This window comes from Curtobacterium sp. MCBD17_013 (genome assembly GCF_003234565.1).
Classification (GTDB): Bacteria; Actinomycetota; Actinomycetes; order Actinomycetales; family Microbacteriaceae; genus Curtobacterium.
On record NZ_QKTU01000005.1, the window covers coordinates 55,339 to 168,441 of the forward strand.

The 113,103-nt window shown below is 71.4% G+C and carries 107 protein-coding genes, 3 tRNA genes and 1 pseudogene (2 of these 111 cut by a window edge); 50 read left to right on the forward strand and 61 right to left on the reverse strand.

Translation table 11 applies throughout. The annotated features are described in order from the left end of the window. Positions 1 to 1,461 carry the 3' portion of a glycerol-3-phosphate dehydrogenase/oxidase gene (locus tag DEI81_RS07665; protein WP_111009995.1) on the forward strand. Its footprint begins 285 nt before the window's first position, so only the last 1,461 of its 1,746 coding nucleotides appear in the window; its start codon lies beyond the left edge, outside the window; it ends in the stop codon at positions 1,459 to 1,461. A gap of 37 nt (positions 1,462 to 1,498) precedes the next feature. Here the strand turns inward: DEI81_RS07665 and DEI81_RS07670 are convergent, their stop codons facing one another. After that, positions 1,499 to 2,188, reverse strand: a complete 690-nt coding sequence (locus tag DEI81_RS07670) for a histidine phosphatase family protein (protein ID WP_111009997.1) — start codon at positions 2,186 to 2,188, stop codon at positions 1,499 to 1,501. A 57-nt stretch (positions 2,189 to 2,245) separates the two neighbouring features. Here DEI81_RS07670 and DEI81_RS07675 point away from each other — a divergent pair, with 57 nt between their 5' ends. The 4 genes from DEI81_RS07675 (at position 2,246) to DEI81_RS07690 (ending at position 5,818) form a co-directional block, all read left to right on the forward strand. After that, a complete protein-coding gene (locus DEI81_RS07675; RefSeq protein ID WP_111009998.1) occupies positions 2,246 to 2,773 on the forward strand; it encodes a DinB family protein in 528 nt (175 codons plus the stop codon). 72 nt (positions 2,774 to 2,845) lie between these two features. Next, entirely contained in the window at positions 2,846 to 3,964 is a 1,119-nt protein-coding gene (locus DEI81_RS07680; protein ID WP_111010000.1) for an outer membrane lipoprotein carrier protein LolA, read from the forward strand. Beyond that, entirely contained in the window at positions 3,961 to 4,905 is a 945-nt protein-coding gene (locus DEI81_RS07685) for an ABC transporter ATP-binding protein (RefSeq protein WP_111010001.1), read from the forward strand. The genes DEI81_RS07680 and DEI81_RS07685 overlap by 4 nt, the downstream gene beginning before the upstream one ends. Continuing rightward, positions 4,892 to 5,818: an ABC transporter permease gene (locus DEI81_RS07690; RefSeq protein WP_111010003.1), complete on the forward strand. Its 927-nt coding sequence runs from the start codon at positions 4,892 to 4,894 to the stop codon at positions 5,816 to 5,818. The genes DEI81_RS07685 and DEI81_RS07690 overlap by 14 nt, the downstream gene beginning before the upstream one ends. Positions 5,819 to 5,888: 70 nt before the next feature. On the opposite strand, the gene DEI81_RS07695 is transcribed toward DEI81_RS07690, so the two are convergent. Both DEI81_RS07695 and DEI81_RS07700 read right to left on the reverse strand, forming a co-directional pair. Beyond that, complete coding sequence (locus DEI81_RS07695; protein ID WP_111072243.1) at positions 5,889 to 6,881, reverse strand: NADP-dependent oxidoreductase; 993 nt, start codon at positions 6,879 to 6,881, stop codon at positions 5,889 to 5,891. 154 nt (positions 6,882 to 7,035) lie between these two features. Continuing rightward, positions 7,036 to 7,950 (reverse strand): metallophosphoesterase, encoded by a 915-nt coding sequence (locus tag DEI81_RS07700; protein ID WP_111010007.1) that lies wholly within the window; start codon positions 7,948 to 7,950, stop codon positions 7,036 to 7,038. Between the two features lie 135 nt (positions 7,951 to 8,085). Between DEI81_RS07700 and DEI81_RS07705 the strand changes: the two genes are divergently transcribed. Beyond that, positions 8,086 to 8,445 (forward strand): hypothetical protein, encoded by a 360-nt coding sequence (locus DEI81_RS07705; protein WP_111010009.1) that lies wholly within the window; start codon positions 8,086 to 8,088, stop codon positions 8,443 to 8,445. Positions 8,446 to 8,452: 7 nt separating this feature from the next. Here the strand turns inward: DEI81_RS07705 and DEI81_RS16195 are convergent, their stop codons facing one another. From DEI81_RS16195 to DEI81_RS07730, 5 genes are all read right to left on the reverse strand, one after another. Beyond that, a complete protein-coding gene (locus tag DEI81_RS16195) occupies positions 8,453 to 8,899 on the reverse strand; it encodes an anthrone oxygenase family protein (RefSeq protein WP_220035645.1) in 447 nt (148 codons plus the stop codon). A gap of 5 nt (positions 8,900 to 8,904) precedes the next feature. Further along, positions 8,905 to 9,513, reverse strand: a complete 609-nt coding sequence (locus tag DEI81_RS16670; protein WP_111010011.1) for a TetR/AcrR family transcriptional regulator — start codon at positions 9,511 to 9,513, stop codon at positions 8,905 to 8,907. Positions 9,514 to 9,566: 53 nt separating this feature from the next. Continuing rightward, the gene (locus DEI81_RS07720; RefSeq protein WP_146244038.1) at positions 9,567 to 10,013 is read right to left on the reverse strand and encodes a hypothetical protein; all 447 of its coding nucleotides are present in this window, start codon (positions 10,011 to 10,013) and stop codon (positions 9,567 to 9,569) included. Positions 10,014 to 10,152: 139 nt separating this feature from the next. Then, entirely contained in the window at positions 10,153 to 10,344 is a 192-nt protein-coding gene (locus tag DEI81_RS07725; RefSeq protein ID WP_146244039.1) for a hypothetical protein, read from the reverse strand. A 53-nt stretch (positions 10,345 to 10,397) separates the two neighbouring features. Then, the gene (locus DEI81_RS07730; protein ID WP_111010017.1) at positions 10,398 to 10,976 is read right to left on the reverse strand and encodes a TetR/AcrR family transcriptional regulator; all 579 of its coding nucleotides are present in this window, start codon (positions 10,974 to 10,976) and stop codon (positions 10,398 to 10,400) included. 63 nt (positions 10,977 to 11,039) lie between these two features. Here DEI81_RS07730 and DEI81_RS07735 point away from each other — a divergent pair, with 63 nt between their 5' ends. Beyond that, positions 11,040 to 12,230, forward strand: a complete 1,191-nt coding sequence (locus DEI81_RS07735; RefSeq protein ID WP_111010019.1) for an NAD(P)/FAD-dependent oxidoreductase — start codon at positions 11,040 to 11,042, stop codon at positions 12,228 to 12,230. An 85-nt stretch (positions 12,231 to 12,315) separates the two neighbouring features. Here DEI81_RS07735 and DEI81_RS07740 read toward each other — a convergent pair whose 3' ends face one another. After that, complete coding sequence (locus tag DEI81_RS07740; protein ID WP_111010021.1) at positions 12,316 to 13,077, reverse strand: SDR family NAD(P)-dependent oxidoreductase; 762 nt, start codon at positions 13,075 to 13,077, stop codon at positions 12,316 to 12,318. Between the two features lie 343 nt (positions 13,078 to 13,420). On the opposite strand from DEI81_RS07740, the gene bla reads away from it, so the two are divergent. From bla to DEI81_RS07755, 3 genes are all read left to right on the forward strand, one after another. Next, positions 13,421 to 14,356 carry a class A beta-lactamase gene (bla, locus tag DEI81_RS07745; protein WP_111010023.1) on the forward strand — a complete coding sequence of 312 codons (936 nt, stop codon included), beginning with the start codon at positions 13,421 to 13,423 and terminating at the stop codon, positions 14,354 to 14,356. 287 nt (positions 14,357 to 14,643) lie between these two features. After that, positions 14,644 to 15,645, forward strand: coding sequence for a low specificity L-threonine aldolase (locus DEI81_RS07750; RefSeq protein ID WP_111010025.1), 1,002 nt, complete (start codon positions 14,644 to 14,646; stop codon positions 15,643 to 15,645). 133 nt (positions 15,646 to 15,778) lie between these two features. Further along, positions 15,779 to 16,531 (forward strand): SDR family NAD(P)-dependent oxidoreductase, encoded by a 753-nt coding sequence (locus tag DEI81_RS07755; RefSeq protein ID WP_111010027.1) that lies wholly within the window; start codon positions 15,779 to 15,781, stop codon positions 16,529 to 16,531. A 112-nt stretch (positions 16,532 to 16,643) separates the two neighbouring features. Here the strand turns inward: DEI81_RS07755 and DEI81_RS07760 are convergent, their stop codons facing one another. Continuing rightward, complete coding sequence (locus tag DEI81_RS07760) at positions 16,644 to 18,299, reverse strand: catalase (RefSeq protein WP_111010028.1); 1,656 nt, start codon at positions 18,297 to 18,299, stop codon at positions 16,644 to 16,646. Positions 18,300 to 18,472: 173 nt separating this feature from the next. Beyond that, on the reverse strand, positions 18,473 to 19,006 hold the full coding sequence (locus tag DEI81_RS07765; RefSeq protein WP_111010030.1) for a hypothetical protein: 534 nt from the start codon (positions 19,004 to 19,006) through the stop codon (positions 18,473 to 18,475). Positions 19,007 to 19,122: 116 nt separating this feature from the next. Here DEI81_RS07765 and pnuC point away from each other — a divergent pair, with 116 nt between their 5' ends. Further along, entirely contained in the window at positions 19,123 to 19,788 is a 666-nt protein-coding gene (pnuC, locus tag DEI81_RS07770; protein WP_111010218.1) for a nicotinamide riboside transporter PnuC, read from the forward strand. A 109-nt stretch (positions 19,789 to 19,897) separates the two neighbouring features. Next, positions 19,898 to 21,205: a GNAT family N-acetyltransferase gene (locus DEI81_RS07775; protein ID WP_111010032.1), complete on the forward strand. Its 1,308-nt coding sequence runs from the start codon at positions 19,898 to 19,900 to the stop codon at positions 21,203 to 21,205. 328 nt (positions 21,206 to 21,533) lie between these two features. On the opposite strand, the gene DEI81_RS07780 is transcribed toward DEI81_RS07775, so the two are convergent. Further along, a complete protein-coding gene (locus DEI81_RS07780) occupies positions 21,534 to 22,919 on the reverse strand; it encodes a sugar porter family MFS transporter (protein ID WP_220035646.1) in 1,386 nt (461 codons plus the stop codon). Between the two features lie 501 nt (positions 22,920 to 23,420). Between DEI81_RS07780 and DEI81_RS07785 the strand changes: the two genes are divergently transcribed. Both DEI81_RS07785 and DEI81_RS07790 read left to right on the forward strand, forming a co-directional pair. After that, entirely contained in the window at positions 23,421 to 24,917 is a 1,497-nt protein-coding gene (locus DEI81_RS07785) for a glycoside hydrolase family 6 protein (protein WP_181435345.1), read from the forward strand. 71 nt (positions 24,918 to 24,988) lie between these two features. Further along, entirely contained in the window at positions 24,989 to 25,660 is a 672-nt protein-coding gene (locus tag DEI81_RS07790) for a DUF4232 domain-containing protein (RefSeq protein WP_258368560.1), read from the forward strand. Positions 25,661 to 25,711: 51 nt separating this feature from the next. Here the strand turns inward: DEI81_RS07790 and DEI81_RS16380 are convergent, their stop codons facing one another. From DEI81_RS16380 to DEI81_RS07835, 10 genes are all read right to left on the reverse strand, one after another. Beyond that, positions 25,712 to 26,902, reverse strand: coding sequence for a M20 family metallopeptidase (locus tag DEI81_RS16380; RefSeq protein WP_220035647.1), 1,191 nt, complete (start codon positions 26,900 to 26,902; stop codon positions 25,712 to 25,714). Further along, positions 26,899 to 27,927: a ketopantoate reductase family protein gene (locus tag DEI81_RS16385; RefSeq protein WP_220035648.1), complete on the reverse strand. Its 1,029-nt coding sequence runs from the start codon at positions 27,925 to 27,927 to the stop codon at positions 26,899 to 26,901. The genes DEI81_RS16380 and DEI81_RS16385 overlap by 4 nt, the downstream gene beginning before the upstream one ends. Then, positions 27,924 to 28,757, reverse strand: coding sequence for an SDR family NAD(P)-dependent oxidoreductase (locus DEI81_RS07800; RefSeq protein ID WP_111010038.1), 834 nt, complete (start codon positions 28,755 to 28,757; stop codon positions 27,924 to 27,926). The genes DEI81_RS16385 and DEI81_RS07800 overlap by 4 nt, the downstream gene beginning before the upstream one ends. Next, a complete protein-coding gene (locus tag DEI81_RS07805; protein WP_220035649.1) occupies positions 28,754 to 30,115 on the reverse strand; it encodes an MFS transporter in 1,362 nt (453 codons plus the stop codon). The genes DEI81_RS07800 and DEI81_RS07805 overlap by 4 nt, the downstream gene beginning before the upstream one ends. An 88-nt stretch (positions 30,116 to 30,203) precedes the next feature. Next, on the reverse strand, positions 30,204 to 31,118 hold the full coding sequence (locus DEI81_RS07810; RefSeq protein WP_111010040.1) for a polysaccharide deacetylase: 915 nt from the start codon (positions 31,116 to 31,118) through the stop codon (positions 30,204 to 30,206). A 66-nt stretch (positions 31,119 to 31,184) separates the two neighbouring features. Then, the gene (locus DEI81_RS07815) at positions 31,185 to 32,285 is read right to left on the reverse strand and encodes an Lrp/AsnC family transcriptional regulator (RefSeq protein WP_111010042.1); all 1,101 of its coding nucleotides are present in this window, start codon (positions 32,283 to 32,285) and stop codon (positions 31,185 to 31,187) included. Positions 32,286 to 32,639: 354 nt separating this feature from the next. Further along, positions 32,640 to 32,712, reverse strand: a tRNA-Arg gene (locus tag DEI81_RS07820). Positions 32,713 to 32,874: 162 nt separating this feature from the next. Then, entirely contained in the window at positions 32,875 to 33,660 is a 786-nt protein-coding gene (locus DEI81_RS07825) for a dienelactone hydrolase family protein (RefSeq protein ID WP_111010044.1), read from the reverse strand. A 22-nt stretch (positions 33,661 to 33,682) separates the two neighbouring features. Then, positions 33,683 to 35,059, reverse strand: coding sequence for a glucose-6-phosphate dehydrogenase (locus DEI81_RS07830; protein WP_111010046.1), 1,377 nt, complete (start codon positions 35,057 to 35,059; stop codon positions 33,683 to 33,685). 111 nt (positions 35,060 to 35,170) lie between these two features. Further along, positions 35,171 to 35,953 carry an SDR family NAD(P)-dependent oxidoreductase gene (locus DEI81_RS07835; RefSeq protein WP_111010048.1) on the reverse strand — a complete coding sequence of 261 codons (783 nt, stop codon included), beginning with the start codon at positions 35,951 to 35,953 and terminating at the stop codon, positions 35,171 to 35,173. Positions 35,954 to 36,109: 156 nt separating this feature from the next. Here DEI81_RS07835 and DEI81_RS07840 point away from each other — a divergent pair, with 156 nt between their 5' ends. Both DEI81_RS07840 and DEI81_RS07845 read left to right on the forward strand, forming a co-directional pair. After that, the gene (locus DEI81_RS07840) at positions 36,110 to 37,276 is read left to right on the forward strand and encodes a Gfo/Idh/MocA family protein (protein ID WP_111010050.1); all 1,167 of its coding nucleotides are present in this window, start codon (positions 36,110 to 36,112) and stop codon (positions 37,274 to 37,276) included. Beyond that, a complete protein-coding gene (locus DEI81_RS07845) occupies positions 37,273 to 38,211 on the forward strand; it encodes a sugar phosphate isomerase/epimerase (protein ID WP_111010052.1) in 939 nt (312 codons plus the stop codon). Before DEI81_RS07840 ends, DEI81_RS07845 begins: the two co-directional genes overlap by 4 nt. Here DEI81_RS07845 and DEI81_RS07850 read toward each other — a convergent pair. Beyond that, positions 38,180 to 39,937, reverse strand: coding sequence for a 5-oxoprolinase/urea amidolyase family protein (locus DEI81_RS07850; RefSeq protein ID WP_258368561.1), 1,758 nt, complete (start codon positions 39,935 to 39,937; stop codon positions 38,180 to 38,182). The genes DEI81_RS07845 and DEI81_RS07850 overlap by 32 nt on opposite strands. Continuing rightward, positions 39,934 to 40,707, reverse strand: a complete 774-nt coding sequence (locus DEI81_RS07855) for a LamB/YcsF family protein (RefSeq protein WP_111010054.1) — start codon at positions 40,705 to 40,707, stop codon at positions 39,934 to 39,936. Before DEI81_RS07855 ends, DEI81_RS07850 begins: the two co-directional genes overlap by 4 nt. A gap of 163 nt (positions 40,708 to 40,870) precedes the next feature. Here DEI81_RS07855 and DEI81_RS07860 point away from each other — a divergent pair, with 163 nt between their 5' ends. Continuing rightward, a complete protein-coding gene (locus DEI81_RS07860) occupies positions 40,871 to 42,691 on the forward strand; it encodes a thiamine pyrophosphate-requiring protein (protein ID WP_111010056.1) in 1,821 nt (606 codons plus the stop codon). A gap of 228 nt (positions 42,692 to 42,919) precedes the next feature. Here the strand turns inward: DEI81_RS07860 and DEI81_RS07865 are convergent, their stop codons facing one another. After that, the gene (locus DEI81_RS07865; protein ID WP_111010057.1) at positions 42,920 to 44,425 is read right to left on the reverse strand and encodes an MFS transporter; all 1,506 of its coding nucleotides are present in this window, start codon (positions 44,423 to 44,425) and stop codon (positions 42,920 to 42,922) included. 131 nt (positions 44,426 to 44,556) lie between these two features. Here DEI81_RS07865 and DEI81_RS07870 point away from each other — a divergent pair, with 131 nt between their 5' ends. Continuing rightward, entirely contained in the window at positions 44,557 to 45,165 is a 609-nt protein-coding gene (locus tag DEI81_RS07870; RefSeq protein WP_111010059.1) for a TetR/AcrR family transcriptional regulator, read from the forward strand. A 25-nt stretch (positions 45,166 to 45,190) separates the two neighbouring features. Here DEI81_RS07870 and DEI81_RS07875 read toward each other — a convergent pair whose 3' ends face one another. From DEI81_RS07875 to efeU, 3 genes are read right to left on the reverse strand one after another with little or no spacing between them, the layout of a single operon-like run. Next, entirely contained in the window at positions 45,191 to 46,477 is a 1,287-nt protein-coding gene (locus DEI81_RS07875; protein ID WP_258368562.1) for a Dyp-type peroxidase, read from the reverse strand. Beyond that, entirely contained in the window at positions 46,474 to 47,700 is a 1,227-nt protein-coding gene (gene efeO, locus DEI81_RS07880; protein ID WP_111010063.1) for an iron uptake system protein EfeO, read from the reverse strand. The genes DEI81_RS07875 and efeO overlap by 4 nt, the downstream gene beginning before the upstream one ends. Beyond that, on the reverse strand, positions 47,687 to 49,303 hold the full coding sequence (gene efeU, locus DEI81_RS07885) for an iron uptake transporter permease EfeU (RefSeq protein ID WP_111010065.1): 1,617 nt from the start codon (positions 49,301 to 49,303) through the stop codon (positions 47,687 to 47,689). The genes efeO and efeU overlap by 14 nt, the downstream gene beginning before the upstream one ends. Before the next feature lie 116 nt (positions 49,304 to 49,419). Here efeU and DEI81_RS07890 point away from each other — a divergent pair, with 116 nt between their 5' ends. Continuing rightward, positions 49,420 to 50,223 (forward strand): trimeric intracellular cation channel family protein, encoded by an 804-nt coding sequence (locus DEI81_RS07890; protein WP_258368563.1) that lies wholly within the window; start codon positions 49,420 to 49,422, stop codon positions 50,221 to 50,223. Positions 50,224 to 50,235: 12 nt separating this feature from the next. Here the strand turns inward: DEI81_RS07890 and DEI81_RS07895 are convergent, their stop codons facing one another. The 5 genes from DEI81_RS07895 to DEI81_RS07915 form a co-directional block, all read right to left on the reverse strand. Further along, positions 50,236 to 51,108, reverse strand: a complete 873-nt coding sequence (locus tag DEI81_RS07895; protein ID WP_181435346.1) for a glycosyltransferase family 2 protein — start codon at positions 51,106 to 51,108, stop codon at positions 50,236 to 50,238. Positions 51,109 to 51,289: 181 nt separating this feature from the next. Next, positions 51,290 to 53,056, reverse strand: a complete 1,767-nt coding sequence (locus DEI81_RS07900) for a Na+/H+ antiporter (RefSeq protein ID WP_111010069.1) — start codon at positions 53,054 to 53,056, stop codon at positions 51,290 to 51,292. A gap of 103 nt (positions 53,057 to 53,159) precedes the next feature. After that, positions 53,160 to 55,526, reverse strand: coding sequence for a DUF3488 and transglutaminase-like domain-containing protein (locus DEI81_RS07905; protein WP_111010071.1), 2,367 nt, complete (start codon positions 55,524 to 55,526; stop codon positions 53,160 to 53,162). Beyond that, positions 55,523 to 56,677, reverse strand: a complete 1,155-nt coding sequence (locus DEI81_RS07910; protein ID WP_181435347.1) for a DUF58 domain-containing protein — start codon at positions 56,675 to 56,677, stop codon at positions 55,523 to 55,525. Before DEI81_RS07910 ends, DEI81_RS07905 begins: the two co-directional genes overlap by 4 nt. Positions 56,678 to 56,745: 68 nt before the next feature. Continuing rightward, positions 56,746 to 57,771: a MoxR family ATPase gene (locus DEI81_RS07915; protein ID WP_111010075.1), complete on the reverse strand. Its 1,026-nt coding sequence runs from the start codon at positions 57,769 to 57,771 to the stop codon at positions 56,746 to 56,748. A gap of 113 nt (positions 57,772 to 57,884) precedes the next feature. Between DEI81_RS07915 and DEI81_RS07920 the strand changes: the two genes are divergently transcribed. Then, a complete protein-coding gene (locus DEI81_RS07920; RefSeq protein ID WP_111010077.1) occupies positions 57,885 to 58,814 on the forward strand; it encodes an acetamidase/formamidase family protein in 930 nt (309 codons plus the stop codon). 172 nt (positions 58,815 to 58,986) lie between these two features. On the opposite strand, the gene DEI81_RS07925 is transcribed toward DEI81_RS07920, so the two are convergent. The 4 genes from DEI81_RS07925 to DEI81_RS07940 form a co-directional block, all read right to left on the reverse strand. Then, on the reverse strand, positions 58,987 to 59,283 hold the full coding sequence (locus DEI81_RS07925) for an excalibur calcium-binding domain-containing protein (protein WP_111010079.1): 297 nt from the start codon (positions 59,281 to 59,283) through the stop codon (positions 58,987 to 58,989). A gap of 124 nt (positions 59,284 to 59,407) precedes the next feature. Beyond that, entirely contained in the window at positions 59,408 to 60,622 is a 1,215-nt protein-coding gene (locus DEI81_RS07930) for a Fic family protein (protein WP_111010080.1), read from the reverse strand. Positions 60,623 to 60,739: 117 nt separating this feature from the next. Continuing rightward, positions 60,740 to 61,774, reverse strand: a complete 1,035-nt coding sequence (locus tag DEI81_RS07935) for an ABC transporter permease (protein ID WP_111010082.1) — start codon at positions 61,772 to 61,774, stop codon at positions 60,740 to 60,742. Continuing rightward, positions 61,771 to 62,880 (reverse strand): ABC transporter ATP-binding protein, encoded by a 1,110-nt coding sequence (locus DEI81_RS07940; protein WP_181435348.1) that lies wholly within the window; start codon positions 62,878 to 62,880, stop codon positions 61,771 to 61,773. The genes DEI81_RS07935 and DEI81_RS07940 overlap by 4 nt, the downstream gene beginning before the upstream one ends. A 486-nt stretch (positions 62,881 to 63,366) precedes the next feature. Between DEI81_RS07940 and DEI81_RS07945 the strand changes: the two genes are divergently transcribed. Continuing rightward, positions 63,367 to 63,455 (forward strand) — tRNA-Ser (locus DEI81_RS07945). A gap of 55 nt (positions 63,456 to 63,510) precedes the next feature. Here the strand turns inward: DEI81_RS07945 and DEI81_RS07950 are convergent. Next, positions 63,511 to 64,629: a tyrosine-type recombinase/integrase gene (locus tag DEI81_RS07950; protein ID WP_111010086.1), complete on the reverse strand. Its 1,119-nt coding sequence runs from the start codon at positions 64,627 to 64,629 to the stop codon at positions 63,511 to 63,513. Positions 64,630 to 64,631: 2 nt separating this feature from the next. Further along, complete coding sequence (locus DEI81_RS07955; protein ID WP_146244041.1) at positions 64,632 to 65,177, reverse strand: hypothetical protein; 546 nt, start codon at positions 65,175 to 65,177, stop codon at positions 64,632 to 64,634. A gap of 110 nt (positions 65,178 to 65,287) precedes the next feature. On the opposite strand from DEI81_RS07955, the gene DEI81_RS07960 reads away from it, so the two are divergent. The 12 genes from DEI81_RS07960 to DEI81_RS08005 all read left to right on the forward strand — a co-directional run bounded on the left by DEI81_RS07960 (position 65,288) and on the right by DEI81_RS08005 (position 72,087). Then, positions 65,288 to 65,485: an AlpA family transcriptional regulator gene (locus DEI81_RS07960; protein ID WP_111010090.1), complete on the forward strand. Its 198-nt coding sequence runs from the start codon at positions 65,288 to 65,290 to the stop codon at positions 65,483 to 65,485. Then, positions 65,485 to 65,838, forward strand: a complete 354-nt coding sequence (locus DEI81_RS07965) for a hypothetical protein (RefSeq protein ID WP_111010092.1) — start codon at positions 65,485 to 65,487, stop codon at positions 65,836 to 65,838. Before DEI81_RS07960 ends, DEI81_RS07965 begins: the two co-directional genes overlap by 1 nt. Beyond that, positions 65,835 to 66,170, forward strand: coding sequence for a hypothetical protein (locus DEI81_RS07970; protein ID WP_111010094.1), 336 nt, complete (start codon positions 65,835 to 65,837; stop codon positions 66,168 to 66,170). The genes DEI81_RS07965 and DEI81_RS07970 overlap by 4 nt, the downstream gene beginning before the upstream one ends. After that, positions 66,170 to 66,433, forward strand: coding sequence for a hypothetical protein (locus tag DEI81_RS07975; protein WP_111010095.1), 264 nt, complete (start codon positions 66,170 to 66,172; stop codon positions 66,431 to 66,433). The genes DEI81_RS07970 and DEI81_RS07975 overlap by 1 nt, the downstream gene beginning before the upstream one ends. Continuing rightward, a complete protein-coding gene (locus tag DEI81_RS07980; RefSeq protein WP_146244042.1) occupies positions 66,433 to 66,639 on the forward strand; it encodes a hypothetical protein in 207 nt (68 codons plus the stop codon). Before DEI81_RS07975 ends, DEI81_RS07980 begins: the two co-directional genes overlap by 1 nt. A gap of 64 nt (positions 66,640 to 66,703) precedes the next feature. After that, a complete protein-coding gene (locus DEI81_RS07985) occupies positions 66,704 to 67,357 on the forward strand; it encodes a hypothetical protein (protein WP_111010099.1) in 654 nt (217 codons plus the stop codon). Positions 67,358 to 67,371: 14 nt separating this feature from the next. Continuing rightward, the gene (locus DEI81_RS16200; protein WP_181435349.1) at positions 67,372 to 67,545 is read left to right on the forward strand and encodes a hypothetical protein; all 174 of its coding nucleotides are present in this window, start codon (positions 67,372 to 67,374) and stop codon (positions 67,543 to 67,545) included. Beyond that, positions 67,542 to 67,808, forward strand: a complete 267-nt coding sequence (locus DEI81_RS07990; RefSeq protein WP_111010101.1) for a hypothetical protein — start codon at positions 67,542 to 67,544, stop codon at positions 67,806 to 67,808. Before DEI81_RS16200 ends, DEI81_RS07990 begins: the two co-directional genes overlap by 4 nt. A 2-nt stretch (positions 67,809 to 67,810) precedes the next feature. After that, positions 67,811 to 67,945: a hypothetical protein gene (locus tag DEI81_RS16530; protein ID WP_258368564.1), complete on the forward strand. Its 135-nt coding sequence runs from the start codon at positions 67,811 to 67,813 to the stop codon at positions 67,943 to 67,945. A 37-nt stretch (positions 67,946 to 67,982) separates the two neighbouring features. After that, complete coding sequence (locus DEI81_RS07995; RefSeq protein WP_146244043.1) at positions 67,983 to 68,795, forward strand: hypothetical protein; 813 nt, start codon at positions 67,983 to 67,985, stop codon at positions 68,793 to 68,795. 101 nt (positions 68,796 to 68,896) lie between these two features. After that, positions 68,897 to 69,172, forward strand: a complete 276-nt coding sequence (locus DEI81_RS08000; RefSeq protein ID WP_111010105.1) for a hypothetical protein — start codon at positions 68,897 to 68,899, stop codon at positions 69,170 to 69,172. A gap of 164 nt (positions 69,173 to 69,336) precedes the next feature. Next, positions 69,337 to 72,087, forward strand: coding sequence for a phage tail tape measure protein (locus tag DEI81_RS08005; protein ID WP_111010107.1), 2,751 nt, complete (start codon positions 69,337 to 69,339; stop codon positions 72,085 to 72,087). A 64-nt stretch (positions 72,088 to 72,151) separates the two neighbouring features. On the opposite strand, the gene DEI81_RS08010 is transcribed toward DEI81_RS08005, so the two are convergent. Next, the gene (locus tag DEI81_RS08010) at positions 72,152 to 72,352 is read right to left on the reverse strand and encodes a hypothetical protein (RefSeq protein ID WP_111010109.1); all 201 of its coding nucleotides are present in this window, start codon (positions 72,350 to 72,352) and stop codon (positions 72,152 to 72,154) included. A 161-nt stretch (positions 72,353 to 72,513) separates the two neighbouring features. Between DEI81_RS08010 and DEI81_RS08015 the strand changes: the two genes are divergently transcribed. After that, complete coding sequence (locus DEI81_RS08015; protein WP_146244044.1) at positions 72,514 to 72,915, forward strand: hypothetical protein; 402 nt, start codon at positions 72,514 to 72,516, stop codon at positions 72,913 to 72,915. Positions 72,916 to 73,221: 306 nt separating this feature from the next. Here the strand turns inward: DEI81_RS08015 and DEI81_RS08020 are convergent, their stop codons facing one another. From DEI81_RS08020 to DEI81_RS08045, 5 genes are all read right to left on the reverse strand, one after another. Beyond that, positions 73,222 to 74,784, reverse strand: a complete 1,563-nt coding sequence (locus tag DEI81_RS08020) for a BNR repeat-containing protein (protein ID WP_111010113.1) — start codon at positions 74,782 to 74,784, stop codon at positions 73,222 to 73,224. A 187-nt stretch (positions 74,785 to 74,971) separates the two neighbouring features. After that, positions 74,972 to 76,366 (reverse strand): LCP family protein, encoded by a 1,395-nt coding sequence (locus DEI81_RS08025; RefSeq protein ID WP_111010115.1) that lies wholly within the window; start codon positions 76,364 to 76,366, stop codon positions 74,972 to 74,974. A gap of 128 nt (positions 76,367 to 76,494) precedes the next feature. Next, on the reverse strand, positions 76,495 to 77,370 hold the full coding sequence (locus DEI81_RS08030) for a LysR family transcriptional regulator (RefSeq protein WP_220035650.1): 876 nt from the start codon (positions 77,368 to 77,370) through the stop codon (positions 76,495 to 76,497). Positions 77,371 to 77,434: 64 nt separating this feature from the next. After that, positions 77,435 to 78,295, reverse strand: coding sequence for a GntR family transcriptional regulator (locus DEI81_RS08035; RefSeq protein WP_181435350.1), 861 nt, complete (start codon positions 78,293 to 78,295; stop codon positions 77,435 to 77,437). A gap of 389 nt (positions 78,296 to 78,684) precedes the next feature. Next, on the reverse strand, positions 78,685 to 80,175 hold the full coding sequence (locus tag DEI81_RS08045) for an MFS transporter (RefSeq protein ID WP_181435351.1): 1,491 nt from the start codon (positions 80,173 to 80,175) through the stop codon (positions 78,685 to 78,687). A 101-nt stretch (positions 80,176 to 80,276) separates the two neighbouring features. Between DEI81_RS08045 and DEI81_RS08050 the strand changes: the two genes are divergently transcribed. Further along, the gene (locus DEI81_RS08050; protein WP_111010230.1) at positions 80,277 to 81,224 is read left to right on the forward strand and encodes a GlxA family transcriptional regulator; all 948 of its coding nucleotides are present in this window, start codon (positions 80,277 to 80,279) and stop codon (positions 81,222 to 81,224) included. A gap of 93 nt (positions 81,225 to 81,317) precedes the next feature. Next, the gene (gene gap, locus DEI81_RS08055) at positions 81,318 to 82,337 is read left to right on the forward strand and encodes a type I glyceraldehyde-3-phosphate dehydrogenase (protein ID WP_111010122.1); all 1,020 of its coding nucleotides are present in this window, start codon (positions 81,318 to 81,320) and stop codon (positions 82,335 to 82,337) included. An 8-nt stretch (positions 82,338 to 82,345) separates the two neighbouring features. Here the strand turns inward: gap and DEI81_RS08060 are convergent. Then, positions 82,346 to 82,430 (reverse strand) — tRNA-Ser (locus DEI81_RS08060). A gap of 348 nt (positions 82,431 to 82,778) precedes the next feature. On the opposite strand from DEI81_RS08060, the gene DEI81_RS08065 reads away from it, so the two are divergent. Next, on the forward strand, positions 82,779 to 83,453 hold the full coding sequence (locus DEI81_RS08065) for a hypothetical protein (RefSeq protein WP_146244045.1): 675 nt from the start codon (positions 82,779 to 82,781) through the stop codon (positions 83,451 to 83,453). Between the two features lie 124 nt (positions 83,454 to 83,577). Here the strand turns inward: DEI81_RS08065 and DEI81_RS08070 are convergent, their stop codons facing one another. The 5 genes from DEI81_RS08070 to DEI81_RS08090 form a co-directional block, all read right to left on the reverse strand. Continuing rightward, positions 83,578 to 84,468: an HAD family hydrolase gene (locus DEI81_RS08070; protein ID WP_111010126.1), complete on the reverse strand. Its 891-nt coding sequence runs from the start codon at positions 84,466 to 84,468 to the stop codon at positions 83,578 to 83,580. After that, on the reverse strand, positions 84,465 to 85,727 hold the full coding sequence (serS, locus tag DEI81_RS08075; protein ID WP_111010128.1) for a serine--tRNA ligase: 1,263 nt from the start codon (positions 85,725 to 85,727) through the stop codon (positions 84,465 to 84,467). Before serS ends, DEI81_RS08070 begins: the two co-directional genes overlap by 4 nt. Before the next feature lie 148 nt (positions 85,728 to 85,875). Further along, on the reverse strand, positions 85,876 to 86,955 hold the full coding sequence (locus DEI81_RS08080) for a diacylglycerol kinase family protein (RefSeq protein WP_111010130.1): 1,080 nt from the start codon (positions 86,953 to 86,955) through the stop codon (positions 85,876 to 85,878). A 115-nt stretch (positions 86,956 to 87,070) separates the two neighbouring features. Continuing rightward, the gene (gene pheA / locus DEI81_RS08085; protein ID WP_181434622.1) at positions 87,071 to 88,030 is read right to left on the reverse strand and encodes a prephenate dehydratase; all 960 of its coding nucleotides are present in this window, start codon (positions 88,028 to 88,030) and stop codon (positions 87,071 to 87,073) included. A gap of 10 nt (positions 88,031 to 88,040) precedes the next feature. Then, positions 88,041 to 88,553 carry a MarR family winged helix-turn-helix transcriptional regulator gene (locus tag DEI81_RS08090; protein WP_111010134.1) on the reverse strand — a complete coding sequence of 171 codons (513 nt, stop codon included), beginning with the start codon at positions 88,551 to 88,553 and terminating at the stop codon, positions 88,041 to 88,043. A gap of 117 nt (positions 88,554 to 88,670) precedes the next feature. Between DEI81_RS08090 and pgm the strand changes: the two genes are divergently transcribed. Continuing rightward, positions 88,671 to 90,293, forward strand: a complete 1,623-nt coding sequence (gene pgm, locus DEI81_RS08095; protein WP_111010136.1) for a phosphoglucomutase (alpha-D-glucose-1,6-bisphosphate-dependent) — start codon at positions 88,671 to 88,673, stop codon at positions 90,291 to 90,293. A 65-nt stretch (positions 90,294 to 90,358) separates the two neighbouring features. Here pgm and DEI81_RS08100 read toward each other — a convergent pair whose 3' ends face one another. Continuing rightward, a complete protein-coding gene (locus DEI81_RS08100; protein ID WP_111010138.1) occupies positions 90,359 to 90,682 on the reverse strand; it encodes an alpha/beta hydrolase in 324 nt (107 codons plus the stop codon). Between the two features lie 56 nt (positions 90,683 to 90,738). Then, positions 90,739 to 91,278 (reverse strand): annotated as a pseudogene (locus DEI81_RS16750) (alpha/beta hydrolase); the annotation flags it as partial. A 33-nt stretch (positions 91,279 to 91,311) separates the two neighbouring features. On the opposite strand from DEI81_RS16750, the gene DEI81_RS08110 reads away from it, so the two are divergent. After that, entirely contained in the window at positions 91,312 to 93,729 is a 2,418-nt protein-coding gene (locus tag DEI81_RS08110; protein ID WP_375334764.1) for an MDR family MFS transporter, read from the forward strand. Positions 93,730 to 93,873: 144 nt separating this feature from the next. Here DEI81_RS08110 and DEI81_RS08115 read toward each other — a convergent pair whose 3' ends face one another. Further along, a complete protein-coding gene (locus DEI81_RS08115; protein ID WP_375334603.1) occupies positions 93,874 to 94,725 on the reverse strand; it encodes a DNA-methyltransferase in 852 nt (283 codons plus the stop codon). A gap of 139 nt (positions 94,726 to 94,864) precedes the next feature. Between DEI81_RS08115 and DEI81_RS08120 the strand changes: the two genes are divergently transcribed. Together DEI81_RS08120 and DEI81_RS08125 are read left to right on the forward strand one after the other, a co-directional pair. Next, positions 94,865 to 95,914 carry a biotin/lipoate A/B protein ligase family protein gene (locus DEI81_RS08120; protein WP_111010142.1) on the forward strand — a complete coding sequence of 350 codons (1,050 nt, stop codon included), beginning with the start codon at positions 94,865 to 94,867 and terminating at the stop codon, positions 95,912 to 95,914. 146 nt (positions 95,915 to 96,060) lie between these two features. Beyond that, the gene (locus DEI81_RS08125; protein WP_146244046.1) at positions 96,061 to 96,387 is read left to right on the forward strand and encodes a hypothetical protein; all 327 of its coding nucleotides are present in this window, start codon (positions 96,061 to 96,063) and stop codon (positions 96,385 to 96,387) included. On the opposite strand, the gene DEI81_RS08130 is transcribed toward DEI81_RS08125, so the two are convergent. Then, positions 96,384 to 96,668 carry a GNAT family N-acetyltransferase gene (locus DEI81_RS08130; protein ID WP_111010146.1) on the reverse strand — a complete coding sequence of 95 codons (285 nt, stop codon included), beginning with the start codon at positions 96,666 to 96,668 and terminating at the stop codon, positions 96,384 to 96,386. The genes DEI81_RS08125 and DEI81_RS08130 overlap by 4 nt on opposite strands. Beyond that, a complete protein-coding gene (locus DEI81_RS08135; protein ID WP_258368565.1) occupies positions 96,665 to 97,588 on the reverse strand; it encodes an alpha/beta fold hydrolase in 924 nt (307 codons plus the stop codon). The genes DEI81_RS08130 and DEI81_RS08135 overlap by 4 nt, the downstream gene beginning before the upstream one ends. 124 nt (positions 97,589 to 97,712) lie before the next feature. Here DEI81_RS08135 and DEI81_RS08140 point away from each other — a divergent pair, with 124 nt between their 5' ends. From DEI81_RS08140 to DEI81_RS08155, 4 genes are all read left to right on the forward strand, one after another. After that, positions 97,713 to 98,864: an inorganic phosphate transporter gene (locus DEI81_RS08140; protein ID WP_111010147.1), complete on the forward strand. Its 1,152-nt coding sequence runs from the start codon at positions 97,713 to 97,715 to the stop codon at positions 98,862 to 98,864. 1 nt (position 98,865) lies between these two features. Next, the gene (locus DEI81_RS08145; RefSeq protein ID WP_111010149.1) at positions 98,866 to 99,141 is read left to right on the forward strand and encodes a hypothetical protein; all 276 of its coding nucleotides are present in this window, start codon (positions 98,866 to 98,868) and stop codon (positions 99,139 to 99,141) included. Positions 99,142 to 99,410: 269 nt separating this feature from the next. Further along, on the forward strand, positions 99,411 to 99,866 hold the full coding sequence (locus DEI81_RS08150; protein WP_220035651.1) for a MarR family winged helix-turn-helix transcriptional regulator: 456 nt from the start codon (positions 99,411 to 99,413) through the stop codon (positions 99,864 to 99,866). Beyond that, the gene (locus tag DEI81_RS08155; protein ID WP_375334765.1) at positions 99,863 to 101,209 is read left to right on the forward strand and encodes an MFS transporter; all 1,347 of its coding nucleotides are present in this window, start codon (positions 99,863 to 99,865) and stop codon (positions 101,207 to 101,209) included. Before DEI81_RS08150 ends, DEI81_RS08155 begins: the two co-directional genes overlap by 4 nt. A 2-nt stretch (positions 101,210 to 101,211) precedes the next feature. Here DEI81_RS08155 and DEI81_RS08160 read toward each other — a convergent pair whose 3' ends face one another. Then, positions 101,212 to 102,138 (reverse strand): alpha-E domain-containing protein, encoded by a 927-nt coding sequence (locus DEI81_RS08160; RefSeq protein ID WP_111010153.1) that lies wholly within the window; start codon positions 102,136 to 102,138, stop codon positions 101,212 to 101,214. Between the two features lie 258 nt (positions 102,139 to 102,396). Here DEI81_RS08160 and DEI81_RS08165 point away from each other — a divergent pair, with 258 nt between their 5' ends. The 3 genes from DEI81_RS08165 (at position 102,397) to DEI81_RS08175 (ending at position 104,424) form a co-directional block, all read left to right on the forward strand. Next, positions 102,397 to 103,404 carry a C4-dicarboxylate transporter gene (locus DEI81_RS08165; RefSeq protein WP_111010155.1) on the forward strand — a complete coding sequence of 336 codons (1,008 nt, stop codon included), beginning with the start codon at positions 102,397 to 102,399 and terminating at the stop codon, positions 103,402 to 103,404. Between the two features lie 30 nt (positions 103,405 to 103,434). Continuing rightward, on the forward strand, positions 103,435 to 103,953 hold the full coding sequence (locus DEI81_RS08170; protein ID WP_181435055.1) for a MarR family winged helix-turn-helix transcriptional regulator: 519 nt from the start codon (positions 103,435 to 103,437) through the stop codon (positions 103,951 to 103,953). A 198-nt stretch (positions 103,954 to 104,151) separates the two neighbouring features. Next, complete coding sequence (locus DEI81_RS08175; RefSeq protein ID WP_111010159.1) at positions 104,152 to 104,424, forward strand: hypothetical protein; 273 nt, start codon at positions 104,152 to 104,154, stop codon at positions 104,422 to 104,424. A 112-nt stretch (positions 104,425 to 104,536) separates the two neighbouring features. On the opposite strand, the gene DEI81_RS08180 is transcribed toward DEI81_RS08175, so the two are convergent. The 3 genes from DEI81_RS08180 to DEI81_RS08190 all read right to left on the reverse strand — a co-directional run bounded on the left by DEI81_RS08180 (position 104,537) and on the right by DEI81_RS08190 (position 108,469). Continuing rightward, entirely contained in the window at positions 104,537 to 105,406 is an 870-nt protein-coding gene (locus DEI81_RS08180; RefSeq protein WP_181435352.1) for an NAD(P)-dependent oxidoreductase, read from the reverse strand. An 84-nt stretch (positions 105,407 to 105,490) separates the two neighbouring features. Then, on the reverse strand, positions 105,491 to 107,359 hold the full coding sequence (recQ, locus tag DEI81_RS08185; protein WP_111010161.1) for a DNA helicase RecQ: 1,869 nt from the start codon (positions 107,357 to 107,359) through the stop codon (positions 105,491 to 105,493). A gap of 9 nt (positions 107,360 to 107,368) precedes the next feature. Next, positions 107,369 to 108,469 (reverse strand): CPBP family intramembrane glutamic endopeptidase, encoded by a 1,101-nt coding sequence (locus DEI81_RS08190; protein ID WP_111010163.1) that lies wholly within the window; start codon positions 108,467 to 108,469, stop codon positions 107,369 to 107,371. Between the two features lie 106 nt (positions 108,470 to 108,575). Between DEI81_RS08190 and DEI81_RS08195 the strand changes: the two genes are divergently transcribed. Then, positions 108,576 to 109,619 (forward strand): ketopantoate reductase family protein, encoded by a 1,044-nt coding sequence (locus DEI81_RS08195; protein WP_111010164.1) that lies wholly within the window; start codon positions 108,576 to 108,578, stop codon positions 109,617 to 109,619. Beyond that, the gene (locus tag DEI81_RS08200) at positions 109,616 to 110,116 is read left to right on the forward strand and encodes a GNAT family N-acetyltransferase (protein WP_111010166.1); all 501 of its coding nucleotides are present in this window, start codon (positions 109,616 to 109,618) and stop codon (positions 110,114 to 110,116) included. Before DEI81_RS08195 ends, DEI81_RS08200 begins: the two co-directional genes overlap by 4 nt. Positions 110,117 to 110,128: 12 nt before the next feature. Here the strand turns inward: DEI81_RS08200 and DEI81_RS08205 are convergent, their stop codons facing one another. Next, positions 110,129 to 113,103: the 3' portion of an AAA family ATPase gene (locus tag DEI81_RS08205; RefSeq protein ID WP_111010168.1), read on the reverse strand. 97 nt of this gene lie beyond the right edge of the window; only the last 2,975 of its 3,072 coding nucleotides appear in the window; its start codon lies beyond the right edge, outside the window — the gene reads right to left on this strand; it ends in the stop codon at positions 110,129 to 110,131.

Genomic DNA, 113,103 nt, shown 5'->3' on the forward strand with positions numbered 1-113,103 from the left:
CACTACGTCAAGCCGCTGCAGACCACCATGCCGGTGTTCTCCACGTTCTCGGGCATCATGAACGCCCCGCTGCGGATGCTGACGCACAAGCAGCGGTCCACCAGGGAGCGTGGCGCGGCCCTCATCAAGATCGGCATGACGCTCTACGACTCGTTCTCGCGTGACGGCGGATCCGTGCCGAAGCACCGCTTCCTCACGAAGAAGGCCGCGCTCGAGGACATGCCCGCCCTGAACCACGACCTCAAGTACACGGGCACCTACTACGACGCGTCCGTGCACGAGCCCGAGCGCCTGGCGCTCGACGTCCTCAAGGACGGGCTCGCCGCGGGTACCGGGAACGGCAGCGCCGCGACCGCCCGCTCGGCGAACTACGTCGAGGCCGTCGGCACGCGCGACGGCGGCGTCCTGCTCCGCGACGTCGAGTCTGGGACCGAGTTCGTCGTCACCGCGCCGGTCGTCGTCAACGCCTCCGGGCCGTGGACCGACCTGACGAACGCGGCGTTCGGGGGCGAGACGGCGTACATGGGCGGCACGAAGGGCTCCCACATCGTCGTCGACAACCCGGAGCTGCTCGCGGCGACGAAGGGCCGCGAGATCTTCTTCGAGAACGACGACGGCCGCATCGTGCTCATCTACCCGCTCAAGGGCCGGGTGCTCATCGGCACGACCGACATCGACGCCGACCCCGCCGAGCCCGCCGTGTGCACCGAGGAGGAGGTCGACTACTTCTTCGACCTCGTCCGGCACGTGTTCCCGCAGATCGCCCTCGATCGCGAGCACATCGTCTACCGCTACTCGGGCATCCGGCCGCTCCCCCGGCACGAGGACACCGCCCCCGGGTTCGTCTCACGTGACTACCGCATCGTCGAGACGCCGATCGACGGCCTCGGGTCCGCCACGGTGCTCTCGCTCGTCGGCGGCAAGTGGACCACGTTCCGCGCCCTGTCCGCGCACCTGTCGACCGAGGTGACGAACCGCCTCGGTGTCAGCCGGAAGGTCGACACGACGGGTATGCCGATCGGCGGCGGCAAGGACTTCCCGACGACCGACAGCGACCGCGCCCTGTGGGTGCAGACGCACCGCGACGGGCTCGACCCCGCAGCCGTGGACCGGCTCCTCACCCGGTACGGCACCCGGGCGACCGAGGTCATCGACGTGCTCCTCGACCAGCCCGTCGTGCCGCTCGAGACCGACCCCGAGCTGACCACCGCCGAGGTGGCGTTCTTCGCCGAGCGGGAGCACGCCGTGCACCTGTCCGACGTCGTGCTCCGCCGGACGAACCTGGCGTTCGTCGGGGGCGTGACGATCGAGCTCCTCACCGAGCTCGCCGACGTCCTCGCGACGGCGCTGCAGTGGACCTCCGAGGAGCGCGACGAGGAGATCGCCGCGACGCTCGAGGAGCTCCGCGTCGCGCACGGCGTGGTCGTCCCGCTCGGATCGACCCCGGTCGCGGCGCGCTGACCCTCGCCCCGGCCGGCCCCCGACGCCCGTCTCCCGATCACCGGGAGGCGGGCGTCGCTCCGTCCGGCGGCGTGAACGCCTCGCCCGTGGGATCGGGCGCGCTGCGGTCCGCGACCTCGTCGCCACCGACGGGCTGCCCCTCCCAGCGGGCCACGGTCCACCCGCTGGCGGGGTCGCCGTCGAGCTCGACGATGCCGGTGTTCTCGAGTGTGTGGCGCGCGAGCGCGTGGTCCGCGAGGTTCGTCGCGGTCCCACCCGCCCAGCTCCGGATGGCCGCGCCGTGGCTGAACGCGGCAGCCGTGTCGGCGCCGCCCGCGGCGATCGTCGCCACGGCGGCGTCGAAGCGCGCGAAGAACGCGTGCCCGTCCGGTCCGCCCGGCATGCGCCGGTCGCGGTCCCCCTCGAGCCACGCGAAGACCGTGCCCATGTACTCGAGGACGGAGGCGCGGTCGCGCTTGCCCTCGAGGTCGCCCGCGTCGATCTCGTGGAGTCCCGGGAGCTCGATCGGCTCGAGTCCGAGCGCGTCGGCGAGCGGTGCCGCCGTCTCGTGGGTCCGGACCATGTCCGAGACGAACACCGCGCCGACACCGCGGTCGCCGAGCGCCTGGGGCAACCGGGCCGCCTGTTCCCGGCCGAGCGGGGTGAGCCCCGGCCCCGGCACGAGCGTGTCGAGCACCCCGTCGACGTTCGCGGGAGTCTGGCCGTGGCGGATGAGCAGGAGACGCATGCGCCGAGCCTACGGACCCCGGTGAACGGGCGGGCCCCGGTACGGTAGCGTCCCGCCATGCCGATCGAACCCGACACGAAGAACTGGACCTGGGTGCTCGAGGACCGGTGCCCCGAGTGCGGGTTCGACGGTCGCACCGTGACCTTCGACGAGGTCCCGGGGCTCGTCCGTGCGAACGCCGCCGCGTGGCCGGCCGAGCTGGCGCGCGACGACGTCCGCGAGCGTCCGGACGACGCGACGTGGTCACCGCTGGAGTACGGCGCCCACGTCCGCGACGTGCATCGCGTCATGGCGGGTCGGCTCGAGCTCATGCTCGCCGAGGACGCGCCCCGGTTCCCGAACTGGGACCAGGACGCCACCGCTGTGGAGGACCGGTACGGCGAGCAGGACCCGGCCGTCGTCGCCGAGGAGCTCCTGGCCGCCGCCGATCGGACCGCCGCCGCCTTCGCCGCGGTGCGCGACGACCAGGTCGACCGGCCGGGCCTCCGCTCGGACGGCAGTGCGTTCACGGTGGAGTCCCTCGCCCGGTACTACCTGCACGACCCGGTCCACCACCTGGCGGACGTCCGCCGACCGCGCGCCTGATCCGCACCTCCACAGCGGACGTTCGGGCTGTGGACGTACCGTCAGCGGACCTGCAGTCGAAGGGGATGCGTCATGAAGAAGAAGTCGACCTGGCTCCCGGCCGTCGTCGCGCCGGTCGTCGTCGCCGGGGCGGTCGCCGCCCCGCTCGCCGCGAGCGCCGCGACCCCGTCCCCCGCCACCACCGGCAGCCACCCCACGGCGGCGCAGGTGCTCGCGAGCGTCGCACACAGCGACACCCTGTCGTACTCCGGGCGGATCAGCCAGACGAGCGACCTCGGTCTGCCGTCGCTGCCGTCGACGAGCGGCTCGTCCGGGGCGTCGAGCGCGCAGTCCGGCGCATCGGACGTGCTCGATCTGCTGACCGCGTCGCACGAGGCGCGCGTCTACGTCGACGGTCGCAGCAAGGCCCGCGTGCAGGTGCTCGACCAGCTCGCCGAGCGCGACGTCATCCGCAACGGGCGCGACGTCTGGACCTGGGACTCCAAGGCGGACAAGGCCGTGCACGTCACGCTCCCGTCGTCCGCCGCGGCCGCGAACGGCACTGACACGGGGTCCGCGTCGCCCGCCGACATCGCCGCGCGGGCGATCGCCGGGATCACGCCGAGCACCCGCGTCGGCACGCCGACGACCACCTCGGTCGCCGGGCACGCCGCCTGGCAGGTGCGACTGACCCCGAAGTCCTCGTCGACGCTCGTGCACGACGTCGTCATCGCGATCGACAAGTCCACCGGCCTGCCGCTGAGCGCCCGGATCGACGCTCGCGGGCAGTCCACGGCAGCGGTGTCGGTGCGGTTCAGCGCGCTCTCGTACGGCCCACCCAAGGCGTCTCTGTTCGACTTCACGCCGCCGAGCGATGCGAAGGTGACGACGAAGGACCTCTCCGATGCCGCGGAGCACAGCTCGACGGCCAAGCACCCCGGCCTCGTGGCCCCCGGTGACGTGCGGGCCTCCGGCGCACCGACCCCGAGCGTCCAGGGCGACGGCTGGTCGAGCATCGTGACCCTGCCCGCGGGGACGTTCCCGAAGCGCCAGCTCGACGCCGACGGCTCGCAGCTGTTCGGGCAGCTCACCAAGGCGGTCGACGGCGGCCGCGCGGTGCAGACCTCGCTCGTGTCGATCCTCATCACGGACGACGGCCGCGTCCTCGCCGGCGCGGTGCCGGTGTCGGCGCTCGAGGCCGCAGCCGAGTGAGCACCGCGGACCTCGCGATCCGCACCCAGGGTCTGCGCAAGGTCTTCCGACGGCAGCACGCCGTCGACGGCATCGACCTGGCGGTGCCGCGCGGCTCGGTGTTCGGGTTCCTCGGCCCGAACGGCTCCGGCAAGACCACGACGATCCGCATGCTCCTCGGCCTGACCGCGGCGAGCGCCGGGACCATCGAGGTCCTCGGCGAACGCATGCCCCGCGCACTGCCCAGCGTGCTGCCGCGCGTCGGCGCACTCGTCGAGGGACCGGCCTCCTACCCGTTCCTGTCCGGGCGGGCGAACCTGCACCGGTTCGACGCCGCCGATCCCCGCTCCGATCCGGCGTCCCGCACGCGCCGGGTCGACGCCGCCCTCGACCGGGTGGGACTCACGCACGCGGCCGACAAGAAGGCCGGGGCGTACTCCCTCGGCATGAAGCAGCGGCTCGGCCTCGCGAACGCCCTCCTCACGCAGCGCGACCTGCTCGTACTCGACGAGCCGACGAACGGGCTCGACCCCCAGGGCACGCGTGAGGTCCGGAACCTCATCCGCTCGCTCGCCGACGACGGCACCACCGTGTTCGTGTCGAGCCACCTGCTCGCCGAGATCGAGCAGGTGTGCACGCACGCCGGTGTGATGCGCGCCGGCAGCCTCGTCGCCCAGGGCTCGCTCGACGAGCTCCGGCGGGTCGGGACCGCGCGGGTCACGGTCCAGACGCCGGACCGAGGCGACGCCCACATCGTGCTCACGCGGCTCGGCCTCCACGTCGGCGCGGCGAGCCGGTCCGACGGACTCGTGGCGGACCTCCCGGACGAGGTGCCGGCCGAGACCGTCACCGCCGCACTGGTCGAGGCCGGCGTCCGCGTGCGCGGCATCGCCGTCGGGGGCGGCACGCTCGAGGACCGCTTCGTCGCGCTGACCGGGGAGGGTTTCGATGTCGCAGGGTGAGGCAGCGGGCACGGGCCACCGCGCCGCTGACGGGGGCGCGGTCGCGGTGGACGGCACCGCCGTCACGCCGACCGGGAGGCCCGACACCGGTCGCCGGGGCACGCGCGCCACCGCGCTCCTCGGCTCCGAGGTGCGCGTGCTGTTCCGCCGCTGGCGCACCTGGGCGATGCTCGGAGCGCTCGCACTCGTACCGATCCTCATCGCGGTCGCCGTCCGGGTCGCGACGCATCGGACGTCGGGCGGCCCGGCGTTCCTGTCCGACATCACGAACAACGGGCTGTTCGTCGCGTTCACGGCGCTGACGGTGTCGATCCCGCTGTTCCTGCCGCTGACGATCGGGGTCGCGTCCGGGGACACGATCGCGGGCGAGGCCAACCTCGGCACCCTGCGCTACCTGCTCGTCGCGCCGACCGGCCGGCTCCGGCTCGTACTCGTGAAGTTCGTCGGCGCCGGCGCGTTCGCCCTCGCCGCGACCCTGACGATCGTCGTGGTCGGTGTCGCGATCGGGGCGGCGCTGTTCCCGATCGGTCCGGTGACGCTGCTCTCCGGCACCCAGGTCGGCGGCGTGCAGTACGCCGTGCGGGCGCTGTTGCTCGTCGCCTACGTGACGCTGTCGATGCTCGGACTCACCGCGATCGGGCTGTTCGCGTCGACGCTCACCGCGGTGCCCGTCGGGGCGATGGCCGCCACGGTGGTCCTCGCCGGCGCCTCGCAGATCGCCGACGCGCTCCCCCAGCTCGACTGGCTCCACCCGTTCCTGTTCTCGCACCTGTGGCTCGGGTTCGGGGACCTGTTACGCGACCCGCTGTCGTTCGAGTCGTTCGGGCACAACGCGCTCCTGCAGGCGGCCTACGTCGTGGTCTTCGGCGGCCTCGCCACACTGCGGTTCGTGCGGAAGGACGTCCTGAGCTGACGTGGACCCGGGCATGCGTCCGCGCTGACGCAGGCGTACGCCTCCGCGGAGGCGCTCGCGCTCGCGCTCGTCAACGTTCCGCCATCGTGCGCGCCTTCTCGGAGCGGTACCACTCCTGCCGCATCCCGGTCTCGACGGGCTGCATGCCGACGACGACCTTGCCGCGGGAGTGGCCCGCTGCGAGGTCCTCGTAGGCGTCGACCAGGTACTCGAAGGGGTAGAACCCCGACACGAGCACCCGGAGCTGGTGCGCCTCGATGCGCCGACCGAGGTCCTGCATGATCGTCGCGGGGTCGGTGTCATCGCCGCCGGCCTGCACGAAGTACAGCTCGACGTCACGGCGCCGCTCGAGCGACACGAACCGCGCCGGGTCGACCCCGAGCGCCGTCGACAGGGCCGCACCGTCGCCCCGGTTGTCGACGAACGCGGTGACCGGGTGCCCTGCGGCAGCCTGACGGATCCGCTCGACCATGCCATCCCCGTACGTCACCGGGAGCACGCCGATCTGCCGGAGGTAGTCGTGGTTCCGCTCACCGCAGGTGCCGATGACCCGGGCGCCCGCGGCGAGCGCCAGCTGCGCCTCGATGTGCCCCACCCCACCGGCGGCGGCGGCGATCATCACGACGTCGTCCGCGGTGATCGCGAGGTCGTCGATGATCCGCCAGGCCGTCGTCCCGGCCAGGTACAGACCGCCGGCCACCTCGAACGGGATGTTCTCCGGCTTGCGCACGATCGCCGCCGCCGGGACGCACACCCAGCTCGCCTGGGCGCCACCACCGACGGCGTGGCCCATCACGGCCTGCCCGGCGTGCACCCCGCGCACCGACCGCCCCTTCGCCCGGACGATGCCCGCGAAGCACGATCCCTGCCGCGAGGGGAACACTGTCGGAAGCCGGTCCGCCAGGGCCCCTTCGCGGGTCGCGATCTCGATGTGGCTGAGGCCGGCCGCCACGACCTCGACGACGACCTCACCGTCCGCCGGGGTCGGTCGTTCCTGGTCGACGAAGTGGAGCTCGTCGGTCCCGCCGTACCGGTCGAACTCGACCGCTGATCCCACACGCATGGCACGCTCCTGCTGTCGGCACCGTCGCCGTCGCCGTCGCAACCGTGATGCGGTACCGCCGAGCATGCGCTCCCCTGGCTGGGTCCGCGGCCGGTTCGCTGCGGCGGCTGCGGCTGCGGCTGCGGCTGCGACTCGCCGCGCCCGCCGGGGCCGTTCAGCGGCGCGGGCCGGACTCCGCCGCGATGCGTGCGACCCGCGCCTCGTCGAACGTGAAGAGCTCGCGCCCCTCGTCCGACACGGGGACGTGCACGGGCGTCGAGAGCACGGTGCCCTCGGCCGAGACGTCGACCACGAGCGCTCCGGCGCCGGCGAGGATGCGCTCCCGCTCGTAGACGCCCGCGATGTCGGTGTCGTTCGCGACCCCGGGCGCCACGAGCACGGGGGCCCCCGTGATCGTGCCGACCATGTGGTGGTGGTAGTGCCCCGCGAGGACGACGCGCACGTCGCTCCCCCGCAGCGCATCCGCCAGCTCGTCCGGGTTCTGCAGTCGTAACGCCTCGTGCAGGGCGGTCGGCGCCGGCAACGGTGAGTGGTGCAGCACGAGGACGGTCCCGTACGGAGCGGGATCGGCGAGCAGCTCGCGGAGCCGTTCGAGCTGCTCGGGCCGCAGCAGGCCGTACCCGGCGCCGGGGACCGAGGTGTCGAGCGTGATGATCCGGCGCCCGGCCACCATCGAGACGCCGTCGACCGGGACGCTCGGCGCAACGTGCTGCAGCGTGTGCGCGACCGGTGCCCCACCTTCGGCGAACACGTGGCCGTTCCCGAGGACCTCACGGAACCCGGCGCGCCCGTCGTGGTTCCCGGGCACGGCGACGACGGCCGAACCGTGCGCACGCGCCCAGGCCCCGACGCGGTCGAGCAGGGCCTGGTACGAGGCGGGCGTGCCGTCGTCCGAGCAGTCCCCGGAGACGACGACCAGGCCGACACCGGGGACGTCGGCGACCCGGGCGAGGACCGCGTCGAGTGTGGCCGCGGTGTCCACCACGCCGTTGTGCAGCGAGCCGTCACCGGTCAGGTGGGTGTCGGACAGGTGGAGGACGCGGAGGGCGCCGGGCGCGACGGGCAGCATGCGGTCACGATAGCGACCGCCGACGACAGCAGCGATGACGGTGGACGTGGCTCCTCGCCCTCGACTCGTGCTGCGCGGACACGCTGCGTCCGTCCTCGACGTGGCCGCGCCCAGCGGCAGAACTACCCTGGGCGGATGCTCTCGCGACGCGACGCCGCCATCCGGCTCGACATCCCCCTCGAGATGGCCACCCACCACGGGATCCCCCCGCGCCTCAGCGAAGCCGAGCTCGCCGCGATCGAGCAGGATCCGCCGGCCTGGCTCGTGCAGTCCCGGGCCAACCGCACGGGCAAGAAGGTCTGGGTCCACCTCGAGTGCGTCGTCTGCGGCTTCACCGAGGATGCGCGGCCCAAGAAGTGGTGGCCCGACTGGGACTTCCTGATGTGTGACTACCACGCGGGGTACCAGGCGCCGGAACCGGCCACGGGGCTCGTGCGGCGCGAGGTGGATGGCGTGGGCACGAGATTCGTCGCCCTCGTCGACGAGGAGCCGTAGCCGCTCGTCAGCCCAGCATCTGGACGACAGCGGCGGCGAACAGCACGAATGCGACGCCGGCTGCGCTCGAGCGGAGGACGTCGATGCGTTCCCACCGCATCACGACGCGCTTCCAGTCTGCTGGCGGATCGGTCGGATCCCAGTCGTTGACGCCGATGTTGATCGGGACCGTGCCGAGGAACGAAGCGAGCACGAACACCACCAGTGCCACCGTCGCAGCGATCCGCCACCCGAGACCGTCGTCTGCCCCGGCGATCACGAGGACGGCGACCGAGGCCAGCAGGGCCGGGACCATCAGGATCGGCACGACGACCTTGAGCGACTTCACCAACGCGATGCGGGTACGGAGATGAGCTTCGTCGGGCAGCGTCCTCATGGCGGGCTGGATGCCCCATCGGACGATGAACTCCGCACCGGCGAGCAGACCCACGAGCACCAGTTGGACCACGAGCACCACGTTCACGGTGTGCCGCCGACCTCGCGGACCAGCGCCCGCGCTGCCCGCTGCGCTGCGGCGATGACGTCCGCGTCCGTCACCTCGGCGTGCACCGCGGCCTGCACGGCTGCGTTGATGCTGAGGACCGCCATCCGCACCAACAGGCCGTCCTGCTCGCGACCGCTGGGGACGAGCGCGGTGAGTTCGTCCACGATCGCGTTCAGCGGCGCACCGATGCTCCGCCCGCTCGAGTCGGCGAGACCGCGGATCACGAGCGGGTTCGCGGTCATGAACCGGATCGCGGCGAGCTTGTCGCTGGTGAACGTGTCCACCCAGCGCAGCACGGTCTCCTCGAGCAGCCGCGGACTCCGTGGCTGCTCGCGGAGCCATACGAGGAGCTCCTGGGCCTCGGTGCCGCGTTCGTCGAAGAGCGACTGCAAGATCGCTTCCTTGCTCGCGAAGTGGTGGTACAGCGACGCCTTGTTGATCCCGAGCTCGTCGGCGATCTCCCGCAACGAGGTCGATTCGTACCCCTGCCGGGTGAACAACTGCAGCGCAGCACGTTGGGCGCGTCGACGCGTGTCGCTCCCGCGCCGGCTGACGGCCGCCGCGCGTCTGACCGGTTGTGTCATGCGTACAGTCTACCTACCGTTCGGTAGGCGGAGCAGTGTCCGAGTGGTTCGCGCTAGCTGAACTTCGGCGTCGTCGCTGAGCACGCAACACGCGCACCTGGAGTCGTGGAGGTCTCGGTCGCGATCACGCGCTTCCCGTCGAGCAGGATCCGGCACGTCGCCGTCACGCCCTTCCCGGGCGTCGCGGTGACCGACGCTCGTTGCTCGGTCAGGACCACGACGTCGTGCGTCCACCGCGACCCGTCACCGTCCGTGGTGCCCGTCGTGACGGATCCGAGCCGCTGGACCTCCGGAGCGTCACCACGCTCCCTGGCACCCTCGGCCTTGACCTCGGTGAGTTCCGCGCCGGTCGGCCGGTCGACGTGGATCTCGTAGGTGACCGCCCACGCGTCACCGATCTGCTGGTCGACGTAACTGCACCCGGTGCCGAGCAGTGCGACCGACGCGGCGATGGCGGTCGCGGTCACGAGACGGAAACGGGACGTGCTGGATCCAGACATACGACCAGCCTCCACGTGCGGCCACCGCCGCGTCGACCGCCAGCAGGAGCACCTCCGTCCGACGACCGGCGGATGCCGGCTCCACCGCTCGGTGGAGGACCCTCGATGTCGACGAGCGGTGCTCGGGCTCCGGCGGCGATCACATGTCGTCGATGAGGCGGAGCGTGTCGTCGTCGGGCACGGTCCGGTGTTGGAAGTAGTGGTGGAAGATCCGTGCCGACTCGTGGGCGTCGACGTGCTGCGGCCAGGCCAGTCCGTGACGTACATGGTTCCTCCTCTCGGAGAGCGAGTCCCCGTTGATGCAGTGAGCTCGTGCGATCGGGCGGAGCACGTGCGGGAGCCGATCGACGGCTGCACGTCCGTGAGGACTCGCCACGCCGTCGGCTACTCGACGTGGGGCCATCCCTTCCGGACGTGGTCGAAGATCTCGTGCAGCGCCTGGCCCGGGCGCGGGTGAGCGCCGGCGATCTGCGGCGACTCGAGGACGAATCGGGCCAGGGCGTCCACGGCGGCCGGAGAGCCGTACCCACCGACCTCTGTGAGCGTCCTGGCGAGCACGTCCTGGCATCGGACCCAGCGCTGACGTGCGTACTCGGTCAATGCGGGCGTGGTGCGGATCAGGTCGAACACGGCACTGGTCTCAGTGTCCCGCTTCCCGTCGAACGGGCCGTGCGCGGCGATGAACTCCTCGACCGCGGTGAGGGCATCCTGCTCGACCGGTCGACCCTCGATGGCCTGTGCGAGGCTCGCCGCGCGGTCCCCACTGCCTCCGAACACGAGGGCTTGCTTCCCGTCGGGAAAGTGGGCGAACAGCGTGGTGAGCGCGGTGTCTGCTTCCTCCGCCACCTCAGCCACGGTCACGGCGTCGTAGCCGCGAGCGAGGAACAGCCGCACGGCGGCGTCCGTGAGGCGTTGGCGAGTCACGGCCTTCTTCCGCTCCCGCCGCCCCTGTTCATCTCCCATGCCGCCATCCTACCGATCTGTAGCGACTATGAACTCCTAGTGACTAGTGCTACCGTCCCGACCATGAACGTGCAAGAGCGGCCCGCGGTCGCCATCGTGGGAGCAGGACTCAGCGGCCTGGTCTGTGCCCGGATCCTGCAACGAGCCGGCCTGCCCGTCACCATCCACGAGGCCGACACCGCTGCGGACGCACGCCGACAAGGCGGCTCGCTCGACATCCACACCGCGACCGGGCAAGAGGCACTGCGTCAGGCCGGCGTGTTCGATCAGTTCCGCGCGCTCGTTCGCCATGGAGGTGAAGCGACACGGGTGATGGACCGCCACGCGCGGCTGCTGGTGGACGAGAGCGAAGTCGACGGCGGGAACGGTCGCCCGGAAGTCGAGCGGCAGGCACTCCGGCAACTGCTCGTGGACGCACTCGAGCCAGGAACGATCAGGTGGGGCGCGAAGGTCACCGGGGTCCGAACGGACGGTCCGGTGCGGGAACTGCAGTTCGTCGACGGGAGCACGGTCACAGCAGACCTCGTCGTCGGCGCCGATGGCGCGTGGTCGAGGGTGCGGAGCACGGCGCTGACATCGACCGTGCCGGAGTACACGGGCATCACGATGGTGGAGCTCCGGCTCTCGGACGCGGTCCGTGCGCACCCTGAGGCGCTCCGCACGACCGGGCACGGGACGTTCTTCGCCCTCTCGGACAACAAGTCGATCGGCGGCCATGGCGGAGAGGAGATCGCACTGGGGCTCGGTCTCCGCGTGCCGGAGGACTGGGCCGCGACCAGCGGCATCGACTGGACCGACCCGATGGCGGCGCGTGCGGCGCTGCTGCGGGAGTACCGGGACTGGGCCGGACCGCTGACGGACATGATCCGTGACAGCGACGACACCATCTGGCCGCGTCCGATCTACGCACTCCCGATCGGCCTCACCTGGCGCCGAGTACCAGGAGTGACGGCCGTAGGCGACGCCGCGCACCTGATGTCCCCGTTCGCCGGCGAGGGCGCGAACCTCGCCCTCATCGACGGCGCAGACCTCGCCCGCGCCGTCATCGAGAGCCCATACCTCGACCGTGCACTCGGACGCTACGAGCGGAAGATGTTCCGCCGAGCGAAGGCATCAGCATCAGCATCAGCACGCGGTCTCGCCATGATCTTCAACGACGACGCCCCGCGGCAGATGGTCTCGTTCTTCGAACGCGCGGCGCTCCTCGCACGCCTCACCCGGCCCCTCACACGGCTGCTGCCAGGACGACCATGACCCCCTGGGGTCGAGCATCGAGCCGCCGACGCCGCGACGCCGCACCAGTGGATCGAGCCGCGTCGGCGACGCGCCTCCGTTCGGGTCAGCGGGCCGTCCAGCCCCCGTCGATCGGCAGCGCGGTTCCGGTGATGAGCGAGGCCCCCTCGCCTGCGAGGAAGGTGACGGCGGCGGCGACCTCGTGCGGCTGTCCGATGCGGTGCAGTGCGGCGATGCGGTCCACCGTGTCGTCCCGGAACGCGTCGTCGGACAGGGCTGGAGCGGTGCCGTCCGTCTCGATGAAGGTCGGCGCAACGGCGTTCACACGGATCCCGTACTGGCCCCACTCGACTGCCAGGCACTTGGTGAGGTGGATCACGGCGGCTTTGCTGGTGCAGTAGGAGGACTCGCCAGGCAGCGCGACGAGGCCGGCTTGCGAAGCGATGTTCACGATCGAGCCTCGGCCCACAGTCCGCATGTGGCGAGCGACGTACTGCGAGATGAAGAACGTCGACTTCGTGGTGAGCGACCAGACGGCATCGAAGTGTTCCTCGGTGACGTCGAACGCATCCTCGACGATGCTCCCGCCGGCGTTGTTCACCAGGATGTCGATGGTCCCGAATTCCGCAGCGACGCGATCGACCGCCTCCCGGCATGCAGCGAGGTCGGTCACGTCCATCGCGACGACGGCCACGCTCCTGCCCAGCGCGCGGATCTCGTCCGCGAGCGCCGCGGCACCTTCCGGGTCGCGCACCCCGAGGGCGACGTCGGCACCGTGTTGCGCGAGGTCGAGCGCGATCGATCGCCCGATCCCGCGAGCGGCTGCGGTCACGAGCGCGACGGATCCGCTCAGGGGTTCGGCTTTCATGGACTGTCCTCCGCATCGGTGAACGGTGTCGGCGACCGGAGCCGGACGTGAGCCGCCTGCTGACCACCGTTGGGCCTCCAGTCTGCCGGTCGCACGCGGAGCGGTCGTCGATGCTCAGGGGTCTGCGATCCTCGGCGATCGCAGGGCGTTCACCAGCTGAAGAAGCGGACCACCGCGCGGAGCGTCTTCGCGGCCGTCGACGACGCAGCGCGCGCTGACGCGGTCCGCGGTCCGCGGTCCACGGTCCACGGTCCACGGTCCACGGTCGGAGCATGCCGGTCATGCATGGCGTTCGAGCCAGCCGTCTTTGACTGCACGGGCGGGCAGTCGCAAGGGTTGCGTCATGCAGACATCTCGAGTGCGCGCGCTCGCACGTTCCGTCGTCGCAGCGATCGCCGTCCTGGCCATGGCCGGATGCTCCGGCGTGGACGACGCACACCGGGCGGTGGGACCGACGTCATCGGTCACGTCCGAGCCAGACGAGGCACGAAGCGCGGCGGCGACGACAGCACCGGCGTTCGACCGTCTGCAGCAGACGTACGGCGCGACGCTGGGCGTCTTCGCGCTGGACACCGGAACCCGGCAGACCGTGGCCCACAACGCCAACCGGCGGTTCGCCTACGCGTCCACCTACAAATCGCTCGCCGCCGGCGTCCTGCTGGCCGACCCGTCGACCGATCTGGACGCGCACGTCGACCTCGCGCAGGACGAGATCCTGGCCGGTTCGCCGGTCGCCTCGCAGCACGTCGAGTCGGGGATGCGCCTCGGCGACGTCGTCGCGGCGGCGTTGGAGCAGAGCGACAACACGGCCGGCAACATCGTGTTGCAGCGAGTCGGGGGCCCCGCGGGGTTCGAGACCGCGTTGCGGAGAATCGGGGACACCACCACGCGGTCGGATCGGACGGAGCCCGACCTGAACGCGGCGGTGCCCGGCGACGACCGCGACACCTCGACACCTCGAGCGCTGGCGCTGGATCTCGATCGGCTGGTGCTCGGCAGCGTGCTGCACGCATCGGAGCGCGCCCGACTGATCGGGTGGATGCGCGCGAACACCACGGGGGACGACCTCGTCCGCGCCGCCGTTCCGGCGGGATGGACGGTCGCCGACAAGACCGGCACCGGGTACTACGGCGTCCGCAACGACATCGCCGTGGTGTGGCCGCCCTCGGGTGCGCCGATCGTCCTCGCGATCCAGACCACCAAGAGCACCCAGGCAGCCGAACCCAGTGACGCGCTCGTCGCTGCCGCGGCGAAGGAAGCGATCGGGGCCCTGCGATGACCCGCCGACACGCCGCAGCGGCCGGGGCGTCACCCCGTCTGGACGAACCTGCCGTGCCGTTCGGTGTCCGTTCTCGGGTCGTGCGAGCCACGGCCGCTCGTGGAACGACCGCACGGACGCTGCCACCATGACCAGCTCAGACGCCCGGTCGGGAAGCGGTTCCGATGAGGGTGCCCTGCCCCATCCGGGGCTCGCGACCGAGGAGGCCCAGGCGCTGTCACCACGCGGCCCGGCCGCACCCCGGGTCGGATGCGGAGCGCCACGACCAGTCGGAGTACCGTCATCGGGTGCCCATCGACCTGCGCTCCGACACCGTCACCCGCCCGACCGCCGCGATGCGCGCCGCGATGCTCGACGCCGAGGTCGGCGACGACGTGTACGGCGAGGACCCGGAGGTGAACGCGCTCGAGGCCGAGGTCGCCGATCTCCTCGGGTTCGAAGCGGGCCTCTACGCGCCGTCGGGCTCGATGGCGAACCAGTTGGGACTGCGGATGCTCGTCGCGCCCGGTCAGGAGCTCGTCTGCGACGTCCAGGCCCACGTGGCCCGAGCCGAACTCGGCGCCGCCGCGGTGTTCTCGGGGATCACGACCCGGACGTGGGCGACGCCGTACGGCCGCCTCGACCACCGGGCGGTCGAGCAGATCGCGGAGCCGGACGCCGGGTCGTACATGGTGTCCACCGCTGCGATCGCGATCGAGAACACCCACAACTTCGGCGGTGGCACCGTGCAGCCCCAGAGCGAGGTCCGCGCCGTGCAGGAGTACGCGCGGACGAACGGGCTCGCGGTGCACCTCGACGGCGCTCGGCTGTGGAACGCGCACGTCGCTTCGGGCACGCCGTTGCGCGAGCTGGCCGCCGGGTTCGACACGGTCTCGGTCTGCCTGTCGAAGGGCCTCGGCGCCCCGGTCGGGTCGGTGCTCGTCGCCTCACAGGAGCGCATCGACGCCGCCCGCATCTGGCGCAAGCGTTACGGCGGCGGCATGCGGCAGGTCGGGATGCTCGCCGCGGCCGGCCGGTACGCCATCCGGAACCACGTCGACCGCCTCGCCGAGGACCACGTGAACGCCCGACTCCTCGCCGCGGCCGCCGGGGTCGACCCCGCGACGGTCGAGTCGAACATCGTGTTCGCGGACGTGTCCGACGCGGCGCGGTTCGCGCACGAGGCCGAGGCCCAGGGCGTGCGCGTGATGCAGTCCGGCCGGACGCGCATCCGCATGGTGACGCACCTCGACGCCACGGGCGACGACATCACCCGCGCGGTCGACGTCCTCCGCGGCATCCAGCGGTAGGGACACCGAGCGGTAGGGACACCGAGCGGTAGGGACACCGAGCGGTAGGGGCACCGAGCGGTAGGGGTCCGCACCGGCCACGCAGGCCGGCGCCGCCGGGCGCCGGGAACCCGCCGGCGAGTAGGCAGGTGGCATGGCAGATGACGAACGGCCCACGTCGGAACCGAGCCGGGAGGGACGGGTCGCGCTCGTCACGGGCGTCACCGGTGGCATCGGGCGGGCGGTGACCCGGGGCCTCCTCGACGCGGGGTACGCGGTGGTGGGCACGGTACGCGACCGCAGCCGCGCCTCCACGGCCGAACTCGACCCGGGGCGCACGGGCCGACTCGTGCTCGTCGAGGCGGACATGACGGACACCGAGCGGCTGCACGCGGTGGCGGAGGCCGCCGCGGACCCGTTCGGACCGGTCGACGTCCTGCTGCCGATCGCCGGCGTCGGCGACGTCCGCGCGCTCGACGAGATCACCCCTGAGGACTGGGAGCGCGCACTCCGCGTCAACCTGACGGCGCCGTTCGTCCTCGCGCAGGCACTCCTGCCCGGCATGGTCGAGCGCGGCTGGGGACGGATCGTCTTCACCTCGAGCGTCGCCGCGTTCACGGGCGGGTTCGTCGGCCCGCACTACGCCGCGTCGAAGGCCGGGCTGCACGGGCTCGTGCACGCGCTGTCCGCGAGGGCCGCCGCGCACGGGGTCACGGTGAACGCGATCGCCCCGGCACTCATCGCGGACACGGCGATGATCGACGGCATGCCCTCGTCGGTCCCGACGCCGCCGGTGGGACGGCTCGGGCGTCCGGACGAGGTCGCCCAGCTCACGCTCGCCGTGCTCGGGAACGCCTACCTCACGGGGCAGGTGCTCCTGCTCGAGGGCGGCTCGCGTCCGTCCTGACGTGCGCGGTCCTGCTGTCCGCGCCCAGCGCGGCGTCGCACGACGCCGAACGCACGGGAGGCGCGGTGCGGGACGGACCCGCACCGCGCCTCCCGGGCGGCGGACGACCTGATCAGGCCATGACGGCGCGCTCGTCCGGCACGCAGTGCGTCATGAGCAACCCCTCGACGTCGCGCGGGCCGTTGTGCCCGAGGTTCGCCAGTCGGGCGAGCTCGTCGTCGGACAGGGTCTGGGACTGCAGCGGCGGCAGGTCGGCGACCTCCTCGAGGGTGATGCCGAGGCCCTCGCCCACGCGCTGCCCGAGCTCGTCCTCGACCATGTAGAAGTGCCAGAGCATGCGCTCCTGCACCGGGCGGGCCGCCTGCGAGATGAGCGTGACGAAGTTCTGGACGAGGTCGTCGCGCTCCCAGTCCTCCATGAGCCGGAAGCGCTGCCCGGCCTGCGTGTAGTCGTTCGTGCGCGGGATCCGCTTGCGCGTCAGCCGCCCGACGATCTCCGGCCCCTGCTCGTCGTGCGTCGGGTACTCGGCCTCACGGAGGCTGCCGTCCGTGATCGAGGGCTCGTAGTTGACGTGCGGGTTGGGTCCGCCGCCCTGGTGGTAGGCCATCTGCCCGTCGCGCTGGTTCGTGTGCACGCGCGCGTTCTTCGGCTGGTTGACCGGGAGCTGCAGGTAGTTCGGCCCGACGCGGTAGCGCTGCGTGTCCGAGTACGAGAACGTGCGGCCGACGAGCATCTTGTCGTCCGAGAAGTCGAGGCCGTCGACGAGCACACCGGTGCCGAACGAGATCTGCTCGTTCTCGGCGAAGAAGTCCGACACGTTCCGGTTGAGCACCATCGTGCCGACCTGCTTCGGCGGGAACTCGTTCTCGGGCCAGAGCTTCGTGTCGTCGAGCGGGTCGAAGTCGAGCTCGGGGTGGTCGTGGTCGTCCATCATCTGGACGCGGAGTTCCCACTCCGGGTACTCGCCGCGCTCGATCGCCTCGTGGAGGTCCTTCGACGCGTGGCCGAGGTCGCCCGCCTGGACCGCGGCGGCGTCGGCCTCGGTCATGCTGCTGACGCCGACCGACGGGATCCAGTGGTACTTGACGAGCTTCGTCTCGCCCTCGGCGTTGACCCACTTGTAGGTGTTCACGCCGAAGCCCTGCTGCGTCCGGTAGTTCGCCGGGATGCCGCGCGGGCTGAACAGGTTGACGAGCATGTGCATCGACTCGGGTGTCTGCGACATGAAGTCGAAGATGCGGGCCGGCTCCTGGCGGAACGTCTGGGGGTCCGGCTTGAGGGAGTGGATGACGTCCGGGAACTTGATGGCGTCGCGGATGAAGAAGACGCCGAGGTTGTTGCCGACGAGGTCCCAGTTGCCGTCCTCGGTGTAGAACTTGACGGCGAAGCCGCGCGGGTCGCGGGCGGCCTCGGAGGAGTCCCGGCCACCGATGACGGTCGAGAAGCGGATGGCGACGTCGGTGCGCTTGCCGGCCTCCTGGAACAGCTTGGCGCGCGTGTACTGCGCGATCGGCTCGTCGCCCCACTGCCCGGTCGCCTCGAAGTACCCGAAGGCGACGAAGCCGCGGGCGTGGACGACACGCTCCGGGATGCGCTCGCGGTCGAAGTGGCTGATCTTCTCGAGGAACTGGTAGTTCTCGAGCGTCGCGGGCCCCCGGGCGCCGACGGTGCGCTGGTTCTGGTTGTCGTAGACCGGGTGGCCCTGACGGTTGGTGAGGACCTCGCGGTCGTCACCCTCGGCGGGAGGCTGGGAGGAGACGTCGATCACGGGTTGTTCCTTTCCTGGACGGCTGCCTTCCCAGTGTCCTCCATCGGCCCCGGGGCGCCTGCACGGCCGGCACCCGGGCGTGCCGCAGCCGGCCGCCCGTCCCCCTGTCCGCGAGATCGCAGTCCCTGCCGCTCTGGCTCCGGTGAGAACGGCAACGACCGCGATCTCGCGCTTCAGGCGCCCTCGGGCGGATGGACGAGCAGGTCGACGCGGTCGGCGAGGTACTGCGCGAGCGGCAGGGCATCGCCGTCCGCGACGGCGGGGCTCCAGCGGACGACGACCTCGCCGTCGCGCACGGACAGGGGACCTGCGGCGCCGCGCAGGTGCTCGTCGAGCGGGATCGGCACGGTGCCGTGGTTGACGGTGTCGCCCGCGCGGAACCCACCCTTGACCGCCGCCGCACGGTACGCCCGACGGATCTCCGCCGACGTCGATTGGTACTGCGGCCGGCCCGGCTCCGTCACGCGGGTGATCAGGCCCGTCGCGCGGACGGTGCCGACCCGGTCGACGAGCAGCACGCCGAGCCGCCACGCGCGCCCCAGGTCGCGCATGGTCGGCTCCCGCCGGATCCCGAGCACGCGGCGCGGTTCGACGTACTCGCCGACGGCCTCGTCACGCGCACCGGCGGCCTCGAGCCGCTGCACGGCCTCGGCGATCGCGGTGCGGGCGCGGGTGATCGCGTCCGCGTCGTCCGTCGTCGCATCCACGCCGACGAGCGTAGGCCGGGTGGCGGGAGCGAGACGCGCCTCCCGGAATGCGACCACGCTGGATGCGGTTGCATGGACCGGTGCGGTCCCGACCCGTGGACCCGGAGTGGAGCAACATGGCGTTCCTGCGGTGGCTGTTCGACGCGCAGCTCGTCATCGGCGACCAGACCGTGCTGTGGCGCGAGATCGTCGGCAACGTGTTCGGCCTGCTCAGCGCGCTCGGCGGAATGCGCCGTCGGGTGTGGGCCTGGCCCGTCGGCATCGTCGGCAACGCGCTGCTGTTCACGGTGTTCATGGGCGCGGTGTTCGACACCCCGAACCCCGTCAACCTGCTCGGTCAGGCCGGGCGACAGATCATGTTCATCGTGGTGTCCGTGTACGGGTGGTGGCGGTGGACGCGGCGACCCGAGCCCGGCGACGCCGTCGTCGAGCCGCGGTGGGCCTCGTGGCGGACGCGCGCCCTGCTCGCTGTCGGCATGGTCGGCGGGACGCTCGTGCTCACCCCGATCTTCCGGGCGCTCGGGTCGTACGAGCCCGTCTGGAGCGACGCGTGGATCTTCGTCGGGTCGCTCCTGGCCACCTACGGCATGGCGAAGGGCTGGGTCGAGTTCTGGCTGATCTGGGTGGCGGTCGACGTCGTCGGGGTGCCGCTGCTGTTCTCGGCCGGCTACTACGCCTCAGGTCTCATGTACGTGTTCTACGGGGTGTTCACGCTCACCGGGTTCTTCGTGTGGCGGCGCACCCGGACGAAGCCGCCGGCAGCGCCGGTGACGGTCGGCTGACCGCGCCGCCCCTCGGCGAGATCGCAGTCGTCGCCGCTCTGACGGATCCCAGAACGGCAACGACTGCGATCCCGCGGAAGGGGCAGAGGCCGGTCGGTAGCGTGGGCACGTGGACCAGAGCAGCTTCGACGACCGTTACACCATCCGCCGGTTCTCGCCCGGCCTGACCCCGGAGGGCACGGCCGACGCGCAGACCACCGCGTTCTTCGCGAGCGTCGACGCGGGGTTCCACCAGCCCGAGGTGGCCCCCGATCGTCTCGGGCGGATGGTCCGGCACGTGATCGACGATCGCACTGAGCTGCTCGGCGTGCACCGGCGCGACCCCATGCCCGACTCGCTCGAGGTCGACGCTCCCGTCGGCACGTTCGGCAGTCTCCCGAAGCGCCTGAGCTGGGGCGACGGCACCGAGATCGACACCTTCGCGATCGCGTCGGTGACGGTCCGACCGACCGAACGCCGACGCGGCATCCTCCGGCGCATGATGACCGACTCCCTGCACCGTGCCGCGGACGAGGGGTACCCGCTCGCGAGCCTGACGGCGAGCGAAGGCACGATCTACCGCCGGTTCGGCTTCGGCGCCGCGATCCGCGAGCGCACGATCGACGTCGACCGATCCGCGGCGCTCCCGCTGCTCGTGCCGGCCAGGGGCGAGATCGCCCCGGTCGACACCGCCGTCCTGGCCCAGGGGCTCGCCCGACAGGTGTACGAGCGGTTCCACGCGCGGACGCCGGGCTCGATGACCCGGAACGAGGGCACCTGGAACGCCCTCCTCGGTCGCCAGGGCGACGGTGAGCCGAACCGGGCGGTGCGCGCGGTCGTGCACCGGCCCTCCCGGTCCGAACCCGTCGACGGCTACGTGACGTACAAGGCGGAGCAGACGGAGCGGCACGCGGTGCGGCTCGAGATCGTCGACCTCGTCGCCGCGACGGACGAGGCGTACATCGCGCTCTGGCACCACCTGCTCGCCGTCGACCTCGTGCGCGTGGTCCGGTACGGGACGGCCCGCGTCGACGACCCGGTCCTCCACGTGCTCGCCGACGACCGTGCGCTGTCCTCCGTGTTCGAGGAGGACCACGTCTGGTTCCGCGTGCTCGACCCGGTGGCGACGTTCGCGTCCCGCCCGTTCGCGGTGGACGGCACGGTGACGATCGGCGTCCACGACGCACTCGGGTTCGCGGACGGGACGCTGCGGTTGTCGGTGGTCCAGGGCCGTGCGACGGTCGAGCGGACCGCGGGCGGACAGGACGAGGCCGACGTCGAACTCGACGTCGCGGAACTCGGCGCACTCGTGCTCGGCGCGGTGGACGTCGGCACGCTCGTCGCCGCCGGCCTCGTCCGTGCGGAAGCCGGGTCGGCCGCGCGGCTCCGCGCCATGCTCGTCCCCATCCGGACCCCCCACCAGATCGCCTACTTCTGACGCCGGCGACGGACGGGAACGCTCCGCGCAACCCCTTGTCTCCCAACCTGGACACACGTACAGTGCGCTGTTGGGACGGTGAATGCGGCACTCGAACAGTTCCGGGTCGGCGTCTCACCGACAACCACAGACGTTCCTCGCGGCCGATCGGGTCGCGAAGGCCGACCATCCCCGTTCCGGTCGGCGCCTCCCGTGTCCCTGGACCACCAGCAGGACACGGCGGCGAACGGCGGGTGTCCTCCCGTGACCCGAAGCGGGAGGACACCCGATCCTCGTCGTCGGACGGGAGGAGCGGTGCGGGTCCGCACCGCTCCTCCCGTCGCCGGTCCTACGCCTCCTCGAGCTGGCGCTCGATGTCCTCGAGGCTCCGACCCTTGGTCTCCGGCAGGATCTTCCACATGGTGATCGTGCCCGCGATCGCGAAGACCGCGAACGCCCAGAACAGGGTCGTGGCGCTGAGGCCCGAGATCACGCTGAGGACCACGAGCGAGATGATCAGGTCGAGGCCCCAGTGGGTGACCGTGCCGAAGGACTGCGCCTTGCCACGGACCCGGTTGGGCAGGACCTCGCTGTTGACGAGCCAGATCGCGATGCCGAGGCTCGCGGCGAACACGCCCTCGTAGATCATGAGGCCGATGACGAGGAGCACGCCGACCGTCGACGACTGCGGGAACAGGTAGAGCGCACCGATCGCGGCGAGCGCGATGGCGACGATCAGGGTCCCGCCGATGAGGAGCCAGCGGCGGCCGAGGAAGTCGACGAGCAGCAGTCCGATCAGGGTGAACAGCAGGAATGCCCCGCCGATGCCGACCGAGCTGAGGATCGCGGACGAGTCCCCGAACCCGGCGGACTTCAGCATGGTGGGCGCGTAGTAGAGGATCGCGTTGACGCCGGACAGCTGGTTCGTGGCCGCGACGACGACGCCGATCACGATGCCGCGACGGACGCCGCGGGTCCGGAACAGCGACCGGTAGCTGACCGCGTGCTCCGACTTGATCGCGCCGGTGATGTCACCGAGCTCCGCCGCGGCCTCGGCCACGGTGGACCGGATGCGCTCGAGGACGGCGCGGGCGTCGTCGACCCGGCCCTTCGCGGCGAGCCAGCGCGGGCTCTCGGGCAGCGGCAGGAGGCCGACCAGCATGACGACGGCCGGCACGGCGGCGAGGCCGATCATCCAACGCCAACCCTCGATCGGGGCGAACGCGTAGCCGACCAGGTAGGACACGAAGATGCCGAGCGCCACGAACAGCTGGTTGAACGACACGAGGCGGCCACGGATGCGGGCCGGGGCGATCTCGGCGATGTACATCGGCACGACGAGCGAGGACGACCCGACGCTCAGGCCGAGCAGGAACCGCGACACGTAGATGAGCGGGAGCCAGCCGATGAGCGAGCTGCCGAGCGCGCCGACGATGTAGATCGCGGCGAGCAGGATCAGGGTGCGGCGTCGACCGAGGCGGTCGACCACCGGACCACCGCCCATGACGCCGATCACGGCGCCGGCGAGCAGGATCGCCACGAAGAACTGTTGTCCGAACTCACCGAGGTGGTACTCGGGCGCCACGTACAGCAGCGCGGCCGACACGATGCCCGTGTCGTAGCCGAACAGGAACCCTCCGAGCCCTGCGATCACCGAGGCCCACACCACGATCCCCCTGCGGTGGTGCCCGGTCGTCCTGCGGGCGTCCCGCGCGGTCATCTCCGTGGATGTCATCACAACTCCGTCGTCATCCCATCCGCCGAGTCCGGTTGGCTCGGCGGCCCGGTCGAGTGTACGTCGAGGTGAGCGCTCACAGTGAGCGCTCACTCCTCGTTTCGAACGCTGACGGCGAACGTGACCGGCGATGGGCCGTTCGACGCAGCGTTCTGTCCAGAGCACGCCGGGACGGCTGCGTGGTCGTTCAGCCGGGCCGCCACAACCGTCCGTCATGGGGCGGCGCGCCGGGTCAGGACGTGCGCGGCCACCGGGACATGACGGCGTCGATCCCCGCCGCTCGCGCCGGGGGTGGCGGTCGACCCCCGGTCTGGGGCAGAACCACCCCCCGAACGGAGGCTCCCCCGACACCGGGCGCAGGAGCGATCCTCGATGTCGGCCGGGGGCCGGACCGCTGATCAGGAGCGGCCCGGCCACCACTCCGGCCGACTCCCCACGCCCTCCCCCCACCACGGAGCACCAGTGTCGAACCCCTGTGCGCCGCGTCTCCGGCGCGCCCTCGTGTCCAACGTCCGCACGGTCGTCGCCCTCCTCGCGGTCGTCGTGGCCGTCCTCGCGGCGGCACTCGCCCGCCCGGGCGTCGCGTCGGCGGCGACCACCTACACGGGCTACGTCCGCTACGCCTCGGCGCCCGCCGAGGTGATCGGCAAGACCGCCGCGGGCTACCGCCTGCTCACGCCGGCCGAGGCCGCCGCCGTGCCGCCGGACGCCGTCACGTACCTGGCGAACACACAGTTCCTCCGGGTCGGGACCACCGGCCCGGTCTACAAGGTGTCGAGCGACGTCGTCAGCACCGTCACCACGGCGCAGTGGACGGCCCAGGGCACGCCGACGCCACGCATCGTCGACCGGGTCCCGGCGATGGAGTACTCGAGCTACGCGTCGAACCCCTCCGAGATCATCGTGCGCACCCCGGTCGGGGTCTGGCGGCACGCCACGGCCGCCGAGACCGCGAGCATCCCGGCATCGTCCGTCACGTACCGGGCCGACACGTACTACCTGAGCAGCGTCGGATCATCGCAGGTGGTCAAGCGGGTCGCCGGGGTGAGCACACCGATCACGACCGCACAGTGGCGGGCCGAGGGCTCCCCCACGCCGATGGTGCCCCCGGTGCCGAGCGTCGGCACGGACCCCTTCACCAACGCCGCGCCCTACGTCGACCCCGACTACCCCTCCGTCGCCGCCGCTGCGGCGCTCCGGGCCAGCGGTGACACCACCGACGCCGCGGTGCTCGACCGGATCAGCGCGCACGGCGGCACGCGGTGGCTCGGGAGCGGCAACACGATCGCGACCGTCGCCGCCACCACGTCCGCGTACGTCGGAGCCGCCGTCGCCGCGGGCCGCACCGGGACGCTCGTGGTCTACGGGATCCCCGGCCGCGACTGCGGGAGCTACTCGGCCGGGGGCTTCTCGGCGACGGACTACCCGAGGTGGATCGCCCAGATCGCCGCGGGCATCGCGCACCGACGGGTCGCCGTCGTGCTCGAACCCGACGCGCTGCTGCAACTCGGCCGATGCCCCGACGTGCAAGGTGACCGCACGGGCCTCCTGCGCGCTGCGGCGACCACCCTGACCGCCGCGGGCGCCACTGTCTACCTCGACGCCGGGACGAGCAACTCCGGCGTCGACACCGCGACGATGGTGTCCCGCCTCCTCGCCGCCGGCGTGCAGGGCGTGCGCGGGTTCGCCGTGAACGTGTCGAACTACAAGTCGACGAGCGACGTCCAGGCCTACGCCGACGAGGTCTCCCGACTGCTCGGCGGCGCGCACTACGTCATCGACACGTCGCGCAACGGCAACGGCTCCGACGGCGAGTGGTGCAACGCCCGGGGACGCGCGATCGGCCAGGCACCGGCGGCGAGCAGCCACGGCAACGAGGACGCCGCGTTGTGGATCAAGACCGTCGGGGCCTCCGACGGCACGTGCAACGGTGGACCGGCCGCGGGGACCTGGTGGAACACCATCGCGCTCGAGCTCGCGCGGAACGCCGGGTACTGACGTATCGATTCCGCATCGGAGCCTCCGAGTCGCATCGTGGTCCGTTCCAGGCCGGCGCTAGGGTCGGCCTGGTGAAGACGACGACGATGGTGCTCACGTCCGCAACCGCCCTGGCCGCGGTGATCGCCCTGACCGGCTGCGCCGGCTCGGGCAGCGGCTCCGACCGACCGACGATCACGGCCACGCGGACCGCCACGGCGACCACGACCACGACCGCGACCGCCAGCCCGTCGGTCACCGCCGGCGGGAGCGGCACCGGTGGGAGCGGCACCGGAGACTCGGACGGCTCGACCTCGGCCGCCGGCGGCCGCTGCACCACGGATCAGCTCAGCGGAGGGACCGCGGAAGGTACCGGCGGTGCGGCCGGCAGCGTCGGCATCGTCCTGACGCTGACGAACACCGGCACCACGCCGTGCACCCTGCAAGGCTGGCCTGGCGTGTCCTTCGTCGGCGGCGGGGACGGCGAGCAGATCGGCGCGCCGGCCGAGCTCGACCGGACCTCCGAGCACGACACCGTCACCCTCGGGCCGGGAGCGCAGGGACAGGTCGCGCTCAAGATCACCCAGGCCGCCGCATACGACGCCGCCGAGTGCTCGCCGCAGCCGGCCGACGGGTTCCGGGTCTACCCGCCCGGGTCGAAGACGTCGCTGTTCATCAAGGACACGGCGTACACGGCCTGCGCATCGGGCACCGTGCACCTGCTGACGACGGGCGCGGTCGTGGTCGGGCCCGCCCACCCCTGACACCGGCGGACGGGAGACCCGGCCTCCCGTCCGCCGTCCTGCTCGCGGGACTCAGCGGCGCACGTCAGTCCCACTCGCCAGGTCGACGAGGACGCCCGCCGCGAGTGCGGTCCGCTCCACCATGCCCTGCACGCTCGCCCACTCGTGCCGCGCGTGCGCTCCGTCACCGACGGCGCCCAGTCCGTCGAGCACGGCGCGACCGAGCGCAGAGGCGAAGTTCCCGTCACTGGCGCCGCCGACCGCCGTCTCCTCGACCGTCAGCCCCATGCCGCGGGCGACCGACTCAGCACGTGCGAACAGGGCGACGTTGGCCTCGGTGCGCTCCATGACCGGTCGGTTCCACCCACCGTGGACGGTGATCGTCGCCAGTGGGTCCTCCGGGGTGAGCGCCGCGAGCACGCCGTCGATCCTGTCCGCCTCCTCGGACGACGAGACGCGGACGTCGAGCGCCGCGGACGCGTGTCCCGCACGGACGTTGGGACGGGTCCCGCCCGCGACGACACCGACGTTGCAGCTCGTCCCGGCCTCGAGGTCCGTCGCGCCGTGGAGCGTCAGCACGACCCGGGCGAGCTCGTCCACCGCGCTCGCCCCGGCGCGGGGGTCGAGTCCCGCGTGCGCCTCGACGCCGGTGATCTCGATGTCGAACAGCCCGACCCCCTTCCGGGCGGTCTTCAGTGCGCCGTGCTCTCCGGCGGACGCCTCGAACACCAGCACGGGCCCGTCGGTGCGCCGGACCGTGTCCTCGATGACGGTGCGGGATCCCTTGCTGCCGACCTCCTCGTCGCCGTTGAGCAGCAGGCGGATGTTCGGACGCGGGAGTGCGGCGGCGTCCACGGCACGGATCGCCCACGCGAGCTGCACCAGTCCGGCCTTCATGTCGTAGACCCCGGGTCCGGTCATCCGGTCGCCGTCCACGGCGGCGGGACGCGCAGCGATGGTCCCGGCGGCCCACACGGTGTCGTAGTGACAGAGCGCGGTGACCCACACGTCGGAGCCGAGCGGCGCCTCCAGGTCGAGTACCGCGACGTCACCGTGGCCGTCGGTCGGGTGCACGGTGCGAGCAGTGGGAGCGCCGACCGTCTCGCCGAGCCACTGCTCGACCCACGCGAGGCCCTCCGCGAGGAGCGCCGGCGCGTCCGAGGGCGTCTCGATCCCGACGTACGCCAGGACGTCGCCCACCATCGCGTCGCGGTGCCCGGCGACCCAGTCGAGCAGATCGGTGGTCGTCCCGGTGGCGGTCATCGCGCCTCCCCGACCGTCGACGGCGCGAGCGCGGCGATCGCGGCCTCGTCCATCGCGCTCTCGCCCTCCTCGAGGCGCACGATCGCGGTGATGAGCGCCTCGATCGCGGGCAGCGCGACGCCCTGCGCGGCACCCATCGCGACGACCGGGCGGTAGTGCGCCGGCACCTCGGTCCGCCGGTGCCGGACGGCGATGTCCCGCCAGATGCCGGACCGCGTCTTCGACTGCGTGGCGAGCCAGGCGACGAGGTCGTCGAGGGCACGCTCGGTGGTCGCCGGATCGGCACCGGAACGGAACGCCTGCGGGTCGAACGCGTCGAACGGCTCGAGTGCGATCCCCCGGCCGTCCGCGACGTCGAACACCTCGCGCGCCAGTGTCGTCATGACGGCGCGGTTGCGGTCGATGAGGTCGCTCATGTCGTCGTCCGCGAGCGCGGTGGCCGTGAGCATCGCGCCGAAGCCGAGCTTCGACCAGAGGAAGCCCTCGACGTTGGCGGACACGACCGGGCTCCCCCAGTGCGCCAGATCGGCGGCCAGGTCGCGCACGCGGTCACTCGTCCCGCCGGCGAACTCGCCGAGGGCCATGCCCCCGTGGCCGCCGTCCTTGACGACCCCCGGCTCCATCACGTCCGCGAAGAGGTCGACGAAGGCGATGACGGTCCGGTCGACACCGACGTGCCCGGCGATGGTGGCCTCGTTGAGGCCGTTCTGGAGCGACGCCACGAACCCGTCGGAGCGGAGCCGCGGTGCGATCCAGGCGGCAGCCGCATCGGTGGCGAGCGCCTTGACGGCGAGCAGGACCCGGCCGAGCTCGTCGGGCGCGTCCTCGAGCGTGTACGCGGGCACGTGCGCGGTCGTCGCCCCGTCGGGCGTGAGGAGGGTGAGCCCGCGCTCACGGATCGCTGCCACGTGGGCGGGATCGGCGTCGACGAGCTGGACCGGGACGCCCGCGGCGTCGAGGTGCACGGCGAGGGTGCCCCCGATCGCGCCGGCGCCGACGATCGTGGTGGTGCGGTCGGTGGTCATGCGGATGTCTCCTCTCGGATGGGCTGGTCGTCCGTGTCGGCACGCGCGTCGACCGGGTCCCAACTCAGGGGCAGTGCGTGGGCTCCGGTCGACGATCCGCCGTCGACCCGGAGGATCGAGCCGGTCACCCACTCGGCCGCCGTGTCGTCGGCCAGCCAGACCACGGCGTTCGCGATGTCGGTCGGGCGGCCTCGACGACCGAGCGGGTTGGCGGACACCGCTGCGGCGTACTCGTCGGTGACACGGTTGACGTCGCTGTCGACGTCGACGAACCCGGGCGCGACCGCGTTGACGCGGATGCCGGCGGCGCCGAGCTCGAGTGCGGAGGCACGGGTCACCATCTCCAGCGCGGCCTTCGACGTGCTGTACGGGGCCGCGCCGGGACGCGCACGCAGCGCAGAACCGGACGAGATGTTCACGACGCACGGCCGCGTCCCCGCCGTCTCGGCCCGCCGCGCGAGCGCGACGGTGGCGAGGATCGGGGCGCGGACGTTGACCGCCTGGACCGCGTCCCAGGTGGCCGCGTCGAGCTGGAGGAACGGGGTTGCCGGGTAGACGCCCGCCGCGTTGACGAGCACGTCGACGACCGCCCGGTCCCATGCCCTGTCGACGACCGCGGCGGGCGCGTCGGGTTCGCGGAGGTCCGCGGTGATGGTGACCACCGCCTCCCGACCGAGTGCGGCGACCGACGCGACCGACGCGGACGCCGCGTCGAGTGGCTCGGCGCGGAGGTCGACCATGGTCACGAGCGCGCCGTCGGTCGCGAACCGGGTCGCGACCGCGAGACCGATGCCGCTCGCGGCGCCGGTCACGAGCACGTGCCGCGTCACTTGAGGACCTTGCCCTTGGTCTCGGGCATGGTCAGGTAGACGACCAGTCCGATCGCCGCGGCGATCGCGCAGTAGACCCAGACGACGTGACCGAGACCCGCGCCGCTCATCCAGGTCGTGATGTACGGCGCCGTTCCGCCGAAGATCGCGACGGCCAACGCGTACGGCAGGCCGATCCCGGTGGCTCGCACCTCGGGCGGGAACTGCTCCGCCATGATCACGGCGCAGTTCGCCGAGTAGCCGAGCAACAGCACGATCCCGATCACCTCGACGAGGACGAGCATCCAGAACGATCCGTTCAGCATCGTGAACGCCGGCCAGGCGAACACGAGGAACCCGCCGGCGAAGATCGACATCGTCGGCTTCCGTCCGATCTTGTCCGACAGGAGACCCGCGAACGGCAGGAGCACCAGGAACACGACCATCGCGATCACGTTGGCCAGGAGCGCCTCGTTGAGCGGCAGGCCCGTCGTGACGGCGGCGTAGGTGGGCATGTACGAGACCCACATGTAGTACAGGAGCGTGCCCGCGATCGTGACGCCGAACACCCGTGCCGTGGCACCGGGGTGGTCGCGGAACATCGCGACGATCGGGTTGCGGCGCCGGACCTCCCCGGCCTCGTCGTCGCGGCGCTGGGTGGTGAACGAGTCGGTCTCCTCGACGCTGGTGCGCAGCCAGATCCCGACGAGCCCGATCGCAGCGCAGAACACGAAGGCGGCGCGCCAACCCCAGGCGTCGAGGGCGCTCGCCGAGAACGTCGAGGTGATGATCGCGCCGATGCCGGATGCGACGAGCACCCCCGCCCCGACGGAGACCTGCTGCCACGAGCCCGCGAACGCCCGGCGGCGCGGTGCCGCGGACTCGACCAGGAACGCCGAGGAGGAGCCGAACTCGCCACCGGCCGAGAACCCCTGGACGAGCCGGGCCAGCAGCAGCACGATCGGCGCGCCGATCCCGATCACCGAGTAGCTCGGCGTGACGCCGATCACCAGGGACGCGGCCGCCATCAACCCGATGGTGAGCATGAGGCCCTTCTTGCGCCCGTGGCGGTCCGCGAAGGCCCCGAGCACCGCCGCACCCACCGGGCGCATCACGAACCCGACCGCGAACACCGCGAGCGTCGCCAGGAGCGCGGCGGCGTCGTCACCGGACGGGAAGAAGTGGTGCGAGAAGACGGACGAGAACGTCGTGTAGACGGACCAGTCGATCCACTCGACGACGTTGCCGATGCCGCCGGCGAGGATCGCCTTGCGGCCACGGCGGGACAGCTTCGTGTCACTCGTCGCGACGGGCGGGGGTGTGCTGGTCGCCGTCGGTGCGTTGGGCAGCGCTGCTGCGGGGGTTGCGTCCTGGGTCACGATGACCCCTTCTGGTCGGTGGAACGGGACGGGGTGGATGGGCGGGTGGAGCGGTACGCGGTCGACGGACGGGGTGCTCGCCGGCGACTCAGTCGGCCAGGCCGGGCGCCACGTGCGCGGCGAGGTCGGCGTGTGTGGCGAACCAGACGTCGTCGTGCGTGCGGATGTGGGCGAGCAGCTCGTCGAGCACGAGCAGCCGCGACCGGTGCCCGATGAAGTGGGGGTGCATGGTCAGCTGGAACACACCACCGGCCGCGTACGCGGCGTCGAACTCGTCACGCCAGATCCGGCCCACCTCGCGCGGCGGCGTGTACGGCCGGAGGGACTGGAACCGCTCCATCATCAGGTACGGAGCATCGTCACGGATCCATTCCACCGGGATCTCCACGATGCCGGTGCGCTCACCGTCCTGCAGGATCTCGTAGGGGTCGTCGTCCGCCATCAGGGACGAGTCGTACGTGAACCCCAGCTCGCGGACGACGTCGAGCGTCGAGTCCGAGAAGTCCCAGGACGGCGTTCGGATGCCGGTCGGGCGCACACCCGTCTGCGACTCGAGCACCTCCATCGCACGCCCGAGCAGATCGAGCTCGTCGTCGTGCGCCAGCAGCGTGTTCCGCTCGTGGATCCAGCCGTGCACCGCTACCTCGTGGCCGTGCTCGACGTACGTCGGGGCCTCGTCCGGACGCAGCAGCGCGCAGACCGCCGGCATGTAGAACGACGAGGGCGCCTCGTACCGGTCGAGCAGTTCGAGGATGCGTGGCACTGCCGCACGGGCCCCGTACTCCCCCTGGGCCATGCGCCCGGGTGACGTCTCGCCGTCGCGGAGTGCCGGGGTCTCGTGATCCGAATCGAACGAGATCGCCACCGCGACGCGTGCCTCGTCCGGCCAGCGACCGGGGCCCGCTGCGGGCAGGAGGCTGCGGCCGGCCCGCACCCGCTCCACGTGGCCGCGCCAGACCTCCTCGGGCCAGCGCCAGGGCTCCTGCTGCTCGATCTCGCTCATGGGGTCACTCCTCGTCGGGTGGGTTGGTCGGAGCGGCGACCCCGGTCGGGGCCGCCGCGGTGCCGGTCATGTCAGCACGGGGGCCTGCGCGTCGTCGGCGTCGACGAACCGGCCGTCCTCGATGCGGCGCCACATGCGCTTCCTGGTGGTCAGTTGCACGGTGACGTCGACCTCGCGGACACCCGGCAGCGCTCCGAGCACGTCCGTGGCGAAGGTGTAGACCGCGGCGAAGTCCCGGAGGAACGCTTGGCCGATGAGGTTGTACCGTCCGAGGGTCGCGGCCGCGTAGTGCACGGCGGGGTGCTGGGCGAGCTGTCGTGCGGCCGCACCGAGCAGGTCCGGCGCCACCGAGATCCAGACCATGAGCTCGGTGCCCAGGCCGAGCAGCGCCGGCGCGACCAGTGGTCCGACGCGGACCCGCCCGGAGGCGATGAGCTGCTCGAGCGCGCGACGCGTGGCGGTCTCGGTTCGATCGAGGTGCCGCGCGAGGTCGTTCAGCGGCGTCCGCCCATCACGGACGAGAGCGCCGACCATCGCGCGCTCGAGCGGCGTCGCGGCGACCTCGGTGGGCAGCACCCCGTCATCGGCGCCGAGGTCCGGAGCAGGCGCGTTGGCCGTCGCGCTCAGGGGCATCGGGAGGGACTTCCCCGGGAACACCGTGAAGGGTGCCGTGAACGTGCGGAGCACGGGCAACGCCTCGGTCTCGACATCACCGTCCGGCGCGATGTCGGCGAGCAGGGGTCCGATGTCCGCGATCCGCTCGACCACGAGCTCGGCGACGCAGTCCGCAGTGCCGGTCAGCGTGGCGAGGAACCGGACCTCGGGGCGGCTCTGCAGTCGTGCGACGAGATCGGTCGTCCGGCTCGCGCCACAGCGCATCCGGACCATCGCCGACACCCCGAACCCGGCTGCGAGCACGTCGGTCGCGGCGATGATCCGGACGAAGCCCAGCACGTTCAAGCGACCGACCCGCCGCTGTGCTGTCGATGCCGAGCATCCGGATGCCTCGCCCAGGGCGGCCCAGGAAGCGCGACCGTCCGCAGCGAGCGCTGTCAGGAGCGCGAGGTCGATCGGATCGGGCGTCCCAGCGTTGCCGTCGGCCGGAGTGCCATCGACGTCCCCCGCGGCCGGTGGCCGAACGGACCCGCGATCACTCGAACTTGTCATATGGCGACGGTAATCCGTCACAGAAGCGGCGTCCAGTGCTGAAATCGGTCACGGCAAGGCTGTAACACAGAGTTTTCCCGCGCAGTCGCGGACCGATGCGCGCGGATACCGCCGATCAGCGAGGCCGGCGTCCAGCGGGCGGCCTCCTCGCGTGGCCCTCCCGGCTTCGGTCGAGGTCCGCTGCGCACGGACTGCGGACAGCAGCCGCTCTCGAGCAGCGCGGGCGCGGCGGCCGCTGGGCGTCGCCACCAGGACGTCCGACGCGACGTCGCTCCGGTTCCGAGATCACCGGGACAACGAAGAACGCCCCGGCGATGCCGGGGCGTTCTCGTTCACTGCTGTCTCAACACAGTGTGCGCTCGAAGGGACTCGAACCCCCAACCTTCTGATCCGTAGTCAGATGCTCTATCCATTGAGCTACGAGCGCAGTGGCCGAACGGCCGTGGAAGACTCTACCAGGCTCGGGACCCGGCGCGCCAATCGGGGCACGGGACCCGGGGCACGGGACCCGGCGCGCCGATCGAGGCGCGAACGGGTGGTGCCAGCGCGGCGCCGGACGGGAGGCACGGTGCACCTCCCGCCCGGACGGTCAGGCCGCGAGCTGCTCCGGACCGAACACCTCGGTCAGGAAGTCCTCGAGCGCACGCCAGGAGCGGCGGTCGGCGAGCGCCTGGTACTGCGCGCCGTGGTCGGGCGCGTCCGTACCGGGGACGGCGAACGCGTGCATCGCGTTCGCGTACGACACGAGCTGCCAGTCGACGTGCGGCGCCGAGCGCATCTCGTCCTCCCACGCGTGGACCTTGTCGTCCCCGACCATCGGATCGGCAGCACCGGTCAGCACCAGGAGCTTCGCCCGGATGTCGCCGGCGTCGGACGGATCGTGGGTGATCAGACCGCCGTGGAACGACACCGCCCCCACGAGGTCCGCACCGGTCCGGGCGAGTTCCAGGGCCGTGGAGCCGCCGAAGCAGTACCCCATGACCACCACGCGCGAGGGGTCGACCTGCGGGTCCTCGAGCAGGCGGTCGAGTCCGGCACGAGCACGGGCACGCAGGAGCCCGAGGTCCTGGTAGAAGCTGCCGGCGACCTCTCCGGCCTCTGCTCCGGTCGGGCGCACGCCCTTGCCGTAGATGTCGGCCGCGAACGCGACGTAGCCCAAGCGGGCCAGCATCGTGACGCGGGCCTCGACGTGTTCGTTCACGCCGTGCCAGTCGTGGACGACGAGCACGGCGGGACGCTGACCGGTGAGGTTCGCGTCCTTCGCGAGGATGCCCTCGAGCGGCGTGCCGTCGTGGTCGTAGTCGACGATGCCGGTGCGGACATCGGCCCCGGCGGGCTCGGGAACGGTGTTCAGGATGTCTTGGATGGTTGCCACGCGTCCGACCGTACGCCCGGGATCAGTGGAGCAGGTTGTCCCAGTTCGACGGACCGTGCGAACCGGCCGGGTACTCGTCGATCGGGCTCTCGCCGTTGCGCCAGGCGTCGATGACCGGCTGGACGATGCGCCAGCACTGCACCGCGCTGTCACCGCGCACCGAGAGCGTGGCGTCGCCCTCGAGCACACCGGCGAGGACCTCGCCGTACGCCGTGAGTCGGCCCGGGTTGAACTTCGTCTCGAGCTTGGCGCGGTCGACGACGTACGGGTCGCCGGGACCGTTGACGTTGAGTTCGAGGCTCATCTCGTCGGGGGCGATCCAGATGCGGAGCCGGTCCTGCTCGTGCTCGCCGCCGACGCCGTCCGGCACGTGCGGCGAGGGGCGGAAGTTGATGACGATCTCGCGCCGCGGTTCACCCAGGGCCTTGCCGGAGCGGAGGGTGAACGGAACGCCCGCCCACCGCCAGTTCGCGACCTCGACGGTCATCTGCGCCAGGGTCTCGGTCTGGTTCGCCGGGTCGACACCGTCCTCGTCGACGTACGACGGCAGCTGGCGGTCTCCGACGGTACCGGCGGTGTACCGGGCGCGCTTGCCAGCGGTCGCCGGGTCGTCACCCCACGGCTTGACGGCGCGGAAGACGAGCTGCTTCTGCGTGCGGAGGTCGTCGGCGTCGAGCGTGGCGGGGGCCTCCATCGCGACGACCGCGAGCACCTGCAGCAGGTGGCTCTGGATCATGTCCGTGAGCGCGCCGGCGTGGTCGTAGTACCGCGCGCGGTTCTCGAGGCCCAGGGTCTCGTCGTAGATGATGTCGACGCTCTCGACGTGGGTGGACGACAGCAGGGGCTCGATGATCCGGTTCGAGAACCGCAGGCCCAGGAGGTTGAGCACCGTCGAGCGGCCGAGGAAGTGGTCGACGCGGTGGATGCGCTCCTCGGGGATGAACGAGTGGAGGAGCTCGTTGAGCTTCTCGGCGCTCGCGGCGTCGGTGCCGAACGGCTTCTCCATCGCGAGCCGCACACCATCGGGCAGGTCCATGCCCTTGAGCTGTTCGCACGCCTGTTCGGTGATCGCCGGCGGCAGGGCGAAGTAGATCGCCGGCGCGTGCGAGCACTGTGTCAGGAGCTCGCCGAGGTCGTCCGCGCTCGTGACGTCCGTCTTCCGGTAGTGGCTGGCCGCGATGATCTGCTCGAAGCGGTCGCCGGAGCACTCGGCGCTCGAGAAGGACTCGCGGACGCGCTGCTTCCAGTCCTCGTCCGAGAGCTCGTCGACGCCCGCGCCGATGAGCTCGATGTCCCAGTCCTGCTTGACGTCGAGGAGTGTGGCGAGGCCGGGCAGCAGGAGCCGCTTCGTCAGGTCGCCGCTGGCACCGAGGATGAGGAGGGTGGTCTGGATCGCCATGGCTCCGAACGTACCGACGCACCGCTGATCCGGTTCCGACCGCCGGCCGAACTGTGGAACCTCGAACGGGCCTCCCGGCTGTCGAGGACCGGGCGCGGTCGCGACCGGGGGTCAGCCGACGACGTGCGCCTGACCCGTCGACGCCGTGGTGCCTCCGTCGACCGGCAACGTGACGCCCGTGATGTAGCGGGCGTCGTCGCTGGCGAGGAAGAGGAACGCCGGCGCGACGTCCTCGGGTTCGCCGATGCGTCCGAGCGCGGTCCGCTGGGCGTGTGGAGCGACCACGTCCGGGTCGGCGAAGTGCTCCGCGTTCGCCGCCGTACGGGTGAGGGCCGGCGCCACCGCGTTGACGCGGATGCCGCGCGCCCCGAGGTCGAGCGCCAGCGACTGCATGAGCGTCGTCATGGCGCCCTTCGTGGCGTTGTAGACGGCCTGGCGCCAGTCCCCCCGGAGTCCCGAGGCGCTCGTCGTGAACAGGATGACGCCCCGCGCCCGCTCGAGGTGCGGGAGCGCTTCCTGCACGAGGTGCACGGTGCCGTCGAGGTTCGTCGCGACCATGGCGCGGTAGTCGCCCTCACCGAGTTCGTCGATCTCGCCCGCCGTGTAGGCGGCCGCGTTGCTGACCACGACGTCGATGCGACCGAAGCGATCGGCGGCGATCGCGACGAGGTCGGCCACGCTCTCGCGGTCGGTCACGTCGGTGGGCACCGCGATGACGTGCTCGGCCGGCGCGCCCTCGGCGGTCTCGGCGAGTGCGTCCTCGCGCCGTCCGGCGAGGACCACGTTGCAGCCCTGACCGATGAACGCGCGCGCGATCGCCTGCCCGATCCCGGAGCCCGCACCCGTCACGATCACGGTCCGACCCTGCAGCTGGTAGTCCCCGGACACCGTCATCGTTCCTCCACACTCGTCCGCCGAGAGCGGCCGTCCACCGCACGGAGCGGCCAGCGGCACCTGTTGGGGCCCGACGTTACGCTCGGCGGCGAGTCCTTGAACGTGGCCGTGCGTCACCAATACGCTCACTCCGGAACCGAGGAACGCAGAGCATCCATGAACACACCCCCGCTGCGCGTCGCCGTCATCGGCACGGGCATGATCGCGACCGTCCACGTACGATCGGCGCGCGCCGCCGGTGCCGTGGTCACCGGGGTCCTCGGACGCACTCCCGAACGCTCGGCACAGGTCGCCGAGCACCTCGGGCTCCCGCGCGGCTACGCCGACCTCGACGAGCTCCTCGCCGACGCACCCGACGTCGTGCACGTGTGCACCCCGAACGACCAGCACCACCCGCAGACGATGGCGATCATCGCGGCGGGGATCCACGTGGTGTGCGAGAAACCCCTGGCGGTCGACGCCGCACAGGCCGACGAGCTCACGGCCGCCGCCGAGCGTGCCGGTGTCGTCGCGACCGTCCCGTTCGTCTACCGCTTCCACCCGATCGTGCGCGAGATCCGGTCGCGGATCGCCGGCGGCGATCTCGGACGCGTGCTCGCGATCCACGGCTCGTACCTGCAGGACTGGATGCTCGATGAGGGCTCGTCGAGCTGGCGGGTCGACGCCGGAGCGGGCGGTGTGTCGCGCGCCTTCGCCGACATCGGGTCGCACTGGTGTGACCTCGTCGAGTTCGTCACCGGCGAGCGATTCGCGACCGTGACGGCCACGGCCGACATCGTCTACCCCACGCGCCCGGCGTCGTCGGGGCCGTCCTTCTCCGGCGCCCCCTACCCCGATCCGGTGCCGGGAGGCGCGGTGCCCGTCGCGCAGGCCCCCGTCACCACCGAGGACACCGCGGTGGCCACCTTCCGCACGACCCACGGCCGGATCGGGAACGTCGTCGTGTCGCAGGTCGCGGCCGGACGCAAGAACCGCCTGTGGTTCGAGGTCGACGGCACCCGCTCGAGCGCCGCGTTCGACCAGGAGCAACCGGAGTCCGCCTGGTTCGGCACCGAGACCGGCGCCACGATCCTCGTGCGCGACCCCTCGCAGGGGTCGCCCGACCAGCGGCGGTTGGCCGTCGTGCCATCGGGTCACCCGCAGGGGTACCTCGACGCCTTCACGGCGTTCGTCGGCGACACCTACGCCGCCGTCCGTGCCTCACGGGACGGCGGCGTGTGGCCGGAGGGCCTGCCCACGTTCGCGGACGGCGCGCGCGCCGCCCACGTCATCGACGCCGTCATCGCCAGTGCCGGTGACGGAGCCTGGAAGGACATCGCATGAAGCTCGGGATGCTCACGGCCTGCCTGCCAGGATGGGACCTCGGCCGGATCGCGGAGTTCGCGGCCGCTCAGGGGTACGAGCGACTCGAGGTCGCCGTGTGGCCGAACGTCGGCGGCCGCGACTTCGAGGCCTCGCACCTGCCCGTCGCGACCTTCACCGACGAGGACGCCAGCGCCACCGAGGACCTGATGGCGCGCACGGGACTCGAGATCAGCGCGCTCGCCTACTACGAGAACAACCTGCACCAGGACCCCGAGCGTCGTGACGCGGTCCGGACGCACCTCAAGCACGCGATCGATGCAGCGCAGCGGCTCGGCGTCCCCTACGTGGGCACGTTCATCGGCCGGGACAACAGCAAGAGCGTGCGCGAGAACATGGCAGAGGGCGACCGCGTGCTGCCCGAGCTCGTGGACTACGCGGGCGAGCGCGACGTCAAGCTCATCATCGAGAACTGCGTCATGGAGGGCTGGCACCCGGACGGCTACCCGGGGAACATCGCCTACAGCCCGGAGCTGTGGGAGTGGGTGACGGGCCTCGGGTTCGGCCTGAACTGGGACCCGTCGCACCTGACGTGGATCGGCATCGACCCGGTCGAGACGATCCTGCCGTTCGCGGAGCACATCGTGCACGCGCAGGCGAAGGACGTCGAACTGTTCCCGGCGCGGCGCGACCGCTACGGCTTCTTCGGGCTCGTCGACAAGGGCGACGACCCGTGGGACATGGGGTGGTGGCGCTTCCGCGTGCCCGGTCGTGGCGTGGTCGACTGGTCGCACGTCGTGGACCGCCTGTACGAGGCCGGGTTCACGGGCACGCTGTCGGTCGAGCACGAAGACCCGCTGTGGAGTGGCCCGGACGACAAGGTGCTCGAGGGGCTCCGGATCGCGCACCGGACGTTACGTCCGCTCATCGCCGAAGAGCACTCGCCGTCGGTGTGAACCGGATCGCGCCGCCGACCGGTACCTGCGCGACGAGCCCGAGGTCCTCGGGCACGACGACGCCGACCACGGGGTAGCCGCCCGTGACGGGGTGGTCGGCGAGGAACACGACCGGTCGACCCTCGGGTGGCACCTGGATCGCCCCGGGTACCGCCGCCTCGCTCGGCAGCTCGCCGCCCACGCTCCGCGCGAGTGCGTGCGTGCCCGCGTCGAGCCGCACGCCGACACGGTTCGAGCGTGGCGTCACCCGCCAGACGACCGCGTGCAGGGCGTCGGCACCCCCGTCGATCCAGTCGTCGCGGGGTCCGGGCACGAACCGGACGTCGACCACGTCCTCGACGGTCGGGAGGACCGGGCCCGGTTCCGCCGCGTCGGCCACCGCCGCCGCCGTGTCCGACCCGATGGGCAGGACGTCGCCGGCCCGGAGCGGTGCCGGCCCGAGACCGGACAGCACGTCGGTCGCGCGTGATCCGAGCACGGGCGGCAGGTCGAGTCCACCGAGGACGGCGAGGGTCGCGACGGCCCCGGTCGTCGGCGCACCGAGCACCAGGACCTCACGGTCGTGCAGCGCGAACGGACGGTCGGGCTCGATCGGCACCGCCCGGCGCGCGGGCTCGTCGTCGCCCGGGAGCAGCACCGATCGCTCGTCGAGCGTCCCTTCCGCCGCGGGCAGGACCTCGATCGCGCCGACGCCGCCCGTGACCGCCAGGACGAGCTCGCCACGAGCCCGCACGGTGAGCCCTCCCCCGACGTGCTCGACCGCCGCGGCGCCCGCCGCGTTCCCGACGAGACGGTTCGCGCGACGGTGGGCGACGCGATCGAGCGCACCGGAGCGGGTGACGCCGAGGGCCGCGCGGCCCGGTCTGCCGAGGTCCTGCACGGTGCTGAGCAGCCCGGGCGACAGGACCTCGAGGCCTCGCCTGGGAGCGGTCGGACGTGACGGCTCCGTCGGAGCGGGTCGGGCCTCCCGACCGACGGCGGTCGGGCGTGCGGCCGGGGACACTGCGGCGGATGACGCAGCCGCGGATGACGCCGCGTGGACCGCGCGGAACCGGACGCGCATGCCGGGACGGAGCAGGGCCTCCGCCCCGATCCGATGGGGGTCCCACATCACCAGGTCGGTGTGCCCGAGCAGATGCCAGCCGCCGGGGCTCGGCCGCGGGTAGATGCCGCTGTGGCCGCCCGCGATCGCGACGGAACCGGCGGGGATCGCCGTGCGCGGACTGCTGCGCCGCGGCAGGTCGAGGACCGTGTCGCCTCCGACCAGGTAGGCGAACCCCGGCGCGAACCCGGTGAACGCGACCGAGTACTCCGGCGCGGTGTGCCGGCGGACGACCTCGTCCACGCTGAGGCCGGTGCGGTCGGCGACGTGGTCGAGGTCCTCGCCGTCGTAGACCACTGGCACCTCGACGAGACCGTCGGCGGCGGGCGGCGGCGCGTCGAGCGGTACGCCGCGCAGCGCGGCGGCGATCGCGTCGGCGGTCGTGGCGCCCGGTGCGAAGCGGACGGCGACGGTCCGCGCGGCGGGCACCAGTTCGGTCACCCCGGGCAGGTCGAGCGTCCGGAGCGCGGCGTGCAGGGCGAGCGCGGCGGCCGTGTCGGGGACCTCGACGAGCACGCCGTCGACGCCGAGGCGCAGCACCCGGGGCGCCCGGACGCCGGAGTCGGTCACGTACCCGGACCCGCTCTCGCCCTCCGGGCCGGTCACGTCGCCGGTCGCCGTCACGCCGCTCGGACCGCCGCGAACGGCGCCAGGACCACGCCCGCTGATCCGAGTGCGGACCGGACGGCGAGCGCCGCGGCGACCGCGCCGGGCGAGTCCCCGTGCAGGCAGATCGACGCGGCGTCGATCGGCACGCTGGTCCCGTCGACCGCGGTGACCGCCCCGCTGGTGACCATCGCGACGACGCGCTGGGCGATCTCGGTCGGATCGTGGAGCACGGCGCCCGGAAGGCGTCGGGACACGAGGGACCCGTCGGCGGCGTACGCACGGTCCGCGAACGCCTCGGCGACGACGGGCAGCCCGGCGTCGCGAGCGAGGTCGAGGAACGCGGACCCGGCGAGACCGACGACCGGGAGGCCCGGGTCGACCGCCAGGACCGCTTGCACGACCGCCTCGGCGTGCGGTCCGCCCTCCGCGATGGTGTTGTAGAGGGCGCCGTGCGGCTTGACGTATCGGACGGTCGTCCCGGCTGCCCGGGCGAGGGCGGCCAGCGCGCCGATCTGGTAGATCACGTCCGCTGCGAGTTCGTGCAGGGAGGCGTCCACGTACCGCCGTCCGAACCCGGCGAGGTCCCGGTATGCGACGTGCGCCCCGACCGACACCTGCCGTTCCGCGGCCTGCTCGAGCACGGACCGGAGCGACAACGGGTCGCCCGCGTGGAATCCGCACGCCACGTTCGCGCTCGTGACGACATCGAGCATCGCGGCGTCGTCCCCGAGGGTCCACCGGCCGAAGCCCTCGCCGAGGTCTGCGTTGAGATCGATCGTGGTCATGCTGCCCGTTCCTCCACATCCGGTCCGCTCCCCCGATCCTCCACCACGGGCGACGGGCTGGGAACCCGGCCCCGTGGAGGGAGCACGCTGGAGGCACGAGGACGGCCCCGTCCCACCACCCGAGTCCCAGGCGCCCGACCCCGGCGCCGAAGAGAGGTACGCGATGACCACCGTGAGCGAGTTCCTGATCGAGCGGATCAAGGACCAGGGCGTCAGCCGGATCTTCGGGTTCCCCGGCGACGGCATCGGCGCGTTCGACGGAGCACTCGGCAAGACCGATCGTGCGGGGACGGGCATCGAGTACATCCGCCCGACGCACGAGGAGATCTGCGCGCTCATGGCGACGGCGCATGCCAAGTTCACGGGCGAGGTCGGCGTGTGCGTCGCGACCTCGAGCCCCGGCGCGTTCCACATGCTCAACGGGCTGTACGACGCCCAGATGGACAATCAGCCGGTCGTCGCGATCGTCGGGCAGCAGGGTCTCGACTCGATCGGCACCTTCACCCAGCAAGAGAGCAACCTCGAGCGCGTGTTCACGGACGTCGCCTGTTACGTCGAGACGATCGTGTCGCCCGACCAGGCCAGCGCCGTCATCGACACCGCCTTCCGCACGGCCCGGCTCCGTCTCCAGCCCGCGGTCGTCGTGATCCCCCACGACGTCCAGGCGATGACCATCAAGGCGACGCCGTCGGCCCACTGGGTCTCGCGCTCGAGCGACGCCATCCCGTCGACGGCGATCACGCCCCCGATGGAGCAGATCCGCCAGGCGGCGGACATCATCAACGCGGGCGAGAAGGTCACGTTCCTGGTCGGCGCGGGCGCGACGGGCGCCACCGACGAGGTCCTCGCCGCCGCCGAGAAGGCCGGAGCGGGCATCATCACCGCGCTCCGCGGCAAGGACGTGATCCCGTCCGACGTGCCGTACCACACGCAGCAGGTCGGTCTCCTCGGGTCCCTGCCGAGCCTCCACCAGATCAAGCGCTGCGACACCATCGTGCTGCTCGGCACGAACTACCCGTACGGCGAGTTCCTGCCCGCGACGGGCCAGGCGCGTGGCATCCAGGTCGACCTCAAGCCCGAACAGCTCGGCGTGCGCTACCCGACGGAGTTGAACCTCTGGGGCGACGTGAAGTCGACGCTCGAGGCCCTCCTCCCCCTGCTCGAGCAGAAGACCGACCTGTCCTGGCAGGAGCGGATCGCCGCCGAGATGCAGGACTGGGAACAGGAGATGCACGCGCAGGCACAGAAGGAGTACCACGACGGGGTCAACCCGCGGCGCGTGACCGAGGCCGTGAACGCGAACCTGCCCGACGGGGCGATCGTCACCGCGGACGCCGGGACGACCGCCGACTGGTTCGGGCACCACATCCGCCTGAAGCGGGGCATGCGCGGCGACCTCTCGGGCCGCCTGGCGACCATGCTCGCGGCGATGCCCTACGCGGTCGCGGCGAAGCTGGCCCACTCCGACAAGACGGTGGTCTGCACCATCGGTGACGGCGCGTTCCAGATGCTCGGCATGAACGAGCTGATCACCGTGAAGAAGTACATGCAGCAGTGGGAGACCAAGCAGTTCATCATCGTGGTCATGCACAACGACGACCTCGCGCAGGTCTCGTGGGAGATGCGCACGGAGGACGGCAATCCGCTGTGGCGCGGCTCGCAGGACGTCGAGTCGATGGACTACGCCGGCTACGCCGAGCTCCTCGGGTTCCGGGGCGTCCAGGTGCGCAGTGACGACCAGGTGGAGTCCGCCGTGGCCGAGGCCTTCGCGCACGACGGGGTCACGCTCATCGACGCCTACGTCAGCCGCAACGTCCCGCCGCTCCCACCGCACATCACCCGTGAGTACGCGCTCAACACGGCCAAGTCGTTACTCAAGGGCGACCCGATGGAGGTCGGCGTGATCCGGGACTCGGCATCGGCGCTCGCGACCGAGGGCATCGAGCGGGTGAAGGACGCGCTCCACATCGGCGATCGGAAGTAACGAGGCGGGTGGAACGAGGCTGCTCGTCTGCCGCACCCTGTGTTTTCGGCAGCGGCGGCGGTAGCCTGAGGCGTCGCATGGCGACGGCGCCGCTGCGGTGTCCTCTCATCCCGGGCGGTGGTTCCGCCCGACGAACCCGGCGGCGCGGGTGCCCTCCGTCTCCAGGGAAACGGCGGAGGGCACCCCTCCTCCGCGCCCGGATGTACCGGCAGCGTCGAGCTGGCCTCGTCAGCGCTCGTCGACGACAGCGTCGATGTCCTCGACGCCCGCCGCGATGGCGTCAGCGCGGCGCTTCCGCATGCCGGGAGCGGCGAGGGCGCCGACGATCGCGAGGGCGCCGACCCCAGCGCACGCCCAGAAGCCGATGGTGAACGCCGCGGCCCCAGGGAGCCCCACGTGCCCGGTGGGCAACGTGAACACCTTCGTGTGCGACGAGATCAGCGCGGCGATGACGGCCGTTCCGACGCTCGAGCCGATCGTCCGGACGACGGTGTTGGCGCTGATCGCCTCACCCGTCTGCTCGATCGGCACGCTCTCGATGATCGCGTTGGACGCCGCCGAGAGACCGAATCCGATCCCGGCCCCCGTGAGGATGCCGGACACCAGGATCTGCCAGACCTGATCGTGCGCGAGCCCGGGGAGCACGAACGCCGCGGTGAGGAGCACACCCCCGATGACCAGCGGCGGCTTCGGACCCGTCCGTCGGACGAGGGCCCCCGCGACCGGTGAGACCACGATCATCATGAGGACCGTCGGGAGCAGGAACAGGCCGGCCTGCGAGGCGGTCTTGCCGAAGCCGTACCCGGTGAACGACGGCAGCTGGAGCAGCGTCGGGACGAGCACGAACGTGCCGTACATCGCGAACCCGAAGACGAGCGCGACGACGTGAGCGGTCCAGACGCCACGGATGCGGAAGAGCCGGACGTCGATCAGCGGCGCCTTCACGCGGAGCTCGACGACGATGAAGACCACGAGCGCGACGACGCCGACCGCCAGCAGACCGATGGTCTTGACGTCACCCCAGCCCCAGGTCTCGCCCTCGCTGACAGCGAGCAGCAGCGCCACGAGGGAGATCGAGAGGATCGCCGTCCCGGCGAGGTCGAGGCGCCCGGGCTTCCGGACGTCCGATTCCGGCATCCCGAACACGATGCCGGCGAGCCCGACGACGATGAGCGCGAGCGGCAGCCAGAACAGCCAGTGCCAATCGAGGTGCTGCACGATCGGTCCGGCCGCGACGATGCCGATACCGGCCCCGATGCCGAAGATGCCCGACAGCAGACCGATCACGACGCTCACCCGGTCCTTCGGGAGTTCGTCGCGCACGATGCCGATCGACAGCGGCAGCACGGCGCCGGCCGCACCCTGCAGGCAGCGGGCCACGATCAACGTGGCGAGGTTCGGCGCGAGGGCGGCGACGACGGTGCCAACGAGCAGGAGGCTCATCACGACGATGAGGATGCGCCGCTTGCCCATCATGTCGCCCATGCGCCCGAAGATCGGCGTGAGGACGGACGCCGACAGCAGGTAGGCGGTGATGATCCAGCTCACGTTGCTGGTCGAGGCCCCGAGGTCCTTGCCGATCGTGGACAGTGCCGGAGCGACGAGCGACTGGAGCACCGCGTAGGCCAAGCCGCCGAGTGCGAGGTACACGACGATGAGGGTGGTGTTCGGGCTGCTGTGTCGCTCCGCGACGGGGGTGGAGCCCGTGCGGGGGCCCTCGGTGACTCGGGACATCGTTCTCCGTGATCGAAAGACGTAAACAAGCGCTTACAAGTCGTGAGCCTACTGCTCCTCGCGCGGAAGTCAAAGCGCGTTTACACCGCACCTCCCGGTGCGGGTACCGTTGTGGAGATGGAGAGGACGTCATGACGCTCGAGTCGCAGGTGCCGTCGAGGACGCGCGACGCCGCGAAGACCCGGCAGCTCCTGGTCGCCGCGGCTCGACGTCGGTTCGCGTACGACGGCTACTCCGCGACCACCGTCCGGGAGATCGCAGCCGACGCCGGAGTGAACGTCGCGCTCATCAACCGCTACTTCACGAGCAAAGAGGGCCTCTTCGAGGCCTGTCTCGAGCGCGCGGTGGAGGACCTCGATGCCCCCCGGCCGGACGACGACTCGGTCGAACGGATGCTCCAGAGCCTCGTCGAGCGGGTGACGAACGCGCCGACCGGGGAGCACGCGGTCGAGCTCCTCCTGCTCATCCGGTCCTCCGGAGACGAGCAGGCCGACCGGATCCGCAACGCGACACTCACCTCGTACGCGGAGCGCATGGCGCGCATCGCCGGGTGGGACCCCGATGACGTCGACACGAACGGCATCCTGCTCCGCGCCGAGGTCGCGCTGGCCACGGCCTTCGGCATCACGCTCCTGCGTGCCTCCACTCGGCTCGGCCCCCTGGTCAACGCGTCGGCGAGCGACCTGACCGGACCGTTCAGCGACGTCGTCACCGCGTTGCTGGCGCCGGACCGGCGGTAGGCCGGACCGGCGCCGGCCCCACGGTTCAGCGGAAGAGCCGCTCCCCGATGTACGAGCCCTTGCGCGGCGCCGGCGGCACGGCGAACACGGCCGAGCCGATGTGCGAGATGTACTCGTTCAACCGGTCGGACGCTCCGAGCCGCCGCTGGATCCGTGTGAAGTGATCGGGGTCGTTCATGAACGCGGTGAACAACAGCCCGGCGTCGAGCTGCCCGTACTGGTTGAGCCCGTCGGTGTAGTTGTACGGGCGACGCAGGATCTTGACGCCGCCGTTGTTCTCGTGCGCGGCGAGGGCGACGTGTGCGCGCGCGTCGATCTTCGTGTCGCCGGCATGGTCGGTCGCGTGGAAGTCGGGCGTCGTGTGCTCGGTCCCCCCGGAGAGCGGCGCACCCTCGACCTTCGTGCGTCCGAACACCCGCTGCTGGTCGCTGATCACGTCGGCGTCCCAGATCTCGATGTTCATCTGGATCTTCCGCGTGACCTGGTAGGTGCCGCCCGCCATCCAGTCCGCGTCGTCCCCGAGCCGCACGAAGCGCTCGTAGTCCTCGTCGGTGGTGATGTTCCGTGTGCCGTCCTTGAACCCCATGAGGTTCCGGGGGGTGGTCTGGTTCGCTCCAGCCGACGCACGCCCGAACCCGAGCACGGTCCAGCGCACGGTCGCGGTGCCCCGGGCCATGCGGGCGAGGTCGCGGATCGCGTGGTACGCGACCTGGGGGTCGTCCGCGCACGCCTGCAGCGACAGGTCACCACCGCTCAGGGCGGGGTCGAGGGCGTCGCTCGGCAGCGCGGGGATCGGAGCGAGCGCGGCGGGCTTGTGGGCCGCCAGGCCGAACCGCTCGTCGAACAGCCCGGGGCCGAGCCCGACGGTGACGGTGAGCGATGCCGGGCCGAGGTCGAGGGCCTCCCCGGTGTCGGCACCGACGCCGTCGGCGTGCGCCGGGACGACCGCGCCGATGGTGCCGCCGGACTGCAGTTGCGCGATCGCGGCGGACCACCGGGCGAGCAGGACCTGCAGGTCCGTCGCCAGGGTCGACGCCATGTCGAACGTCATGAAGACGCAGTACCGCTGCGGCTCGGTGCGGATGCCGCCCTGCGGCTGCCGCGCCGAGGTGGCGTAGAACGGGTGGGTCCGCGACAGGTCGATGGACTCGTCGTCGGGGGCATGCCCGGCGGCTCCCGCGGCGAGGCTGCCACCGATGCCCGCGAGCGCACCGACACCTGCTCCCGCGGCTGCGAGTCCGCCGATGAGTCCGCGGCGCGACACCGACGGACGAGACGACGCCCCGCGCATCTGCTCCTGCTCTCGGCTCACGCGGTGGCGACCTTCTCGGCGAGCCGGGACAGCGGGTCCTGCAGGGCCTGGATCGTCTGCGAGATCGTGTTCGCGTCGGCGGTGCGGGTGGCGGCGTCGTAGGTGCGGAAACCGCCGAGGGCGGTGCCGTCCCGGTAGCCGTCCATGAGCGTGTCGACGCTGTCGAACTGGGTCGCGATCTGCTTCGTGATCGACGGGTCGAGCTTCTGCAGGCCGGGCTTCAGGTACGCGAACGCCTGCCGCGCACCCTCGACGTTCGCCGCCAGGTCGACGAGGTCGATGTGGCTGAAGCCCTCCTCCTCGCCGGTGATCTTCTCGGACTGGACCTCTTCGAGCAGGCCGGCCGCGCCGTTGGCGAGGTCCTCGGGCTTGTAGGTGAGCGTCGGGACGAGCTTGTCGAGCAGGGTGACGTTCTCGGTGAGCTCGGCCGCGAGCTGCTTCGTGCTCGCGGTGATGGCGCCGCCCTGGAACAGATCGCGCTCCACGGCGTGGAACCCGTGCCATCCGACCGACGGGTCGAGGTTCGAGGCGCGCATGTCGACGAGGTAGTCGAGGTTCCCAGCGTTGTCGGTCGCCTTGTGGCCCTTCTTGACGAACCCGTCGACGTCGCTCTCGACGTGCTCGTAGTACGGGCGCGCGTTCGCGTAGTCCGTCTTCGCGGCGGCGAGGTCCCCCGCGTCGACGTCCTCCTGCAGCTGCCGCACGGCGGTCACCATGTCGTTGACCTGGGCGTCGACGTAGTCCGCGTAGCCCTTGGCGCCCTGTCGGAGGAGGGTCGCCGCGCTGCTGTTCGCGGTCGATGCGGCCTTGCCGGTGACGGTGAAGGTCGTGAGCTCCTTGGTCGCCCCGGGGCAGTACACCTGGTACTTGCCGCCGCCGAGCGTCACGGTGAACTTGACCGGGTCGAGTCCGGGTGCCAGGTTCTCCTTCTCGCCGAGGATCTTCTGGTCCTGCAGGAGCTCGACCTCGGTGATCGCGGTCGACGAGGTGTTCCGCACGGTGAACGTCACCGGTCCGGCGGGCACCGAGGTCGTCGACACGGCGCACTTGTCCGAGCCGTCGTTCGTCAGGGTCACGGCCACCCGGTGCACCGCGCCGGACGGCGTCGCGGCGTCCTCGGCGGAGGACGACGCGGTCGAGCAGCCGGTCAGCGCGAGGGCTGCGGCGGCGAGGGTCGCTCCGAGGACGAGGACGGATCGGGTGCGGCGGTCAGCGAACGGCATCGGCGGTCTTCCTGCTGGTCGCCCCGTGCCGGTCGGCGACGGGGGTCGTGGTGGTCGGTCGGGAGGAACGGGTCGCCGCTCCGAGTCGGCGGCGGTCCCGCAGGGCGAGCAGGGCCTGGGCGATCGCGGCGATCGCGAGCGCGATGGGCAGCCACGCCTTCCAGAGGAGCGCTTCGCGGCCCGCGGAGGCGCCGCTCGCCACCGCCTCGCCCGCGGCGGTCACCCGGGTGGCGGGGACCGCCCAGGCGGTGGCGTCGAACGAGTAGGTCCGGCTGCTCGGCAGGCCGCCGCCCGACACGGTGAGGACGGCACGCTCGGTCCGGCGCGCGTCGAGGAGGCCGCCGTCGACGGTCCAGAGCGTCCGGGTCGCGGTCGAGGTCCAGTGCGCGGTGAACGGGCCGGGCTGCTGCGCGGGCGAGATGCCGACGGGCACGCGTCCGAACAGGTCGGTGAGCTGGTCGAGGGTCAGCGTCGCGGGTCGGCCGGTGCTCGGGACGCGCGTGGTGGCGCGCCAGCGGTCGGCGGTGACGCCGGCGTGCGTGGTGGTCGTGTGGTCGGCGGAGGAGAAACGGGCGCGCTGCACGGTGTCGCCGGCGCGGACGACGAGGGTCGCGCTGGCACCGTCGACGGTCGCCGTCGCGGTGTGCCGCGTGGTGGGGTGCGGGTCCGCGGCACCGGTGGCGAGGGTGGCGGAGGTGGGCAGGGCCTCCCGGCCGGTGGGGACGGCCACCGCGAGCGCGACCGCCGCGACGGCGAGGCCCGCGGCGACGACGACGCGCACCCGCGGGACGCGAGCCGGCGACGGGCGGAGGGACCGCGGCCAGAGGCTCACGACGAGCACGGGGACGAGGTAGCCGACCCAGCCGACGACCTCGACGACGCGGGGGTCCGCCGGGATCCCGAGCACACCGGTGACGAGTGCGGCCTGCACGGACCCGGTCGGCGCGAGCCAGGACAGGTCGACGGTGCGCTGCTGCCCGATCGTCACCCAGCCGGCCTCGTGCGCGGTCCGGAGTGCGGTGAGCACGAGCCCTGCCGCCACGAAGACCAGGAACACGCCGGTGCCGGTGAAGAACCGCCGGAGGTCGAGCCGGACCCCGCCGGTGTAGATCCCCCAGCCGATGAGGACGGCGACGAGCACGCCGATCACGGCGCCGAGCGCCGCGGTGCCCGCCGAACTCGCGGCCTGGAACGTGGCGAGCAGGAACACGGAGGTCTCGAAGCCCTCCTTGAGGACGGCGAGGAACGCCATGCCCGCGAGCGCCCAGGCGGTGCCGCGACCGACGGCCGCGGCGGCGCTCGCCTCGAGGTCGCCCTTGAGGTCGCGGGCATGCGTCCGCATCCAGACGATCATCCCGGTGACGAACACGACGGCGACGGCGCCGATGACGGACTCCATCGCCTCTTGCTCGGACTGCGGGAGCGCCTGCTCGAGCGCCTCGAGCCCCACGCCGACGGCGACGCTGAGCACGACGGCGAGGGCGATCCCGCCCCACATCGGCACGAGCGAGATGCGACCGCGGCGGAGGAACGCGGCGATGATCCCGACGATGAGGGTCGCTTCGAGGCCTTCGCGGAGGCCGATGACGAGCGTGGCGAGCATGGAGTGGGATCCCGGTGGGGTGAGGGGCGACGACCCCGCGGAGTGGAACGGAGGTAAGGCTAACCTAAGAGCGCGGGTGTCGTCCACGGCCCGGCCCGAACCGCGAAGATGGACCGGTGCAGTTCTCCTCCGCTGACGCACTGGTCGTCCCCGCGCACGCGCTCGCGACCGTGACGAACGTCCTCGACCTCGCGGGGGTGTTCGCGTCCGCGCTGCTCGGCGGGTCGCTCGCGCGCGAGATGGACTTCGACCTGTTCGGGTTCCTCGTGGTCGGGTTCGTCTCGGGGCTCGGCGGCGGGATCCTCCGCGACGTCCTGCTCCAGGACGGCCCGCCGGTCGCGCTGACCGACCCGCTGTACGTCCCGGTGGCGCTCGTCGGAGCGCTCGTGGCGTTCTTCGTCTCGATCTCGGAGCGGGCGTGGGACCGCCTGTTCACGGTGCTCGACGCAGCCGTCATCGGGTTCTGGGCCGTGGTCGGCGTGCAGCGGACGTTCGACGCGCACCTGGGCTGGGGTCCGGCGATCATCATGGGCACCGTGACCGCGGTCGGGGGCGGTGCGGCCCGTGACCTCCTGCTCCGGCGGGTGCCCGCGGTGCTCGGCGGGAACGCCCTCTACGCGTCCGTCGCCGTGGCCGCGTCGATCGTCATGGTCGTCGCGTCGGCGTTGCACGTCCCGACGATCGGCATCGTCGTCGCGATCCTGCTGTCGCTCCTGCTCCGGCTCGGCGCCGTCCGGTACGGCTGGGGGCTGCCGAACGGCCGCGACTGGCAGCCGCAGTCCGCGCTCGCGACGCTCTTCCGCCGGGGTCGGCGGCCCGAGCGCATGCGGCTCCTGCGCCGGTCCCGACGCGGCCGCGAGCGCGACGACCAGGACGGGCCGGCCTCCGCGACCTCGGACGGGCCTCCCGAACGCCGCTGACGGCCGTCGCCGTCAGCGCAGCAACGCCCGCCGCTCCATGAGCGCGATCCGGCGGAGCAGCGGCCGCCGCTGCCCGGCCGGGAGGACCGCCACCGCGCCCCGGAACCGCCGCAGCTCCTCGCCGATCCCGTCCGGCGCTCCACCCGCCGGCAGTCCGGCCCGACGCCACGCGAACCACGAGGGACGGAACCCGACGGTCGCGAGCGCGAGCGCGTCGAACGCCTCGTGGACGAGCTCGGTGTCCGCGCGGGCGGCCCGCCACCACGACTGTGCCGTGATCTGGCCGGGGTGGCGTCGGTAGAGGACCGCCGGGACCCGGTCCCGCACGAGCCGGAGCCCCGCACCGGCAGCGCGGAGCCAGAGGTCGTAGTCCTCGGACGCGACGGATCGGCATCCGCCGAGGTCTCGGATCAGCCGGGTGCGCGCGGTCATCGTCGGGTTCATGAAGGGGTTCTCGAGCAGCAGCGCGAACGGCGCCGCCGCAGCGGACAGTCGGCGGAGCGGTTGTGGGCGCGCGACGGGTGTACCGGGGAGCCAGTCGACCGCGGGCGCGAACACGAGGTCCGCGGACCGCAGCAGGGCGAGCTGTCGCCGGAACCGGAACGGCGCGCACACGTCGTCCGCGTCCATGCGTGCGACGACGGGCGCCGTGACCTCGTCGAGCAGGGTGTTCATGCCGGCGGCGATCCCGACGCTCGGCCCGACCAGGACGCGGAGCCGGGCGTCCCGGATCCGCTCGAGCACCCCGAGCGTGTCGTCCGTGCTGCCGTCGTCGCGCACCAGGAGCTCGCCGTCCTCGGGGAGCGCGCGGAGGACCGTCCGCACGGCCGTGCCGACCGTGCCGGCCGCGTTCCGGGCAGGCATGACGCAGGTGATCGTGGGCATGGCGGTCCTCCTCGGCGTTCCGGGCATGCTGCCGGGACCGCGGCGCGCCGCATCCGCCGGGAGGCGCGGCACCACCGGTCCGCGCCCGTCGCGTCACCCGCGGCCTCACCCCGAGCGGTGGGGATCCGCCGGAGGGCCGTCGCCCGCCGTCCCGGTCCGCCGCCATCTGCTCGGGCTCGGTTCAGTCGTCCTCGCTGATCGCGGCGAGGCGGAGCTCCTCGACGTCGAACCGGCCCTGCACGCGACGCATCACCGCGTCGTCGATGGCCCGGGAGCGTCGGAGGTCGTCGACGGCCGTCCGCTTCGCTTCGAGCAGCGCGAGCCGCAGCGCGATGTCGGCCTGCTCGGCCTCCCGTTCGAGCTGGATCTCGTCGGGCTCGCCGTCCGTCGCATCCTCAGCAGCCCCGCCGATCAGGTCCTCCGCGTCGGGGCCGTCGGCACCTGCAGCCATGGCTTCGCCGGCCGATCCGCCCGTGCCGCCGATCACCGCGGCGGACACGGTCACCCCGGCGTCCGCCGCCGCCCGACTCGCCGCCGCGGCGTCGCCCTCGGCGGCCTCCGCATCGCGCCGCAGCCGCTCGAGGCGGCGCCCGTAGTCGGCGCGCAGGTCCTCGCGGACCTCCTCGGGCGACTCGAGCCGGCTCGCGACGTCGTCGAGCGAATCGAGCGCCCCCTGCAGGGCCGCCCGCTCTGCCTCGATCTCCTCCCGTTGCTCCTCGGGATCCTCGGGCAGGCGTGCCCATCGCACGATCACGGGCATCGTGAGTCCCTCGACCACGAGCGTCACGAGGATGACGACGAACGTCGCCGCGATGACGAGGTCGCGGTCGTGGACCGGGCTCCCGTCGGACATGGCGCGCGGGACACCGAGCGCGGCCGCGAGGGACACCGCACCCCGGAACCCGGCCCACGCGATCGGCATGCGCTCCCGGAAGTGCAGGTGCCGGTCGCGCTCCCCCGCCCGCCGGTCGAGCAACCGGCTCGCGTACGGGGTCGTGTTGACCCAGAGGAACCGCATGCCGATCACCGCGGCGGTGCTCCCGAGCCCGAGCGCGAGTGCCGTCACCCAGTCGTCGTGGAGCACGGCGAGGAGCGTCGGGTGGAAGTCGAGTCCGACGAGCACGAACAGCGCGCCGTTGAGCAGGTAGGACGTGACCTGCCAGAAGCCGTACCCCTGGACCCGCGCGTGCGCACTGATGACGCGGTGCCCGATCTGCGTCAGGAGCAACCCCGCCGTGACCACCGAGACGACCCCGGAGACGCCGAACAGCTCGGCGGGCAGGTACGCGAGGAACGGGGTGAGCACGCTGAGCGTGTTCTCGAGCAGCCGGTTGTCGAGGTACCGCCGCACCCAGTAGACGATGAGACCGACCGCCAGGCCGATCGCGATGCCGAACCCGTACGAGGCGAAGAACCGCACGACCGCGCCCCACACGTCGATGTCCTGCCCGCTCACCACGGCGCCCACGGCGACCGAGTAGAGGACGAGCGCGGTGCCGTCGTTGACGAGGCTCTCGGCCCGCAGCGTCGTGATGAGCCGCCGGGGCAACCGCGCGGCCACCGCAGCGACCGCCGTGGCGTCGGTCGGGGCGAGGACCGCGCCGAGCGTGATCGACAGCGCCCAGGTCAGCCCGAGCAGGTGTGCGACGACCGCGACCACCGCGGCCGTGGCGAACACGAGACCCACCGCGAGCAGCGCGATCGTGCGCAGGTTGCTCCGGATCTCGCGCAGTGACGTGTTGAGGGACTCCCAGTACAGGAGTGCGGGGAGGAACAGCAGCAGCACCGCTTCGGACGGCAGCCGCACGCCGCCGAGCCCCGGCAGGAACCCGACCCCCGCGCCCAGCACCAGGAGGACGAGCGGCGCCGCGACGCGGATGCGTTGGGCGACCACGCCCCCGACGAGGATGGTCGCGCCGAGCACGACGGCGAGCTCGAGTCCGTCCACCCGTCCTGTCTACTCGGCGGCGGGCCGGGACACCGCCTCGGGGCCGGTTGCAGCACGTCCTCAGCAGCGCGGCGGGGACCTCCTCGGCGGGTCGCGACGGGACCTACTCGGCGGGTCGCGGCGCCTGCGGTGCGGCATGTCGGCGCCCGCGACCGGTCCACGCTCTCGACGGCGCGAGAGACGGCGGCCACACCCGGGACAGCACCCGGCGCCAGGGTGACACGGCTGCGTCGAGCCCGACCCGGACCTCCCGAACGGCGTCCCGCAACCGGTCCTGGTCGACCGGTGCGGTACCCGGTCGTGCGTAGCGCTCGCGGTCGAGCGCGTCGACCACCGTCCCCAGCGGCGTCAGCGTCACCGGCGGCAGGGTGGCGCCCAGGCGCGTCAGCACCGCTCGGGCCGTCCGGGCCGCGAGCGCGGGATCGTCCGGCGGCACCGTCGCCGGCGTGAACCCGTGGTCGGCGACGTCGTCGATCACCTCGCGCCAGGCGTTCGCGGCGGGATCGCGACCGGTCTGGACCAGTCCGAGACGTCGACGACGGCGGAGGGTGCGGAACAGTCCCGGACCGACCAGCGCACCGAGCGCCACGAGGACCGCGAGGGCGATCTCCCACGTCGCCGAGCCGCCGTCCGGTCCGCCCGTGCCAGCGCCGGACGCAGCATCCGGCGTCGGCGACGCCGACGAGGGCTGCGCGGTCGGCTGGTTCGCGGGCGCGGAGCGGAGGGGCGTGACCGTCGGGAGCGAGGTCGGCGACGCGGTGGCGGGCAGCTCGGCGTCCGACTGGTCCTGTGCGACCGGCGTCGGCTCGAAGCCCACCCAGCCGGCGCCCTTGATGTACAACTCGGGCCACGAGTGCAGCTGCCGGTTCGAGACGACGTACTCGCCGTCCTTCTGCGTGCCGCCCGGCCGGTACCCGACCGCGATGCGCGACGGGATCCCGAGCACCCGGGCCATGACCGCCATCGCCGAGGCGAAGTGCACGCAGTACCCGGCCCGCACCTGCAGGAACTTCGCGACGACGTCCATGCTGTCGCCGTCGTACCCCTGCTCGACGGGCGCCGTCTCGGAGTAGGTGAAGCGGCCGCTCCGGAACCACGACTCGAGTGCGCGTGCCTGCTCGTACTGGTCACCCGCCGTCCCGGCGACGCGCTCGGCGGCGGCGCGGATGCTCCCGGGGAGGTTGCGCGGCAGCTGGAGGTCGGTGTGGAGCTGGGCGGACGTCGGACGGTTCCAGTCGCCACTCGCGATCATGCCGAAGCGACCGTGCTGGGCGATCGCGTCGAGGTAGGGGTTGGCGAACGTCGCGACCCCGTACGCCTGGTAGACGTCGCCGCGGCGGGTCGTCTGCCCGGTGGACCGGACGGTGTTCGACCGCCCCATCCACCGCCACTGGGTGAGGTCGAGCGCGGTCGACCGGGACTGGATCCCGACCGCACCCGACGGCAGCGGCAGGTACTGGCTCGACAGCCCCGTGACCCGGACCTGGACGTCCTCGCGGCTGGCGACCCGCGGGTTCACCCCGGTGGCGAACTGGCCCTGGTCGGCACTCGGGGCGGTGCTGGCATCGACCACCGAGGGCACCCAGTCGCCCGTGCCGAACTCGTCGAGGTCCGCGAGCTTGAGGTACTCCGGCACCCCCGTCGTCGTCCGGTAGCGGAACACCTCGATCTCGCTCGGACGCCGCAGGTCGTCACCGAGTTTGAGGAGGGTGCCGGGGCGCCCGGGGTTGATCGGGGCCTGGATCGCGCCCGTGACCCCCGACAGCCAGCTGGCGTCGATCGGGACGACGGTCGGCAGGCCCACCGCGACGACGAGGGCGACCGCGCCGATCACCATCGCCGGGAACGCCTGCTGCACGGGCCGGACCGACAACCAGAGGACGAGCAGGAACGCCATGCCCGTGAGCACGACGAGCACCACGCTCGGCGCCGTTCCCGTCACGGTCCCCGGGACGACGAGTGCGACGAACGCGGGCACGGCGGCGAGGGCGGCCGTGGGCGCGATGACCGCGACGAACAGGGCGACGCCGGCGGTCCAGACGAGCGTGACGGACACGACGAGCTGCACCGCGTCGGTCTCGGGGAGCGGCGCGGGGTTCACCTTGATCGCGAGCAGCGCCTGCCCGAGCGCGCCGCTGCGGTCGAGCCACCCGAGCGGCTCCGTGCCGTCGAGGATCGCCAGCGCGCATGAGCCGCCGACGAGGGTGACGACGAGCGCGACGAAGCGGGCCCACCGCGGGCGGGTGCGGACGGCGAGCATCACGCCCACGAGCAGGGCGGTGACGACGAGCGCGGAGACCCACCACGCGATCCCCTGCACGAGCGGGCGGACGGCGAGCGACGCCACGACCACGGGCAGCGCCGCGGCGGCCACGAGCGTGCGGCTCGGCGTGCCCGGGTCCTCGTCGGTGCGGTCGTCGCGCTCGAGGACGTCACGGCCCGTGACCGGGCGACGGGCGGTGTCGGTCATCGGACACTCCCGCCCACGGGAACCACGAGGACGCGCCATCCGGCACGGTCGAGGACCCCGCGAGCGGCTGCGTCCGGTGGCGTGATCGCCACGAGGAGCCCGCGCGAGGCCGGGGGCGTGCGAGCGACGAGCTCTGACGCCTGCTCCGCCGTGCACTGGCCCGTGACGACCGCGGTCATGCCGTGCACGTCGACGGCACGGACCTCGGGCAGGACCTCGGCCACCGGGCGCGCGTCGGAGCGCAGCGTGACGTCGGCGAGTCCGACGAGCACGGACGCCAGGTCCCCCGCGGGCGACGGCTGGACGTCGTCCGCGGTGACGAGGGCGACGCGGGACGTCCGCGCGGCGAGCACCCGTGCGACGCTCGCGGCGACGACGACCGCGTGCTCGAACGCGGCGTCCCCGGCCATGTCGGACAGCTCGGCGAACGGGTCGCGGCCGAGCTCCTGGTAGGAGGCGCGGCGCACGTCGAGCAGGACGGTCGCCTCGGGCGGCTGGGCCTGTGCGGTCTGCCGGACGTGGAGTTCGCCGCGCTTGGCGCTCTGCCCCCAGTGCACGCGGCGGATGGGATCGCCCGGTCGGTAGGGCCGGAGTTCGCTGTCGTCCGCGGACCCGCCTTGGCCGGTTCGTCCGGCCTCGGCCGAGACCGCACCCGAGAGCACGCCCGTCTCGATCGCGCCGAGCACCGTGGTGCGGGGCACGACGACGATCTCCTGCGCCGCCACGACGACCCGGTCGACGTGGACGAGTCCGAACGGGTCGGCGACACGGACCGTCGCCGGACCCAACCGGGGACGACCGCGGCGCGCGGCGATGGCCTCGACGGTGAGCCGCGCCGGGGGACGACCCGACCCGACGTCGACGAGGGCCTCGAGGTCCCCTGCCGATGCGAAGTGGTCGTCGAGGCGGTCACGCACGAGCACCCGCACGACGCCGAGCGCCCGCTGCCGACCCTCGACCAGCAGCGTGGCGCGGAACACGGCACCGGCCTCGATCGTCGTACGCGGGACCTGCCGCGTCGCCCGGATCGGTCCGGCGGCGACCATCGCGACGACGGCGCCGAGGACGACGAGCACGAGGACGAGGAGCCCGGCCGTCACCGCGAGGCTCGTCGTCGCCACGAGCCCGGCCCCGACCAGACCGATGCCCACCGCGACCGTGGTCCACCCACGTGAGGTCGGGCGCGGCAGGGCGACCCGACCGCGGCGGGTCCCGGGCATCAGGACGGCACGGCCGCGGCGCCGAACGGCACCGCCGTGTCGGCGACGATACGGACGACGACGTCACGAGCGGCGTCCTCGGCACCGCCGCCGAGGTTCCGGGCGACGGGCACGAGGCGGTGCGCGAGCACGACCGGGGCGAGCGCGGCGACGTCGTCGGGGGTGACGAACGGACGACCCTCGAGCGCGGCGCGAGCCCGTGCAGCACCGGCGAGGTGCAGGGTCGACCGCGGACTCGCACCGAGCAGCAGGTCCGGGTGCCTCCGGGTCGAGCGGACGATGTCGACGACGTAGCCCTCGACGTCGGGCGCGACGTGCACGGCGTGCACGGCCCGGATCATCGCCGCGAGGGTCGCGACGTCGACGATGGGCCGCAGTGCCGACATCGGGTCGCCGACGCCACGGCTGCGGAGCATCTCGCGTTCGGCGTCGAGGCTCGGGTAGCCCATCGTGATACGGGCCATGAAGCGGTCACGCTGTGCCTCGGGCAGTGGGTACGTGCCCTCCATGTCGATGGGATTCTGCGTCGCGACGATCATGAACGGCGACTCGAGGGGCCGTGTCACGCCGTCGACCGTGACCTGCGACTCCGCCATGGCCTCGAGCAGGGCGGACTGGGTCTTGGGGCTCGTCCGGTTGATCTCGTCACCGATGACCACGTTCGCGAACACGGGCCCGGGGGCGAACCGAAAGGACCCGGACGCCTGGTCGTAGATGTTCACGCCCGTCACGTCGGACGGCAGCATGTCGCTCGTGAACTGGATGCGGCTCACCGACCCACCGACCGTGGCCGCGAGGGCCTTCGCGAGCACGGTCTTGCCGACACCCGGGACGTCCTCCACGAGCAGGTGCCCCTCGGCCAGCATGACCGTCAGCGCGGTGCGGATCGCCTCGGTCTTGCCGTCCACGACCGTGCCCACCGCACGCACGATCGCGTCGCCCGCGGAGCGGATCTCGTCGACCGGGAACGATGCCCCCGCCCCGCCCGGTCCCCCCGGATCGGCGACGTCAGCGCTGTGTGGCAAGCCGGACCTCCAGGCTCGTAGGACGTGTCCGGGAATGCTACCTCGGGCCGATGGCAGCCCCCTCCGCGACGGCGGGCGCCGTCCTGTACCCCTCTCGGTGGCAGGATCGGTGCATGGCGGACCACGTTCTCGAGCCCACGACCGACACGGCGATCGACGTCTTCACGGCGGAGCGCGCGCCCGTCCTGCGGGCGTCCCCCGGCGACACCGTCACCGTCCGCACGCTGAGCGCGGCCGGGTACCTCGAACGGCAGCAGGAGCCGGGCCAGGAGGTCCCGACACTCATCACGAGCCGCCGCGGCCACTGCCTCGTCGGCCCCGTCGCGCTCACCGGCGCGCTGCCCGGGCAGGTGCTCGCCGTGCGGTTCGACGCCCTGGTCCCCGGGACCTGGGGCTACACCGGCTCGGGCGGCGTCGACAACGAGCTGAACCGGGCCCTCGGTCTCGCCGACACCGCGACGCGGGGGCCGCTGCTCTGGGACATCGACGCCGAGGCCGGCGTGGCACGGAACCAGCTCGGCCTGGGCGTCCGGACCGCACCGTTCCTCGGCGTCGTGGGCGTGCCTCCCGAGCCGACCGGCGAGCACTCGACCATCCCGCCGCGGCCCGTCGGCGGCGGGAACATCGACTGCCGCGAGCTCGTCGCAGGCGCGACGCTGTACCTCCCGGTCACCGTGCCGGACGCGCTCCTGTTCGTCGGCGACGGCCACGCGGCGCAGGGCGACGGCGAGGTCTCGGGCACCGCCGTCGAGTGCGACATGACGACGACGATGACGCTGTCCCTGCTCGACACGGCACCGGTCCCGGGCGTCCACGCCGACACCCCGGCGGGTCGGATCACCTTCGGGTTCGACGCCGACCTCAACGCGGCGACCGCCACGGCCCTCAACGCCATGGTCGACTGGATCGCTGCGCTGCACGACGTCACCCGCGCGCAGGCCCTGGCGATGGCGAGTGTCGCCGTCAGCATGCGGGTCACCCAGATCGCGAACCAGACGTGGGGCGTGCACGCGCTGCTGCCGCACGACGCGATCCTCGTCTGAGGCGGCGCACCGCCTCCGCCGTCGCGCGGCGTCGCACCGACTCGCACCGACGTCGCACCGACGTCGCACCGGCGTCGATGAGCCGCGGAACGGACTGTGAACCGGGGCGATGCGCGGCTCCTGGTCCGTTCCGCGGCTCATCCCGCTGGCGCGGCCGCCGAGGGGCGCCGGGTCAGTCCGCCTCGCAGGCGATCCCGTCCTTGTCGGCGTCGAGCTTGCTGTTCGCCGAGTACAGGGCGTTGTCCTTCTTGACGGTGCCCTTGAGCTTGCGGTGCTCGACCGTGCCGTTGGTGTGGTGCACCGTGTTGTACGTCACCGAGGTCTTGGCGATGCCGCCCGAGTAGACCTTGTGCACGGCGGTGCAGTTGGCGTACTTGGTGGTGGCTGCCTCGGCGGCGGTGGCGTTGCCCACCCCGGCGACCGCGACCGCCGTGAGCACGAGGCCGATGGTGATGGCGCGCTTGCGCATCTTCCCCTCCGTGCGCCGCCGGGTTCGGGTCCGCGGCGCTGCGACCGGATCCACCGATCAGCGTCAGCATAGGGGTCGCGAGGAGTCCTCGCGTACCTCCGAAGCGGCGGTGTCCGGAGGGTCGTCAGTACGACGGATCCTGGCGCCGGCCGCTCCGCTCCGCGAAGGCGTCGAGGGCGTCGAGCACCTCCGGGTTCAGCCACACCCGGTTCCGCCGCTGGCCGTTGACCATCCGGAGGATCCCGCGCTCGGTCAACTGCTGCAGCGCGTTGTCCACCGCCGGTTGGCTTGCGCCCGTGCGCTCGCGTGCGAGCCGAGCGTTGAGTGCCGGGTGCTCGATGGACACCCGCGCGAGCCGTCGCGCCGTCGAGTCCGCACGGAGGCCCGTCAACCGACCGTCCCACTCGCGCTGCAGTCGCGCCAAGTCCTCGGCGAGCACGGTCGCGTTGCGGAGCGCTGCGAGTGAGGCCGTCGCGAACACGGCCACGATCGGGGCCACGTCCCCCCGCCGATAGGCGTCGAGCGCATCGAAGTACGCGTCGACGTCCGTGAGGATGCCGCTGCTGACCGGGATCGTCATGTGTCGGATCAGCCGACCGTTGCGGAGGATGGCCTGCACGAGCGCGCGGCCCGTCCGGCCGTTCCCGTCGGGGAACGGGTGGATGGTCTCGAACTGCGCATGTGCGACGGCCGCCTGGACGAGGACGGGGAGGTCCGTCCGCCTGGTGAACGCGACGAGATCGGCCATCGCATCCGCCACGCGTTCGTGGTGCGGCGGGACGAACGCCGCGTCGTGCGGGAGTGCGCCCCCGATCCACACCTGCTCCGCGCGGTACCCGCCGACCAGCCGGGGTGCGGAGCTCTCGAGCAACTGGCGGTGCATCTCGATGATCGTCGCGTCGCTGATGTCGTCGGCGAGGGCGATCGCTGCTTCCATGGCGCGGACGTTCCGCACGATGAGCGGCGCGTTGCCCTGGATCCGCTCGTCGATCTCCGCCTCGGCGATGGCCCGCGCACCGGAGGTCAGGTGCTCGATCTGCGAGCTCGACGCGGACTCGCTGCGGAGCAGGACCGCCGAGAACGGCGCCGGGAATCCCGCGAACTCGCCGTCGAATCGGGTGATCGTCCTGGACGCGTCATCGACCTCGGCGACGACCTCGGTGGGGATCGTGAAGGGCATCGCGGCGATCGCCGGTGGAACGGCGGCGAGGTAGGGCGCGCGACGCCGCTCGGCTGCTCGTCGCGAGAGCAGGTCCGGGTTGTGCACAGGCGGGAGCACGCGCTCCTCGTACCGCACCGCCGGACCGTCCTGCCCTGCCGGACTCGCTCCTGAACTCATCGGTCGCCACCTCCTTGCATAAGGTTATGGCACAACCTTATGTAAGGCCCGCGCAACGACAAGGCCGGGACACCCAAGCGACCCGCGGACGCCAGCGGCATCTCCTCAACATCGCGACTACAGCTCGCCCTGGTCCCACTTGAACAGTCGCGCCGCGAGCAGCGCAGCTGCGATGCCGACCGCGGCCATCATCAGCCACAGCCAGTAGACCGAGACGAACGGGTCCGTCCCGGTGATGTCCGCCCCGATGGCCTGCATGAACCACGTGCTCGGGAACCCGTCGGTGATGGAGCGCACTGCGTTCGGGAACACGTCGATCGGCACGACGGTGCCGGAGGTCAGGATGACGATGACCGGGAGGAACCCGGTGATCTGTGTGGTCACATCAGGGTTGGCGGACCGGCTCGCCAAGAGGTAGGCGAAGGCGAACAGCATCGCCAACCCGAGGACGAGGGTCACGAACAGTCGCACGATGTTGAACGACTCCACGTACCCCTGGCTCCAGGCGATGAGCACGATGACGATCGCCTCGGCGATGCCCAGGGCCAAGCGCACCGGGCTCTGCGCGAGGATGAACGCCATCCGTCTGACCGGAGTCGTCCCGAGCAGCCGGAGTGTGCCGCGTTGCCGGAGCGCGACCAACGGCACGGAGGTCCCCATGAACGCGATCGCCATGAACCCGGTGACCAGCACCGTGGCGAGATTGACGCGGAGTATGTCGTTCTCGGCCTCGCCGGAGGCATCAGTGACGACGATGTCCGCCGACGGGATCCCGGTGGAGTGCACCGCGGCGACGAGGTGCTTCCACGCCGGTTTGGTCTTGCCGGCGAGCACGATCCGCGCGCTGTCATCCTCGACCGTGATCCTGGCGGTCGCCGCGTCCTCCGCCCGCACGGCGATGTCGCGGTTCCGCAACGCCTCGACGACCTGCGCGCTGTGTGGCCCGTTCGCGACCGACGCAACTGGAGCGGGCCGACCGCCGTTGATGACGAAGTCGATCCCGACCATCAGGATCAGGAAGAAGAAGAACATGAACATCAAGGCGATGACCGTCTTGATGTTCCGGAACAGCTCTCGAGAGCTCAACAACACCAGTTGCCGGAACGCGTCGCGATGGGTCGACCGCGCGGAGGCGCTCGGTGCGGTTCTCATGGCCGGTTCCCTTTCGTCGTCGCCCCCCGGCGCACGCGACGTTCGTCCGGCAGTTCTGCGAGCTGCAGGAAGATGTCCTCGAGGCTCGCCTGGCGGACATTGAGCTCGCGAGCCCGCAGGGTCCGGGCGAACGTCACTCGACGGATCATTTCGTCCGGGTCCTCTGTCGTGACCTGCACGCGGACACCTCCCAGCACGGGTTCGGAGCTGTACGGAGTCCGCAGGGCGGCGCCGATCTGCTCATCGGTGACGGTCGGGGCCACGGTGAAGGCGACGTCACTGGTGGTCGCGTGCTGACGGATCAACTCGTCCGGGCTGTCGAGTGCAGCCAGGCGCCCGCCGACGATGATGGCGACACGATCGCAGACCGTCGTCGCTTCGTCCATGTGGTGTGTGGAGAGGACGATCGTCGTTCCCCTGTCCCGCAGGCCGTGGATGATCTGCCACAGTGCCTGTCGTGCCGCAGGATCGAGGCCCGCGGACGGTTCGTCGAGGACGAGGACCTCGGGATCTGCGACCAGGGCCACAGCGAGGAGGAGCCGGCGCGTCTGCCCGCCGGACAATCCCTTCGTCCGTTCGACCGCTTGATCCGAGAGACCGACCTCGGCGAGCACGTCCGCGACGGGGCGGGGTTGCTCGTGGAACGAGGCGAACAGCTCGAGCGTTTCCCGCACGGTGAGCGTGTCGAAGAGGCTCGCCGACTGCGGCTGCACCGCGACACGACGTGTGATCGCTTGTCGCTCGATGGCTGGGTCGAGTCCGAGTACGCGGATGACTCCGCTGGTGGGACGTTGCAAGCCCACCATGCATTCGATGGTGGTCGTCTTGCCTGCTCCGTTGGGACCGAGGAAACCGAACACCTCGCCGCGGCGGACCTCGAGATCCAGATCCTGCACCGCGGGGAATTCCCCGAACGACTTCGAGAACGCGGCAAATTCAACGACGGTTTCCCCTGCCCGCCCTGGTCGTGCGCTCGTCTCGCTTCGCATGTGCCCCTGACTCACCGCTGCGGTTGACCAGCTCCCGGGAAAACGCTTCGTTGCGTCGACCACCACGATGACCGCCAGCCCCCGACACCCGGCCGCCCGTAGATTAGCGAGCATCATTCGAACAAGCAACCCGTCGCTCCGTTGCTCGCGTCGCCATCGTGCCGATCTCCCCGCGGTGATCCGGCGACCCCGTTGGGACGCGAGTCGACATGGCGTCGGCGGCAGGCCGAAGCAATCTGCGGGGCTCGCACACGACGCGCGACGGGCAGCGGCACAGGAGGGGACGCGACACGACGGCCGCGCCCCCTCGAGCCGCTCCCCACCCCGCGCATGCCGATCGGATACGGCCGCGCCCTGGGGCTCGCGAGGAGCGACGCCTCTGCTGTGTACGTGTCCGCGCACCGGATCAGACGACCCGGATGTGATCGCGCGCGCGACGGAGCCGATGCTACGAGTCCCCAGAATGGCGGACAACGGGCGCGTTGTCCCCATTTCGAGGGTCTGCGTGGCGCGGCTCAGGCGCACCGGTCCGGGAGGCGGTGGTCCCGCCCGCCGCTCGGCTCCCCTATGATGGTGGTCGCGTGCTCGCTCCGGTGGGCACCGGGAGACGTCGCATAGTCAGGCCTAGTGCACCACCCTGCTAAGGTGGAGTTCCCTTTTGGGAACCGTGGGTTCAAATCCCACCGTCTCCGCACTTCGCGAGCCCCCTGCACCCGCGTACATCCGGTGATGCAGGGGGCTTCGTAGCTACTGCGATGCGCCTCCTGCCCACGTTTTACCCACAATCGATTCCCGCGCAGCGTGATCGAGGCGGTCGGCGAGTGCCTCGAGGTCATCGTCGAAGAGGTCCGCGTACACGTCCAGGGTCATAGCGGCGGAAGCATGCCCGAGCATCCGCTGCACCGCCTTCACATTCGCACCCGAGCTCACGGCGAGGCTCGCCGCGGTGTGCCGAAGCCCGTGAATCGTCATTGGCTCGAGGCCGGCCGTCACGAGCGCAGTCTTGAACCAGGATCGAGATCCATCCGAGACTCGAGTGCGGCGCAAGTGGGCACCGTGCTTGTCTGAAAACACGAGATCGTCCCTGCCCTTCCCCTCGCAAGCCCGAGCCAGATCATTCGCCAGGAAGGCGGGGAACACCAGCGAGCGGCGCTTGTGAGTCTTCGGGGTGCCCACCTCGATGTCCCCGCCGACCTCCACCGCGTTGACGTTCACATTGAGCCGCCTCCGCAGTAGGTCCAGGTCACGAACTCGCAGGCCAATTGCTTCACCCCACCTCAGCCCCGTGTAGGCCAGTACGAGCACGAGCGTGCGCCTTCCACCGGACGCATCGGCCAAATCGTGAACCTGTTGGTGCGTCAGGTACACGTGCTCCTTGGGCACCTTTCGGGGAAGCTTGACTCCGCGCGCGCGGTTCGTCGGTACTCTTCGATCCGCCACCGCCACATCGAGAATCGACGCGAGAATCCCGTATGCCCGAAGGACGGTGGTCGCGCTCTTCTCTGCGCTGAGGCCGGTCACCCACCCCTGCACGTCACTGTGCTGTACCTGTCCGACCGGCACTTTGCCCCACCTCGGTTCGACGTGCAGCCGCCACGCGATCTCAAGCGGGCGGAAGGACGACGGCTTGAGGTGCGTGCGCGTCTCAATCCAGCGCGTCCCGAGATCGCGGACCGCGACACGAGCCGCGGACTCGTCGATGAAGTCCCCACGCGCCTTGCTGACCTCGACCGAAGCCAGGAAGAGCTCGGCCTCGCGCTTGGTCTTGAACCCGCGCTTGTCGGTTTGACGGCGATCCGGTGTCCGGTACCGCACCATGTACCGCTGTTCTTTGCGCGCGGTTTCGTAGCGCACGACGCTACCCATGGTTACTCATTCAGGAATCCCCGTTCGCGGGCTAGTTTGATCCAATGCGACGCCGTGCGATGGGGAATGCTGAATACGTCTGCGACATACTGCGTCGGGGGCTCTAGCTTGATCCGTGCTAGCCGATGTATCCGAGATACCGATGCAAGGGTGTCCGGCTTTGGCCCCTGCTTACTCAGTTCGCCGAAATACTCGTCGCTCGCGACATTATTCAACCACTGATAGGTAGCCTTGCTGCCGGCACCCTCCTTGAGTAGAAGTCCTCGATTCACACACATCTTGAGAATCCAGCCCAAGGGCAATTCGCGTAGCAGCGCGCTGTTGATCCCTTCGCCGCCACCCTCGGACGTAACGCAAAGTTCCGAGATCTCATAGGTGTAGGCCGCCTCGTTCCAAACGATGTCGAGGCGCAACCGAGACCTACGGTCTTCGCCCCAGTGGAGGGTGTCGTCCTGTACGACCTCGGCGGTGAACTTGCGGACGATGACGAGTCCGTCCCCGAGGTCGAGGGTGTTCCGCCTTGTCGCCGCGTTCTTGACGTGTATCACGTGGGCCACTGTACGGCCCCTGTCAGGGGCTCGCCATTGCGCATGCTTGACGGCGAGTCGCAAACATGCTTCTCTGGTCACGTCAAGCCCTCGCAAGTTAGGAGCATCGAATGACCAAGTACCTCACCCCGATGCAGGTAGAGGAGATCTACGGCATCACGCGCAACCATCTGGCTCAGCTGCGGTTCACCGGACGGGGTGGACCTCGTTACTTCAAGCCCACGCCGAAGCGGATCTTCTACAGCGCTGAGGACATCGATTCCTGGATCGAGGCCAGCGCCCGGAACAGCACCGCGGAGGCGTCCTGATGCCCGGCTTCTACGACGGCAAGGTGCGCGACCGCAGCCCGGAGACGTCGTGGGACGCGGCGGGACGGCAGACCGACGACAAGACGTCGCAGGTCGCCGCCACGATCCGCGTTCTGCTCGGCGCACGCGGACCGCTCACGCACGAGCAGCTGGTCGACGAGTACGACCGCTACGTCGAGGGCCGGCCGTGGCTGCGTCGTGTGACACCGCAGAACGTCCGCACGAGGACCGCAGCGATGCACCACGCCGGGACGATCCGACCGACGGGCGAACGCAGGCCAACACGAGCGGGGTCGTTCGCGACCGTCTGGGAGCTCGTGCCGATCGGTGACGCGAACGAGGCCACCGCATGACCGCCGCAACCAAAAGGACCGCCGAGCGGCAACTCGACGGCCCTGACGACCAGAACACCTACGAGGGAGATCCGACCATGACCAAGCGTACGACGCTCAGCATCCACCACACCACTGACACTGCCAAGCAGCAGATCCGAGCGGTCAGCCGGAACATCCGACGAGAGGCCCGCAAACAGGGATTCAGCCCCAGGCGATTCCGACAAGCAACGGGCATCCCGTTCGCGGGCTTCGTGCGCCTCTGGATCGGAGTCGACTTCCCAGCGTGGACTGTGCTCCGGGCGACGGCGACGCTGGGCGTCTCCACCGAGACGATCTGGGGGAACCGCTGATGGACATCATCAACTTCCCGACGCCGCATGCGGTGGACGACGGCCCGATCGAACGGGCCAACGTCGGCATGGTCGAGGTCACGACCGGGTGGGTGGGTGACGACGGCAAGCCCGAGACGCGCGAGGCGACAGTCGTGCTCCTCGTCACGAACGACGAGTACACCCTCGAGCTCAACCACCACATGACCGTGGCGGAAGCGCACTCGCTCGCCGAGGAGATCGTCGCAGCCACGACGCGGATCCGTCTCGAGGGAATGTGCTGATGGCGGTCATCGACGCCCGGTTCTCGGGCGGCCACCTCGAGGTCACCACTGCTCCGCTGCCGCACGACGAGGCAGAGCAGATGGTGGAAGTCACCCTGCCCATGAACGTCGCCCTGCTGGCCCCCGACGAGGCTCGACGGCTCGCGATCGCGCTAATCGAAGCCGCGTCCGACGCGGAACACCCCACGGTCCCTGATTGGCCGTGACCATGACTGGACGGCGGGTGTCATCCCCAGCACCCGCCGTCCTCCCCACGTGGAAGGAGGGGCGATGACGGACGCGCGACTGCCCGAACGCTACCTGTCTGACCGACGCGTGTTGCGGCTCTCCGCGGATGAGTACCGCGCATGGTCGTTCGCGACGCTCTGGTCAGTGTCGAACAGGACAGATGGCCTGATCCTCGCCGACGAAGTGCCGCTCGTGCCCTTCCTGACGGACGAGATCGCAGCGACCCTCGTCACTCGCGAGCTCTGGACGGTCGTGGACGACGGCTGGCTCATATCGGACTTCGAGCAGAACCAGACCAGCCGGCACGAACTCGAGGTGCTCGAGAACGCCCGCCGACGCGAACGCGAGAAGAAGCAGCGCCAGCGGGCAGGCAGGGGAAGCAGCAGCGGAGACACCCCCTCATTCACTGACGTCCCGGGGGACGTTCCCGGGGGACTGTCCCGGGGGACGTCCCGGGGACGTGTCCCCGAGGACAGCACAGGACAGGAAGGACAGGCAGGCAGGGATCAAGAGAGCTGGTTCGTCGACAACGAGACGGGCGAGGTTTCCGCTCCACCTGCTGTCGTCCCTGCTGCCTGGGGTTCGCGTTCGTGCGTGGTGTGCAGCAAGCCGATCGCGGTCGACAGTCCGGTGCCCTGGTGTGGGGTGCAGGACGACAACCACCGGAACTACATGAGCGCTGCGAGTGCGGCGTGATGGAAGGAGATGACATGTCGAGGACGTCAGCGTCGACGAAGTGGCGGGACCGCGCGGTTGCTGCGGAGGCGGATCGGGATGAGTGGGAGCGGAAGTACAACACCCTGCTCGGTCGTCTCGTCGAGGGGTTGGCGGGTGCGTTGGAGGACGGCGGGTACATCGGCTCGGGAGAGGAGTCGGAGCTGTGAGTGACATTCCCGCGGCCGATCAAGCGCGTGCGTACCGGCTGGTGCTCGCGGCGATGACGGGCGATGACGTGCAACTGAACTTCACGCTGGGGGAGGTGTTGGAGGGCGGCGACCGGTCGGTGGTCAACGCGGTTGGGGCGCTGGTCGGGATCGCAGCGATGTCGGTCCGGCAGCTCTACCCGCAACAGCAGTCAGTCGAAGCCATCCGTCGGATGCTCGCCACGTTCGCGCTCGACGACCTGAACCCGACAACGGAGGACTGACCATGACCGATCCCAACCCCTTCCTGACCCGACTGTTCTCCCCGCCCGTTGAGGACGCGGGAGACACTCCGAACGATTCCACCTCGCCGCCTGAGGAACCCACGTTCCTCGAGCAGCTCTTCAAGGCCAGCAACTGAGCCGGCCGTACACAACAAGGAGAACAACATGAGCATCATGAACCTGACCGGCCCGTCCGCTTCGATGATCAACACGATCATCACCACCACCGAGAATCTCGGCGTCGCAGTGCCGACGCCGGTTGCGGACGCGTACGCCCGATACACCAAGACCGACACCGCACTCCGCACCGTTTACGTCGGTGACGGCGCCCTCGCCACCGCCGTCCTCGCAGCCCTGGACGCCGGACAGGATCCGAATGTCGACCACGAGGTGCAGCGCATCGTCACCTCAGCAGCGGCCGGCAACGAGGCGGTCGCCACGCAGGTGCGCAGCAAGGTGTTGCAGGACCTGGTGGCAGCCCTCACGGACAGTGCTGACGACCTGGTGGCCGCGTGGCAGGAGCCGTTCAACGCCGCCGCTGCGGACATCGCGACGACCGCCGCTCAGCTCGGCCCGATCAGCCTCGCCGCCACCGATGCGGTGGTTCGCCAGGGTGGCGAGGCTGCGGACCAGTGGGCGAAGGCCAGTCAGGCGAACGCCACCATCGACACCATCGTCGGTGCGTGGACGACGCTGGCGATGCAGACCCGGTTCGTGCCGCTGAACAACCGCAACGGGATGCTGCGGTTCACCGACCCGACGTTCGATCAGTGGGACAGCATCCCGCTCAGCGAAGCGAAGTACAACGCATGGGACGCGTACGGCCTCGGGCTCAAGCTCAGCCTCGCGTCCTCTGCCGACTACATCGCACGGGGGCAGGCCATGGAAGCCGGCTACCAGCAGATCGCTGGCGCCGCGGCGGACACGGCGTCGGGCAAGCAGGACATGACGTTCGTGCAGGCCGCTCGGTCAGCGTTCGTGCGCTGATCGACACCCCCGGGCACCCACCCCCCAGACGGCGGTGCCAAGGCCTCTGGGCCTTCGGAGAATCCCCCTCCGGCCAAAAAACGATTTGGAAGGCAACTGACATGACGGCCAAGAACACCGCCAGAACGGCCCAGGACAGCCCTCTGGGGCCTGTTGTGACCTCACTGGCAGACGCAACCGAGCTCGAACGCCGCGACCTCCTAGCGGTTGCTCGCTGGAAGATCGCGCGGGAGATCGACAACGGTGTCCCGGCACACGCGCTTGCTCGCCTCGTGGGGGAGCTCGGGCGGCTCGACAGCGAGATCCGGCATCTGGACGACCAGAGCATTATTCACGGCGACGTTCCAGACGGAATTTTCGACCCGTCCAAGTTGTGACGTAACACCCAAGGAAGACCCCGGCTCGCACTGGCGAGTCGGGGTCTTTTCTTTTCCCAAATGCTCCGGATATCGGCGGGCAACAACTAGAATGGGATTGGCGGAATGCTAACGGTGGGACTAAAGGCGTCGGCCATTCATCGACGCGGAATGAGGAACCACCAATGGCAGATCGAAGCGTAAGCGTCTCCCTGACCGCGCAGGTCAACGGCTACATCTCCGGCATGCAGAAGGCTGCTGCGGAAACCCGGAACATGGGCTCCGAGGCTGAGAATCTGGCGAAGAAGAAGGAATCGTTCACTTCTCTGGGCATCGCTATCGGCGGTATCGGTGCGCTTGCTGCGGCCGGGTTCGCGTCCATGGTGAAGGCGACCGCCGATTTCGATGCGCAGATGGCGCAGGTGCAGACCCTTTCGCATGCGACTGCTGCGGAGATGACGGGGCTCCGGAACGCCGCCCTGACGATGGGGCAGGGCATCGGGTTCTCTGCCACGCAGGTTGCGGATGCGGAGACTGAGCTGACGAAGGCCGGCGTTTCGGTCAAGGATCAGCTTGGTGGTGCACTGAAGGGTGCGCTCGACTTGGCGGCGGCCGGTCAGCTGAATGTGGCTGATGCGACGTCGATTGCGGCGTCTGCGATGACACAGTTCAAGCTGAAGGGTGCGGACGTTCCCCACATCGCTGACCTGCTGGCGGCTGGTGCGGACAAGGCTCTTGGTTCGGTGCAGGATCTCGGCGAAGCACTGAAGTACGTGGGTCCGGTGTCGGAGTCGCTTGGAGTGTCGATCGAGCAGACCACGGGCGTGCTCGCGGAGTTCGCGCAGAACGGCATCATCGGCGAGCAGGCTGGCACGGAGCTGCGCGGTGTGCTGCTCTCACTGACTGCGCCGTCGCAGCTCGCGGCGCAGACGATGGAGAAGTACAACATCAACCTGTACGACGCGCAGGGGAACTTCATCGGCGTTGATGGTGCGGCGCAGCAGTTGAAGAAGAACCTGGGGCCGTTGGATCAGGCGACGCGGAACGCGGCGTTGGGGCAGATTTTCGGCAACGCGCAGATCACTGCGGCGAACGTTCTCTACGAGGGCGGGGCGAAGGCTGTCGACTCGTGGACGAACAAGGTCAACGACCAGGGGTTCGCGGCTGAGCAGGCGTCTGGCAAAATGAATTCCCTCAATGGGGACCTGTCAAAGCTGAAGGCGGCGCTCGAGTCCGCTGAAATTTCCACCGGTGAGGGTTCCACGGGCCTTCTGCGGTCAGCTACTCAGGGCCTCACGGGGCTCGTGTCGGCGTATGCGAGCGCGAGTCCTGTTGCGAAGGACCTGACGTTGGCGGTTGTTGGCGTGACGGCGGCGGTGGGGCTCTCTGGTGGCGCGTTCCTGGTGCTGGTGCCGAAGATCGCGGCGGCGAAGGCTGCGCTCACCGGCATGCAGGTGTCCGGGAAGTCGGCCGGCCTCGCGATCGGTTCGCTAACGGCTGGCATCACGCTTGCTACCACCGTGTTCGCGCTGTACGCGAACCAGCAGTCCAAGATCGCGAACAACGCATCGGAGCTCCTGGCGACGCTTGATCAGCAGACGGGCGCGGTCACGAAGAACACACGCGCGTACGTGGCGCAGGTTCTTGCGCAGGATCACGCATACGAGGCGGCGAAGAAGGCGGGCGTCGGGCAGAAGGAGCTTACCGACGCGGTGAGCGAGGGCGGCGATGCGCTCGACGACGTGCTCCGGAAGATTGGCAAGACCAACACCTTCGGCGGCATCTTCACTGGCCAGTCGGAGGCGGCTCACTCGGCCGGCCAGAACATCGCGATGCTGTCGAAGTCTGTCGAGGACAGCAAGAAGCAGTTCCAGGACCAGAAGAAGGCTACTGACGACAGCTCCTCCTCTACCGCCTCGGCTGGTGACGCGGCAGCAGGGGCTTCTACTGACATCGATTCCCTGTCGAGCTCGAGTGACACGGCAGCGCAGAGCATCGAGAACGTATCGAACGCGCTGAAGGACTTGTCGTCCCCGACGCTGGATGCGCGGTCCGCGTACCGCGACTACCAGGCCGCGATCGATGCGGTGACGTCAAGCATCAAGGACAACGGCACCACGCTGGACGACAACACAGACAAGGGTCGAGCGAACGAGGCGGCGCTTGATGCGATCGCGTCGTCCACGGAGAGCTACGCGGGTGCGCTGTACACGCAGACGGGTTCGCAGGACCAGGCGACCAAGGCGATGGAATCTGGGCGCAACTCGCTGATTGCTGCGCTGGGACAGTACGGCATCACCGGCGCGGCAGCGCAGCAGTACGCGGACAAGATCCTTGGCACGCCGAAAGACTGGGCAACCGCTTTCTCGAACAACGCGGGAAGCTCCAAGGGACCGGTCGACACGCTGAAGCTGGCGATCGAGTCCATCCCCAAGACGTACAGCACCCGTATGAGCGTCATCGTGTCCGGTGCCGAGAACGTGAACGCGACGAAGAATGCCGTGAACGGACTCGCCGCCGCGATTCAGCATGCCGCCTCGGTTGGTGCGTCGACGCCGATCGTGGCGCACGCGTCGTCGGGGAACGTCGCCTTCGCCTCTGGTGGGTACGTGTCCGGTCCCGGCACGGGAACGTCGGACTCTATCGACGCGAAGCTCTCGAACGGCGAGTTCGTGTTCAAGGCAGCGGCGGTCGACCGGCTCGGCCTCGGGTTCCTGAACGGGCTGAACTCAGGCAAGCCACGAGGCTACGCAGACGGTGGACTTGTGACGCCTAACTACGCCGCCGCACCTTCCGTGTACGTGTCGCCTGCGCCGGCACCCGTCGTGGAAGTAACCATCAACGGTGCGGACATCTCGAGCTTCGTCGATATCCGCGTTGACGGGAAGCTGCGGCAGGAAGCACGTGTCCGCAGCAACGGTTCGAGGGGACGCTGATGCAAGGAGCGGCCTCCGGAGGGTACGTCCGGAGACCGCTCGTCGTGAACAGTACCGCTGACAGCTACTTCGCGTTGTTCTCGGTGCGCTGGATGTCGAACACCTTGGTTGCGTCGACCGTGGCGATCAGTTCTCGGTTTTGCCCGAAACCCTGGTAGAAGTCGAAGAAGCCGCCGGTGTGCAAGGCGTAGCTGTCCGCTTCGATGTCGAAGGCGAGCGCGACGCCCCCGTTGACGTGCGAGTTGATCTTGTAGATGTACTTCATCGTGCTCTCCCCATGGTGTTCGGTGTCCTGCTCCGGACGGGACGAACGCTAGCCGGGACGTCGGACATCCGGAGCTGCCCGCCCTTACGGGCCGAGCAGAGTGCGAGATGCATTTGGCTCGGGGACGCGCTACGTTCCTTGAGCCGACCTCAAGGGGGATCATGTCCGACAAGCTACCGCCGCAGCCCAACCTCAATGCCGCACCGGGAGGTCAGCCGACCAGCGGTCCCGGTTGTTTCAAGGTGTTCGGGATCGGCTGCGGTGGAATCGTCGCCCTCGCGATCATCCTGACCGTCATCGGATCGTTCTCACACTCGAGCGACGACAGCGTTTCAGACAACAGCTTCGAGGCGAAAAGTGCGTGTGAGAACCAGGTAAAGGACCACCTGAAGTCACCGTCTACGGCCAAGTTCAACGACTCCGTGTCCGGGGTCGGACCGTTCACCGTGACCGGCACGGTCGACTCGGAGAACAGCTTCGGCGCGATGCTGCGTTCGAACTTCGAGTGCTCCGTCCGTGTCACTGAGACCCAGACCTTCACAACGGTCAAGTACCTCGGCTAAGCCCCCCCGGCCACCCGTCCCCCCGCCGTAGCCCGCGGGACCGCCTGGTCCTGCGTCTCGCGGTGCGCGCGGGTCTGGGGCGAGACTGCCCACGTTTCACCCACAACTCTCGGTAATCGATAGCAACTGAGTCAACTCGAAACGGTCCTCAGTAGCGGTAGATACGGGGAAGCCGGGGCCGTCCTCACTGCTGGTGCGGCATCGAACAGGGTTCAAATCCCACCGTCTCCGCCGTATCCGGCGTCGAGCTCCACGGATCCCTGCTCTACGGGTTCTGAGCCACCGCTGCCCGCCCCGCCCGACCGCCTACCCCGCGACCCCCGAGTCGTCCACGTCGGTGAGCACCAGCGTCAGGGGCGACCCCTCGGCCGGGAACGCGACGTCGGGCGCCCGCCCATCGTTCCGGTACGGCCCCGCGTCCCACCGGAGCGTCCACGCGACGCGGCGGCCGTCGTCGTCGAAAGCGTCCGTGACGGCCGTCCGCACGGCCAGACCGGGGTATCGCGCGGGGTCGACGGACCGCTGTGTGAGTTCGGGCGGGGTCGTGGTGGTCGGGATGGGCGCGTCCGCGACGCTGCGTGCGCTGCCGGCGCTCGCCCCGCTCGCCCCGCTCGCCCCGCTCGCCACCGTGATCGCGCGAGCCGGTCCGTTCGATCGCGCGTAGCCGACGACGACGTCGTTCGGTGCCGCCGCCGGGACCGGTGTCGACACGCTCGTCACCGCGATGCCCTGCTGCGCGGTGCCGAGTCGGGCGAGGTCGTAGGCCCCGCTCCAGGCCGAAACCTGCGTCACGACCCACTGCCGGGAGGCCCCGTCCGGCCTGGCCACGAAGAGCTGCGTCGTCCGCCCGCTCCCGCTGCCGACGTACTTGTAGTAGGCGATCACCGGTCGCCCTGCGCGGTCGAACCCGATGCGCGTCGCGTCGTTGAGCAGACCGCTCCCGGTGAGTGGGAGGTCGTCCACCACGACCCCAGACGTCCCGAACGTGATGGTCGGCGGGAGCGTCGTCCCGTCGAGGCCGTACCACTGGCGCAGGTCCTGGCTCCGCGCCGCCGAGAGCCGTCCGTTCGTGTCCGCGTCCGTCGGGTCCCCGCGCCAGACCCACACCATCCACCACCAGCCGTCGGGACCGGGCACCGGCAGGGTCGGGTAAGGACTGACGTCGTTCGACATGCCCTCGAGCAGGATGCGGCCGTCGGGGTACGGCGCGTACCGCATGTCCTCCCCCGCGACGCTCACCCACCGCTTCGACGACTCGACGTACCCGTACAGGAACTGGTTGCCGCGGCCGGACTCCCCGTTCCGCCACGACAGGAACACCTGCCCCTGGGGGCCCCGGAAGAACGTCGGGTAGCTGCAGGCGCCGAGCTCCGCACCGGCGTCGAGGTACCGCCGGACCTCGGCACCCGTGCGGTCCTTCACCACCCAGACGCCGTCCATGGGCCCCGGCGCGTCCTTGCTCCGGAGCGTGGTCGGGTCGTCCGCCGACGTGGTCCGCCAGTACCGGAGCGCGGTGTTGTGGTTGTTCCCGGTGACGTGCAGGTCCCCCTGCCGGTCGACGACCGCGGACACCGAGTTGTGCGAGTCGTTGATGTTCCCGTTGCTCGCCGTCGCCGTCGCCTGCCCCTGGTCGAACACGACGGCGGCGCCGGCACCGTCGAGCAGCGTGGTGTCCGATCGGGTGCGGGCCGTCGCGCCGGAGACGTCGACGTCGAGCACGCCCATCGTCCGGTCGGCCCGGTACCGCGCGATGAGGACGTGCCCGTTCCGGGGGTTCCGCACGACCGCCTGCGGGATCATCATCCCCGCCCAGCAGCGCGCGGGACTCCCGTCGGGGGCCGGGACGCTGACGGTTCGGACGACGCTCATGGCACTCCTCCTGTCCGAGCCGACGATGTGTCGACTCGGGCAGGACGGTACGACGAGCGCACCGGCCGGGAGGCCCGGCTCCGGCCCCGCTCACCCCGCACGTCACCTCGTGGTCGCGTCCGCGACCCGAGTGTTCCTCCGGTCACTCGGCCGCGACCGATTCGGCTCCGCTGCCCGGTCCGGCTCGTCAACCGGCCGCGACCGCGCAGGTCCGCTGCTGCGCGGTCTGACCGGTCACGCCGCTGATCGTCTCGGGACGTGCGGAGGCCGAAGTCCCCTCGTGCCCCGCGCCTCCCGACCCTGCCGAGCCGGAGCCGGAGCCGGAGCCGGAGCCGGAATCGGCGTCGGAGCCGGAGCCACCGGAGCCGGAGCCGCCGGAGCCCGCACTGCCGCTGCCGCCTGAGCCACCGCCGCTCGCGCTCGAGGACCCGCCCGCCGCGCTGGACACGCCCGACCCGCTCGACCCACCGCTGACCGACTCCGACCCACGGCCCACCGACCCCGCGGCGAGCGAGAACGACCGATCCGAGCGCACCGCCGCCATGAGCTGGCGGGCGGTCGTGGAGTCCGGAACGACCTTGCCGGGGTGGTCCGGGTCATCTGTGGCGCCCGGGTACTGCACGAACGTGATGCGGTCGAGTCCGATGCCCTGGAACGTCCGCGCCATGGCGACCATGGTCGACGGATCCGTGAGTGTCGTCGAGAGCTTGACCGTGTGCGAGGCGACGCGGGCCAGCCCGTACAGCTTCGCCGGATCGCCGAGCGTGCCGTTGCCCTTGACCTTCCGCACGAGCGACGACAGGAACTGCTGCAGGCTCGAGATCCGGGACAGGTCGCTCTGGTCGCCGATCCCGTGGCGGTCGCGGAGGAACGCCAGCGCGGTCGCCCCCGACACCGTGTGCTCGCCGGCGCGTAACCGGAGGCCCGTGTACGGGTCGTCGACGTCGTCCGTCACGCAGACGGGGACACCCCCGATCGCGTCGGAGAGTCCGATGATGCCGTCGAAGCTCATCTGCGCGGCGTACGGGATGCGCAGTCCGCTGACCTGCTCGACGGTCCTCACCACGCAGCCCAGGCCGCCGCGCCCGTACGCCTCGTTGAGCGGGGTGTCCTGCACCGCGGCAGTCGTCGTCCCGTGGCTCGTGCAGGCTGGCTGGTCGACGAGCAGGTCGCGGGGGAAGCTGATCGCGACGGCCTGCGTGTGGTCCGCGGACACGTGCAGCAGCACGTTCGCGTCGTTGAGCGTCGCCTGCCGGACCCCGTACTCGGTGCCCTGCCCGGGGTCGTTGTCGGCAGCCACGGCCAGGACGTTGAACGCGCCGTCGGTGCTCTGCCCGCCCGCTCCCCCGACGTCGACCGCGTTCTGGGCGATCCGGTGCCCCAGGTCGTAGGCGGCGTAGGCAGTGAGTGAGCCGGCGGTCACGACACTGATGCCGGCGAGCATCGCCACGCCCACCAGGAGTCGCGCCGGCCGGAACCCGCGGTGCCGTCGACCGTGCCGTGCGCCGATCACACGACCGCCCGGACCTCGGAGGATCGTCGGCTCCCGCCGCGGGTCGGTGAGGTCGTCGAAGTCGGACACGACGCTTCCTCCTGGCAGTTCGGGCTGACGGCTCGGGTGCCGTCGTCCGCGGGGACGATACCCGAGCGGGTGGCCACCGCCGGGATCCCCTCGGCGTGCCCCCGAACGGGGGTCACGTCGAGGGAGCGTCAGGCCCCCGCGCGCGCGATCGAATGCCCCTTGATGACGCGGTCCGCGCCCGTACGGATCGCGTTGACGAGCTCCGACATCGCGACGCTCGGCGGTCCGGCACGCGACACGAGCGTGAACTCCGTCCAGCCCGGGTCCGGCAGTCCGGTCAGTGGGACCAACCCGGCCGGGAGGATCGACCCGGGGTGCACGGTCACGCCCAGCCCGGCGTACACCGCTGCCCGGATGCCCTGTTGGCTCGCGGACACGCAGGTGATCCGGTAGGGCCGGCCGGCACCCTCGAGCGCGGCGACGGCGGCATCACGGGTCACGCTCGTGCCGGGGTAGGTGACGAGGTGCACGGGTTCGTCCGGGTCGACGACCTCACCCTCGCGCCCGGCCCACACGAGCGGGTCGCGGAACACCAGGTCGCCGACGTCCTCGCTCGGACGGCGCTTGACGAGGGCGAGGTCGAGCCGGTTGCTCCGGACCTCCTCGCGCAGTTCCGCGGTCAGCCCCACCCGGAGGTCGAGGTCCACCGAGGGGTACGCGTTCCGGAAGTCGAGCAGGATGTCCGGCAGACCGGTCGCGACGATGTCCTCGGACGCACCGAACCGGATGTGACCGGCGAGTCCGGTGTCCGTGAAGTACGCCTCGGCCTGTCCCTGTGCGGCGAGGATCTCGCGGGCGAAGCGGACCATGGCCATGCCGTCCGGTGTCAGCTCCACCGCGTGCGTGTCCCGTCGGAACAGTTGCCGACCGGTCTGTCGCTCGAGTCGGGCGACGTGTCCGCTGATCGTCGACTGCCGCAGACCGAGGTCTTTGGCAGCAGCGGTGAAGCCCCCCGTGCGCTCCACGGCGAGGAAGCTCGTGAGCAGTGCGGTCTCGAACATCATGGCCCTCCTATCATGAATTGCGATCACGGTAGCAGCGGTAGCCGAGTTCCGCGATGGCGGTCGTTCAGAGGTCGCGTCTGTGGGTCCCTCGGTCGAATGCAGCGAGCGCGTCGGCGAAGGCGTCGAGGTGACGGATGGCCGCGACGAGGTCCTCGTCCCACACCGCCCCGAGCGCTGACGCCAGCGAGCTCGCGCGTTGCGCGGCCCCGACGGCGACGTCCAACCCGTGCCGACCGGCGACCTCACGCATGTAGAAGGCGTCGAGCACGGGCAGCTGCGCCGCGAGCCAGTCCGCACTCACCGGGCGATCGAGGCGCCGGAGCGTCCACTCGGCGAGGACGGCGAACCGACCGGCGTCGGATCGGCAGGCCCGGAGCGCGGTCGCATCGAACGCCCCGACGTCGACCGGCGGGTCGCTCCGATGACGCTCGATGGACGACGTCGGGTACGGCACCGCGAGCAGACCCTGCGCGATCTGCACCCGCTCGACCATGTGCGCCGGCGTCCAGGGCGCGATGACCACGCCGACGTAGCGCTGTACCTGGACGAGCCGCAACGCCTCGAGCGGGACCAGGGCCTCGCGCACCGGAGTCCGAGACACCCCGAGTTCGGCGGCGATCCCGTCGAGCCGCAACCGCTGCCCGGACCGGTACTCCCCGCGCAGGATCCGGTGGACCAGCCGCGTGAACACCGCGTCGCGCAGGAGGTCACGGCGCACCGCGCCACCCACCCCTGCGTCCGGACCGGTCATGCCCGCACCCGGCGTCTCGTCGATCGGCACGACGCCGGTGTCGAGCCCGACAGCACCCGCGCCCGTCGCTGACCGACCGAGCCCGGCGGCTGGCGCAGCGTTGTTCCGCGCACCACCATCGGTGGGGGACGTCGTCCGTCCACCCGGGACCGGGGTGCGATCTGAGCGGTGCATCACGACACCCTCGCTCAGCGGCATCGGCCCGTGCCCCGCTGGATGTGCCGACTCGGGACGAGCGCACTCGGACCCTCGATGTGGACGGGGCAGCACCTCAGATCGCGGGCGCTGCCGCAGCTGCCGATCGCAGCCGTCCGGTCGACCCCGACGACGGTCGTCCGCGCCACCGCACCCGTCCACGCCACCGCACCGACCTGGATGCCCCGCGCTCGCCCCGGTTCGACTCCGCCCTGCGCTGACCCCATGTCGCCTCCGCCCCTGGTCCGGAGCGCGTGGCTTCCACACGCTCGAACCGGAAGGCTGCCAGGCGACCGTTCGATGCGCCAAACATCCTGAATACGGGATACGAAGTACGAAGTCGAACCCCGAGCGGCGCGGAGCCGCGCCTACCGGCGCGCGCGAGCCCGGTCGGCCCGGTCGCTCGTGCGCGCCCCGCCTCCCACGACCGAGAGCGGCTGCGTGACGGACTCCAGGCCCTTCCGCGCCGCGTCCACCCCGAAGATCAGGGCGATCACACCACCGAGCACCATGATCGCGGCGCCCATGAGGTACCCCCAGAACAGCGGGGTACGGCTCGACCCGTCGCCGATGAACGCGCCGTAGATGAGGGGCGCGACCGCGCCGAAGATCTGCGCGAGGGCGAAGAAGTACGAGATCGCCTGCGACCGCAGCTCGAGCGGGAAGATCTCGCTCACCGTCAGGTACGCGCTCGACGCGCCGGCCGACGCGAAGAAGAACGAGACGCACCAGAACACGGTCTGCCACGTGGCGCTGATCGCGTCGGCCTGGAACATGAACGCCGAGACGGCCAGCACGATCCCCGAGACCAGGTAGGTCAGGAAGATCATCTGCCGACGGCCCCAGGTGTCGAACAGGCGACCGAGCACGAGCGGCCCGAGCAGGTTGCCGATCGCGAACGGGAAGAAGTAGATCGACGTCTGGGAGGTCTGCAGGCCGTAGAAGTTCGTGAGCACGAGCGCGTACGTGAAGAAGATCGCGTTGTACAGGAACGACTGCGTGATCATCATGGTCGCGCCGACCAGGGTCCGCGTGGGGTACTGCCGGAACAGCACACCGACGATCGTGCGGAAGCCGACGCGGTCGAGCGGCGTGACGTCCATCGCCTTCGACTCGTCGACCCGCTCGAGGGGATGCCCCGACTCCCGCTCGACCTCGGCCTCGATCCGGGTCACCGTGTCGTCGGCCTCCTGCTCGCGCCCGTGCGTCATGAGCCACCGCGGACTCTCCGGGATGTGTCGCCGCAGGAAGATGATGAGGATGCCGAGCACCGGGCCGATGAAGAACCCGATGCGCCAACCGACGTTCTCCGAGAAGTTCGCGGTGTTGAGCAGGTAGATGTTCGCGGCCGCACCGATCGCGGCGCCGCCCCAGTAGGTGCCGTTGATCGCGATGTCCACGTGTCCGCGGAACCGCGACGGGATGAGCTCGTCGATCGCGGAGTTGATCGCCGCGTACTCGCCACCGATACCGAGCCCGGCCACGAACCGGAACACCGCGAGGAACGCGAAGTCCGGCGCGAACCCGGCGATCCCCGATCCGACGAGGTAGATCGCGAGCGTCAGGAGGAACAGCTTCCGTCGACCCAGCCGGTCCGAGAGCCGCCCGAACACGAGCGCGCCGATGACCTGTCCGAACAGGTAGATCGTGCCGAGGTCGGCGACCTGCTGGGTCGAGAGGCCGAGCGGCTTCTGGAATCCCGCGTTCGACACGATCTGGATCTCGAGACCGTCCAGGACCCACGAGATCCCGAGGCCGACCACGATCGACCAGTGGAACCGGGTCCAGGGCAAGCGATCCATCCGAGCCGGGACGAGACTCCTGGTCGGCTGATCACGAACGGCGCCGGTGCTGCTCATGTCGGTGTTCCTCCTCGCACGGCCGCCCCTCGGCGGCACGCACCGGTGACCGTACGCTGGACGCGCGTCGAGTGTTCGCGGGTTCGGGCTACCGTCGCAGGATGCCTGTCCGACCGCACCGTGTGGCGGTGCTCGTGTTGCCCGGCGCGAAGCCGCTCGACGTCGGGATCCCCGCCCAGGTGTTCGCCAACCGGCCGAGCATGCCGTACGAGGTGCGCCTCTGTGGCCCGAGCGTCGGCACCGTCCGCGGCGGGGACGGCCTCGCCTACGCGGTGGGGCGCGGACTCGAGGCGGTCGACTGGGCGCAGACCGTGTTCGTGCCGGGGTACCGGTTCCCGGCGGACACGCCACCGCCTCCCGAGGTCGTCACCGCACTCCGCGGTGCCCACGAGCGCGGCAAGCGCGTCGCCGCGATCTCCACCGGGGCGTTCGCGCTCGCTGCGGCGGGCCTCCTGGACGGGCGCCGGGCGACGACCCACTGGCACTACACGCGGGTGCTGCAGGACCGGTACCCCGGCGTCGAGGTGGACGAGGACGTGCTCTTCGTCGACGAGGGGTCGGTGCTCACGAGCGCGGGGGCGGCGAGCGGCATCGACCTCTGCCTCCACATCGTCCGACGCGACCACGGCGTCGGGCTCGCGAACCACGTCGCCCGACGGCTCGTGAGCGCGCCCCACCGGAGCGGCGGCCAGGCCCAGTACATCGAACGGACCGTGCCGGACCCGACCGACGAAACCTTCGCGACGACGCGAGAATGGGCGTTGCGACACCTCGGCGACGCCCTGACACTCGACGCACTGGCTGCCCACGCGAACGTGTCCACCCGGACGTTCTCACGCCGCTTCGTCGAGAGCACCGGCTACACGCCCATGCAGTGGGTGCTCCGCGCGCGCGTCGACCTGGCGCGGGAGCTGCTCGAACGCTCCGACCTCGCCGTCGACCAGGTGGCCGCGCGGGTGGGGCTCGGGACGGACACCAACCTGCGTCTGCACTTCCGGCGGATCCTCGGCATCTCCCCTACCGCCTACCGCCGCGTGTTCCAGCAGTAGCCCTGGCGAGATCCTCCCGGATCATGGCGTTCCTGCCACTGGAGCGGGCCTCCCGGCTCGATGACGATGAGCGGAGGAACGGAAGGAACCCACATGACCCGCATCGGCATCAACGGATTCGGCCGCATCGGCCGCAACACCCTGCGCGCGCTCCTGGCCCGCGGCGGCGAGGACCTCGAGGTCGTCGCCGTCAACGACCTCACCGCACCCGCGACCCTCGCCCACCTGTTCCGCTACGACTCCGCACTCGGACCCTTCGACGGGAGCGTGGAGGTCGACGACGACACGCTCGTGGTCGACGGTCAGCGGATCCGCGTGCTCGCCGAGCGCGATCCGTCGGCACTGCCCTGGGCCGACCTGGGCGTCGAGGTCGTCCTCGAGTCGACCGGCCGCTTCACGACACGAGAGGCCGCTGCGCAGCACCTCGAGGCGGGCGCCCGTCGCGTGCTCGTGAGCGCACCGGCCACCGAGGCGGACGTGACGCTCGCCTACGGCGTGAACACCGACGCGTTCGACCCGGCCACGCACACCGTCGTCAGCAACGCGAGCTGCACGACGAACGCCCTCGCGCCGCTCGCGAGCGTCCTCGACGACCTCGCCGGCATCGAGCACGGGTTCATGACGACCGTGCACGCGTACACGCAGGAACAGAACCTGCAGGACGGCCCGCATCGGGACCTCCGGCGAGCGCGGGCCGCGGGCGTGAACATCGTCCCGACGACCACCGGCGCCGCGAAGGCCATCGGACTCGTGCTCCCCCGACTCGACGGCAAGCTCTCGGGCGACTCCATCCGGGTGCCCGTCCCCGTGGGGTCGATCGTCGAGCTGAACACCGTCGTGGCCCGTGACGTCACGGTCGACGAGGTGAACGCCGCCTACCGTGCGGCTGCCGACGGGCCACTCGCCGGGGTGCTCGCGTACACGGCGGACCCGCTCGTGTCGACCGACATCATGGGACGTCCGGAGTCGAGCGTGTTCGACTCGCTCCTCACGCGCGTCGACGGCGGCCGCCACGTCAAGGTCGTCGCCTGGTACGACAACGAGTGGGGGTTCTCGAACCGAGTGGTCGACACGCTCGGACTGCTCGCGCGCGCCGCCGCGGACGCCGCGTAGCCCGTCGGCGGAGGGTGTGGGATTCGAACCCACGAGACATCACTGCCCACTTGTTTTCAAGACAAGCTCCATCGGCCGCTCGGACAACCCTCCTGGCTGGACCACCTGACGGTGGCGACCGGCGCGTGCGAGTCTAGCGAGCCTCGCGGCCGGGAGGCACGGCCCGCGCCCGCCCCGCCGACCCTCCCGTCGAGATCGCAGTTGTTGCCGCTCTGAGCACCCCCAGAGCGGCACCTTCTGCGATCTCGCGATGCGGTGGACGAGCGGCAGCCGGGACGGCCGGGAGGCGCCTCCCGCACACCGTGACGGAACCGTGATCGGTGTGACGGAACCGTGATCGTGGAGCCGCCACGCACCGTCGACCAGTCCGCCAAGATGAGCGACGGGGGACGTGGAGCGGATGCCACGGGGCACCGGCGTCTCCCGGAACGGAACGCCTCGATGTCCACCACACCGCGGTCCGCGATCGTCCTGATCGCCGCGACCGCTCTCGTCGTCACCCTCGCCGGCTGCAGCACCTCGACCGCGGCCGACACCGCCACCACGGTCGGCCACACCGGACGCCCGAGTGCGTCGGCCACCACGACGACGCCCACGCCCAGCACGACCGCGACGCCCACCACGCCGCCGGCCGCCACACCATCCGCCTCCCCGACGCTCGACCTCGCCGACCCGACGACGTGGACGATCACGGGTGCCGGCGTCGGGCCGCTCACCATCGGCGGTTCGGTGACGGCCGAGGGCGCGTCCATGACCGCGTACACGCGCTCGGACGACTGCCCGAACCCGAACATCGCGATATGGCGGCGGACCGGTTCCTCCGTGTGGACCCAGGCACTGCCGGACGCGCGCGACGTCGTGCACGGGATCCTCCTGCAGGGCGCCGGGGCCTCCTCGCCGAAGACGGCGCAGGGCGACACGCTCGGCACACCGCTGGCGACCCTCGAGGCGCACCACCCCGACCTCGTGCAGATCCGCGAGGACGACCAGGAGGACTACCGCGGCTACCAGGACCACGGCGCCTGGATCGTGTTCGACGTGCGGTCGACGCCGCAGCAGGTGCGGTCGATCTGGGTGAGCACGGACAGGGTGCCGCCCTACGAGTTCTGCGGCTGACGCCACGTCATCCCACCGGGATCGCAGTCGTTGCCGCTCACACCACCGTCGAAACGGCAACGACTGCGATCTTGCGGAACCGGGAACCGGAAACCGGGAACCTGGAACCGGGAACCGGGCCGGGTCAGCGCGGGAGCGTCGCGAGTGCGGCGGCCAGACCGTCCTCCGCGACGCTCCCGGTGACCTCACCGCCGGCCGCGACGACGTCCTCGGGCGCCTGGCCCATCACGACGCCGCGGCCGGACTCGGCGGCCCAGTGCAGCATGTCGATGTCGTTCCGGCCGTCGCCCGCCGCGAACACGCGCGACCGTGGGACGTCGAGCACGGACCGGACCCGCTCCATCGCGCTGGCCTTGGTCACGCCCTCGGGCGCGATGTCGAGCCAGGCGGTCCACCCCACGTTGTAGGACACCTTGTGGAGGCCCATCCGGTCCACCGCCCGCAGGAAGTCGTCGAGGTCGTGGTTCGGCGAGATGACGACGACCCGGGTGGCCTCGACGCCGAAGAGGTCGTCGAACGCGACGTGCTCGACGTCGGAACTCAGGCTGCCCTCGGGGAAGATCCCGTGCACGCGGTAGTGGCCCGTCTCGTCCTCGACGCCGAACGCGGCGCCGTGCAGGGACCCGCGGATGGTGCGGAGGACCTCGGTCGGGTCGAAGGACTCCACGAACGCGCGGCGGTAGCCCCCGTGCTCGGCGTCCTCGGGGGCGTCGCTCCGCTCGAGCGTGATCGCGCCGTTCGCGCACACCAGGAACCGTGGGCGGATCCCGAGGGCCGCGACCACGGGCAACGTCATGGAGGCGCTGCGACCGGTCGAGAGCATCACCTCGTGTCCGGCCTCCACCGCAGCATGGACGGCCGCGCTCGTCGCGTCGGTGATGACGCCGTCCTCGCGCATGACCGTCCCGTCGATGTCGAGCGCCACGAGCCAGTGGTCCGGCCGCGGCGCCGTCGACGTCGCACCCGAGCTCGCCCCGGGGTCGGGGACGGCCTGCTCGCGGAGGTCGTCGGTCATCGCGGCTCGATCACCTCGGTGCCGCCGAGGTACGGGCGGAGGACCTCGGGCACGACGACCGTGCCGTCGGCCTGCTGGTGCGTCTCGAGGATCGCGACGAGCCAGCGGGTCGTGGCGAGCGTGCCGTTCAGCGTCGCCACCGGGGCGGTCTTGCCGGACTCGGTGCGGTGCCGGATGTCGAGGCGGCGGGCCTGGAACGTCGTGCAGTTCGACGTCGAGGTGAGCTCGCGGTAGGTCCCCTGCGTCGGCACCCACGCCTCGATGTCGAACTTGCGGGCGGCGCTCTGCCCGAGGTCACCGGCGGCGACGTCGATGACGCGGTAGTGGAGGCCGAGCGCGCCGAGCATGTCCTCCTGGTAGGAGACGAGCCGGTCGTGCTCCGCCTCGGCCTCGTCGGGGTGCACGTACGCGAACATCTCGAGCTTGTTGAACTGGTGGACCCGGAGGATCCCGCGGTTGTCCTTGCCCGCGGACCCGGCCTCGCGTCGGTAGCACGTCGACCACCCGGCGTAGCGGAGGGGGCCGTTCGACACGTCGAGGATCTCGTCGGAGTGGTAGCCCGCGAGCGCGACCTCACTCGTGCCGGTCAGGTACAGGTCGTCGGCGGGCAGGTAGTAGATCTCGTCGGCGTGCTCACCGAGGAACCCCGTGCCGGCCATCGTCTCGGGGCGCACGAGCGTCGGCGTGATGAGGGGCTCGAAGCCGTGGGCGATCGCCCGGTCGAGCGCGAGGTTCATGAGCGCGATCTCGAGCCGCGCCCCCATGCCGCGGAGGAAGTAGAAGCGCGAGCCGGACACCTTCGTGCCACGCGGGATGTCGATGATCCCGAGGTGCTCGCCGAGGTCGGCGTGGTCCTTCGGCTCGAAGTCGAACTCCGGCTTCGTGCCGACGGTGCGCAGGGTGACGAAGTCCTCCTCGCCGCCGCTCGGGACGCCCTCGATGATCGGGTTCGCGAGCTTCCCGACGGTCGTGCGGAACGCGTCCTCGGACTCGGTGACGATCGCCTGGGCCTGCTTGACCCGGGCGGCGAGCGCCTGCGCCTGCTGCACGAGCGCCGCCTTCTCGTCCTTCGGTGCCTTCGCGACGGTCTTGCCGAACGCGTTCTGCTCGGCACGGAGCGCCTCGAACGACGAGATCGCGAGCCGACGTGCGGTGTCCGCGGCGAGCGCTTGGTCGACGAGCTCCACGGAGTCACCACGGGCCGCCTGCGATGCCTTGATCCGGTCGGGGTGGTCGCGGAGGAGCTGCGGATCGATCACTGGAGCATCTTACCGACCGCCCCCTCGCGCCGGTCCGGCGCCGATCGGACGGGAGGGACGGCGCGCGCCCGTCCCGCGCCTCCCGGCCGCCGCACGGATCGTGCAGGAGGTTGGTGGGTGCCGGACGTCCGTCGTCGGCGGCCGTCGCTCAGTGCAGCACGTGCCCGACGGGCACGCGCACGGTCAAGCCGCCTTCGTCGATGCGCGCCCGGAACGCCCGGATCCGACCCACCGGGTCGCCGTCGATCTCGAACTCGTCGGGCGTCTCGAGCCGCACGACGATCTCCTTGCCGCGCATGTACCGCAGCGGACGTTCCTCACGTGCCCGGGCGATGATCCGCTCCCCCACCGCGGTCTGGCCGATCTTGGTCGATCGCGCACGCCGCAGGATCGCGTTCTCCCACATCAGGCGGGCGCCGATCCGGGCCCAGCCGAACACGGACTTCGGCCGCAGCGCGACGACGTCGAACACGCCGTCCGTGATCGTGGCGTCGGGCAGCAGGAGGATGCCGGCCTGCAGGGTGCCGCAGTTGCCCACGATGAGCGTGTGGGCGCGGAGCGAGCGGTTGCCGGCACCGTCGAGGTTGTAGCGGGCCTCCATGCTGTCGGAGTCACGGAGCGATCGGGCCACGGCGTCGACGTAGGCGAGCCAGCCCACCCGTTTCTTGAGCTCCGGGCGCGTGTTGGCGAGCATCCGGGCGTCGAGCCCGAGCCCGGCCATGACGAGGAACCCGAAGTCCTCACGCTCCCCACCCTCACGCTCGACGGTGAGCATGCCGATGTCGACCGCGCGGTCCTCGCCGTGGAACAGGGTCTGCACGCTCGTGTCCATCTCGTCGAGCGGGAACCGCATGTTCCGCGCGAGCAGGTTGCCGGTGCCGCTCGGCAGCAGCGCGAGCGACGCGCCGGATCCGTGCACGACCTCGGCGACGATCCGCGTCGTGCCGTCGCCGCCCGCGGCGGCCACCACATCGGCACCGGCCTCGAGCGCGGCCCGGGCCATGCCGGCGCCCGGGTCCTCCTCGGTCGTCGCGAACCAAAGGGTCTCGCTCCACCCGGCCTCACGTTCGTAGCGGCTCACGCTCTGGCGCAGGGCCGGCAGGTCGACCTTGATCGGGTTGTAGACCACGGCGGCGGTGTGCTGGCTCGTGGCCGAGTGGGCGGCGGTCGAGGGCACCGCGGCGACGTCGTCGCGCGGGGCCGCATCGGTCTCGGGGGGCGTCGTCATGCGACAACGCTACCGGGACCGCCAGATCCGTCTTCTCGGCCCCCGGCTTCTGTGGACGGCCGGGTCGTTCCACAGGCGCCCACCTGGTGGGTCACCGGCGTCCGGCCCGGCCGGGTCAACCAGGCTCGCCCGCGACGATCCGTCGGAGCCACTCGCGTGCCTCGGTGAACGCTTCGTCCCGGTACCGGGCCTGCACCTCGGACGCGTGGCCGTCGGCCCTGGGGTACGACCCGAGGAACGTCACCCGGGGGCTGAACCGCCGGAGGCCGAGGAGCGCGTCCGCCACGCGCTCGTCGTGCACGTGGCCGTCCAGGTCGATGACGAAGCGGTAGCGGCCGAGCTCGTCGCCGATCGGCCGCGAGCTGAGGAGCCCCATGTTGATGCCCCGGGTGGCGAACTGCTCGAGCAGGTCGACGAGCGCACCTGCGCGGTCGTCCGGCAGCTCCACGACGACGCTCGTCTTGTCGGCGCCGGTCCGGGCCGGGATCGCCAGGTCCCGCGACACGAGGACGAACCGCGTGACGGCGAACGGGTTCTCGCCGATGTGCTCGGCGAGGACGGCGAGGTCGTGGTGGTCGGTGATGCCGGGCGGGGCGACCGCGGCCTCGGCGAGCGCCCCCGCGGCCGGGTCGAGGAGCGCCGCCGCCGCCGCGACGTTCGACGACGCGGGGATGTGTCCGTGCCCCGGGACGTGGTCCTCGAGCCAGCGGTAGGTCTGCCCGTACGCGACCGGGTGGGCGTTCACGGTGCGGACGTCCGCGAGCACGGTGCCGTGCCGCGCGACGAGGACGAAGTCGACCGGCACGAGGTACTCGCCGATGATGCGGACCCCCGGGATGCGCGCGAGGGCGTCCTGCGTGGCGGTGACCCCACCGTCGACGCTGTTCTCGATGGCGATGACCGCGCCGACGCTCCGTCCGCTCATGACGTCGTCGAGGGCCTCGCCGACGTTGTTGACCGACCGCCAGGGCTTGCCGGCGGCCGCGGCGACCTGCTTGAGCGCGGCCTCCGTGAAGGTCCCGGCCGGTCCGAGGTAGCTGTACGTGTCGGACGCGGAGGCATCGGGCTCGGCCATGCGGCCGACTCTATTGCACGGGCGGGCGGCCATCCGGGTCGGTGAGGGCGGCGAGGCGACCCTCGGGGTCGAGTCGGCGGAGCATCGCGCGGAGGTCGGCGTCGAGCTGCCGGAAGCGGTCCTCGCCGATCGCGTCGACCACGAGGTGGCGGGCGTTCCGGACGTGGCCGGGGGCAGCGGCGACCACGGCCTCCCACCCGGCGTCCGTGAGTCGGACGTCCGTTGCCCGCCGGTCGTCCGTCGACGGGCACCGCGAGACGAGCCCGCGCTTCTCGAGGCGGGTGACGACGTGGGACAGCCGCGGCAACGAGCTGTTCGTGGCGGCGGACAGGGCCGTCATGCGCAGCGTGCGGTCGTCGCGTTCGGAGAGCATGGCGATGACCATGTAGTCGAAGTGCGTCAGGTCGGAATCGCGCTGCAACTGCTGGTCGAGCGCCGCGGGCAGGAGCTCCATGACGGCGACGAGGCGGATCCACACGCGGACCTGCTCGCGGTCGAGCCAGGGCACGTCGTCCGTCGTCATCCCCCGATCCTAGGGAATGGTTGTCGATGCAACCGGTGTCATTCCTCCCTGGACCCCGTCGGGCGCCGGCCTGTGGACAGTCGGGCACAGGACACGGCGCGGTGCCAGGATGGGCGCATGAACGACCGTGCCGGAACGCCCGCGACCGCCGAGGACCTCGTCGATCTCCAAGAGCTCGTCGACGCCTACTACTCGCGGGTCCCGGACGCATCGAACCCCGAGCAGATGGTGGTGTTCGGCACGTCCGGCCACCGGGGCTCCTCGCTCGACACCGCGTTCAACGACGCACACATCGCCGCCATCACCCAGGCGATCGTCGAGTACCGCGCGCAGCAGGGCACCACGGGGCCGCTGTTCATCGGCCGCGACACGCACGCGCTGAGCGGTCCGGCCGAACGCACCGCGCTCGAGGTCCTGGCCGCGAACGGCGTCACCGTGCTCGCCGACAAGGACAACGGCTACGTACCGACGCCCGCGCTGAGCCACGCGATCATCCGCTACAACCGCGAGGGCCACGACGACACCGCCGATGGCATCGTCATCACGCCGAGCCACAACCCCCCGCGCGACGGCGGCTTCAAGTACAACCCACCGCACGGTGGGCCCGCGGACAGCGACGCGACGAAGTGGATCGCCGACCGGGCCAACGCGATCATCGCCGGCGGTCTCGTGGACGTGCAGCGCCAGGAGCAGGCGAGCCCCGGCCGGTACGACTTCCTCGACACGTACGTGCACGACCTGGCGGACATCATCGACATCGCGGCGATCAAGCGCGCGGGCGTCCGGATCGGCGCGGACCCGCTCGGCGGCGCCAGCCTGCCCTACTGGAACCGCATCCGGGACCACTACGGCCTCGACCTGACGGTGGTGAACCCCGACGTCGACCCGACGTGGTCGTTCATGACCCTCGACTGGGACGGCAAGATCCGGATGGACCCGTCGAGCCCGTCCGCCATGGCGTCGGTGCTCGCCCACAAGGACGAATTCGACGTCCTCACGGGCAACGACGCCGATTCCGACCGGCACGGGATCGTCACGCCGGACGGTGGGCTCATGAACCCCAACCACTACCTGGCGGTGGCGATCGAGTACCTGTACTCGCACCGTCCGCACTGGCGGCAGGACGCCGCGATCGGCAAGACCCTCGTCTCCTCGAGCATCATCGACCGCGTCGCGGAGTCGCTCGGCCGGACCCTGTGGGAGGTCCCGGTCGGGTTCAAGTGGTTCGTCCCAGGCCTGATCGACGGCTCCGTGGGCTTCGGTGGCGAGGAGAGCGCGGGTGCCTCGTTCCTCCGGATGGACGGCACCGCGTGGACGACCGACAAGGACGGCATCATCCTCGCGCTGCTCGCGTCCGAGATCATCGCCGTCACGGGCAAGACACCGTCGCAGCTCTACCGCGAGCTCACGGAGCGCTTCGGTGACCCCGTGTACCAGCGCGTCGACGCCGCTGCGACGAAGGCCCAGAAGGCAGCGCTCGGCAAGCTCGACGGCGACGCGATCCAGGCGGACACCCTGGCGGGCGACCCCATCGTCGCGAAGCTGTCGAAGGCACCGGGCAACGGCGCGGCCGTCGGTGGGGTCAAGGTCGTCACGGACCGCGCGTGGTTCGCCGCACGCCCGTCCGGCACCGAGGACGTCTACAAGATCTACGCGGAGTCGTTCGTCGGGCAGGAGCACCTCGAGCAGGTCCAGCGCGAGGCCAGGGAGATCGTCGACGCCGCACTCGGCGACGCCTGACGACCCGGGCACTCGGTCGGGAGGCACGGTGCGGCTCCGCCCCGCGCCTCCCGATCAGCTGACGGTCAGAGCACGCGCTGGTACCGCAGCCAGTTCTCGCACAGGCGCGTCCACTGCGAGGTGTGCGGTTCCTTGACCGCCGTGCCGAGCCCGTGCCTCCCGTGCGGGAACAGGTGGAACTCGACCGGCACCTCGTTCCGGACCAGGGCCTCCACGTACGCGAGTGCGTGCGTCGCGCGCACGATGCGGTCGTCCGCCGTCGTCCACACGAAGGTCGGTGGCGTCCGCGCGTCGACCCGGGTCTCCATGGACAGCTCGCGCCGGAGCCGCCACGACGGTGCATCGCCGAGCAGGTTCCGCATCGGCCGGGTCCGCGTCGGGTGCTCCATCGAGACGACGGGTAGTTGAGGACGCAGAACGCGGGCCGGTCGTCGTCGGGGTCATCGATCCCGTTCGCCAGGCACGCGGCGAGGTGCCCGCCGGCGCTCGAACCGACGACACCGACGCGCGCCCGATCCACGTCGATCGGCGCCGCGCCCGACCGCAGCCAGCGGAACGCCGCCCGTGCCGCGTCCAGGGGTTCGGGGTGCCGGTGCGGGGCGACCGGGTAGCGCAGCACGACCCCGTGCACGCCGATCCCGGCGAACCACTCGGCGAGCAGCTCCGAACTCGGGCGGCCGTGTTCCTCGTACCCACCACCGGGCAGCACGAGGACGGTGGGACGGGGGCCGGGCAGATCCGCGGGTCGGTAGGTGAGCCCGGCGGGTTCGGACACCATGCGGCGGAGCCTACCTGCGCATCGGCACAGATCGCGGGGCCTCCGTCCACAGGTCGCCCGGAGCTCGATCAGGTCGGAGCGACGGGGAATACCCTGGCGTGATCGTCGCGTTGTCGCCTGAGTTGCGTGACCTGTAACTTTGCACGCGGCGCAAACTTCTCGGCAACGGCGGCCCGATCGATTCGAGCACCGAGCGCCGCCGGACATCCCAGACCCCGCACCAGACGGAGAACCAGCACAATGACCCAGACCGCGACGCAACGGGCCGGCACCTCGTCGTCCCCCACCACGTCATCGAACGCGGTGATGTCGCACCGGCAGATCCTGCTCGTGATCTACGGCCTCATGGCCGGCATGTTCCTGGGCGCCCTGGACCAGACGATCGTCGGGACCGCGATCCGCACGATCGGTGACGACCTGCACGGGCTGAACGAGCAGGCGTGGGTGACGACCGCGTACCTCATCGCGTCGACGATCATGACCCCGATCTACGGCAAGCTGTCCGACCTCTTCGGGCGGCGACCGCTGTTCCTCATCGCCATCGCGATCTTCATCATCGGCTCGTTCGCCGCGTCGTTCTCGACGTCGATGGTCATGCTCGCCGCGTTCCGTGGCGTGCAGGGCCTCGGTGCCGGTGGCCTCATGTCGCTGCCGCTCGCGATCATGGGCGACATGTTGGCCCCGCGTCAGCGCGCCAAGTACCAGGGGTACTTCCTCGCGGTGTTCGGCGTCTCGTCGGTCATCGGCCCGCTCGTCGGTGGTCTGTTCTCCGGCGCCGCGCAGATCCTGTTCATCACGGGCTGGCGCTGGGTGTTCCTCATCAACGTGCCGATCGGCATCGCGGCGCTGATCATGGTCATCGTCTTCCTGCATCTGCCGCGGGTCGGTGACAAGCGCAAGGTCCGCATCGACTACTGGGGTGCCGCGCTCGTCGTGGTGACCCTCGCGCCGCTCCTGCTCGTCGCTGAGCAGGGTCGCGACTGGGGTTGGACCTCGGTCGGATCGTGGACCTGCTACGTCATCGGCGGGCTCGGCCTGCTGGCGTTCATCCTCGTCGAGCGCGCGATGCGCGACGACGCGATCATCCCGATGAAGCTGTTCCGCTCGCGGGTGTTCTCGATGTCGACGATCCTGGGTGTCCTCGTCGGGTTCGGCATGTTCGGCGCGCTGCTGACGCTCCCGCTGTACCTGCAGATCGTCAAGGGCCTGACCCCGACCGAGTCCGGGTTCGCCACCCTCCCGATGGTCCTCGGACTGATGATCGCCTCGATCACCTCCGGCCAGATCATCTCGCGGACCGGCAAGTACCGGATCTTCCCGGTGACGGGCACCGCGGTGACCTCGATCGGCTACATCGTCCTGACGTTCATCACCGTCGACAAGCCGCTGTGGTTCCTGCTCATCGCCATGTTCTTCATCGGCCTGGGGCTCGGCCAGCTCATGCAGACCCTGACGCTCGCGTCGCAGAATTCGGTCGGTCCGCGTGACATCGGCGTCGCCACGAGCGCGTCGACGTTCTTCCGGCAGATCGGTGGAACGCTCGGCACGGCGATCCTGCTGTCGGTGCTCTTCGCGAGCATGCCGACGAACATCTCGACCGCCATGGAGAACAAGAGCACCCTGACGAACGGCCTCGACGCAGCCCTCACGCCGTCGGTGGCCAGCGCGTCGAAGAACGCCGGCGTCATGAAGCAGATCTGGAACCCGATCGTGACCCCGGTCAAGAAGAAGATCCAGAGCCAGCTCGACCAGGGCGCGACCCAGGCGAAGGGCCAAGCCGACCAGGCCGTCACGAAGCAGGTCACGACGGCCGTCCAGCAGCAGGTCAGCGCCGGCAAGGTCCCGGCGGCTGCCGCGCAGTCGGTGATCCAGCAGCAGGTCGCCGCCGCGCGGCCTGCCGCGGAGCGCAAGGCACTGCGGGCCGCGGCCGCACAGGCGCACGCCTCCGTCCGCAACGGCGGGCTCCGGATCGACTACGCGAACGCCTCGCAGCGGAAGCACGTGGTCACCGCGGTCGCGCCGACCATCATCAAGCAGGTCAAGAAGGGCTCGTCGAACGCGAAGAGCACGACGAGTGACACGAGCGACACGTCGTTCCTCAACGGCGCCGACCCGCGCTTGACCAGGGCGTTCCTGACCGGGTTCAACAACTCCGCCGTGCAGATCTACTACGTCGGCCTCGGCGTGCTCCTGCTCGCGTTCATCCTGACGTGGTTCTTCCGCACGCCGCCGCTCCGCAAGGTCTCGGCCCTGCAGGAGCAGGCGAACGACGCTGCGGGGTCCGTGCCGAGTGGCGCTGCCGGGCACAACGGCGGGAGCGACGACCTCGACGTCGGCGCTCAGGGTTCGGCCGCGTCGATGGGTTCGCTCGTGTCCCCCGACACCGGCGCGGTCGACACCGTGCCGACCTCACCGGACGTGTCGCTCGACAGCGGTGAGACCCGCGCGCCGCTCGCGGATGCGCCGACGCACGGGGCACACTCCGCCGCCGCCGCGGTCGACTCCCCGAGTCGTGTGCACAACGAGTCGGACGCGCCCAAGCACGCCGCACCGGTCCTCGAGGCCGAGCGGGGCAGGGTAGCCGCCCCCGCCGCCTCGCCGACCGACGGCACCACCGACGTCGGCCACGCCGAGCGGCACGGCAAGCACAGCGCCTGACGTCGCACCTCGACGACCACGAACGCCCCGGAGACCACTCCGGGGCGTTCGTGCGTCTCGGAGCGTTCGTGCGTCTCGGAGCGGAACCGCCGAGCGGCGCCCGGGATTCGCCGACAACGGGGAACTCCGCGGGGACGCCCGCGGTCAGACGGCCGGGTCCTCGACGTCCGCGGCGGGCGGCTCGGCCGTGGTGAACACCGCTGCGGGCAGACGTCGCCGCATCACGGCGATCGCCTCGGGATTGTCGTCGACGAGCAGGAACCGCCGTCCGAGCGCCGCCGCGACGGCCCCGGTCGTCCCGCTGCCGGCGAAGAAGTCGAGCACGAGGTCCCCGGGCCGACTCGACGCCTGGACGATCCGGCGGAGCACCCCCTCGGGCTTCTGCGTCGGGTACCCGGTCTTCTCGCGACCCGTCGGCGACACGATCGTGTGCCACCACACGTCGGTGGGGAGCTTGCCGCGTTCGCGCTTCTCGGGCGTGACGAGGCCGGGCGCCATGTAGGGCTCGCGGTCGACCGCCTCGGAGTCGAAGTGGTACCGCTCCGGGTCCTTGACGTAGACGAGGATCGTGTCGTGCTTCGTCGGCCAGCGGGTCCGGGACTTGGCGCCGTAGTCGTAGGCCCAGATGATCTCGTTGAGGAACGCGTCGCGGCCGAACAGCGCGTCGAGCAGGACCTTGGCGTAGTGCGCCTCGCGGTAGTCGAGGTGGACGTACAGCGTGCCGTCGTCGGCGAGCACCCGCCAGGCCTCCGCGAGCCGCGGCTCGAGGAACGACCAGTAGTCCTCGAACCGGTCGTCGTACCGCATGAGGTCACCCCGGACGCGTTCGTACGACCGCCCCTGGAACCCCCGGACGGGGCCGTCGACGGCGCGGACCGCCGTCGACGCACGACGCGTCTGGGTCCGTCCGGTGTTGAACGGCGGGTCCAGGTAGACGAGCGTCGCGAGCCCGTCGGGCAGCGTCGCGAGGACGTCGAGGTTGTCGCCGTGCACCACCCGGTCGGGCTCGACCGCGGGGCGGGGCTCGACGTCGGTGACGGGGACGGGGTGCACCCGCTCATCATGACGCGCTCCGCGGGCCGGGAGGCACGCCCCGCGCCGCTCGCGTGCGTCGCGTCCGGCATAGGCTGACGGGATGCACGGCGAGTACAAGGTCCCCGGAGGCAAGCTCGTCGTCGTCGACCTCGAGGTCGTCGACGGCCGGATCGACGGGTTCCGTCTGGCGGGGGACTTCTTCCTCGAACCGGACGACGCCCTCCCCCGCATCGACGCGGCGGTGAACGGCCTGCCGGTCGAGACCGACGCCGCGGGCATCGCGGCCGCCGTCCGGGCCGCCCTGCCCGAGGGCGCCGTCCTGCTCGGGTTCACCCCGGAGGCGGTGGCCACGGCGGTGCGTCGGTCCCTGGCCCGGGCCTCGACCTGGCAGGACCACGACTGGGAGATCATCCACGAGGGCCCCATCCCGCCGAACGAGCACCTGGCGCTCGACCAGGTCCTCACCGAGGAGGTCGGTGCCGGACGCCGCGGTCCGACCCTGCGGATCTGGGAATGGGACCAGCCCGCCGTCGTGATCGGCAGCTTCCAGTCCCTGCGCAACGAGGTCGACCCGGCCGGCGCGGCGCGGTACGGCGTCGAGGTCGTCCGCCGCATCTCCGGCGGGGGCGCGATGTTCATGGACGCGGGCGCGATCATCAGTTACTCGCTCTACGTGCCGGCGGACCTCGTGCAGGGCATGAGCTTCGCCGACTCCTACGCGTACCTCGACGAGTGGGTGATCGAGGCGCTGAAGTCCCTGGGCATCGAGGCCTGGTACCAGCCCCTCAACGACATCACCTCGGCGAAGGGCAAGATCGGCGGTGCCGCGCAGAAGCGGCTCGGCACGGGCGCGATCCTGCACCACGCGACGATGAGCTACGACATGGACGGCGAGAAGATGGTCCAGGTCCTGCGCATCGGCCGCGAGAAGATGAGCGACAAGGGCACCACGAGCGCTGCGAAGCGGGTCGATCCCCTGCGGTCGCAGACGGGTCTTTCACGCGCCGAGATCATCGACCGACTCATCGCGACGTTCACCCGGCTGTACGGCGCGCACGAGGGCCACGTCACGCCGGAGGAACGTGCCCGCGCCCAGGAGCTCGTCGCGACGAAGTTCGCCACTCGCGAGTGGCTCGAGCGCGTCCCCTGATGCAGGGCGTGGCGTCCGGGAGGAGGGGACTCCCGGACGCCACGCGAGCATCGTCGACGCCGGACCAGAGACGGGGACTCGAGGATCATGAGAATCACCCGCGCGGCTGATCCCCCGCGCGGACGACCCACGTAGCCTCGGTGCTCGTGAACTGGTTGATCCTGCTCGGCGCGGTGGCGGCGGCCGTGCTCGCGACGTGGGTCGCGGACCGACTCGGCTGGGTCGACCTGTCGAACAAGGCGAGCCGGGGCGGCTCGTCCGGTGGTGCCATCGCGATGATGGACGAGGTGTTCGCGCCGACCCGTCACGAGACGCAGGCCGAGTTCGATCGGCAGTCGCGCCTCCCGGTCGAGGCGCCGACGCCGGCGGACGACGACCACGACCTGCTGAGCGGCCACGTGCTCATCCGGGTGCCCACGGTCCGTGCGGACCGCGGGCCGGCTCGTGCCGGGGCGCACGAGCGCAGCTTCTAGACCGCCAGGAGCTCCTGGTAGTCCGGGTGCTTCTCGATCCAGGCGTGCACGTAGGAGCACTGCGCGACCACCGACCGGTCGGATCCCGCACGGACGTCGTCGAGCGCTCCGCGGACCAGGATGGACGCATTGCCGCCGCCACGGTGCTCGGGGTCGACCTCGGTGTGCACGAAGCGGATGACGTCGCCGTCGATCTCGTACGCGGCGAAGCCGATGACGGCACCGTCCTCGACGAGTGAGTACTGGTTCTGGTCGGCGTCGTTCCGCACTTCGGTCGTCATCCGGCCGAGGCTACGCCCCCGCCCCGGACGTCCGCAGTGCGGGTGTGAGCGTTCAGCCAGGCGACCAGGTCGGCGATGACCTCGTCCCGGTTCGTCTCGTTGTAGACCTCGTGTCGCGCGCCCTCGTACACGTGCACCCGCACGTCGGTGAGGCCGGCGCGGCCACGGTACGCGCGGGCCAGTCGGTGCACGGAGCGCGGGCCGCCGAGCGGGTCGTCGGACCCGACCTGCAGGAGCAGCGGCAGGTCGTGCGGGATCCGACGCCGCGGGACGCCGAGCAGCCGGAGGGTGTCGGCGATCCCGAACAGCCCGATGACGTCCGCCTCGGCCGCGAGCGGGTCACCCGCCATCGCCTCGATGATCGCGCGGTCGCGGGTGAGCCACTCGTACTTCGTCGGCCCGAGGTGCGCGTGCCGCTTGTTGAGGTCGCCGCCGTTCATCCAACCGGGCACACGGTAGGCGGACCCGGACAGCACGAGGCCGTCGTACTCGCCGCTGGCGGTGTTGACGATCTTCTGCGCCATGATCGATCCCCACGAGTGGCCGAGCAGGACGATCGGGAGCCCCGGGTGCGCCTGCCGCGCGACCTGCGTCATCTGCTGGACGGCGGCCACGGCGGCGCGGAGACCGCCGGGTCCGAGCCGGCCGAGCTGCGTCCGGTCGTCACCGTGCTGTCGGAGGCCCGTCCGCCCGTGCCCGCGGTGGTCGTTGACGACGACGGTCCACCCCGCGGCGACGAGGTCCCGGGCGAGCGACGCGTACCGCCCGCCGTGCTCCCCCACCCCGTGGGCGATCTGCACGACGCCGTGCGGGTCCGCCGCGCTCCAGGTGTCGTAGACGACGTCGATCCCCCACGCGTCCCTGAACGTCGCCTCGATCGGCGCACTCGGACCGGGCGGTGTCTGCTGCGGTGCGGTCACCGCACCATCTTGCCGCGCCGACGCCCGAGTTCACCCGCTGTTCACATCGGCGCATGCGGCACTCGCCTAGCGTGGCGCCCGTGTCGGCAGTCCCGCTGCCGACGCCCTCACGACAGGAGGCAGCATGGACGTCCTCGTCACCGTGGTCCTCGTGATCGTCGTCGCCCTGGTGTTCGACTTCACGAACGGGTTCCACGACACCGCCAACGCGATGGCCACGTCCGTCGCGACCGGTGCCCTCAGACCGCGCACCGCGGTGCTCATCTCGGCGTCGCTCAACCTCGTCGGCGCGTTCCTGTCCACGGAGGTCGCCTCGACGGTGTCGCAGGGGATCATCAACGAGGGCCAGAGCGGCATCGAGATCACGCCCGTCATGATCTTCGCCGGCCTGGTCGGCGCCGTGCTCTGGAACCTCGCCACGTGGTACCTCGGCCTGCCGTCGAGCTCGACCCACGCGTTGTTCGGCGGTCTCATCGGGGCCGCGGTCATCGGCGCCGGGTTCCAGTCGGTGAGCTGGACCACCGTGGTGTCGAAGGTGGTCCTGCCGGCCCTGTTCTCCCCCGTGATCGCGGGCGTCATCGCACTCGTCGCGACGTTCGTGGCCTACCGCTTCACCCGGAACGCGACGACGCACGGTGCTGCGACGGGGTTCCGGCACGGGCAGACGATCTCGGCGTCGCTGGTGTCCCTGGCCCACGGGACGAACGACGCGCAGAAGACGATGGGCGTCATCACGCTCACGCTCGTCGCGGCGCACTACCAGGAGTCCGGGACCGGCCCCGAGTTGTGGGTGATCCTCGCCTGCGGACTGGCGATCGGCCTCGGCACCTACACCGGCGGCTGGCGGATCATGCGGACGGTCGGCAAGCGGATCTCGGACGTCCAGTCGCCCCAGGGGTTCGCCGCCGAGACGAGTTCGGCCGCGACGATCCTCATCTCGAGCCACCTCGGGTTCGCCCTGTCGACGACGCACGTGACGAGCGGGTCCGTCGTCGGGTCGGGCCTCGGCAAGCGGCTCGCCGACGTGCACTGGGGCGTGGTCGGGAGGATCGCCTCGGCCTGGGTGATCACGCTGCCCGCCGCCGCGGTGGCCGGTGGCATCGCGACCTGGATTGCGTCGTCCTCGGCGATCGGGCTCGTCATCGTGGCGTTGCTCGCGGTCGCCGGTGGCGGGACCTTCGTGATGCTCGCCCGACGCAAGCCGATCACGCACGAGAACGTCAACGACGAGCCGGCCCCGGAGCGCGAGCCGGTCGCCGCCGGAGCGGAGGCCTGACATGGGGTCCACCATCGACTGGAGCGCCATCGGCGAGGTGTTCGGCGTCGGGTTCGTCGCCGCGGTGGGCATCGTCGTCGTCTACACCCTGGGCCTCCGCCTGCTCGGGGTCGGCCAGCCGCAGGACCCGCGCGGTGAGGCGACGACCTCCGACCAGGAGGCCCCGCGTTCGGGCCGCACGCCGCCCGCGGCGATCGCCGGTGCGGGACTGTGCTTCGCGGTCGGCGCCGCCGCGGTGCTGTTCGGGATCTGGCTGACGGTCCCCCAGTTCCACTGACGGCCGCCCCGGCCAGGGCTGGCCGGCCCGGCCAGGGCTGGCCAACCCGGCCAGGGCTGGCCGGTCCTCCAGGTCCGGCCGGTCCTCCCAGATCCTTCGAGATCGCAGAAGTTGCCGCTTTGGCCCCCTCCGAAGCGGCATCTTCTGCGATCTCGACGCAATGGGGGCGACCCCATGGCGACCGGTGGGCGCGGGCGACCGCGCGGGCACGCGGCTGCGCCGTCGGCGGAACCAGTTCGTTCGCCGAACTAATTTGATAGGCTAACGATGTGTCCGTCGAAGTCCCCGCTCGCCCCGACCGGGCGACACCGCACGCATCGCTGAGCAGCGATCTGCGGATGACCGTCAACCGCCTGTCCCGGACCCTCCGCGCCCAGAAGGCCGACGCCTCCGTCCCGGATGCCCAGTTCTCCGCCCTCGCGCAACTGCACCGGAACGGTCCTCGCTCCCTGGCCGACCTCAGCGATGCCGAGGGCATCACGCCCCCCTCGATGACGAAGACCGTGAACGCCCTCATCGAACGTGGGCTGGTCCGGAAGACCGAGGACACCGTCGACAAGCGCAAGGTCCTGATCAGCGCCACCGATGCCGGTGCCGCCTTCGTCCGGGAGACCCGTCGTCGCCGCGACGCCTGGCTCGCGCCCCGCATCGCCAAGCTCACACCCGCCGAACGGCGCACCCTCGCCGACGCCACCGACATCCTGAGGAGGCTCACCCAGCAGTGACCGCCATGTTCAGTTCCCTCTCGGGACGCAACTACCGCATCTGGTTCTCCGGCGCCCTCGTGTCGAACGTCGGCACGTGGATGCAGCGCACCGCGCAGGACTGGATCGTCCTGACGCAGTTCACCCACGACAGCGCCGTCGCCGTCGGTATCACGATGGCGTTCCAGTTCGGGCCGCAGCTCGTGCTCATGCCGATCACCGGACTCGTCGCCGACCGGTTCGACCGCCGGCGCACCCTGATGGTCACGCAGGCCCTCATGGGAGCGCTCGGTCTCGCACTCGGGATCATGGTGGTCACGGGCGCTGCCTCGCTCCTGTCGGTCTACGGGTTCGCGCTCGCGCTCGGCATCGTCGCCGCCTTCGACACCCCCGTGCGCCAGGCCTTCGTGTCGGACGTCGTCCAGGGCGAGAACGTCGCGAACGCCGTCGCACTCAACTCCGCCTCGTTCAACGGTGCCCGACTCATCGGCCCCGCGATCGCCGGCGTGCTCATCACCGCCATCGGTTCCGGTTGGGTGTTCGTGATCAACGCGGCGTCGTTCCTGGCGGTGCTCATCGCGCTGCGGTTCGTCGACCCGGCACAGCTCGCTCGGCGTATCCGGCCGAAGCGCGGCAAGGGTCAGATCCGCGCGGGGTTCACCTACGTCCGCACCCGCCCCGACATCGTCGTGGTGCTCTGCATGATCTTCGTGGTGGGGACGTTCGGCCTCAACTTCCCGATCTTCACGTCCACCATGGCGCGCGTGGAGTTCCACCGCGGCGCGGGCGAGTTCGGCCTGCTCAACTCGGTCATGGCGATCGGTTCGGTGCTCGGTGCACTCCTGTCGGCCCGTCGCGAACGTCCGCGCCTGCGCCTGCTCGTCGTCGCGTCCACGGGCTTCGGGCTCGCATGCGCCGTCGCCGCGGTCATGCCCACGTACGCGACGTTCGCGATCCTGCTCGTGTTCGTCGGGCTCTCCGCCATGACGTTCATGACCACCGCCAACGCCCTCGTCCAGACGACGACCGAACCGGCGATGCGCGGCCGGGTGATGGCGCTGTACATGGCGATCTTCGCGGGTGGCACACCCATCGGAGCGCCGATCGTCGGCGCCGTGGCCGACTCCTGGGGTCCCCGGTGGGCGCTCGGCGTCGGGGCCCTGTCGGGGTTCGTCGCCCTCGCGATCGCGCTCGTCTGGTTGTCCCGGTTCCAGCACCTCCGACTCCGGTACGACGCGGACCGTCGGCTCCACCTGGCCGTGACGAGCTCGATCCCGGTGGTCGGCGGGCGTCGGGCGCGCGCGGCGATGCAGGCCGAGTTCGCCTCGGAGGAAGCCGTCGCGAACCGCACCAGCTCCGCCTGAGGTCAGCGGCCTCCGGCCCAGGACGGGGCCGCGTCCGTCGGGAAGTACCGGGCACGGATCGCGTCGGACACCTCCGTCGTCGCCTGCCGCACCTGTTCCATGCGGCTCGGCAGGTCCTCGAGGATCGCGGCCACGGGCGCGACCTCGAGTGACGACCGGATCCCACCGAGGAGGCGCTGGGCATCGTCCTCCGTACCGGCCCGCTCCGTCGCCGGCTCGACCTCGCGGAGGCACTGCTCGGCGCGGCGCACCGAGAACAGGACGGAGCGCGGGAACGACGGGTCGAGCAGGAGGAACTCGGCAGCAGTCCGCGCCGACGGCACACCGCGGTGCGTGTGCAGGTACGGCTCGTAGGCGCCGCACGAGCGGAGGATCGTGGTCCAGCTCGGCCCGGCGACCTCGGTGAGCATGCGGCTGGCGAGCAAGCGCGCGGTCAGGTTGGCCCGCTCGATCGAGCGTCCGAGGGTGAAGAAGTTCCAGGTCTCGTCGTGGCTCGTGGTGGACTCGATGATCCCCACCGCGAGCGCACTCCGCTCCCGCACCCACCCGAAGAACTCGTGCACCTTGTCGCTCGCGACCTTGCGGGGCATGCGCGCCCGCGTCGTGTTGAGGCACTCCCACAGCTCGGTCGACACGAACTCGCGGGCGCGGCGTGCGTCCTCCCGGGCCGCGCCCAGGGAGTACGCGATCGAGGCGGCGTTGTGCCGGTCGACGGCGAGCATGCCGAGCACGTCCGCACGGGTGAGTCGCTCGTCGTCCGGCACCGATGCCCCCAGGACGCCGAGCAGACTGCGGCAGGCGAGGTCCTCCTCGATCCACGGCTCCTCGTTGAGCAGTTGCAGGTGGACGTCGAGGAGCCGGGCGGTCCCGTCCGCGCGTTCGACGGAGCGGCCGATCCCGAAGACGCTCTCGGCGGTGCGGCTCAGCACGTCGCCTCCTCGGACGCTCCGGACCCGTCGGCCGCAGCGGACGGAGCGGCCATGCCGAGAACATAACGACTCGTGATTGCCGCGGTGTTTCATGCCCGGGTCACGGATGTTGCGGATGCGTGAGCGCGTCCGCGATGTCCGGAGGCGCGCCGGGCAGCAACGACGTGCACGAACCGGACGTGCCGGTCGCAACGGGAGTGGGCGGGGAATGCTGTGCCGCCTATGAGGGTTACATCGGCACCCGAACAAGGAGCCAAGATGACCACCACGATGACACCGCGAGCACGATTGCCGCTCAACACGTTCGGGATCTCGTTCGGCACGGCAGGTATCGCCGGTACCTGGACCACGGCCGGCGACCTGCTCGGAGCGCCGGCCGCCATCGGCGAAGTACTGTGGGCCGCCGCGGCGGTCGCCTGGGTCGTGACCATCGTCCGGTACCTGCGCCGACCGGGCGGGATCCGAGCCATCGTCGCCGACCTCCGCCACCCGGTCCTCGGTCCGTTCGCCGCGCTCGTGCCCGCGGTGGGGTCGCTGCTCGCGGTGCACGTGTCGACGTGGGCGCCGACGGTCGGGGCGGTCGGCGTCTGGGCGATGCTCGCGCTGACCACGGCATTCGGTGCGTGGTTCGTGACCGACCTGCTCACCACGCCTCGCGACCCGGGAACGCTCCACGGCGGGTACCTGCTCCCGACCGTCGCCAGCTCGCTGCTCGGCGCGCAGGCGCTCGCGACCATCGGTCACCCGGCACTCGCGACGGGCTTCTTCGCGACCGGCGTGCTGTTCTGGCTCCTCGTCGGCGCCGTGCTCCTCGTTCGGTTCGCGACCGGACCGGCGATCCCGGCCGCACTCCTGCCCACGCTCGCGATCGTCTCCGCACCGCCGGCGGTCGCCGGCAACGCCTGGTGGGTGCTGACGGGAGGCGCCCCGTCCGTCGTGCACACCGCCCTCGCCGGCATCATGGTCGCCTTCCTGCTCCCGCACGCCTTCCTCGTCCGTCGCTACCTCAGGTCCGGGTTCGCGATCGGCTTCTGGGCGATGACCTTCACGACAGCCGCGAGCGCCACCTACGGGATCCGGCTGCTCACGTCCGCGGGCCTCGGGACGCTCGGCATCGCGTCGGCCTGGGTCGTCGTGGCGCTCGCGACGGTGATCGTGGGCAGCATTGCCGTGCGGTCCATGGGGCTGTTCCTCCAGCGACCCCATGATGCAGCTGCAGCTGCGGTGCCCGCGGCCGATCGGCGACCCGGCAAATCCCTCGACTGACTAGCTGCTAGATGATCTAGCATGTCCTCCATGTCCGAGCCAACGACGCAGGCCCGGGGCTTCTGGGACAGTGCCTCCCCGGCATCGGTGACCGACGTCCTCGAGGCGCTCCGTCAGCTCCGCGAGGCCGAGCAGCGCGCCCACCGCCGAGCGTGTGCGTCCCTCCACGTGGGCGAGAACGGCCTGCACGCGTTGCGCTTCCTGCTCGAGGCCGGTGCCGTCGGGCAGGACGTCAACGCGAAGGACCTCGCGGTCCGGCTCGGGGTGACCGCGGCCTCCACCTCGGTGCTGGTCGAGCGCCTCGTCCGGAGCGGGTACGTCGAGCGTCACCCGGACCCACAGGACCGCCGTGGCGTGCTCCTCACGGCCACCGGCCCGGCCGCCCACCGCGCCCGTCGCGTGATCGCGGAACTCGACGCGACACGGGGTCGAGCGGTGGCGGACCTGCCTGCCGGAGCCGCTGACGTGGTCCTGCGGTTCCTCACCGAGATGGCCGATGCGGTGGGCGCCGAAGATTCCGTACCCGCGGGTATGGACAATTCTAGTTAGGCCATCTAGATTGTGACCCGCGAGGCAAGAGGTGCGGCGCCGTTCGGGTCGGAGCCGGACCTCTCTCCTCCCTTGGACGGTGCGGCCTCGTTCGGGTCGATGGCCGCACCGTCCCCCTTCTCCTCGCCGCTCACGGGACTCGGTCCGTCCTGCCGCGCTCCCGACCGGTGTCCATCCGTCCGGCGGTATCGTCGGCACATGGGGCACGACCAGGCGGACGAGGGATCGGACCCCGAGCGCGTGCCCGACCCGCATCAGGAGCGGACGGCGGAGCACGAGCGCAGCGTGCACCCCGAGGACACCATGCCCCTCGCCGAGCTCGATGCACACGCCCGCGCCGAGGCGGCACTCCGGCGCATCGCGGCCGGCAGCGACCCGGGGCGCGAGGCCTTCGACCTCGCGAACACCCTCAACGACGAGACCGTCGCGCGCGTGCGCGCTCGACTCACCCGCTGGTTCCGGCGACACTGACGCGGTCACCGCCGCACCGCCGCGAACGGCCTGGAGGCGCGCACACCGCCCGGCCGACCCGGTCCGGTCCGACCCGGCCCGCCGCGTCCTTGTGGGTCGGCGACGCTCGCGATCAGTCGGCCGCGCCCTGCGGCCGGAACCCCGTGACGACGGCGGCGATGTCGTCTCCACCGTGCCCCGCGGCGCTCGCCTGGCCGTAGACGGCCACGAGGGCGTCGAGCAGCGTCGTGCTGACGCCGGACTCGTTCGCCGCGTCGACCATCAGGCCGATGTCCTTCCGGAGTCCGTCGAGCGCGAACTGCGGGTCGAACCGGTCGGCGATCATCGCGGCGCCCTTGGTGTGCGCGTACTGCGAGTCGGAGGCGCTGCCGTCGATCGCCTGCAGGAAGAGGTCGGGGTCGAGTCCGAGTGCGGTGGTGAGCGTGAGCGACTGCGCCGTCGCGGCCGTGATCGAGGCGATCCAGGCGTTCGCGGCGAGCTTCAGTGCGGTCCCGGCCCCGACCGCGTCCCCGGCGACGACGATCTTGACGCTGATGGCCTCGAGCACCGGCCGGACGCGGTCGAGGAACTCCTGCGGACCGGCGGCGAGCATGGTGAGCTTGCCCTGCTCCGCCGGTCCCTTCGTCCCGAGCATCATCGCCTCGACCAGGGTGATCCCGTGCTCGGCGGCGACGTGCACCACGCGCTCCGTGCCCTCGAGGCCGATGGTCGAACTCTGGACCCAGATGGCCGACTCGGGGGCCGCGTCCGCCGCCTGCCCGAGGACCTCGAGCACGGCGTCGATGTCGAACAGCGTCAGCAGGACGACCTGCGCCGATGCCACGGCGTCAGCGGGCGAGGTCGCGACCGTGGCGCCCTGTTCGCCGAGGGGCTGCGCACGCTGGGCGGAACGGTTCCACACGGTCACGTCGTGCCCCTCGCGCAGGAGCGACCCCGCGACGCCGGCACCCATCGCGCCCGTTCCCAACACCGTCACCCGCATGCGCGCCTCCTCCGTCCGGTGCCCGGCTCGGTCGCCGCGGCAGCGCCGCCGACGCTACGCCGAGGAGGCCGCGAGGACGGCGAGTCAGGCTGCGTTCGCCACGACCTCGAGCACACCCTGGCCGTAGGCCTCGAGCTTCGCGGCCCCGACGCCGCTGATCTGCGCGAGCTGCTCGAGCGTCGCCGGTCGCGTCGCGGCGATACCGCGCAGGGTGGCGTCGCCGAACACGACGTACGCCGGCACGCCCTGTTCTCGCGCGCGGGTGCTCCGCCACGCGCGCAGGGCCTCGAACAGGCCGGTGGCCTCGCTCGGGAGGTCCGTGGGCGCCGCCCGACGCCGGGTCGCCCGCACGGGACGGGGCTGTTCGCGCCGGAGCCGGACCTGGACACGCCCGGCCAGGACGTCGGCGCTCGTCGGGGTGAGCACGAGGGTGCCGTAGCCGTCGCCCGAGACACCGACGAACCCCTGCGCCAGGAGCTGCCGCACGACGCCGCGCCACTCGCCCTCGGACAGGTCCTGCCCGATCCCGAAGGTCGCGAGGGACTCGTGGCGCAGCTCCTGCACCCGCGGCGACTGCTTGCCGACCAGGATGTCGACGATGTGCCCCGCGCCGTACCGCTGGCCGCGCTCACGGTCGAGCCGGACCACGGTGGACAGGAGCTTCTGCGCGGGCACGGTGCCGTCCCAGGCCTCGGGCGGGGCGATGCACGTGTCGCAGTTGCCGCACGGCGTGGACTCCTGCCCGAAGTACGCCAGGAGTCGCACGCGGCGGCACTCGACCGTCTCGCAGAGGGCGAGCATGGCGTCGAGGTGCATGCTGAGCCGTCGGCGGTGGGCGGCGTCGCCCTCGGACTGGTCGATCATCCGACGCTGCTGCACCACGTCGTTGAGTCCGTACGCCAGCCAGGCGGTCGACGGCAGGCCGTCACGTCCGGCACGGCCGGTCTCCTGGTAGTAGCCCTCGAGCGACTTGGGCAGGTCGAGGTGGGCCACGAACCGGACGTCGGGCTTGTCGATGCCCATGCCGAACGCGATCGTCGCGACCATGACGACGCCGTCCTCGCGCAGGAACGTCGCCTGGTTCCGGGCGCGCACCCCGGCGTCGAGTCCGGCGTGGTACGGCAGCGCCGGCACCCCGCGTTCCACGAGCGCTGCGGCGGTCCGCTCCACCGACGCCCGGGACAGGCAGTAGACGATGCCGGCGTCCCCGGCGTGCTCGGTGGTGATGAACTTGAGCAACTGCTGCAACGCGGCTGCCTTGGGCTCGATCCGGTACTGGATGTTGGGGCGGTCGAAGTCCGCCACGAAGTGCGCGGCGTCGTCGAGGCCGAGCCGGGCGGAGATCTCGCGGTGCGTCTGCGGCGTCGCGGTGGCCGTGAGCGCGATCCGGGGCACGCTCGGCCACCGTTCGTGCAGGACGCTGAGTTCGAGGTAATCCGGCCGGAAGTCGTGCCCCCACTGGGCGACACAGTGGGCTTCGTCGATGGCGAAGAGGCTGATCGCCGCGCGGTCGAGCAACGCCCGCGTCGACTCGAGCCGGAGTCGCTCGGGCGCCAGGTAGAGCAGGTCGACCCGACCGTCCACGAGGTCGCGTTCGACCCGGGCACGTTCGTCGGGCGTCTGCGTGGAGTTGAGGAACGCCGCGCGCACGCCGTTCGCGGCGAGGGCGTCGACCTGGTCCTGCATGAGCGCGATGAGCGGGGACACGACGACGCCGACGCCGTCGCGCACGAGGGCGGGCACCTGGTAGCACAGCGACTTGCCGCCGCCGGTCGGCATGAGCACGAGCGCGTCGCCGCCACCGACCACCTGGTCGATGATCGCCGCCTGCTGCCCGCGGAAGGCGTCGTACCCCCAGACGCGCTGCAGGACCTCGAGCGGTGCCGACCGCGCACTCGACGCGTCCCGGGCACCGGAGACCCCGGGCGCGCGGACGGACGAGGGACTGCTCATGCCGGCAGCCTACGGGCGTCCGCCGACACGGTCCTCCCGGTCCGTCCCGGTGTTGGCGATCACGCTCGCGTCCGAGGTGGGGAGGACGTCCGCGGTGGTGGGCACGGCCTCCCAACCGGGCTCGACGGTGCTGCTCCAGATCGGCGTCCGCCCGCGGAACCGCGGACCCTCCGCGCCCGGGCGTCGACGGTCCAGCCGCGACCGCCGCGCGAGCAGGTCGACGAGCAGCGCGTAGATCCCCATGGTGACGATGGTGACGATCGCGCCACCGGCGGAGCCGTCGGAGGACGTGGTGTCGAGCCGCGACCACCCCGGGGCCTGCAGCAGGAAGATGACCACGTTGTTGAGCGCGTGGGCGAGGATCCCCGACTCGAGGCCACCCGTCCGCCAGGCGAGGATCGCCGCGATGGCGCCGAACGACCCCACGTCGACGATCCCCCACACGTCGTACCCGTTCGGCAGGTGCAGCAGGGCGAAGCAGATCGTCGACACGAGGACGGCCGGGATCGGGTTCCGCACCCACGAGCCGATCGTCTGCATGAGGAACCCGCGGAAGATGTACTCCTCGGCTGCGGCCTGGAACGGCACGAGCACGACGACCATGACCACGGTCACGATGAGCGTCGTCGAGGACACCGTCTGGTGCCCGAGCTGCCGTGTGCCGAAGGTGAGGAAGCCGGCGCCGGGCGTGTGGAACATCGACCAGCCCTGGATGCCGACCGTGAGGACCGCGAGCACGAGGAGCGGGAGCAGACAGCGCGCCATCCACCCCCAGCGCACGCGGAACCGCACCGAGGACAGCTGACCCCACGGTCCGAGCCCGGCGATCCGGACCGCCGCCATGATCGCCGGCAACAGCAACACGAGGGAGGCGAGCGTCAGCCCGAGCACGAGCGGATCCGTCGACGACAGCGCGTCGTGCTGGATCTCGTGCGCGAACCGCTGGAGGCCCGACACACCCGATCGCGCCAGGATCGGCACGAAGAACCCGATCGCGATGAGCACCTGGCTGACGAGGTAGAACCCGAGGAACACGGCGAGCGCCACCAGGGGTCGCCACCACCGCCAGCGCGAGTGGACGCGGAACAGGCGGTGGTAGGGGACGCTCACGCCGGAAGGCTACCGGGCCGACCTCGCCGGACACTCCGCTCCGGCGTGGGGACCCGCGTCCGCGTCCGCCCGGAGCCTGCCGGGAGGCCCGTGGTACGCATGACGTGTGCGTTACGTCATCATCGGGGCCGGATCGATCGGCGGCGCCCTGGCGGCCCGCCTCGCCCGCCACAGCCCGAACCCGCCCGTCCTCGTCGCCCGCGGGGCCCGGGCCGCGGCCCTGCGCGACCGCGGGATCCGGCTGCGGACACCCGACGAGGACGTCACCGTCCGGGTCGCGGTCGTCGAGGCCCCGGACGAGGCCGCGCTCCGCGACGACGACGTGCTCGTCCTGACGACGAAGACGCAGCAGGCGGACGAGGCGCTCCGGACCTGGGCGGACGCGCCCGTGCACGACGCCGGCGGCACGGTCGTCGGTACCGCGGGCGACCTGCTCCCCGTCTGCACCGCACTCAACGGCGTCGAGTCCGAACGCATCGCCCTCCGGTACTTCGAACGCGTGTACGGCGTCTGCGTCTGGCTCCCCGCGGTGAGCCTCGACCCCGCCGAGGTCGTCGTGAGCATCGCGCCGACGATCGGGATCCTCACCATCGGCGCGTACCCGGCCCGCCCGGTCGACGACGACCCGGTCGTGGCGGCGTTCGCGGCGGACTTCCGCGCGAGCGGCATCGACGTGTACCCGGAGGCCGACGTGATGGTGTGGAAGTACCAGAAGTTGCTGTCGAACCTGGCGAACGGCCTCCAGGCCCTGCTCGGTCCGGACGGGGCGTCCTGGCGGGACCTCGCGTCAGCGCTCCGCGAGGAAGCCCTCGGGGTCTACGCCGCCGCCGGTGTCCAGGCGGTGTCCGACGCGACCGAGAAGGCCCGACGGGGCGACACGTTCCGCTCCCGCCCCGTCCCCGGCGTGGAGCACGAACTCGGCGGGTCGTCCTGGCAATCGCTCGTGCGCAGGTCCGGCTCGATCGAGACCGACTACCTCAACGGCGAGATCGCGCTGCTCGCGCGGTCGGCCGGCACGCACGCACCGCGGAACGCGCTCGTGCAGCACCTGGCACGGGTCGCCGCCCGCGACCACCTCCAGCCCGGAGCCGTCACACCCGACGAGATCCGCAGCCGGTTCGCGACACTGGCGGCGGGGGTGGCGGCGTGAGCGCGCTGGACGGCATCCAGGTCCGGCCCGGCACCGCGATCGAGGCGGACGCGTGCGTCGACCTCTGGTTGGCGGCGCTCACCGACCGCGACGGCGAGGACCAGGGCGCGCCCGTGCGGGAACGCGCCCGGTCCAAGTTCGCCCTGCCGGGGGCGGAGCTCCTCGTCGCGACCCGCACCGGTGACGGCGGCGCCGGGTCGGAGATCGTCGGCTTCGCGGTGACGAGTGACCGGGGCGACGCGGTGGTCGGGCTCGAGCTGTTCGCCACGCGGCCGGACGCCAGGGGTCTGGGCGTCGGACGGGCCCTGCTCGAGCGCGTCCTCGCCGAGGCCGAGGCCAGCGGCGCGGTGCTCGTCGAGCTCGAGAGCCGGGTGACCAACGCCCGGGCCATCGCGGTGTACGAGGCAGCGGGGTTCCGGCCGGAGGGCGACCCCGTGCCGCATCCACTCGGCGGCGACCCCGTCGTCCGGTACGCGTTGCCGGTCGTCGGGGCCTGAGCGCCGCGCGGGTCACACCGTCGTCCGCACCGTCGACCCTCCGCCCGGTGCTCGCCGGACCTCGATCCGGTCGGGGATCCGCTGTTTGAGTTCCTCGACGTGGCTGACGATGCCGACCTGGCGTCCGCCGGCCGTCAGACGCGTCAGCTGCCCGACGACGCCGTCGAGTGTCTCCGGGTCGAGCGTGCCGAACCCCTCGTCCACGAACAGGGTGCCGAGCTCGACACCGCCGGCCTCGGCCTGGACGACGTCGGCGAGGCCGAGCGCCAGACACAGCGACGTCGTGAACGTCTCGCCACCCGACAGGCTCCGGGGATCGCGCGTGCGTCCGGTCTCGTGGTCGCGCACCGCGAGCGCCAGGCCCGTGCGACGGGCGCGCGAGGACGTCTCGCGCTCGTCCGAGGCCTCGAGCGCGAACCGGCCCCCGAGCATCGCGCCGAGTCGACTGTTCGCGGCGGCGACGACATCCTCGAACCGCCGCATGAGCACGTACGTGCCGAGCGTGATGCCCGTCGGGTTGACGCTCGACGCCGCGGTCGCGATGTCGGCGAGGCGGACCACCGCGCGGCTCTCGGCCGAGGTCTCCTGTCGTGCCCGCACCGCCCGGGTGAGGTCGGCGCGTCGAGCCGAGGTCGCGACCGCACGGGCCTCCGCGGTCGCCGCCGCACCGGTGGCGGTCTGGAGGGCCTCCTCGGCTCCGTCGGCACGCGTCCGGACGGCCTCCAACTCGGCTCCGTCGACGGCGTCGTGCTCGGCCGCGGCGACGTCCGCCTCGGCGAGGCCGGCCTGCACGACCGCGTGCTCGCGTTCGGCTCCCGCGACCTCGGACCGGAGCCGCGACGCCTCGTCCGGCCCGAGCCCGGCGGCGCGGGCGGCGTCGGCGTCGGCGAACCCCGCGTCCCCCAGCGCGCGCTCGACCTCCGCTGCGCGGGCCAGCACGTCACGGTCGTCGCTCCGCAGGGCGTCGGCCGCGGCGGCGACGGCTGCACAGGCTGCCGCGTCACGATCGAGCGCGGCGACGGCCTGGTCGAGCGAGCCGGTGCCGACACCGCCGGCGTCGACCACCGAGGCACGGCAGCGCTCCACGGTGGCCTCGTCGGCGGCGAGGGCGGCGGTATCGGCGGCGTGGCCGGCGCGCCCGGCCGCCACCTGCGCGGCCAGCGTGCTGCGTTCCTCGGCCAGGGCGCGGGTGTCGCGGTCGAACGCCTCGAGCTGCTCCTCGGCCCGGGCGACCTCGGCCGCGGCAGCGTGCGCACGCGCGATCCGGTCGCGCAGCGCCGACGCGGTCGCGGCGACGGACTCGGGCGTCGCCGCACCGATCGCGGTGGTGAGCCGGTCGCACTCACGCCGCGCGACCGCCTGCCGAGCGGCGGCGGCGCGTTGGTCGACGTCGGCGGTGGCGCGGGCGTCGGCGGCGGCCTCGATGTCGTCGTCCGTCGGGTGGCCGTCGAGCGGCGCCGCGACCGCCGGGTGATCGACGGAACCACACACCGGGCAGGGCTCTCCCGGCGTCAGGACGCCGGCGAGCTCACCCGCGAGGCCCGCCGCCCGTCGCGTCCGCAGGTCGGCCTCGTGCGTGATGGCCGCCTGCGCCCGGAGCGACGCGGCGGCGAGGTCGGCGTCGGCGGCGGTCGCGTCGGCCGCGGCGCGGTCGCGGTCGTCGAGCAGGACCCGCACGGCGTCGAGGTCGGCCAGCGCGCGCTCCGCGACGGGTCCGTCGGCGGCCCGGTCCGCGGCCGCGCGGGAGATCGTGACGAGCGCGAGCCGTTCGGCGGGCCGGGCGTCGAGGAGGGGTTCGAGCGCGGCGCGGCGCTCCTCGGCGCGGGCGAGCTCGGTGCGGGCCGAGGCGAGGGCTGCGCGCCGGGCCGGCAGATCGCGCTCGAGCGCGACGGCGTGCCGCACACCCGCGACGACGTCGCGGAGCGCGGCGGCGTGCGCGGCGAGCGCGGTGGTGTCGACCGCCGGCATCGACTCGAGGTCCTCGAACACGCTGCCGTCCGCGTCCAGCGGCGCGCCACCGGCTCCGGCGCCCACCCCGACGGTGTGGCGTGTGAGGGCGTCCCGGTGCTCGGCGACGACCCGCGCGAGGTCCGCGCCGCGACGCTCGGCACGCGTGCGGGCGGTGTCGAGGCCGACGACCAGGCCGAGCACGCGGCCGGCCCGTTCCGCGAGCTCGAGCCGGGCCCGGGCACCGGCGACCTGCTCCGCGCGGTCCGACAGCGCGGCCTGTCGGCGGAGCAGGTCCGCCCGGCGCCGGAGTGACCGCGCCCGGCGTTCCGCGTCCGCCAGGTCGGCGCGAGCGCGCGCGGCGGCACCCGCCGCGGCGTCCCGGGCCGTGGTCGCCTCGTGCGCGGCGGCGGTGACCTCGACGACCACGGCATCGGCGGCGAGTTCGTCGACGGTCTCGAGGCCCGCCGCCTCGGCGAGGCGGTTGAGCGCGTCGTGCACGGCGGCGTCCGCACGCTCGACCGCCGCGGCGGCCGCACGGCGGCGAGCGACGAGTTCCTCGGTCGTGCGCTCGTACACGTCCGTGCCGAACAGCGACTGCAGCAGTGCACGGCGGTCCTCACCGGGAGCGCGCAGGAAGCGGGCGAACTCCCCCTGCGGCAGCACGACGGTCTGCACGAACTGAGCGCGGTCGAGCCCGATGATGCGCTGGACCTCGGCGCCGACCTCTTGCGTCGCGATCGACAGGGGTTCCCCGACGGCGTCCCCGGGCGCGGCCAGCCGCCACAGGCGGGCGGACGCGTTCTGCCGCGTCGTGCCGCCTCCGCTCTTCTTCGGGCGGTCGTGGGCGGGGGTGCGCCGGACCCGGTGGACCCCTGCCGCGGTCTCGAACACGAGCTCGACGAACGGCTCGACCCCGGCCTCGGCGTGGTGGCTGTGGAGGCGGTCCTTGCTCGCACCCTCGCCCGCGAGTGACCCGTAGAGGGCGAACACGACGGCGTCGATGATCGTCGACTTGCCCGCGCCCGTCGGCCCTTCCA

Excerpts from the sequence above, each read along its gene's own strand:
- DEI81_RS07755 (WP_111010027.1), top strand. The coding sequence starts at position 15,779 with ATGGCAGATGACGAACGGCCCACGTCGGAACCGAGCCGGGAGGGACGG.
- DEI81_RS08090 (WP_111010134.1), bottom strand. The coding sequence starts at position 88,553 with ATGACGACGGACGACGTGCCCTGGCTCGACCGCGAGCAGGTCCGCGTG.
- DEI81_RS08170 (WP_181435055.1), top strand. The coding sequence starts at position 103,435 with ATGTCCGAGCCAACGACGCAGGCCCGGGGCTTCTGGGACAGTGCCTCC.
- DEI81_RS07700 (WP_111010007.1), bottom strand. The coding sequence starts at position 7,950 with ATGCTGCCCGTCGCGCCCGGCGCCCTCCGCGTCCTCCACCTGTCCGAC.
- DEI81_RS07865 (WP_111010057.1), bottom strand. The coding sequence starts at position 44,425 with ATGTCCCGAGTCACCGAGGGCCCCCGCACGGGCTCCACCCCCGTCGCG.
- DEI81_RS07940 (WP_181435348.1), bottom strand. The coding sequence starts at position 62,880 with ATGATGCTCGCTAATCTACGGGCGGCCGGGTGTCGGGGGCTGGCGGTC.
- DEI81_RS08050 (WP_111010230.1), top strand. The coding sequence starts at position 80,277 with ATGCCTGTCCGACCGCACCGTGTGGCGGTGCTCGTGTTGCCCGGCGCG.
- DEI81_RS08145 (WP_111010149.1), top strand. The coding sequence starts at position 98,866 with ATGGGGTCCACCATCGACTGGAGCGCCATCGGCGAGGTGTTCGGCGTC.
- DEI81_RS07920 (WP_111010077.1), top strand. The coding sequence starts at position 57,885 with ATGGCGGACCACGTTCTCGAGCCCACGACCGACACGGCGATCGACGTC.
- DEI81_RS07845 (WP_111010052.1), top strand. The coding sequence starts at position 37,273 with ATGAAGCTCGGGATGCTCACGGCCTGCCTGCCAGGATGGGACCTCGGC.
- DEI81_RS16380 (WP_220035647.1), bottom strand. The coding sequence starts at position 26,902 with ATGACCGCCACCGGGACGACCACCGATCTGCTCGACTGGGTCGCCGGG.
- DEI81_RS07870 (WP_111010059.1), top strand. The coding sequence starts at position 44,557 with ATGACGCTCGAGTCGCAGGTGCCGTCGAGGACGCGCGACGCCGCGAAG.
- DEI81_RS07730 (WP_111010017.1), bottom strand. The coding sequence starts at position 10,976 with ATGGGAGATGAACAGGGGCGGCGGGAGCGGAAGAAGGCCGTGACTCGC.
- DEI81_RS07895 (WP_181435346.1), bottom strand. The coding sequence starts at position 51,108 with ATGCCCACGATCACCTGCGTCATGCCTGCCCGGAACGCGGCCGGCACG.
- efeU (WP_111010065.1), bottom strand. The coding sequence starts at position 49,303 with ATGCTCGCCACGCTCGTCATCGGCCTCCGCGAAGGCCTCGAAGCGACC.
- DEI81_RS07840 (WP_111010050.1), top strand. The coding sequence starts at position 36,110 with ATGAACACACCCCCGCTGCGCGTCGCCGTCATCGGCACGGGCATGATC.
- DEI81_RS07960 (WP_111010090.1), top strand. The coding sequence starts at position 65,288 with ATGACCAAGTACCTCACCCCGATGCAGGTAGAGGAGATCTACGGCATC.
- DEI81_RS08015 (WP_146244044.1), top strand. The coding sequence starts at position 72,514 with ATGTCCGACAAGCTACCGCCGCAGCCCAACCTCAATGCCGCACCGGGA.
- DEI81_RS07905 (WP_111010071.1), bottom strand. The coding sequence starts at position 55,526 with ATGACCGACACCGCCCGTCGCCCGGTCACGGGCCGTGACGTCCTCGAG.
- DEI81_RS07970 (WP_111010094.1), top strand. The coding sequence starts at position 65,835 with ATGACCGCCGCAACCAAAAGGACCGCCGAGCGGCAACTCGACGGCCCT.
- bla (WP_111010023.1), top strand. The coding sequence starts at position 13,421 with ATGCAGACATCTCGAGTGCGCGCGCTCGCACGTTCCGTCGTCGCAGCG.
- efeO (WP_111010063.1), bottom strand. The coding sequence starts at position 47,700 with ATGCCGTTCGCTGACCGCCGCACCCGATCCGTCCTCGTCCTCGGAGCG.
- DEI81_RS07735 (WP_111010019.1), top strand. The coding sequence starts at position 11,040 with ATGAACGTGCAAGAGCGGCCCGCGGTCGCCATCGTGGGAGCAGGACTC.
- DEI81_RS07720 (WP_146244038.1), bottom strand. The coding sequence starts at position 10,013 with ATGTCTGGATCCAGCACGTCCCGTTTCCGTCTCGTGACCGCGACCGCC.
- DEI81_RS16670 (WP_111010011.1), bottom strand. The coding sequence starts at position 9,513 with ATGACACAACCGGTCAGACGCGCGGCGGCCGTCAGCCGGCGCGGGAGC.
- DEI81_RS08175 (WP_111010159.1), top strand. The coding sequence starts at position 104,152 with ATGGGGCACGACCAGGCGGACGAGGGATCGGACCCCGAGCGCGTGCCC.
- DEI81_RS07995 (WP_146244043.1), top strand. The coding sequence starts at position 67,983 with ATGAACCTGACCGGCCCGTCCGCTTCGATGATCAACACGATCATCACC.
- DEI81_RS16530 (WP_258368564.1), top strand. The coding sequence starts at position 67,811 with ATGACCGATCCCAACCCCTTCCTGACCCGACTGTTCTCCCCGCCCGTT.
- DEI81_RS07835 (WP_111010048.1), bottom strand. The coding sequence starts at position 35,953 with ATGACGGTGTCCGGGGACTACCAGCTGCAGGGTCGGACCGTGATCGTG.
- DEI81_RS07935 (WP_111010082.1), bottom strand. The coding sequence starts at position 61,774 with ATGAGAACCGCACCGAGCGCCTCCGCGCGGTCGACCCATCGCGACGCG.
- DEI81_RS08000 (WP_111010105.1), top strand. The coding sequence starts at position 68,897 with ATGACGGCCAAGAACACCGCCAGAACGGCCCAGGACAGCCCTCTGGGG.
- DEI81_RS07925 (WP_111010079.1), bottom strand. The coding sequence starts at position 59,283 with ATGCGCAAGCGCGCCATCACCATCGGCCTCGTGCTCACGGCGGTCGCG.
- DEI81_RS08070 (WP_111010126.1), bottom strand. The coding sequence starts at position 84,468 with ATGACCGACGACCTCCGCGAGCAGGCCGTCCCCGACCCCGGGGCGAGC.
- DEI81_RS08110 (WP_375334764.1), top strand. The coding sequence starts at position 91,312 with ATGACCCAGACCGCGACGCAACGGGCCGGCACCTCGTCGTCCCCCACC.
- DEI81_RS08005 (WP_111010107.1), top strand. The coding sequence starts at position 69,337 with ATGGCAGATCGAAGCGTAAGCGTCTCCCTGACCGCGCAGGTCAACGGC.
- DEI81_RS07965 (WP_111010092.1), top strand. The coding sequence starts at position 65,485 with ATGCCCGGCTTCTACGACGGCAAGGTGCGCGACCGCAGCCCGGAGACG.
- DEI81_RS08165 (WP_111010155.1), top strand. The coding sequence starts at position 102,397 with ATGACCACCACGATGACACCGCGAGCACGATTGCCGCTCAACACGTTC.
- DEI81_RS07810 (WP_111010040.1), bottom strand. The coding sequence starts at position 31,118 with ATGAGCGAGATCGAGCAGCAGGAGCCCTGGCGCTGGCCCGAGGAGGTC.
- DEI81_RS08180 (WP_181435352.1), bottom strand. The coding sequence starts at position 105,406 with ATGCGGGTGACGGTGTTGGGAACGGGCGCGATGGGTGCCGGCGTCGCG.
- DEI81_RS07815 (WP_111010042.1), bottom strand. The coding sequence starts at position 32,285 with ATGACAAGTTCGAGTGATCGCGGGTCCGTTCGGCCACCGGCCGCGGGG.
- pheA (WP_181434622.1), bottom strand. The coding sequence starts at position 88,030 with ATGGCCGAGCCCGATGCCTCCGCGTCCGACACGTACAGCTACCTCGGA.
- DEI81_RS08130 (WP_111010146.1), bottom strand. The coding sequence starts at position 96,668 with ATGACGACCGAAGTGCGGAACGACGCCGACCAGAACCAGTACTCACTC.
- DEI81_RS08080 (WP_111010130.1), bottom strand. The coding sequence starts at position 86,955 with ATGACGACGCCCCCCGAGACCGATGCGGCCCCGCGCGACGACGTCGCC.
- DEI81_RS07975 (WP_111010095.1), top strand. The coding sequence starts at position 66,170 with ATGGACATCATCAACTTCCCGACGCCGCATGCGGTGGACGACGGCCCG.
- DEI81_RS08065 (WP_146244045.1), top strand. The coding sequence starts at position 82,779 with ATGTCCACCACACCGCGGTCCGCGATCGTCCTGATCGCCGCGACCGCT.
- DEI81_RS16385 (WP_220035648.1), bottom strand. The coding sequence starts at position 27,927 with ATGACCACCGACCGCACCACCACGATCGTCGGCGCCGGCGCGATCGGG.
- pgm (WP_111010136.1), top strand. The coding sequence starts at position 88,671 with ATGAACGACCGTGCCGGAACGCCCGCGACCGCCGAGGACCTCGTCGAT.
- DEI81_RS07740 (WP_111010021.1), bottom strand. The coding sequence starts at position 13,077 with ATGAAAGCCGAACCCCTGAGCGGATCCGTCGCGCTCGTGACCGCAGCC.
- DEI81_RS07830 (WP_111010046.1), bottom strand. The coding sequence starts at position 35,059 with ATGGCGATCCAGACCACCCTCCTCATCCTCGGTGCCAGCGGCGACCTG.
- DEI81_RS07980 (WP_146244042.1), top strand. The coding sequence starts at position 66,433 with ATGGCGGTCATCGACGCCCGGTTCTCGGGCGGCCACCTCGAGGTCACC.
- DEI81_RS07690 (WP_111010003.1), top strand. The coding sequence starts at position 4,892 with ATGTCGCAGGGTGAGGCAGCGGGCACGGGCCACCGCGCCGCTGACGGG.
- DEI81_RS08140 (WP_111010147.1), top strand. The coding sequence starts at position 97,713 with ATGGACGTCCTCGTCACCGTGGTCCTCGTGATCGTCGTCGCCCTGGTG.
- DEI81_RS08020 (WP_111010113.1), bottom strand. The coding sequence starts at position 74,784 with ATGAGCGTCGTCCGAACCGTCAGCGTCCCGGCCCCCGACGGGAGTCCC.
- gap (WP_111010122.1), top strand. The coding sequence starts at position 81,318 with ATGACCCGCATCGGCATCAACGGATTCGGCCGCATCGGCCGCAACACC.
- DEI81_RS07950 (WP_111010086.1), bottom strand. The coding sequence starts at position 64,629 with ATGGGTAGCGTCGTGCGCTACGAAACCGCGCGCAAAGAACAGCGGTAC.
- DEI81_RS08045 (WP_181435351.1), bottom strand. The coding sequence starts at position 80,175 with ATGAGCAGCACCGGCGCCGTTCGTGATCAGCCGACCAGGAGTCTCGTC.
- DEI81_RS07780 (WP_220035646.1), bottom strand. The coding sequence starts at position 22,919 with ATGACATCCACGGAGATGACCGCGCGGGACGCCCGCAGGACGACCGGG.
- DEI81_RS08035 (WP_181435350.1), bottom strand. The coding sequence starts at position 78,295 with ATGCACCGCTCAGATCGCACCCCGGTCCCGGGTGGACGGACGACGTCC.
- DEI81_RS07670 (WP_111009997.1), bottom strand. The coding sequence starts at position 2,188 with ATGCGTCTCCTGCTCATCCGCCACGGCCAGACTCCCGCGAACGTCGAC.
- DEI81_RS07860 (WP_111010056.1), top strand. The coding sequence starts at position 40,871 with ATGACCACCGTGAGCGAGTTCCTGATCGAGCGGATCAAGGACCAGGGC.
- DEI81_RS08120 (WP_111010142.1), top strand. The coding sequence starts at position 94,865 with ATGCACGGCGAGTACAAGGTCCCCGGAGGCAAGCTCGTCGTCGTCGAC.
- DEI81_RS07985 (WP_111010099.1), top strand. The coding sequence starts at position 66,704 with ATGACGGACGCGCGACTGCCCGAACGCTACCTGTCTGACCGACGCGTG.
- DEI81_RS07675 (WP_111009998.1), top strand. The coding sequence starts at position 2,246 with ATGCCGATCGAACCCGACACGAAGAACTGGACCTGGGTGCTCGAGGAC.
- DEI81_RS07855 (WP_111010054.1), bottom strand. The coding sequence starts at position 40,707 with ATGACCACGATCGATCTCAACGCAGACCTCGGCGAGGGCTTCGGCCGG.
- DEI81_RS07930 (WP_111010080.1), bottom strand. The coding sequence starts at position 60,622 with ATGAGTTCAGGAGCGAGTCCGGCAGGGCAGGACGGTCCGGCGGTGCGG.
- DEI81_RS16200 (WP_181435349.1), top strand. The coding sequence starts at position 67,372 with ATGTCGAGGACGTCAGCGTCGACGAAGTGGCGGGACCGCGCGGTTGCT.
- DEI81_RS08100 (WP_111010138.1), bottom strand. The coding sequence starts at position 90,682 with ATGGAGCACCCGACGCGGACCCGGCCGATGCGGAACCTGCTCGGCGAT.
- DEI81_RS07705 (WP_111010009.1), top strand. The coding sequence starts at position 8,086 with ATGCTCTCGCGACGCGACGCCGCCATCCGGCTCGACATCCCCCTCGAG.
- DEI81_RS08030 (WP_220035650.1), bottom strand. The coding sequence starts at position 77,370 with ATGATGTTCGAGACCGCACTGCTCACGAGCTTCCTCGCCGTGGAGCGC.
- recQ (WP_111010161.1), bottom strand. The coding sequence starts at position 107,359 with ATGAGCAGTCCCTCGTCCGTCCGCGCGCCCGGGGTCTCCGGTGCCCGG.
- DEI81_RS07680 (WP_111010000.1), top strand. The coding sequence starts at position 2,846 with ATGAAGAAGAAGTCGACCTGGCTCCCGGCCGTCGTCGCGCCGGTCGTC.
- DEI81_RS08010 (WP_111010109.1), bottom strand. The coding sequence starts at position 72,352 with ATGAAGTACATCTACAAGATCAACTCGCACGTCAACGGGGGCGTCGCG.
- pnuC (WP_111010218.1), top strand. The coding sequence starts at position 19,123 with ATGGCGTTCCTGCGGTGGCTGTTCGACGCGCAGCTCGTCATCGGCGAC.
- DEI81_RS07695 (WP_111072243.1), bottom strand. The coding sequence starts at position 6,881 with ATGCGTGTGGGATCAGCGGTCGAGTTCGACCGGTACGGCGGGACCGAC.